This is a genomic window from Streptomyces sp. NPDC001663 (assembly GCF_042893105.1).
GTDB lineage: Bacteria > Actinomycetota > Actinomycetes > Streptomycetales > Streptomycetaceae > Streptomyces.
In genome coordinates this window covers 1-83,440 of sequence record NZ_JBIAUR010000029.1, presented here as the reverse complement: position 1 = coordinate 83,440, position 83,440 = coordinate 1, and the positions used below count along the sequence as shown (strand labels likewise).

General features: G+C 69.1%; 70 protein-coding genes, 1 tRNA gene and 9 pseudogenes. 42 read left to right on the top strand and 38 right to left on the bottom strand.

Annotated elements, in window-relative coordinates; translation table 11 throughout:
* Positions 1 to 69: 69 nt before the first annotated feature.
* Together ACFY1L_RS52765 and ACFY1L_RS52760 are read right to left on the bottom strand one after the other, a co-directional pair.
* On the bottom strand, positions 70 to 318 hold the full coding sequence (locus ACFY1L_RS52765) for a hypothetical protein (protein ID WP_388842711.1): 249 nt from the start codon (positions 316 to 318) through the stop codon (positions 70 to 72).
* A 109-nt stretch (positions 319 to 427) separates the two neighbouring features.
* On the bottom strand, positions 428 to 1,324 hold the full coding sequence (locus ACFY1L_RS52760; RefSeq protein ID WP_388842710.1) for an aminoglycoside phosphotransferase family protein: 897 nt from the start codon (positions 1,322 to 1,324) through the stop codon (positions 428 to 430).
* A gap of 86 nt (positions 1,325 to 1,410) precedes the next feature.
* Between ACFY1L_RS52760 and ACFY1L_RS52755 the strand changes: the two genes are divergently transcribed.
* The 3 genes from ACFY1L_RS52755 (at position 1,411) to ACFY1L_RS52745 (ending at position 2,971) form a co-directional block, all read left to right on the top strand.
* Positions 1,411 to 1,545, top strand: coding sequence for a hypothetical protein (locus ACFY1L_RS52755; RefSeq protein ID WP_388842709.1), 135 nt, complete (start codon positions 1,411 to 1,413; stop codon positions 1,543 to 1,545).
* 14 nt (positions 1,546 to 1,559) lie between these two features.
* Positions 1,560 to 2,192 (top strand): DUF2461 family protein, encoded by a 633-nt coding sequence (locus ACFY1L_RS52750; protein ID WP_388842708.1) that lies wholly within the window; start codon positions 1,560 to 1,562, stop codon positions 2,190 to 2,192.
* A gap of 563 nt (positions 2,193 to 2,755) precedes the next feature.
* A complete protein-coding gene (locus ACFY1L_RS52745) occupies positions 2,756 to 2,971 on the top strand; it encodes a hypothetical protein (protein WP_388842707.1) in 216 nt (71 codons plus the stop codon).
* A 301-nt stretch (positions 2,972 to 3,272) separates the two neighbouring features.
* Here the strand turns inward: ACFY1L_RS52745 and ACFY1L_RS52740 are convergent, their stop codons facing one another.
* Complete coding sequence (locus tag ACFY1L_RS52740) at positions 3,273 to 3,470, bottom strand: hypothetical protein (protein ID WP_388842706.1); 198 nt, start codon at positions 3,468 to 3,470, stop codon at positions 3,273 to 3,275.
* Between the two features lie 54 nt (positions 3,471 to 3,524).
* Between ACFY1L_RS52740 and ligA the strand changes: the two genes are divergently transcribed.
* Complete coding sequence (ligA, locus tag ACFY1L_RS52735) at positions 3,525 to 5,618, top strand: NAD-dependent DNA ligase LigA (protein WP_388842704.1); 2,094 nt, start codon at positions 3,525 to 3,527, stop codon at positions 5,616 to 5,618.
* 411 nt (positions 5,619 to 6,029) lie between these two features.
* Positions 6,030 to 6,884 carry an ETEC_3214 domain-containing protein gene (locus ACFY1L_RS52730; protein ID WP_388842702.1) on the top strand — a complete coding sequence of 285 codons (855 nt, stop codon included), beginning with the start codon at positions 6,030 to 6,032 and terminating at the stop codon, positions 6,882 to 6,884.
* A 293-nt stretch (positions 6,885 to 7,177) separates the two neighbouring features.
* On the opposite strand, the gene ACFY1L_RS52725 is transcribed toward ACFY1L_RS52730, so the two are convergent.
* Together ACFY1L_RS52725 and ACFY1L_RS52720 are read right to left on the bottom strand one after the other, a co-directional pair.
* Positions 7,178 to 8,215, bottom strand: coding sequence for a hypothetical protein (locus tag ACFY1L_RS52725; protein WP_388842700.1), 1,038 nt, complete (start codon positions 8,213 to 8,215; stop codon positions 7,178 to 7,180).
* A gap of 169 nt (positions 8,216 to 8,384) precedes the next feature.
* Positions 8,385 to 9,092, bottom strand: a pseudogene (locus ACFY1L_RS52720) (DJ-1/PfpI family protein); the annotation flags it as partial.
* 685 nt (positions 9,093 to 9,777) lie between these two features.
* On the opposite strand from ACFY1L_RS52720, the gene ACFY1L_RS52715 reads away from it, so the two are divergent.
* Entirely contained in the window at positions 9,778 to 10,047 is a 270-nt protein-coding gene (locus ACFY1L_RS52715) for a hypothetical protein (protein WP_388842698.1), read from the top strand.
* A gap of 100 nt (positions 10,048 to 10,147) precedes the next feature.
* Here the strand turns inward: ACFY1L_RS52715 and ACFY1L_RS52710 are convergent, their stop codons facing one another.
* A complete protein-coding gene (locus ACFY1L_RS52710; protein ID WP_388842696.1) occupies positions 10,148 to 10,957 on the bottom strand; it encodes a class I SAM-dependent methyltransferase in 810 nt (269 codons plus the stop codon).
* Positions 10,958 to 11,663: 706 nt separating this feature from the next.
* Positions 11,664 to 11,933 carry a hypothetical protein gene (locus tag ACFY1L_RS52705; protein WP_388842694.1) on the bottom strand — a complete coding sequence of 90 codons (270 nt, stop codon included), beginning with the start codon at positions 11,931 to 11,933 and terminating at the stop codon, positions 11,664 to 11,666.
* 281 nt (positions 11,934 to 12,214) lie between these two features.
* On the opposite strand from ACFY1L_RS52705, the gene ACFY1L_RS52700 reads away from it, so the two are divergent.
* Positions 12,215 to 12,562 carry an STAS domain-containing protein gene (locus ACFY1L_RS52700; RefSeq protein ID WP_388842692.1) on the top strand — a complete coding sequence of 116 codons (348 nt, stop codon included), beginning with the start codon at positions 12,215 to 12,217 and terminating at the stop codon, positions 12,560 to 12,562.
* A gap of 619 nt (positions 12,563 to 13,181) precedes the next feature.
* Complete coding sequence (locus tag ACFY1L_RS52695; RefSeq protein WP_388842690.1) at positions 13,182 to 13,781, top strand: hypothetical protein; 600 nt, start codon at positions 13,182 to 13,184, stop codon at positions 13,779 to 13,781.
* A gap of 157 nt (positions 13,782 to 13,938) precedes the next feature.
* On the opposite strand, the gene ACFY1L_RS52690 is transcribed toward ACFY1L_RS52695, so the two are convergent.
* The 4 genes from ACFY1L_RS52690 to ACFY1L_RS52675 form a co-directional block, all read right to left on the bottom strand.
* Positions 13,939 to 15,009, bottom strand: a complete 1,071-nt coding sequence (locus ACFY1L_RS52690) for a polyprenyl synthetase family protein (RefSeq protein WP_388842688.1) — start codon at positions 15,007 to 15,009, stop codon at positions 13,939 to 13,941.
* A gap of 89 nt (positions 15,010 to 15,098) precedes the next feature.
* The gene (locus tag ACFY1L_RS52685) at positions 15,099 to 16,175 is read right to left on the bottom strand and encodes a polyprenyl synthetase family protein (protein WP_388842686.1); all 1,077 of its coding nucleotides are present in this window, start codon (positions 16,173 to 16,175) and stop codon (positions 15,099 to 15,101) included.
* A 207-nt stretch (positions 16,176 to 16,382) separates the two neighbouring features.
* Complete coding sequence (locus ACFY1L_RS52680) at positions 16,383 to 16,604, bottom strand: hypothetical protein (RefSeq protein WP_388842684.1); 222 nt, start codon at positions 16,602 to 16,604, stop codon at positions 16,383 to 16,385.
* A 128-nt stretch (positions 16,605 to 16,732) separates the two neighbouring features.
* Entirely contained in the window at positions 16,733 to 17,323 is a 591-nt protein-coding gene (locus tag ACFY1L_RS52675; protein WP_388842682.1) for a helix-turn-helix domain-containing protein, read from the bottom strand.
* A gap of 12 nt (positions 17,324 to 17,335) precedes the next feature.
* Here ACFY1L_RS52675 and ACFY1L_RS52670 point away from each other — a divergent pair.
* The 3 genes and pseudogenes from ACFY1L_RS52670 to ACFY1L_RS52660 form a co-directional block, all read left to right on the top strand.
* Positions 17,336 to 17,617, top strand: a pseudogene (locus ACFY1L_RS52670) (FAD-binding protein); the annotation flags it as partial.
* Between the two features lie 243 nt (positions 17,618 to 17,860).
* Positions 17,861 to 18,421, top strand: coding sequence for a hypothetical protein (locus tag ACFY1L_RS52665; protein ID WP_388842713.1), 561 nt, complete (start codon positions 17,861 to 17,863; stop codon positions 18,419 to 18,421).
* A 127-nt stretch (positions 18,422 to 18,548) separates the two neighbouring features.
* Positions 18,549 to 20,141 (top strand): MFS transporter, encoded by a 1,593-nt coding sequence (locus tag ACFY1L_RS52660; RefSeq protein ID WP_388842680.1) that lies wholly within the window; start codon positions 18,549 to 18,551, stop codon positions 20,139 to 20,141.
* 296 nt (positions 20,142 to 20,437) lie between these two features.
* Here ACFY1L_RS52660 and ACFY1L_RS52655 read toward each other — a convergent pair whose 3' ends face one another.
* Complete coding sequence (locus tag ACFY1L_RS52655) at positions 20,438 to 20,659, bottom strand: hypothetical protein (RefSeq protein WP_388842679.1); 222 nt, start codon at positions 20,657 to 20,659, stop codon at positions 20,438 to 20,440.
* Between the two features lie 263 nt (positions 20,660 to 20,922).
* On the opposite strand from ACFY1L_RS52655, the gene ACFY1L_RS52650 reads away from it, so the two are divergent.
* Positions 20,923 to 20,999, top strand: a tRNA-Met gene (locus ACFY1L_RS52650).
* Positions 21,000 to 21,934: 935 nt separating this feature from the next.
* Here ACFY1L_RS52650 and ACFY1L_RS52645 read toward each other — a convergent pair.
* The 3 genes from ACFY1L_RS52645 to ACFY1L_RS52635 form a co-directional block, all read right to left on the bottom strand.
* Entirely contained in the window at positions 21,935 to 22,915 is a 981-nt protein-coding gene (locus ACFY1L_RS52645; protein WP_388842677.1) for an ATP/GTP-binding protein, read from the bottom strand.
* A 519-nt stretch (positions 22,916 to 23,434) separates the two neighbouring features.
* Complete coding sequence (locus ACFY1L_RS52640) at positions 23,435 to 25,840, bottom strand: alpha/beta fold hydrolase (RefSeq protein ID WP_388842675.1); 2,406 nt, start codon at positions 25,838 to 25,840, stop codon at positions 23,435 to 23,437.
* Positions 25,841 to 25,935: 95 nt separating this feature from the next.
* Positions 25,936 to 28,038 (bottom strand): AAA family ATPase, encoded by a 2,103-nt coding sequence (locus ACFY1L_RS52635; protein WP_388842673.1) that lies wholly within the window; start codon positions 28,036 to 28,038, stop codon positions 25,936 to 25,938.
* A 257-nt stretch (positions 28,039 to 28,295) separates the two neighbouring features.
* Here ACFY1L_RS52635 and ACFY1L_RS52630 point away from each other — a divergent pair, with 257 nt between their 5' ends.
* Positions 28,296 to 28,445, top strand: coding sequence for a hypothetical protein (locus ACFY1L_RS52630; protein WP_388842671.1), 150 nt, complete (start codon positions 28,296 to 28,298; stop codon positions 28,443 to 28,445).
* A 51-nt stretch (positions 28,446 to 28,496) separates the two neighbouring features.
* Here the strand turns inward: ACFY1L_RS52630 and ACFY1L_RS52625 are convergent, their stop codons facing one another.
* Entirely contained in the window at positions 28,497 to 29,231 is a 735-nt protein-coding gene (locus ACFY1L_RS52625) for a hypothetical protein (RefSeq protein WP_388842669.1), read from the bottom strand.
* A gap of 78 nt (positions 29,232 to 29,309) precedes the next feature.
* Here ACFY1L_RS52625 and ACFY1L_RS52620 point away from each other — a divergent pair, with 78 nt between their 5' ends.
* From ACFY1L_RS52620 to ACFY1L_RS52605, 4 genes and pseudogenes are all read left to right on the top strand, one after another.
* Positions 29,310 to 29,555, top strand: a complete 246-nt coding sequence (locus ACFY1L_RS52620) for a hypothetical protein (RefSeq protein WP_388842667.1) — start codon at positions 29,310 to 29,312, stop codon at positions 29,553 to 29,555.
* A 45-nt stretch (positions 29,556 to 29,600) separates the two neighbouring features.
* Positions 29,601 to 29,778: pseudogene (locus ACFY1L_RS52615) on the top strand (transposase); the annotation flags it as partial.
* A 111-nt stretch (positions 29,779 to 29,889) separates the two neighbouring features.
* Positions 29,890 to 30,972, top strand: coding sequence for a barstar family protein (locus ACFY1L_RS52610; protein ID WP_388842665.1), 1,083 nt, complete (start codon positions 29,890 to 29,892; stop codon positions 30,970 to 30,972).
* A 348-nt stretch (positions 30,973 to 31,320) separates the two neighbouring features.
* Positions 31,321 to 31,820, top strand: a pseudogene (locus tag ACFY1L_RS52605) (IS5 family transposase); the annotation flags it as partial.
* Between the two features lie 82 nt (positions 31,821 to 31,902).
* Here the strand turns inward: ACFY1L_RS52605 and ACFY1L_RS52600 are convergent.
* Positions 31,903 to 32,505, bottom strand: a complete 603-nt coding sequence (locus ACFY1L_RS52600; protein WP_388842663.1) for a TetR/AcrR family transcriptional regulator — start codon at positions 32,503 to 32,505, stop codon at positions 31,903 to 31,905.
* Positions 32,506 to 32,587: 82 nt separating this feature from the next.
* Between ACFY1L_RS52600 and ACFY1L_RS52595 the strand changes: the two genes are divergently transcribed.
* Positions 32,588 to 33,106, top strand: a complete 519-nt coding sequence (locus ACFY1L_RS52595; protein ID WP_388842661.1) for a cupin domain-containing protein — start codon at positions 32,588 to 32,590, stop codon at positions 33,104 to 33,106.
* Between the two features lie 30 nt (positions 33,107 to 33,136).
* Here ACFY1L_RS52595 and ACFY1L_RS52590 read toward each other — a convergent pair.
* Positions 33,137 to 34,056, bottom strand: a pseudogene (locus ACFY1L_RS52590) (IS5 family transposase); the annotation flags it as partial.
* Between the two features lie 341 nt (positions 34,057 to 34,397).
* Here ACFY1L_RS52590 and ACFY1L_RS52585 point away from each other — a divergent pair.
* The 7 genes from ACFY1L_RS52585 (at position 34,398) to ACFY1L_RS52555 (ending at position 40,767) form a co-directional block, all read left to right on the top strand.
* Positions 34,398 to 36,152: an MFS transporter gene (locus tag ACFY1L_RS52585; protein ID WP_388842659.1), complete on the top strand. Its 1,755-nt coding sequence runs from the start codon at positions 34,398 to 34,400 to the stop codon at positions 36,150 to 36,152.
* A gap of 177 nt (positions 36,153 to 36,329) precedes the next feature.
* Positions 36,330 to 36,815: a MarR family winged helix-turn-helix transcriptional regulator gene (locus tag ACFY1L_RS52580; protein WP_388842657.1), complete on the top strand. Its 486-nt coding sequence runs from the start codon at positions 36,330 to 36,332 to the stop codon at positions 36,813 to 36,815.
* Positions 36,816 to 37,089: 274 nt separating this feature from the next.
* Entirely contained in the window at positions 37,090 to 38,100 is a 1,011-nt protein-coding gene (locus ACFY1L_RS52575) for an AvrD family protein (protein WP_388842655.1), read from the top strand.
* 249 nt (positions 38,101 to 38,349) lie between these two features.
* On the top strand, positions 38,350 to 38,886 hold the full coding sequence (locus ACFY1L_RS52570) for a hypothetical protein (protein ID WP_388842653.1): 537 nt from the start codon (positions 38,350 to 38,352) through the stop codon (positions 38,884 to 38,886).
* Positions 38,883 to 39,104: a hypothetical protein gene (locus ACFY1L_RS52565; protein WP_388842651.1), complete on the top strand. Its 222-nt coding sequence runs from the start codon at positions 38,883 to 38,885 to the stop codon at positions 39,102 to 39,104. Before ACFY1L_RS52570 ends, ACFY1L_RS52565 begins: the two co-directional genes overlap by 4 nt.
* Entirely contained in the window at positions 39,104 to 39,808 is a 705-nt protein-coding gene (fabG, locus tag ACFY1L_RS52560) for a 3-oxoacyl-ACP reductase FabG (RefSeq protein ID WP_388842649.1), read from the top strand. The genes ACFY1L_RS52565 and fabG overlap by 1 nt, the downstream gene beginning before the upstream one ends.
* Before the next feature lie 134 nt (positions 39,809 to 39,942).
* On the top strand, positions 39,943 to 40,767 hold the full coding sequence (locus ACFY1L_RS52555; RefSeq protein ID WP_388842647.1) for an ATP-binding protein: 825 nt from the start codon (positions 39,943 to 39,945) through the stop codon (positions 40,765 to 40,767).
* Between the two features lie 142 nt (positions 40,768 to 40,909).
* Here the strand turns inward: ACFY1L_RS52555 and ACFY1L_RS52550 are convergent.
* Positions 40,910 to 41,739: pseudogene (locus tag ACFY1L_RS52550) on the bottom strand (transposase).
* A gap of 70 nt (positions 41,740 to 41,809) precedes the next feature.
* Here ACFY1L_RS52550 and ACFY1L_RS52545 point away from each other — a divergent pair.
* A complete protein-coding gene (locus ACFY1L_RS52545) occupies positions 41,810 to 42,199 on the top strand; it encodes a hypothetical protein (RefSeq protein WP_388842645.1) in 390 nt (129 codons plus the stop codon).
* Between the two features lie 849 nt (positions 42,200 to 43,048).
* Here ACFY1L_RS52545 and ACFY1L_RS52540 read toward each other — a convergent pair.
* Both ACFY1L_RS52540 and ACFY1L_RS52535 read right to left on the bottom strand, forming a co-directional pair.
* Positions 43,049 to 43,897: a hypothetical protein gene (locus ACFY1L_RS52540; protein WP_388842643.1), complete on the bottom strand. Its 849-nt coding sequence runs from the start codon at positions 43,895 to 43,897 to the stop codon at positions 43,049 to 43,051.
* A gap of 473 nt (positions 43,898 to 44,370) precedes the next feature.
* Positions 44,371 to 45,042 (bottom strand): helix-turn-helix transcriptional regulator, encoded by a 672-nt coding sequence (locus tag ACFY1L_RS52535; protein ID WP_388842712.1) that lies wholly within the window; start codon positions 45,040 to 45,042, stop codon positions 44,371 to 44,373.
* Positions 45,043 to 45,125: 83 nt separating this feature from the next.
* Here ACFY1L_RS52535 and ACFY1L_RS52530 point away from each other — a divergent pair, with 83 nt between their 5' ends.
* Both ACFY1L_RS52530 and ACFY1L_RS52525 read left to right on the top strand, forming a co-directional pair.
* A complete protein-coding gene (locus tag ACFY1L_RS52530; protein ID WP_388842641.1) occupies positions 45,126 to 45,557 on the top strand; it encodes a hypothetical protein in 432 nt (143 codons plus the stop codon).
* A gap of 608 nt (positions 45,558 to 46,165) precedes the next feature.
* Complete coding sequence (locus tag ACFY1L_RS52525) at positions 46,166 to 46,900, top strand: DUF899 domain-containing protein (protein ID WP_388842639.1); 735 nt, start codon at positions 46,166 to 46,168, stop codon at positions 46,898 to 46,900.
* Between the two features lie 182 nt (positions 46,901 to 47,082).
* Here the strand turns inward: ACFY1L_RS52525 and ACFY1L_RS52520 are convergent, their stop codons facing one another.
* On the bottom strand, positions 47,083 to 47,658 hold the full coding sequence (locus ACFY1L_RS52520) for a carboxymuconolactone decarboxylase family protein (RefSeq protein ID WP_388842637.1): 576 nt from the start codon (positions 47,656 to 47,658) through the stop codon (positions 47,083 to 47,085).
* A 13-nt stretch (positions 47,659 to 47,671) separates the two neighbouring features.
* Positions 47,672 to 48,235, bottom strand: coding sequence for a cupin domain-containing protein (locus tag ACFY1L_RS52515; protein WP_388842635.1), 564 nt, complete (start codon positions 48,233 to 48,235; stop codon positions 47,672 to 47,674).
* A gap of 307 nt (positions 48,236 to 48,542) precedes the next feature.
* Here ACFY1L_RS52515 and ACFY1L_RS52510 point away from each other — a divergent pair, with 307 nt between their 5' ends.
* Entirely contained in the window at positions 48,543 to 48,953 is a 411-nt protein-coding gene (locus tag ACFY1L_RS52510) for a winged helix-turn-helix domain-containing protein (protein ID WP_388842633.1), read from the top strand.
* 233 nt (positions 48,954 to 49,186) lie between these two features.
* On the opposite strand, the gene ACFY1L_RS52505 is transcribed toward ACFY1L_RS52510, so the two are convergent.
* The 6 genes from ACFY1L_RS52505 to ACFY1L_RS52480 form a co-directional block, all read right to left on the bottom strand.
* A complete protein-coding gene (locus tag ACFY1L_RS52505; protein ID WP_388842631.1) occupies positions 49,187 to 49,381 on the bottom strand; it encodes a hypothetical protein in 195 nt (64 codons plus the stop codon).
* Positions 49,382 to 49,410: 29 nt separating this feature from the next.
* Complete coding sequence (locus tag ACFY1L_RS52500) at positions 49,411 to 50,427, bottom strand: MFS transporter (RefSeq protein ID WP_388842629.1); 1,017 nt, start codon at positions 50,425 to 50,427, stop codon at positions 49,411 to 49,413.
* 124 nt (positions 50,428 to 50,551) lie between these two features.
* Positions 50,552 to 51,361, bottom strand: coding sequence for an alpha/beta fold hydrolase (locus tag ACFY1L_RS52495; protein WP_388842627.1), 810 nt, complete (start codon positions 51,359 to 51,361; stop codon positions 50,552 to 50,554).
* Between the two features lie 187 nt (positions 51,362 to 51,548).
* Positions 51,549 to 54,713: a BTAD domain-containing putative transcriptional regulator gene (locus ACFY1L_RS52490; protein ID WP_388842625.1), complete on the bottom strand. Its 3,165-nt coding sequence runs from the start codon at positions 54,711 to 54,713 to the stop codon at positions 51,549 to 51,551.
* 236 nt (positions 54,714 to 54,949) lie between these two features.
* Positions 54,950 to 58,132 carry an ATP-binding protein gene (locus ACFY1L_RS52485; protein ID WP_388842623.1) on the bottom strand — a complete coding sequence of 1,061 codons (3,183 nt, stop codon included), beginning with the start codon at positions 58,130 to 58,132 and terminating at the stop codon, positions 54,950 to 54,952.
* A gap of 122 nt (positions 58,133 to 58,254) precedes the next feature.
* Positions 58,255 to 60,828, bottom strand: a complete 2,574-nt coding sequence (locus ACFY1L_RS52480) for a 2Fe-2S iron-sulfur cluster-binding protein (protein WP_388842621.1) — start codon at positions 60,826 to 60,828, stop codon at positions 58,255 to 58,257.
* Positions 60,829 to 61,158: 330 nt separating this feature from the next.
* Between ACFY1L_RS52480 and ACFY1L_RS52475 the strand changes: the two genes are divergently transcribed.
* From ACFY1L_RS52475 to ACFY1L_RS52465, 3 genes are read left to right on the top strand one after another with little or no spacing between them, the layout of a single operon-like run.
* On the top strand, positions 61,159 to 61,881 hold the full coding sequence (locus tag ACFY1L_RS52475) for an alpha/beta fold hydrolase (protein WP_388842619.1): 723 nt from the start codon (positions 61,159 to 61,161) through the stop codon (positions 61,879 to 61,881).
* A 49-nt stretch (positions 61,882 to 61,930) separates the two neighbouring features.
* Entirely contained in the window at positions 61,931 to 62,140 is a 210-nt protein-coding gene (locus tag ACFY1L_RS52470; RefSeq protein ID WP_388842617.1) for a 2TM domain-containing protein, read from the top strand.
* Positions 62,141 to 62,174: 34 nt separating this feature from the next.
* Positions 62,175 to 62,666, top strand: coding sequence for a DUF4188 domain-containing protein (locus ACFY1L_RS52465; RefSeq protein WP_388842615.1), 492 nt, complete (start codon positions 62,175 to 62,177; stop codon positions 62,664 to 62,666).
* 357 nt (positions 62,667 to 63,023) lie between these two features.
* Here ACFY1L_RS52465 and ACFY1L_RS52460 read toward each other — a convergent pair whose 3' ends face one another.
* Positions 63,024 to 63,455, bottom strand: coding sequence for a hypothetical protein (locus ACFY1L_RS52460; protein WP_388842613.1), 432 nt, complete (start codon positions 63,453 to 63,455; stop codon positions 63,024 to 63,026).
* A 280-nt stretch (positions 63,456 to 63,735) separates the two neighbouring features.
* Between ACFY1L_RS52460 and ACFY1L_RS52455 the strand changes: the two are divergent.
* Positions 63,736 to 63,989 (top strand): annotated as a pseudogene (locus ACFY1L_RS52455) (AhpC/TSA family protein); the annotation flags it as partial.
* A gap of 25 nt (positions 63,990 to 64,014) precedes the next feature.
* Here ACFY1L_RS52455 and ACFY1L_RS52450 read toward each other — a convergent pair.
* Genes ACFY1L_RS52450 through ACFY1L_RS52435 form a run of 4 tightly spaced genes read right to left on the bottom strand, consistent with a single transcriptional unit; the run spans position 64,015 to position 69,422 of the window.
* Positions 64,015 to 65,292: a cation:proton antiporter gene (locus ACFY1L_RS52450; RefSeq protein WP_388842611.1), complete on the bottom strand. Its 1,278-nt coding sequence runs from the start codon at positions 65,290 to 65,292 to the stop codon at positions 64,015 to 64,017.
* Between the two features lie 13 nt (positions 65,293 to 65,305).
* Entirely contained in the window at positions 65,306 to 66,697 is a 1,392-nt protein-coding gene (locus ACFY1L_RS52445; protein WP_388842609.1) for a cytochrome P450, read from the bottom strand.
* Positions 66,694 to 67,827, bottom strand: coding sequence for an alpha-hydroxy acid oxidase (locus ACFY1L_RS52440; protein ID WP_388842607.1), 1,134 nt, complete (start codon positions 67,825 to 67,827; stop codon positions 66,694 to 66,696). Before ACFY1L_RS52440 ends, ACFY1L_RS52445 begins: the two co-directional genes overlap by 4 nt.
* A gap of 5 nt (positions 67,828 to 67,832) precedes the next feature.
* On the bottom strand, positions 67,833 to 69,422 hold the full coding sequence (locus tag ACFY1L_RS52435) for an NAD(P)-binding domain-containing protein (protein ID WP_388842605.1): 1,590 nt from the start codon (positions 69,420 to 69,422) through the stop codon (positions 67,833 to 67,835).
* A 711-nt stretch (positions 69,423 to 70,133) separates the two neighbouring features.
* Here ACFY1L_RS52435 and ACFY1L_RS52430 point away from each other — a divergent pair.
* Positions 70,134 to 70,679: a GrpB family protein gene (locus ACFY1L_RS52430; RefSeq protein WP_388842603.1), complete on the top strand. Its 546-nt coding sequence runs from the start codon at positions 70,134 to 70,136 to the stop codon at positions 70,677 to 70,679.
* Between the two features lie 753 nt (positions 70,680 to 71,432).
* Here ACFY1L_RS52430 and ACFY1L_RS52425 read toward each other — a convergent pair.
* Both ACFY1L_RS52425 and ACFY1L_RS52420 read right to left on the bottom strand, forming a co-directional pair.
* Complete coding sequence (locus ACFY1L_RS52425) at positions 71,433 to 71,930, bottom strand: NUDIX domain-containing protein (protein ID WP_388842601.1); 498 nt, start codon at positions 71,928 to 71,930, stop codon at positions 71,433 to 71,435.
* Positions 71,931 to 71,965: 35 nt separating this feature from the next.
* On the bottom strand, positions 71,966 to 73,321 hold the full coding sequence (locus ACFY1L_RS52420; RefSeq protein ID WP_388842599.1) for a tetratricopeptide repeat protein: 1,356 nt from the start codon (positions 73,319 to 73,321) through the stop codon (positions 71,966 to 71,968).
* Positions 73,322 to 73,546: 225 nt separating this feature from the next.
* Here ACFY1L_RS52420 and ACFY1L_RS52415 point away from each other — a divergent pair, with 225 nt between their 5' ends.
* From ACFY1L_RS52415 to ACFY1L_RS52395, 5 genes are all read left to right on the top strand, one after another.
* Positions 73,547 to 74,296, top strand: coding sequence for a hypothetical protein (locus ACFY1L_RS52415; protein WP_388842597.1), 750 nt, complete (start codon positions 73,547 to 73,549; stop codon positions 74,294 to 74,296).
* A 76-nt stretch (positions 74,297 to 74,372) separates the two neighbouring features.
* Positions 74,373 to 75,284 carry an aminoglycoside phosphotransferase family protein gene (locus ACFY1L_RS52410; RefSeq protein WP_388842595.1) on the top strand — a complete coding sequence of 304 codons (912 nt, stop codon included), beginning with the start codon at positions 74,373 to 74,375 and terminating at the stop codon, positions 75,282 to 75,284.
* 1 nt (position 75,285) lies between these two features.
* Positions 75,286 to 75,981 (top strand): class I SAM-dependent methyltransferase, encoded by a 696-nt coding sequence (locus ACFY1L_RS52405; RefSeq protein WP_388842593.1) that lies wholly within the window; start codon positions 75,286 to 75,288, stop codon positions 75,979 to 75,981.
* Between the two features lie 30 nt (positions 75,982 to 76,011).
* The gene (locus tag ACFY1L_RS52400) at positions 76,012 to 76,590 is read left to right on the top strand and encodes an HAD domain-containing protein (protein WP_388842591.1); all 579 of its coding nucleotides are present in this window, start codon (positions 76,012 to 76,014) and stop codon (positions 76,588 to 76,590) included.
* A 396-nt stretch (positions 76,591 to 76,986) separates the two neighbouring features.
* Positions 76,987 to 81,159, top strand: a complete 4,173-nt coding sequence (locus tag ACFY1L_RS52395) for a beta-galactosidase (protein WP_388842589.1) — start codon at positions 76,987 to 76,989, stop codon at positions 81,157 to 81,159.
* A 181-nt stretch (positions 81,160 to 81,340) separates the two neighbouring features.
* Here ACFY1L_RS52395 and ACFY1L_RS52390 read toward each other — a convergent pair.
* Positions 81,341 to 81,475, bottom strand: a pseudogene (locus ACFY1L_RS52390) (transposase); the annotation flags it as partial.
* Between the two features lie 3 nt (positions 81,476 to 81,478).
* On the opposite strand from ACFY1L_RS52390, the pseudogene ACFY1L_RS52385 reads away from it, so the two are divergent.
* Positions 81,479 to 81,619: pseudogene (locus tag ACFY1L_RS52385) on the top strand (NAD-dependent protein deacetylase 1); the annotation flags it as partial.
* Positions 81,620 to 81,748: 129 nt separating this feature from the next.
* On the opposite strand, the gene ACFY1L_RS52380 reads toward ACFY1L_RS52385, so the two are convergent.
* Positions 81,749 to 82,120, bottom strand: a complete 372-nt coding sequence (locus ACFY1L_RS52380; protein WP_388842587.1) for a hypothetical protein — start codon at positions 82,118 to 82,120, stop codon at positions 81,749 to 81,751.
* 891 nt (positions 82,121 to 83,011) lie between these two features.
* On the opposite strand from ACFY1L_RS52380, the gene ACFY1L_RS52375 reads away from it, so the two are divergent.
* Positions 83,012 to 83,245, top strand: a complete 234-nt coding sequence (locus ACFY1L_RS52375) for a hypothetical protein (RefSeq protein ID WP_388842585.1) — start codon at positions 83,012 to 83,014, stop codon at positions 83,243 to 83,245.
* The coding region (locus ACFY1L_RS52370; protein WP_388842583.1) for a hypothetical protein at positions 83,242 to 83,440 on the top strand (199 nt) is incomplete at its 3' end. The genes ACFY1L_RS52375 and ACFY1L_RS52370, both read left to right, overlap by 4 nt.

The following is an 83,440-nucleotide window of genomic DNA, read 5'->3' as shown; positions in this document are numbered from 1 at the left end:
AGGTCCCTTCCTCATGCCCTCGCCAGGGCAGGATCACCCGACCGGGAACCCGCGTTCGACCGCCACCGCTCAAGATCGAAAAGGCAACAGCTTCTCAGGCTTCAACGTCATTGGTTCAGAGAAGCTTGCGTCAGGTGCCCGCTCCTCGGACCTGACCCGGCCCAACGGGCACGGCTTGCCGAGATCCGCGACAGCTTGATCGCCCGAATCGCCGAAGCCGAGACGGAAGGCTGGCTCGGCGAGGTCGAAGGTCTCCAGGTCAGCCTGGCCGGCGCCGAGGAGAAGCTCCGCCAGCTCGATCGGAGCCACGGGCAGCATAGGGCCGTGGACCTTGGCATCCCCACCACGCATGGTGATCGATGAACCTACGAAAGTGGCTGCCGCACGGCCTCAACCAAGATCGAGAACAAGTTCAAAGAAGCGTGCATCAAACGCCCTTCAGAACACGGTCAAGTGCCGCCCGGCCTGCAGGTCCCCAGTTCGGCTTGCCGCCGGGAAGGCCCCGATCCCCGTTCTGCCCCATGAGCATCAGGAAGAGGCTCGTCATCGCGGCCAGCCCGCGGGCGCGCCGGATCGCCGCCTCGTCTGCATGCGCGTACATGTCGAAGAACCGTGAGGCCATGCCCGCGGGTAGCAGCACCCATGCGGCGGCCAGGTCCCACGCCGGATCGCCAGCGAACATGCCACCGAAGTCGACGATGCCCGCGAGCGTTCCGCCCGACACGACGACGTTCGCGGGATGGAGGTCGCCGTGCACCCACACCGGCGGGCCCTCCCACGCCTGTGCCGCAACGGCGTCGTCCCAAACGGCCCGGACGTCGGCAGCGATGTCGTCGGGGGCAACGGCCTGGAAAAAGTTCTCGAAGCCCTCCGTGCAGTTCCTGGGATGCGCACCGCGGTCCGTCGCGATCGGCGCCTCGGCGGGCGCCTCCGCATGGAGCGCCCGGAGGAAGCCCGCCAGCGTGTCGGCCGCGTGGGCGCCGCGGCTGATCGAGCCGTGGTCCAGCGGCTCGCCGTGAACCCACGTCATCACGGTCCAGTGCTTGGGGAAGCGCTCGGACGGTTCGCCGAACCGCACCGGAGTCGGCACCGGGAGCGGCAGGCGCGGAGCCAGCACGGGTAGCCACCGCCGCTCCTTGAGCTGGAGCTCCGGGGTGGGGTCCATGCGCTGCATGCGAACCGCCAACTCGTCCCCGAGACGCCACATTTGGTTGCCCCAGCCGCCCGCCACCTCGCGGATGGCCAGCCCCGCAAGGTCTGGATGTTGCTCCTGCAGCAGGTCGCACACCAGGTCTGCGGTGATCTCGATCTCGGTGACGGTCATGCGAAGTCACGGTACTGAGGCGGCAGGCGGAATGGCTATCGCTCCCACACGATCTCACCGCCCGCTTCATATCGACGGCGCTCTCCGTGTTCCGCGACGAACTCGCCCACCGCGCACGGCACATCGAACTGGACGGCGAGCCCCGCCGCAGCACCTCCCACCTTGTCTGGGGTTACGCCTCCCTGCCCGTCTCACTCTCCGCGCGCGCGGATCACGGGTGAGCTATTCTCCGCGCATGCGCGGACAGTTCACCGGCTGGCCGGAGCAGGCCATGGACGTGTTGTGGCAGCTCCAGGGCGAACCGACCCACGCGACCCGCGAGCGCTACCGCGCGGACCGCGAACGCCTGGTCCGGCAGCCGATGATCGCCCTGCTCAACGAGGTCGCGGACACCGACCCCCGGTACGAGGACTTCTCCGTCTGGCACTACCGCACCGACTCCTGGTGGTGGCAGCACCAGGGCGCGGTGATCCGGCTCGGCCGCAAGATCGAGATCGGTCTCCGGTTCGACCTGGACGGCCTGCGGATCCAGGGCGCCTGGTGGTACCCCGATCCCGGCCAGGTGGACATGTTCCGCAAAGCCGTGGCCTCCGAGGGGAGCGGCCGCGAACTGTCCGCCATCGTCGAGGACGTACGGAAGAAGGGCTACGACATCTCCGGGGACGTGATGAAACGCCCCCCGCGCGGCTATCCGACGGACCACTCCCGTATGAACCTGCTGCGCCACCGTTCGCTGATAGCCGCCCGCCCCCTCGGCTGCGAGGAGTGGCTGCACACCCCCGAGGCGGTCGACCGGGTCCTCTCGGCCGCCGCCGACCTGGACGCCCTGCTGATGTGGCTGGTCCGCCACGTGAAGCGCACCACCTGACATCACGAGGGCGCCGCGCGGCACGGGAGGAACCACACCCGTGCCGCCATGCCCCGCCCTCAGAAGATACGCACCTTCAGCGCCGACCGGTCGTCCATCGCCAATAACCGTCCGGCACCTCGGCCAGGGGCCAGCACGGTCGAAGACCGGCCCCGGACCGAGGGCCCCGGAGAGCACATCCGGCGGGAGTTTGAGAATGCAAGCAAGGGCCGGGGCGATGCCCCCGCGCAGCGCAATGTTGCGGTCGAACATCCGGCGGCGAACGACCCCCGCGTTGCCCGCCGTACGGCACCCCCACACAGCCAACCGCACCGCCGTCCCGCGTGATAGCGGGCCGTGAGACATCTCAGGTCAGCGATCTGCCCGTCCGGAGCGGCCGCAGTAAACCTGGCGGGTATGCACCAAGAGCCGAGACAACCGCAGATGAAGCAGTGTGAGACACCACGAGAAGTCGCAGGTCACATCCTCGGCATATGCAGCGAAGCGCGAGAGGCTACATCCAGCCTACGAGCGGCACGGGTGCCCCGCATGCGCTCTGACACCCCAGACCGCACGCTGGTGCCATGGCCAGCGCACAGCCCATCGGGGTTTACCCGCCTACTGAGGACGGTGGTCGGCGGGTGCGTGTGGACGAGTGGTTCGTCGGGATGGCGTACGGGCTGCTGGACATCGTCGAGATCCTGCGCGTCGCGGGCCTGGACAACGCCGACGAGGCGTGGGTGCGGCAGTCAGGGCTCATCGAGTGGCGAGGCGGCGGCCCGGATGTGTGGGAGCACTGAGCCCACCAGGCCGCCCGACCGCAGACCCACCTCAGCGTCCCGGGTTCCCTCGAAGTGGACACGTTGCGTGCGGCGGTCATACCGACGCACGCGAGCCGCGGCCCCCTCTGGTGCGTCGCGGGAGGCGCGGTGGCCTCGGGGTTCATGGCCATGACGCCCGAGGCCACCTTCAGCGGCCACCCACCGAAGGGGTGCGACCCGGGTCCGCCGGCCGGGCAGACAGGCAGACTCGGGCCGCCGACACGGGCACGCTTCGTGTCACGCACAGAACGAACCCGACCCGGTGAGCGACACGGCCACGTCAACCCAGCAGCTCAGCGGAGCTTCCAGCCACTTGCTTGGACCGATCGGAGCCCTGAACGGGGGCATCCTCCTCGCCCACGCGCTGCTGCGTGCGCTGCACCAGGACCTCGAAGGCCCCGACGACGAAGAGGACGATGAAGTGGGTGAGGCGTAGCTGCTCCTCAACTTCACTGCCGATGTCATCCGCGATGATCATTCTGTCGGTCCGCGGCATCGGGCGTTGTCAGTGGCGGCAGGCAGGATGGCGGGTATGACCACACCAGCAGCAGTAATCGTGGATGCCGCCGCCTACGCGCAGGCGGTCGAGGATGCCGTGAAGGCGGCCGCCGCCTACTACACGGGCGGGACATCGGAGCTGGACGATGAGAGCTACGACCGGCTGGTGCGTGGCATTGCGGCGTGGGAGGCCGAGCACCCCGAGCAGGTGCTGCCCGACTCGCCGACCGGGAAGGTCGCCGGCGGCGCGGTGGAGGGCGATGTCCCGCACACCGTGGCGATGCTGAGCCTGGACAACGTGTTCTCGCCGGAGGAGTTCACCGCCTGGACCGCCTCGCTGGCCCGGAGAATCGGCCACGAGGTGGAGCGGTTCAGTGTCGAGCCGAAGCTGGACGGCCTCGCGATCGCCGCCCGCTACACCCACGGCCGCCTGAGACAGCTGATCACGCGCGGGGACGGGACGGCCGGGGAGGACGTCTCACACGCGATCGGCACCATCGAGGGCCTGCCGGCCGAGCTTGCCGAACCGGTCACCGTGGAAGTCCGCGGCGAAGTCCTCATGACCACCACCCAGTTCGAGCACGCCAACGAGGTGCGTACCGCGCACGGCGGGCAGCCGTTCGCCAACCCACGCGGCGCCGCGGCGGGCACCCTGCGCGCCAAGGAGCGCACCTACACCGTGCCGATGACGTTCTTCGGCTACGGCCTGCTGCCCCTGCCCGACACCGAGACCGAACTCGCCGTACGGCTGGGCTCGAGCGCGCACAGCGACCTGATGACGCAAGCCGCCGCGTACGGGATCAACACCACCGCCACCACCGCAGTACCCGGCACCACCGCCGACACCGTCGAACAGGTGCTGGCCCGGGTGCAGGAGATCGCCGCGCTGCGGGCCGAGTTGCCGTTCGGTATCGACGGGATCGTCATCAAGGCCGACCTGGCCGCCGACCAGCAGACCGCAGGCTCGGGGACGCGGGCCCCGCGCTGGGCGATCGCCTACAAGCTGCCCGCCGTCGAGAAGATCACCCGGCTGCTCGAGGTGGAGTGGAACGTCGGGCGCACCGGCATCATCGCCCCGCGCGCCGTCCTGGAACCGGTCGAGATCGACGGCGCCACCATCACCTACGCCACCCTCCACAACCCGGCCGACATCACCCGCCGCGACCTGCGTCTGGGCGATCACGTCATGGTGCACCGGGCCGGCGACGTCATTCCCCGCATCGAAGCCCCCGTCGCGCACCTGCGCACCGGCGACGAACAGCCCATCGCCTTCCCGGAGGTGTGCCCGCGCTGCGGGGCCGGCATCGACACCAGCGAGCAGCGCTGGCGCTGTGAGAACGGGCGCAACTGCCACCTGGTGGCCGCCCTGTCCTACGCGGCCGGCCGCGACCAGCTCGACATCGAAGGCCTCGGCCACACCCGCATCGTCCAGCTCGTCGACGCCGGCCTGGTGGCAGATCTCGCCGACCTGTTCGCCCTCACCCGCGAGCAGCTGCTCGGCCTGGAGCGGATGGGCGAGACCAGCACCGACAACCTCCTCGCCGCCATCACCGCGGCCAAACAGCAGCCGCTGTCGCGGGTGCTGTGCGCGCTCGGGGTCCGCGGCACCGGCCGGTCCATGTCCCGCCGCATCGCCCGGCACTTCGCCACCATGGACACCATCCGCGCCGCCGACGCGGAAACGATGCAGCAGGTCGAGGGCATCGGCACCGAGAAGGCCCCCTCGATCGTCGCCGAACTCACCGAACTCGCCCCGCTCATCGACAAACTCGCGGCCGCCGGAGTGAACATGACCGAACCCGGTGCCACTCCCCCATCGGCGGCCGCCACGGCCAGGGACACTGACGCCGAGGGCGAGATCGCGGGTGCGGCGGGCGGGCCGCTGGCCGGGATGACCGTCGTCGTCACCGGCGCAATGACCGGTGCGCTGGAAAAACTCAGCCGCAACCAGATGAACGAACTCATCGAACAGGCTGGCGGCCGCTCCTCCTCCAGCGTCTCCAAGAAGACCACCCTCGTCGTCGCTGGAGACGGCGCCGGATCCAAGCGGGCCAAGGCCGAAGATCTCGGTATCCGCCTGGCCACCCCGGACGAATTCGCCGCCCTGGTCGCCGACTACCTCAACTGAGGCCTCCAAAAGGAGTGTTCGTCAGCTCACACTGGCAGTCGGGGCTGGCCGGGAACAACCCGAGACGGTTGACCGTTCACCCATACGTGGCCGGCGGAGGGGACAGTGTCCCCGGGCTCACCTATTGCCCATGGGGACGATCGTCCGGCTGAAGTCCCATGGAGCCTTCCGCCGAGAGGCGACCGCCCTCCACAGGTCACCGTGTTACGGCCCCGGCTGGTCTCCCCCGTCCAGCCGGGGCTTCGCATTGTCCCCCACTCGCCCCGCGCTAGACGGCTTCATCGCCCACGTGGGTGAGTGCACCGGCCGAGGTGGCCAGGGTCAGCGGCATCGCGCCACCGGCCAGCGATACTCGGCAGTGCCCCAATTACCCCTATGATTATCGGAGCTCTTGCGGACGGGGAGCCGACCATGTCCACGGACGAGCCGTCACCGCCTGCAGAGAGCAGCGACTCCACGGCAGAGCGCTTCAGCGCGTTCACCAGACGCAACATACTGCTGGTGGCGGTCTTCTTCCTCTCCAATCTTCTGACGGCCGTCAGCACACTCATTACCGCCGTCACCGTGCTGAACGAGACACGGCGGGACTGGCGCGCGGCCGAGTATCGCAAGCTCAGCGAACTGCGTGCGGGATACACCCTGGAGAAGTTCCGGGAGCAGTTGGGGGTGCCCGCCTTTCGTGTGCCCGTCGCGGCCGGTAGCTCGTATGTAAGGAACGTGTACCGGCCCCGCAGTGAGTATTGGGTTGAGGTGATCTCGAACCGAAGCAATGCGTCTGTCGCTTTTACCGTGACGACCTGCGAGCCCACCTTTCGCCCGAAGTTTTCCTTCAGCGACAAGACAGTCGTACTGAACCAGAGCACACTGTTAGACGTGCTGCCCCCAGCGGAGCAGCCAGGCGACTTGCTGAGGATCCACTCCGGTCACACCCGGAGCAGTTACGACAGCGTGTTCGAGGTCTACGGCGGCAGCGGGGGAACCAATTATCGCCAGTTCGCCTGGGGGCTCAACGACATCTGCCCCACGTGGCGCGGCCCCAAGGCCCGCTACGACGCGAACGCCGCCTGGGGGAAATGGGAGTACGAACACAACCGGGAAGACCAGTCCTCAGGACACACCTACTACAACGGTGAGGAACTGGATGGTAGTGCCCGGAGCATCATGGCCAACTCGGTTGTAAACACCTACGCGGAGACCGCATTGTTTGAGGAGCTGGACGACTACTACGACCAGCAGATCGGGGTCGACCGGCTTAGCGTCCGGTAATTACGCTCCGCTCGGCTGATCGCCAGGCCGGGGTAGGGTGACGTCGACGACCCGATCGGCGAAGCTCCAGGACGTGTCGTGAACGTCGAGAGCTGATGGACCTGCTGCCGGGCATCCTGTGCAGCAGTCGTCGCCCGCACACGGCTGGTCGGCACAGTGCCCGGCTCTGGCTGCGAATTGACCCAGATCGCGTCCTTGTGCGTTCTCGTCGACCGTGCCGCTCACGGGTTGGGCCCCGGTGCTCGTGAACAACCGGGTTACACAGAGGGGAGTTCGCGCGCGGCCGCGCGCATTCACTGCGTGTCGTTGGTGGTGGCAGGCGAGCGGCGGTAGTGGTCCAGGGCTGCAGCGTGCTCGTGGTACGGAATGCGTGGGAGCCGGGAGACCAGGGACCACATCGTGCGCTCGGCGGCGAGTTCTCGGGGGATGTCCAGACCGAGGGATGCGGCGAGGGGGTGTCGTCCGACGTTGACCAGGGCCCGTACGGCGGCCGCCCATTCATCGGTGGCGCTGACGGCGCAGCGGTACCACACGGGGACGAGGGCGGTAAGGACGACGGCGGTCGTCGCCGCGGCCGGCGCGCCGGTGTGAGTGGACATGAGGGTCACTACCGCGGCGAGCAGTACGGCGAGGTGGCCGTAGAGCAGGCAGACGAAGAAGTCGACGCTGGTCCGTGCGGTGTCGACCTGGCGACGGGCCTGGTCTGGGGCCGTGGCGGTCAACTCGTTCCACAACAGCTGCGAATCCAGCTGGTAGCGGTCATAGGCGTAGACCTCGAATCGGCGTATGGCGTTGCCGAGCCGGGTCGGCGCGAGGTGGCCGTCGCCGACGGGGTAGCGGGCGAGGCGCTCTTGCAGGAGGGCCCGGCGGGTGACGGTGCTGCGCTGATCAAGGCTGCGGTAGCGGGCCAGGTGAGGGCTGTGGCGCAGGAGCATGAGGTCTGCTCGGTCGACGGCGGACAGGCTGGCACCGGCGGCCCGGCGTTCGAGGCGCATGAGCAGCAGCCGGTCGGTCAGGCTGCGTCTCATGGCCTGATGGCGGCGGCAGCCGTATTCGTACGCGCGCGAGGGCCACAGCAAGTAGCCCTCCAGGATGCGGTAGAGGGGGTTCTTCAGGGCGTTGAGCACCAGACCCAGCATCAGCGAGGCGGTGAGAAAGGCCAGCGCACCGCGTCCCTCAGCCAGGTCCCATACGTGTGCGAACGGCGGGATCTTGCGAAGGCTGGGAAGCAGGGTCGTAGTGAGGATGGCGAGGTTGAGCGCGGTGGGCAGCACCCACCCCACCAGCAAGCTCCAGGCACCCCCCAGCGCCCCCTTGGCGATGTCTCCCATCAGGCGCCAGCGCCCCGTTGTGCACGCAAAGGAGCGATCGGTGGGGTGGGCGGCGGGGCCGGCCATTCGTCGTCGTCCGGGGCGGGCGAGGGCCCAGGTGAGGTGTGCAGGGTGCCGCCGCCCAAAGGGTGTCGAGCGCGGTAGGCCGCCCGGTACGTGGCCGGGGACGAGCCCACTTGGGGAGCGGGTCGGCGCCGATCTCGTCCGGCAACGCGCGGTCCCGGTAGGCCTCCTAGCCTCCTGACCGGCGCGGGGGGACGACCAGGCGGCGGGCGAGCGCACCGGCCGCCTCGTTGCCGTGGTCCGTGCGGACGATGTGGAGGCAGAGGTCGATTCCCGCCGCGGTACCGGCTGAGGTCAGAACGTCGCCGTCGTCGACGAAGAGTTCTCTCGGATCCACTTGCACCGACGGGTAGCGCTTTGCCAGCGCGGGCGCGTACATCCAGTGCGTGGTCGCGGGGCGGTCGTCCAGCAGGCCAGCCGCAGCCAGGGCGAACACCCCGGTACCGAGCCCGACGATGCGGGCGCCCTCTTCGTGGGCCTGGCGCAGTGCGTCGAGCGCCTCCTCGGATGGCCGGGATGTGATCGAGCGCCAGGCCGGCACGACGACCGTGCCCGCGCGTGCGATGGCTTCCAAGCCATGGGGCGCGAGGAGTTCCAGACCCCCCGTGGTCCGCAGGGGGCCTTCCTCACCTGCTGCCACTAGCAGGCGGTAGCGCGGCACGCCCGCGTCCTGTCGGTCGACGCCGAACACCGACAGCGGTATGGAACTCTCGAAGATGGGGCCGCCCCTGAACAGCAGCACCGCGACAACCTCCTTGCGGCGGCGCCTGAGGACCTTCTGCGTCGCGGCATCCAAGGCGCTGCGAGGTCTGATCTTGCGGGAAGGTGGGGCCACAGGGGCTTGACCGGCTTGGGGGCCCGGATCCTGTCGTGTGCCGGTCTCGGGTGTGACCGGCACGAATCGGCTGACCAGGTGCCGCAGCGGTGTGCTTGCCTGCGGCCGGTTGCGCAGGACACGGCGCAGGCGCATGCGCAGTTCGGCTTCGACATCAGCGGCCGTGTCCTGCTCGCCGCGCTCGAGAGCGTAGCGAAGATCGCTCCGAGCCCGGTCCAGCTCTTGCCGGACCTCGTCTGCGCGCCTCTCGCTGCCCGACTCGTTGTCGACGAGGAACGTGACGAGCGCGTCGCGGACCGGCGACCAGGAGTTCTCCCGCATGTGCCTGACCAGCTCAGCCGCGTAGACCGCAACGAAGTCGTTCAACGAAGCACCCCGTTTCCCAAGCAGTCTCCTGGCAGCCTGTGGGCTACCGGAAACACGGTAGGAGGTGGTGACCAACTCTGCACATCCGGGCCGGACTTGAACTTCTTCGGACGCCCAGCGCTTGGGGGCGACGCCACTTGACCTGCGCGCGGCACGCCGGGCCCGGTCGGCACGGCGAGGGGATCCGGCCGGTGCGACTTTCCACCCGCCGGGGTGACGCGGTGCCGGATCGGCGGCCGGACGAGGGCCATCCCCGCTACGAAGATCACGACCGTTTGTGATCTTTGAAAGGAGCCTTGTGCGTTCCACCTGCGCTCTATGGACCGCGGCCACCGCGCTGTCCGCGCTCGCCGCCCTGCTCACCCCCGCCACCGCAGACGCCGCCGACCCCGGCGACGCCGTCGCCCTGCCCGTCCGGGACGCCTTGGCCGCGCTCCCCGTACAAGGCGAGGACCACACCGGATACGAGCGCACCAAGTTCCGGCACTGGGTCGACGCCGATCACGACGGCTGCAACACCCGCATTATCTGCACGGCCAGGGTCGAGAAACGCCTCGTTTGGCCGTAGGGCGACGTCTGTGAGTTTCGGCAACACCTGAGGGCTTGCAGTGGGAGCATCGAGGTGCTCCGCGGGATGAGTAAGGCGATACACGGTACCTGCGCAGCTGTCAGCCTGCGAGCCGAGCTTTCCAGATCTCATCGCTGGGCCATTGTTGGGCCCAGTCGGCCGAAACTTCTGGGTAGTCCCGTGCATGCTGGGGTGCCTGAATCTCAATCAGATCTTCAACGACGAAGTCGCAGGCCCGCAGCAGACGGAGCATTTCACCGTGCGGCAGGACGAACTCCACGTGATTCCCCCAGTCCAGCCGCGACAGGCCGAATTGGCTGCGGGACAGAGTGGTGGATGCCGGTCCCTCGGGCGGTGCACATAGTGCGAACAGCGGTGAGTAGCGCGAGAACACCAGCTGGCCTCCAGGAACGAGAAGCCGGGCGGCCTCCGGGATCCACTGGTAGGGGTCGCACCACAGCGAGGCGCCGTACTCGCTGATCGCCAGGCCGAACGTATTGTCCTCGTAGGGCACCTTCTCGGCATTGCCCAGGACCAGGGGGAAGTCGATACCGAACTGCGCCTGCATCGCGCGAGCAGTGGCGAGTTGCTTCTCCGAGAGGTCGATCCCGACCGGGTGGGCTCCTGCTCTTGCCAGCCATGCGGAAACGTAGGCAGTACCGCAGCCCAACTCAATGGTGCGCATCCCGTCGATGCCGTCGGGAAGCAAGGAAACCTGCGACTCAGGAGTGGCCCACAATCCCCAGGACGGTTCCACCTGCGCCCAGTGATCACGGGCGAGCGGCCCGTGCCACGCAGCCGCCTCGTTATCCCAAAAGCGTCGGTTCTGCTCCACATGGTCCGCCGGGCCGTCGTGAGTCATGGAGGCATTCGATCGAAGATGCTGCTGTTCCGGCAACGGAATTTCCACGCGCCAACCTCTGCCGACTGCGGGTCCCCGTACCGGGAGGGTGCGGGGACCCGCAACGTGCGACGGGGCTCGAGTTTCTGTGCTGGCATCGGCAGGACGGCGGTGGCGGGGAGGACGCCGTTTCCGAGCCAGTGGAGTGATCAGGCCGCCCGGGGTGGTGCCTGAAGACGGCACAAGCAGGCCGCCGTGAAGCCTGTGGCCAGGGCGTCAGCCGTTCTCAGGTCCCTGGGATCGACATGGTCTTGCGTAGGGCGAGACGAAGCGACTCAATGGTTTCTTCCGCTGTCTGAAGCTGTCCTGCGAGCCTCTCGGCTCGACGGTTGGACTCGGTGAGGTTCGTTGACAGCATGACGTTGTGGCGCTCGAGGTCCTGGATCCGCGGGAGCAGTTCCACGTTCGCCGCGCTGTCGATCTGGGCGCCGAGGGCGAGCTGGATGCGGCGTTTGAGCGCGTCGCGTTCTGGTTTCAGCTCCTTGATCTCCCCGCGTGCGAGAGCGAGGTCGGTGTGCAGGCTCGCGGGGGTGGCGTGTCGGTGCTCCCGCCGCCGACGGCCGCCGTGACCCGAGCGGGCCCCTTGCGGATGCTGACCTGGGTGCGGGCCAGACGCTCGATCCCGCTATGGCGCTGCCGCTCCCGGGAACCTGGCATGGGGCCGCATGGCCTCACTGCTCGGCCGACAGACCCGGCACGCAACGCCTGTGCAGGCTCACGCCAGGGCCTGGTGGCCGTTGGCCGCCAGCCAGTCGATCAGCAGCTGCCGTTCCCTGACCGCTGCGGCCTGCTGTGGCGCACCGCTGGACGGCCGGGTGAATGCCTCCAGGGCGCGGTTGGCCGCCCAGAGCCTGAGCTGGCTGACCGTGACCCGGTCCAGCTCGCCTCTCTGGCGCCAGCGGACCAGAGCCAGCTCGGCGTCCGGCCGGCATTGCGCGAAGAACTGATCGACAAGGCCTTTGGCCACGGAGTCGAGGTGCGTCATGCTGCCCTCCCGTGCCGCTATCACCCACGATGCTCTCCGGCGGCGTCGGGAGGTAGGGCCGACCGGCCCCTGTCGGGACGGCGCCCGGGTCCGTGCAACCGCCGATGATCTGGCCGTCTTATGGCCGAGTCTCGCTGCTTCACCTGATCTCCGGCCACTGAGCTGGTTGGATCGTCCGGTGCCCTGCACGGAGGGCATGCGCCCGCTCATCGCCCCGGATGAGCGGCGCGGTCAGGCGTGCTTGCATGGACCTGGCAGGAGCGCACGAGGAAGTTGTCTGGATGACCACGCCAGCGTCGCCCTCCTTGGCGATCGATGTCGTCGACACGCTCGGCACCGTCTTGGTGCGGGTGGTCGGCGAACTCGACATACGCACCGCGCCCGAACTCGCCGCAGTGCTGGAGCCCCTGCGCTCCCGCCCCTGTGAACTCGACTTCGTCCAGGTCTCGTTCGCCGACTCCAGCGGCCTCAATGTGCTGCTGCGCCATCGTCTCCAGGCCGAGGCCGCAAACGGCAGCCTGCGGCTCGTCGCCGCCTCACCCCCGGTACGGCGTCTGCTCGATGTCGCGGGCGTGACCGATCTGCTGCTCAAGGATCCAGGCCCGCCGGACATACCGCACGAGAGTTGAGGCCCGACGGCGCGATCACGTCGTGGCGGCGACCGCGAGCGCGAAAACGATCAGCGCGGATGCTGCGACCAGTATCGAGGCCCGAAACAGGCTACCGGCGCGGCCCGGCCCCGGAGCGTGCCCTCGATCTTCGACTGGTTGGAAGCATCGGCAGCCGTCGTGCCGCAGAACAGGAGAGTCCAGCCAGTACGCGCCCAGCAGCTGAGGCGCAGGACCGGGGATCGGCTTATCCGCCATGCATGACCGAACGACGGCACCAGCTACCGGACACGGCCGCGAACACCGCCTCCACGAAACCGCTCCCTTTTCTCCACCCTGCTGGGCACGCTGCCGAGGCCACGGCCGCCCCGCTACTTCGCCCATCATGCGCGGATCACGCGGCGTCGTGCTGCCGTCCGAGGTTCTGCAGCAAGGCACGGGCCCGGGTGCGCGCCTCGTCGGAAACGCTCACGCCGGTCGTCGTGACCGGCTTGGTGAGAGTGTCGTTTGGACGATGAACGCTGTGCACGGCGACAGCGTGATCATGTGAGGGACGGGGGCTTTCAGGGTGCCGGAGCACAAGGCCGCGGCTTCGGCTGCTTCACCGGTCGCATCACCATCACCGCCCGGCCAAGGGCGCATGGCGGTGCAGGAGGTGGTGCCTCGAACGGAGGCGCGCTGGGCGTGGCGGTTCAGCGACGGCGGCGAGCCCCGGAACTGGATGCTGCTCTTGGCGCCGCTGCTGGGCTGGCACGCGGACGGATGGGCCGGCATCGGCTGGGGCGTGGTGGCGGCGGTGTTCACCGCAGCGCTGCCCACGTTGATCCTCCGGTTCGGCGAGCGCCGCCAGTACTGGGGAGACAGGCACGTGCGGCGGCGGCAAGACCGCATCGTGGCCGCCCCAGGGGTGATGGCCTCGGTCATCACCGGCACCGCACTGCTGTATGGGCTGGATGCTCCCGTCGAGGTGACGGCCCTGGTGACGGCGATGCTCACCGTTCTGCTCGCGCTGCTGGTGATCACCTTCTTCTGGAAGGTGTCGGTGCATTCCGCTGTTGCCTCCGGCGCCCTGACCATTCTCGCAACGGTCTTCGGCCCCTGGTTGCTCGTACTGGCTCCGTTGGTGGTTCTGATCGGCTGGTCCCGCGTACGGCTGCGCTGCCACACCGCCGGCCAGGTCAGCGTCGGGTTCCTCATCGGCGCGGCCGTCAGCGCACCCGTCTTCGACTTCGTCAGGTGATGGGCATGAACCGTTTCCCGGATCCCAGCCCCGCCGATCTCGTCCTGGTCAAGGCCGAACAGCGTGCAGAGCATTCCGGACGCCAACGCGAGGATCGGTGTACGAGCTCCGCCCCGCCACCCCAGGGCAGCACCCCGTAGGCGCCTGAACGGGCTGGTCACCTGGTGCGGACGACGCTCCACAGCGGCACTTGTTCGAAGAAGGTGACCGCCTCTTCCCGCCACCGTGACCGCCAGCCGGCGGCCACCTTGGTGGCCTGCTCCGCATAGCGGCGCATGTCCGCCTGCATCCTGCCCGGCACACCTCGGCGCTCCCCGATCTCGCGGACGGCGGCGATGGTCTCCGGCGTGCAGGACGGGTCGCCGAGCGCGGCCTCCACCACGCGACGCTCGGCGTCGTCGACGGCCGCCAGCAGGGCGCTGACCGTGTAGCTGTGCTTGCCGTCGCGGATGTCGGTGCCGGTCGGCTTGCCCATGACGGACGCGTCCCCGAACAGATCCAGGTAGTCGTCGCGCATCTGCCCGCAGATCCCCACCAGCCGCGCATACTCCCGCAGCTCCTTCTCGAAGAGCACCGGCTGCTCGCCGGCGACCAGGAGCCCGAGCTGCAGGGGCGCGAGAATCGAGTAGCGGGCGGACTTGTAGTCGGCCACGCAGTGCAGTACCTCCTCGCCCGGCGCGGCGGCGAAGTCGCGTTCCAGGTCGACGATCTGGCCCACGAACGTGTCGGCCGCCGCCCGCGTCTGCACCTCGACCATGGCCTGCCGCACCGCCACAGGCACCTTCGCCCCCAGCAGCACCTGCAGCGACAGAGCCAGGGCGAGATCCCCCGCGAGCACGGTCAGACCAAGGGCCGCCTGCGGCCGGCCGGGAAACCGCTCACGGTAGGCGTAGTAGGTGGACGGGCCGCCGCGGCGGGTGGGGCTGTCGTCGATGAGATCGTCGTGCACCAGGCCGTGAGTCTGCAGCAGCTCGATACTCAGCGCCGCAGCCTCCAGCCCCGCGACCGGCTCGTCCGTCACCAGACGCGCCGCCTCATGCAGCAAAACGACCCTCATCCGCTTCCCGCCCCGCAAGGACAACTCCCGCAGCAACCGCAGGCACTCCGGGGTGAAGCGGCTGAACGACGGCGCATCCAGCCCGGCGCTCAACGTGTCGAAGTACTTCTCGAAGAGCGTGTTGAACCAGCGCTCATATCCGGCGACACGATCGAGAACCTGCTCGGTCATCACGAGTTCTTCCTGGTCGGGGGATGGGTGACACCGCTGTAGACGTGCGACGGTCGAGGTTGGTGCCCTGGCCCGCGGTCGCAACAGGGTCAGGAGGTGTACTGGGTGGCCTTGACCGCCAGGCCACGCAGGGCACCATCCGCGGCCGGCGGGAAGCCGGCCCCGTCGAGGACTTGCAGGACGTGTTCATAGCGGGAAGTGATCATCCGTTCAGTTTCCTGTCGTGCCCCCGTCGCGAGCAGGATGTCCCGGATCTCCGCCGCTTCGCGCTCCTTCAGGTCGGCCCGGCCCACCAGCCGGTCAAGCCGCTCCCGCTGGATCAGGTCGGCATTCTGCAGGCCCAGGGCCAGCAGAACCGTCCGCTTGCCCTCCCGCAGGTCGCTCAGCCCCGGAGCACATGCGCCGTCCGGGCTGCCGAAGACGTCCAGCAGGTCATCCCGCAGCTGGAACGCCTCCCCCAGCGGCAGGCCCAGCCCGGTGAAGACCTCCATCGTGGCCTCGTCGGCCCCGGCGACCGCAGCCCCCAATTGCAGGGGCCGCTCGACGGTCGCGGTGGCGGTCTTGTAGCGGATGATCCGCAAGGCCGCCTCGACGTCGTCGGCGCCACGGCCCGTGCCCATGACGTCCAAATACTGCCCGTACATCACCTCTTCCAGCATCGCGTCGTACAACCCATGGACCAGCCGCTGCCGGCCGGACTCGAGCGGGGCGATGTGCAGCAGCTCCTGCGCCCACATCAGGGCGAGGTTGCCCACCAGCAACGCGCCGCCCGCACCCAGCCGCTCGGCCCGCTCGCCGACTCCCAGGCGGGCACGCATCACGCGATGGACCGCGGGCCGGCCGCGGCGGCTGGCCGAGTCGTCCATGATGTCGTCGTGGATGAGCGCGAAGGCCACGAACAACTCCAGCGACGCCGCCACTCGCACCGCCGACGTCGCATCACCATGACCACCGGCGGCGTGCCAGCCCACCACGCACAGAAGCGCCCGGATCCGTTTCCCGCCCGCCGCCAGGAAGTCGCGAACGGTCTGCACCACCTCCGGCGGATGCCCGCGGCCAGCCGCCTCACAGGCCTTCTCGGCCAAGAAGTTCTCAAGGACCGCATCAACCTGGCGCTGCACCGCAGGCAGATCGATAGCTCGCGCGTCGACCACACCCGACGTCACGACTCACCACTCCCAACCAGGGGAGCCAGTCTCATGGGGCCGGACGAGGAAGCGGGTTGGCTGCCCCCTAACTCAGGGCTCTGACGACAACCCAGGGTCCTGACTGGCCGCGTCACCCATTCGGTCTGCATGATCCGTCCAACGACCCACACCGCTGAAGAGCACGCGCGGCGTGGTCACCTCCCTGACTTCGACCGTCGGCAGGGTCTATGGCCTGTACGGGTGTTGGTCAACTTCCAGAACGACGACAATCTCGACCGGACCTTCGCGGCGTCCGGCACCAAAGCGAGCAGTACACCGCATCTGCACGGCGCTCGACCCGACGATCCAGTCCAGGTCGAGGATCTCCGCCTGGCCGTCCATTGCGTGCTCGTGGTGGTGACCGTGCGAAGCACCGTGGTGGGAGGTGTCGGTGTGTGCGTGGTTCATGCTCTTCACACTAAGACGGATATGCGCCTGCAGCACAAAGTGTCCCAGTTTACGCAAGATGCTGGTCGGGGGTGCTGCCCGACGCGCAAGAGGTCACCGCCAGGGAAGGCTGTCGCGCGGCCTCACGGTCACTCGGGAGCGCCCTGAGTGTCGTCGCCGCTGTCGCTCTGGTGCCCGCGGCGGGCGTCGCGGTCGAAGATGCCCAGGATCTCGCAGGGCCCGCCGTCGGCGCCGATCGCGTGCGGCATCATCGTGGGGAACTCGGCGGCCTGGTTGGTCTCGAGCCGGAAGCGGCGGTGGCCGAGCATGAGGATCGCGGTGCCGGACAGGACGACGAGCCATTCGCTCCCCGGGTGGGCGCGCATGCGCGCCGGGTTCTCGGGGGGTGGTTCGGTCATGCGCTGGCGCACCACGCTCACCCCGGGGTCGGCCTTGATGGTCCAGCGCATCCGGCCGTGGGTGCTGTCGATCGTCGGGCTGGTGACGACGTCGTCGGTGGCGGTCTCCACGAGCTGATCGAGCGTGGTGTCCAGGGCGCGGGCGAGGGTGACCAGCTGATCCAGTGCGAGGCGGCGCTGGCCGTTCTCGATGCGGCTCAGTGAGGACTGGCTGAGGTGGGCGCGGGAGGCCAATTCCTCCAGGGACCAGCCCTGCGCCACCCGCAAGGCACGGATGCGTTTGCGTACGAGGCTGTCCAGATCCCCATCTTCTTGCGTCATGAGCAACAGTGTATGCCTTTGACGCAACTCCGCTTAACGTCGTGTGCAGATGGTCCGCAACGTCTGGGACCAGTGGACGAGGAAAGGCAGGAGGCCATGGCTGTGACAACTTCTCCGTACGCGAGTGACGCACTGCCCGGTGGGACCGTCGATGCGGTGGTGATCGGCGGGGGCGCCGCAGGGCTGAATGGCGCGCTGATGCTCGCCCGCTCCCGCCGCTCGGTCGTCGTGATCGACAGCGGCTCCCCACGCAACGCGCCCGCCGAGGCCATGCACGGCTTCATCGTCCCTGGACGGCACCCCGCCCCCCGAGATCCTTCAGCGAGGCCGGGAGCAAGTGCGCCAGTACGGAGGGCGCGTCGTCATCGGTGGGGTGACCTCGACCGAGCCCGCCGCCCACGGGACGGACGGGGATCTGCGGTTCACCATCACCCTGGCCGACGGACTGAGCGTGAGGGCGTGCCGGGTCCTGGTGGCCACCGGCCTGAAGGACGTGCTGCCCGAGGTCCCCGGCCTCGGGCAGCACTGGGGCCACGGGTGGTGCACCGCCCGTACTGCCACGGCTGGGAGGCGCGCGATCAGCCCATCGGCATCCTCGCCACCGGCCCGGCCTCCATCGGCCACGCATTCATGTTTCGGCAGCTTACCGAGGACCTGACCTCCTTCAGCCACGGCACTCACCTGGATGAGGCCACCCGCGCCCGCTTCGCCGCCCGCAACATCCGCATCGTCGACACCCCGGTGCAGGAGGTCGTCAACAACGAGGACGGCACCCTCGCCGGCGTGCGCCTGACCGACCGCCAGGTCGTGGCCCGCCGCGTCCTCGCGGTCGCCACCCGGATGGAAGCCCGCGCCGAGGGCCTGGACGGTCTGAAGCTGCCGATGCAGGACCAGCCCGACAACATGGGCCACGGCATCGCCACCGGCATGGCGGGCACCACCGAGGTGCCGGGCATGTGGGCGACAGGCAACGCCACCGACCTTGCCGCCCAGGTCGGCGCCTCCGCAGCGGCCGGCGCCCACATCAACAGCGTGCTGGCCACCGCAGACACCGACGCGGCCCTCGCCGCAGCCCAGGGCGACACTCCCACCCTTTGACATCCGGCGCGGCACCGGCCGTTGCATGCCCTCGACGCGTGCGGCGGCCCGGGCCCCGCCCACCCCCTTCACCCGGCGACCGGCCCTGCTCCGGCGCTGACTCAGCATGCCCTTTTGAGAGGAATCCATGAGTACGAACCAGCCCATACCGGCCACGCAGACCGGCGGCCGGGGCGCCCCCGACGCGCGTCAGCTGCGCACGATCCTGACCACCGTCTCCATCGCCCTGATGGCGGTCATCGCCTCAGTGACCGGGCTGAACGTTGCGCAGACCCACATGGCCGTGGAATTCGCCGCCTCCCAGAGCACGGTCCTGTGGATCATCAACATCTACACCCTCGCCCTGGCCGCGCTGCTGCTGCCGCTCGGCGCCCTGGGCGACCGCCTGGGCCGCAAGCCCATGCTTGTCGCCGGACTGAGCGTGTTCGGCATCGCCACCGTGGTCGCGAGCCTGGCCCCGACGGCGGAAGTGATGCTCGCCGCCCGCGTGGCCAGCGGCATCGGCGCCGCCATGATCATGCCGATCACGCTCGCCATCATCACCTCCACCTTCCCCGAAGAGCAGCGGGGCAAGGCGATCGGCGTATGGACCGGTATCGCCGGAGGCGGCGGCATCCTGGGCATGTTCCTCTCCGCGCTCCTCGTCGACGTCGCCGACTGGCGCTGGCTGTTCGTCCTGCCCGCGGTCCTGGTCCTCGTGGCCCTGGCCATGACGCTGAAGTTGGTGCCCAACTCCCGCGAGACCTCGGCCCATCGATTCGACACCGTCGGCGCGCTGGTCTCCATCATCGCTGTGGTCGGCCTCATCTTCGTCCTGCAGGAAGGCCCCGAACGCGGCTGGACCGCGCCCGAGACGCTGATCAGCCTGACCGTCGGCCTCATCGCCACCATCGGTTTCGTGGCCTGGGAGCTGCACCGCCGCGACGCCTCCATGCTGGACGTGCGCCTGTTCCGGGAGCGCGGACTGTCGGGCGGCTCGATCACACTGCTGGTGGTCTTCGGTGTCCAGGCGGGCATCGGCGTAGTCCTCTTCCCGTTCTTCCAGGCCGTACTCGGCTGGTCGGGCCTACTGTCCACGGTCGCGATAATGCCCATGGCCCTCGCGATGATGATGGCCTCCAGCCTGGCCCCCAAGCTGGCCGCAGGGATCGGCGCACGCTCGACCATGATCGCGGGCATCGCACTGGCAGGCGTCGGCATGGCGCTCATGGCGCTGTTCGTCTCCGTCAGCGGCGGCTACCTGTCCGTCCTGCCCGGCCTGCTCGCCATGGGCGTCGGCATGGGCCTGTCGATGACCCCGTCCACGGAGGCCATCACCGCCTCCCTTCCGCCCGAGAAGCAGGGCGTCGCCTCCGCCCTCAACGACGTCACCCGCGAATTCGGCACCGCACTCGGCGTCGCCCTGCTCGGCGCACTCGTGTCCGCCGGCTACCGCAACGCCATCGACGACAAGCTGCACGGCATCCCCCAAGGCGCCGCAGACACCGCCCGGGAAGGCGTCGCCAACGCCGTTGAGGTGGCGGGCAGCACCGGACCACACGCACCAGACGTGCTCCACGCGGCGCAGCAGTCATTCGTCGACGGCTGGCAGCAGGCCATGTGGGCAGGCTCCGTCATCATGGGCGCCCTGTTCATCTACATCGCCCTCCGCGGCCCCAAGAACACACCCTCCGCGGTCGCGGACGAGACAGACCCCGCTGAGGCTGTCGCCGCCGGCTGACCGCACAAGAGCCGGGCCACAGCAAGCAGACCGCCCCGCGAACACCGCGTTCACCCCCGACCAGGAAGCCGCTGAAGTCGAGCTGCCCCTGTCCGGGACCGGAAGCGTCAGAAGGCGGTTGCTGCGACTCCCCGGTGGCGCTCCAGATACGCGCGTCCTCCGGCGGTTGCTGACTGCAATAGCAACCTCCGGCACGAGCGAGGCTGCGACCGGAACCAGAGGCCGGTCGCAGCCTCGCTCGTGCTGCGTGCAGCATCTGACCCGGCCCTGGCCAGAGCATCCATGTGCGTTTGGGTTCAACACGCTGTACTTGACAGGGAACAGGCCCGGTCGGTGTACAGCTTCGTGGTCAACTGGCCGCCGCAGCCGCCGAGCAGCAGCCCGCACCAGAACGTGTCGCTCTCATGCAGGTGGCGGAAGGCGTCCAGTTCGATCGCCTCCAGCGGCAGCATCAACGGATCGTCGGAGTCCGCACTGCCCAGCACCGCCGTCTGAATCTGCCGCCTGTCCTCCAGCAAGAATCCCCTTCGTCCTGGTCTTCCAGGCACGCGTCCATGGTTTCTGCGCGGCGTCGGCGAGTTCGGGATTGTCGACTTTCGAAGTCAGCCTGATCCAGAGCCTCGGCAGCCGGGGCGAGCGGAGGTGCAGCACCTTCGAGCTGCCGTACGGCGACCTCACCGGCTCCCCGGCCACCTCACGGCCCAGCCCGGACGCTCTCCCCGGGCCCGCCCGGGAAAATCCCTGCCCAGCCCGCCCGCATGACGTACGGTGGGTCTATCGACGCAGGGTGGAGCAGCTCGGTAGCTCGCTGGGCTCATAACCCAGAGGTCGCTGGTTCAAATCCGGCCCCTGCTACCAACGCCGGCCCCTCGACGCCATGTCGAGGGGCCGGAAGCATGTCAGCCGATCGCACCATGCCGACAAGCCGACCGCTCCTTCGAAGTTGGTTCAGAGAAGTCACGCAGGCTGGACTCGTCCAGCTCGGGATGTCGAGATTCACCTGAGAGCTGGTGGGGCCGCGACCGACGGCCGTGGCCCCACCGCTGAGGTCAGTTGTCCTGACCACCGTCCTGATCTTCAAGATGGACTCACAGATCGACAGGTAGTTCTGCACCGGCTGGGCCAGGACTTTCCGCCCGGGATCCAACGCATGACAGGATCCCGGACATTTGGTCCGGTTCCTGCCGTTGACCTCTACGTCGACCGGCTGGCACCTGGCGGCAGTCCAGCGCAAAAGTCCCGTCTGGTGGCCCATTCTCGGCTGATCGCGTGTCAATCGCCGACACCGACCGGTGGTGAGTGCCCTCCCGCGCTGACGGCTACGGCCCCTGAGTAACGGGCACCCCACCCACATATGCCGACACGGCGACGCTCAGACGTCGAACTCACATGTCAGAGCGGCTAGTTCAGAGAAGATCCACGTACAACTTCTTCGTCAGCTGCCGGCCACAGCCGCCCAGCCAACTCCCCCACAAATCGTCTGCCCCTCGTACTGCTTGCGGAACGCGTCCAGTTCACAGGCGCCTGGGCGTGCGTGACCTCGGCATCATGGCGGCGCTTGGCACGGGCGATCTCGATCGAGTCCGGGGCCATGTCGGGAAACGCGCGTCGGCTCAGTTCGCGCAGGGCTCGGATCTGTGCCTCGATCGCTTCGGCGATCGCCGGGTCGACGTGTCGCTCGGGCCGGGCTCCGCGGGGCGAGCGCCTGGTGGTAGCCGTCGGAGGCGGTCTCCCGGGGTGCGCACCGGTCCGGCGCGCACGGGTACGGGTCGGCGGCCGCCGTACGTAGCGATTCAGGAAGCGTCTGGCCGACTTGGGGGCGGCGTCGTCGGCGTCAGTTGGCGGGCTCCCTGCCAGAGCGTCTCGAAGAACTCCCGGCAGCGGGCGAGGTTTTTCCGGTCTTGTTCGCCGTTGTCGAGGGACCAGCGGTCCAGCCGAGAGCCGCCGAGGATGTCCAGGAGATCGCCCTCGGCCGTGTCCGGTCCGGGAGCTGCAGCACAGTCCGGGTCAGGGCGCAGATCCAGCTTGTCGTAGAGCCCCTCATACGCCACGTCGGTGTTGATGAAGTAGAGCTTGCGCATGGGTGACACGTGCAGCACGCGGAATTCGACCGTGAGTGTTCCCTGGCCGCGCGCGGCCATCCGCCTTATGTGGGCCTTCAGTCTTCGCTCGTGCTCCACGACCATGCGCCTCAGGTGCTCACGGAACTCCGGAGCGTCGTAGATCCTGCCTCCGGCACCCACCTGGCCGGGGACGTCGATCTCCGCGGTGAAATCCGGTACCAGAACGCGCACATGCACTCTCCGTGCGGGATCCCTGCTCAGGTTGTACAGCATGGACTTCACCGGATTGACGAACGTCTCTCCGGTGAAGCTCATCGCCGCCAAGTGCACCTCTCCCCCGGCTTCGAGCGCCTGCCGGATCTCGGCCTGCACCGCCGCGCGCGTGACCCGAGGACGCAGAACCTGGTTCAGCCGCTGCAGTTCGTCTTCGAGGCGACGCACCGTGGCGGCCAGGGACTGCTCTGTCTCCTGGTGGGTCGTGTGCACCGCGTTCAGGCGCTGCACCTCGCTGTAAAGCACGTAGCCCACCGCGGTGAGTAATGCCCCGCCCAGGCAGACCTTGTCCTGCAACGCGTCACCGACGGGCTTCACGAACTGCGCGACCAGACCCAGAGCGAAGACAACGGCGAGAACAATCTTCGTGACGGTCGACTCCGCGCGCCCCCAAATGCCAGCCAGTCTCGCGCTCCACGACAGCCCCGTATCCGACACAGCTTCCCCCCGGCGCGCCACCGATATCGCCTTCCTACGCCCAGAGTGCCCGCCAAACCAGCAGATGCGTCCCGATAGGACACGGCCGACGGCCGCCAGCAACGCCTCTGCGCCGCAGAAAGCCGGCCCGGCGCCAGCCTCCATCGCTCCTGTCTAGATCTTTCCGACCGAGGGCGCCCCGGCCCCCGGCTCAGCCCGCTGCTCACGCCATCACCGCCCCGGCCGTCTCGCCGTCCAGCGGGCGCGGCCAGCTCGGTCAGCCAGGCCGACCACCACGGCGTGGGAGCAGCCGTCTTGGTACGGGCTGCCATCCGCTCGCGCAGCTGCCCCAGCCGCACCGTGAGCAGGTACTCGGCACTGCGCTCCCGAGCTGTGTCGGCGGCCTTGGTCGCAGCGGCGATTGCGCCCGCGCCGGTCGGGTTCGCGCGGAACCACCTGCGATTCATGCACGCGGCTGCACCCACGGAGCCGCATCTCCACCGGCGCCCAATGGACCATCGGTCGTGGGGCAATCGACGGTCATTCCCCCCGCTCATTGGCCACGGCCGCCTGCGACCCGTCTGCCGAGACCTTGCCGAGGAAGTCGAGCAGCAAGTTGTTCACGTGGTCCGGGGCGTCGAGCTGCATCCAGTGCCCGGCTCCGTCGATGCGCTCGTAGCGCCACGGGCCGCTCACGTACGAGGCGGTGCCGGTGAGTGCCCTCTCGGTGACGGCGATGTCCCCGTCACTCCACAGGCCCATGGTGGGTGCCTGGACCGGCGGGAGCTGGGCGGGCGGGGTGATCAGTGATTCGGGCGGCAGGACGGCACGGTAGACACCCAGGGTGGCCGTCAGCGCCCCGGGGGCGCTCAGCCGGGCGATGACCGCGTCCGTGTCCGGATGCCGGGCCCAGGCACGGAAGTTCTCGAAGTCGTTGCGCGACAGCCACTGTTCGGCCACGTCGGGGAACTGGAACAGCAGCATGTACCAGGACTTTTCGCGCTGCGCCAGGCCCGCCGAGCGGAATGCGCCCGGGTGCCCGACCGACAGGCAGGTGAGGCTGGCCGCCCGCGCAGGTGACAGCGCCGCGAACACCGCGCCGATCGCTCCGCCCCAGTCGTGGCCGATCACATGAACCCGGTGTACGCCGAGGTGGTCGAGAACGCCGATGAGATCACCGATGATCTGGATGATCCCGTAGTCGCCGATATCGGCGGGCTTGTCGGAGTCGCCGAAGCCTCGCAGGTCCGGGGCGATGGTGCGGTAGCCCGCGGCCGTCAGCGCCGCGACCTGGTGGCGCCAGAGGGCGTGGGTGTCGGGCCAGCCGTGCAGCAGCAGCACGGCCGGTCCCTGCCCGGTGACCTGAACGTTGATCCCGATCCCGTTGACATCGATTCGTGTGCCGACGGGCCGGCCATTGTGGTCAGCCGTCTCGATCCGCTCGACGTGTCCCGTGCGTTCGGTGTCCGTGGCCGTGGCGGGAGAACGGGATCCGGCTGGTGCCGCGGCCCGGGCGGGACCGTCGTTCTCACCGATGGCGGCCAGCAGTTCGGCCCGGGCGGGCCCTGGCGTGGCGTACTGGGGGGCGTTCGAGCCGAGGGCAAGCACCTTGTCCATCACACCCGGCCGGGACAGGGCCTCCTGGGGCATCTCCAGGAGCGCCGCGATCGATGCCCGAGCCCGCAGTACGTCCGGGTCGCGCAGCGCCGCGGCCTCCATCGCCTTGTTGATCGCCCAGGCAGGGTCGGCAGTGCGGTACGGGTGGCCGGTGATGTCGCCGTTGATCTCCGCCAGCCGGTGCCGGTCGTACGCCAGCGTCGCGCGCAGGTACGGGCCGACCCTCGCCTCGGTCATCTCGTGGAAGCGCAGCACCAGTTCTTCGTGCTTGCCTGTGTCGCTCTCGCGCAGCAGGTCGCGCAGTGCGCACGCGTGCAGCGCCCCGATCGACGAGCCCCGTCCGAGGGAGGGGTTGGTGCATGCCCAGGCGTCGCCCACGGTCAGCAGGCCGGTGGCCACCGGCCTGTCGCCGATGACGAAGCGGCGGTGGCGGTCCTCTATGCCCGCGATCACCTGCACACCGGTGATCGGTTCACCGTCCCCCCAATGTGCGACGGTGGGGAACAGCGCCAGCGCCCGATCCCACGTCCCGGGCTCGCGCAGCGCCCGCAGCCGCCGGTCCTGGGAGGAGGCGATCAGCCCCACTCCCCAGGTGCCGGAGTCGCAGGGCAGCGTCAGCGCCGACACGCTGTCGAAGTGCTGGAGCACCATCGCCCGGGCCTTCGGCCTTCCGCCGTCCCCGCTTCGGGAGCGGTAGTGGCGGGTGTAGTACACGAACCCCGAGTCCTCCCGCTCTTCGTCGGGACGGCGCCCGCCGACGGCGTCCAGCATGCTCATCACCGGCGAGCGGCGGCCGGTGGTGTCGACGACGAGGTCGGCGCGGAACGTCTGTCCTCCGTCCGCCATGACACCGGTGATGTGCGGGACGCCCGGGGCCGACTGAGTGCCGGTCAGCAGTCCCCTGACCGTGACACCCCGATGGATGCTCACACCGGCGGTACGAGCCGCGACCACGGACAGTGCGGCCTCCAGCACCGGACGGCGCGCCGTCACGGTCTCAAAGCGGTCGTCGTCCTCGCGCGCGCCGCCGGTCAGCGCGATGGGCAGCATGCCGACCGTGTTTACCCGGAACCCGCCAAGCTCCTCCAACTCGGCCAGCACGTCCGGGAGTTCACGACCGATCTCCACCCGCCAGCGCGGCAGCATCAGGTGGAGCAGCCGGAACTGGTTGAGGCCGGGGCGCTGCCAGGTCTCCCACAGCTCATCGGCGCCGCCGCACGGTTCGGCGCCGTCCCGCTCCAGCACACTGACGCGGTGCCCGTCGCGGGCGAGCAGCATCGCCGTCGCCAGTCCGTTGAGTCCCGCTCCGAGCACGAGTACGTCTGCCATGACCAATTCCCCCTGGTCGGTGGTGCGTTTCCGTTACCGGGAGCATCTGGCCGCGGGGTGTTCACCCACCAGGCCAGATCCTGCTCAATCGCTGCTCAAGTCGCTGCTCGCCCGGCCCGATCGGCTCGCTGGCGATCCAGCCGCACCTCGCCGATCTCCACCGCCCACAGCAGGTCGGTGAGGCGTTCGACTGCCCTGGCCAGGTGTCGCCGGTAGGTGGAGAACGGCAGGCCGAGTACCTCCGCTGCGGCCTCCTGCGTGGGTGCGGGATGTACGAAGGTGCGCTGAAGCACCCGGCACAGCGACTCGGCGCGCGGCTCACTGCCGACCTGCTCGATTCCGCCGAGGAGGGTTACGCGCAACCGGTGCGCGGCTGCCTGCGGCCCGCTCTCCTCGAAGTCGAACCCTGTGGCGAGACCCGAGCCCGACAGCGGGCTGGCCCGCAGCCGGTCCGGCCGGTGCAGATCGTGCAGCGCGGCGCGCACCGCCTCGTCGAAACGGGCCCGGTCCAGCGGCGGCGGGCGCAGCAGATCAGCAGGGGGCGGGCCGGTCGCTCCGGTGAGTTCGCGTTCTGCCATGAGCTCCAGCCAGCTCTCCACCGGGCAGCGCCGCCAGTCGATTCCGAAGACCGTGTAGCGCAAGTCCCCGAAGCTGGCTTCGAACTCCGTGGTCAGGCCCAGGTACCGGAACGCGGGCCGCCAGAACTCGTGGTCGAGGACCGTGCAGAACGACCAGGCCAGCGGGCGCGTCAGCCAGGTGACGGTCGAGCCGACCGAGGCAGTGAGAACGGCGTGGGCATCGCGCTGGTGTCCGTCCGGTCCGGCCACAAAACGGGCGATGCTGATCTGTTCCCCCGGGCGGGCCGGCGAGATCCGGGCGGCCTCGTCCAACGTGGTCCGCACAACGGGGTCGGCGGCACACAGCGACGGATCGGTCGGGTAGATCACCTGGAACATGAAGCCGGCCACCCCGCCCGGGTGCCGCATCACCATCAGGTTCTCCGGCTCCGCATCCAGCCACCGCTCCGCGACCGCCGCGCTGGGCCGGCCCTCGAACCGTTCGATCACCTCCAGCACCTCGCGGTGATCCTCCGGACGACCGGCAACCACCGCGGCAGACCCCCGTTCACGCAGCGCCCAGAACGACGACGAAAACGGGCTACGGCGGTGCAGGTAGAGCTTCTGGTACGCCCACAGCCGCTGGTCGGTGGCGCTTCGCCGCCGCATGCCGGCGATCGCGAGCTCGTGGATGATCCGGTTGACCCGCCGGAACGTCTCGGGCGAGCGGCGCCGCAGATCGGCGTCGAGCACGTCATGCACCAGCTCATGCGGATACAGGCCGTCGACCCCCCGGGTCACATACGGCTGCGCCTCCAGCCACGCCCACACCTGCGGCGCACGCTCTCCGACGGCGCTGCGCAACAGGTCCTCGGTGGTGAGCCAGGCATGCGCGCACACCGCCAGCCCCAGCGCATGAGCCTCGTCCGGTGCCTCACCCACCACCTGCGCCACCAGCGCAGCAACCAGGTCCGGCGCATCGGCCAGATCGTCGAGAACCCGGCCGGAGGCCGCCGCATCCGCCAGCAGCGCCAAAGTCAGCGGGTGGCCCTGGCCCAGCGCCGCGAGACGCCGCCTGAGCCCCTCGGGAACCGCGGCGCGCGCCAGCAACTCGACGCTCTCCGCCTCGCTCAGCCCGGGAAGCGGATGCACGGCGGTCACTGCCCGCCACCCCGGGTCCGTCCGCCACGGCGCACTCGGCGCATCGCGGCCGAGCAGAACCACGACCACTCCGGCATCCAGGGAGGGCAACAGGTCTTCACGGACCCAGCCATCAATCGGGCCGAACCGCTCATAGCCGTCGAGCAACACCACCCGCCCCGGACCGCCACCCCGCTGGGACATGCCCTGAGACCCGGCCAACGCCCTGTCCAGCGCCGACCGCAGCCCCTCCGAAGAGCAGTCCACCTCCCGCCCGTCGACCGTGGCGGCCACCCGGCCCCAGGCACGGGCACGCATCCGGAACTGGTGGAGCAACGCGGTCTTGCCGATGCCGCCCGGACCGTACACGAACAGCACCCTGTGCGACGTCCCCGTCGTGCCGGCCGCCAACGCCCGCTCGAAACTGGCGAGCTCCGCGTCCCGGCCGACGAAAGCACGCGTACGGGCCTGGTCGATGACTGCAGCGAGATCGTTGGCCATGGCCATCTCCGCACATCCGGCCGGAGTCCCCCGACACCCGGCGCGGCCAGACTACTCGCGCACCTGCGAAACCAAACCGGCGCGTCGGCACGATTCGCCATACATCACACGCGTTCCCGAGAGGGGCGGCCCTTCCCTCGGCACCGCTGGCGATCGAAACCGGTGCTGATCGAACTGCCACGGCTCGCCCAGGAGGTCGTGCCAGCACACAGCGACGAGACCGCAAACAGCCGAGTGGATGCGCAGGAAGCGACAGCATGACAACCGTCCACCGCTGTGCACCAAGTTCATGCTCGTCAACGTCAGCAGCGGACTTCGAGGTGGCCCCCTCCTCCACCACCGCGGGCGTCGGCGTCGTCCAGCTGACCGGCACCGGAGCGCTCAGCCAGCAGTGGACGCTCTCCTGACGAACCGTTGCCCTGAGGGCCGTCGCACCCCGCGGCGGCCCTCAGGGCATGTCACCTGACGTCGACGAAGTCGCCGGCAGCAGTGGCCGCGCCAGTGGTGGCCGTACCGGCGAAGACGAAACGGAAGTAGCCGTCCATCACGGCCTTGGTGGTGGTCTTGAGCAAGCCGCCGCTGCCACTGGTGACGGTCTTGAGGGTGGTGTAGGTGTTGCTGTCCTTCTTGCGGAACTGCAGCTGAACCGGCCGCCCTTGATAACCGGTATAGGTGTCCCGCCCCCAGTCGGCGCGGGTCAGCCTGCCAGTGACCGTGATGGTCCTGCCCTTCTTCACCGGCTCCGGCGAGGCGTTCACCGCCACCTTGGCGTACCGCTTGACCTGTGCCGTGCCGGCAACGTCGACGTCGGTCCAGTCGTCGTTGGCGTCCTGCGCCTCGGCGAGCACCTTCCATGTCCCGGCGCTGCCATTGCCGTCGAAGTCCCTTGCGGCGTCCACACCAAAGCTCAGCTCGCAGGCGGCGGTGGTGGGGGCGGTGGGCGAAACCGCGCAGGTGCCCGCCGGCCGATACAGCGGCAGGATGCCGTCCGCGTCATCGGTGTTGGGGCCGTGCCACAGATAGGCCCAGGACGCGGCGACGCCGTCCGGGTCCGTCGCCTTCCAGGTGATGGTGACGGTCTTCTTGGTGGTCAGGCCGAGCACAATGTCCCTACCGCCGTTCACTACGACGTCCGAGAACGTCGTGTCGCTGGAGGCTGTCTCGTCCGCCGCGTGGGCGGTTGCCGGAATCACCGACGCGGACAGGCATCGGCAACTGCACCGCTGCCGGGGCTTCATCGACGTCTGGAGCGCCTGGCGACCCTTCACCAGGTGCGCCTGGCTTTCGCCGGGGACAACGTCCAGGGGCTCGTGGTCGAGACCAGCCGTGACCGCTCGGCCTGGACGGTCATCGCCGACCGCAGCAACCGGCCCCCGAAGTCCGCCGACGGAACCTGGCGGATCAACGTGCCCGAGATCGTCGCGCTCCAGGTCCGGGTACGCATGCTGACCTACGGCGAACCGCCGTGCGGCGTGAGCGAGTTGTCGGCTCTGGGCCGTCTGGCCGCGTCCCCGTGACACGAACGCTGCCGGTCCCGAGCCCTGAACTCGGGCACCGGGAGCAACGGGGGCCGGGCCAAGACCGTACTGACCGACATCGGGCCGGTCGAGGTGAAGTTCCCGCGTGACACCTCGGGTACGTTTCGAGCCGCAGATCGTCAAGCAGCGGCAGCGTCGGCTGACGGGGGTCGACGAGAAGGTGCTATCGCTGTCCGCGAAGGGGCTCACTCACGGCGAGATCGGATAGGTTCGAGCATCCGCCGGTCCCAGGAGCGATCTGCGTGGCCGCCGGCCAGCTCGGCCAGGATCCGGCTGCTTCACGGTCTGCTCCTCGTCCGGGCATGATTCCACCGTGCATGAAGACACAGCCCATCGCGGGCCGGGACGCTATCGGCTGACGGACACGGAAAGCGGCCAAGTCTGGGGCGTCTGCGCCGAGACGGAGGGACTGTTCAGGGAACCCCGGCGCGGGACGTACGAACTCTTCGGCTGGGTTGCGGACGGAGCCGAGGCGTACGGCTGGGTCGCCAGCCGGGTGTGGCTGGTACCGGAAGACAAGACGCTCGATGCCTGGCTCCTGGAAGACGTCGAGAGCCTCGGACGGCGCGCGGGAACGGGCGCTCTCGTGCTCACCGGTCTGGACGACTACGAGGGCCCGCCTGAGGGACACCGGGGCCCCGTCCGACTGCACGACGAGTACCGGTGGTTGGGCACCTGCCAGGAATTCGCCCGCATCCTGCCGCCCGAGCACACAGAGCCCCCGCTCGTCCTGAGACAGCTCGCCCCGGCAGACCGGCTTGAACGGGCACTGACGACGGGCACCCGGCGCACGCTGGACCTGGGTGAGGCCTGGCTGGAAATACAGGACGATCGAGGCGAGCCGCTCACCGACCGACTACTCCGGCCCAAGGTCCGCACGTGGCGCCCCTCCCCCTGCGGCACCAATCTGATCGACCTGGAACTCGACGCAGAACTCACACCCGTACCGGCACATGCCCAGCCCATCTGGGAGCGCTGGCTAGCCGGCCCACCGGACACTCCCGGTGCATGGACCGGCCTCAGCACTCGGCAGCGCGGCGCCTGGCTCGACCTCGTCCGCGAACGGGGCTGCCGACTCCAGCACCCAGACCGGCGAGCCGGACACGCCTACGAGCTCGACGGCCAGCACATCACCGACGAACCAGGCCTCTACCTGGCACTCGGCGAGGCCCTCCACGGGCCCGGCGGCTACTTCGGCGCCAGCTTGCACGCCCTCGTCGACTGCCTGCGCGGCAACTTCGGCTACACCGCCCCCGCAACCCTGCACTGGCGGCAGGCCGCCACCGCACGCAAGAACCTCTCCCAACTCCTCACGCAGGACGGCGAACCATACAACCTGGTCGCCACGGTGCTCGAAGTCCTGGCCCAGGGCGGGATGCGCGTCACCCTCACGTGAACCAGCTGCAGCCGGGCCGGCGTGGATCGGCCGCGAGGCCGTAGGGCAGGGACCATCCCCGCGGGCGCGGGGAGCACAGCTCCTTCGGCTCCGGGCTGGAGGGCGCTTCGGGACCATCCCCGCGCCCGCGGGGATGGTCCCCCCGGCTCGCGTCCGCGCCACCGGTGGTCAGGAGTGCTCCCTTTGGGCCGTCAACCCCTATACGGCGACGGTGCTGGAGGACACGTCCCTGACCACGCAGACTCGAGAGTCCCCATCCCCCTAGTCCCCCTAGTCCCCCTAGTCCCCCTAGTCCCCCTAGTCCCCCTAGGCAGTGTCCTGGCGATCAGTTGAGTCGTTGATGCGACTATGGGGAGTAGGGGTGATCTGACGGATGCCCAGTGGGAGCGGCCGGCGCCACTTCTGTCGGTGAGCAACGGGCGTTGTGGCAGGTGGCGGGACCATCGCCAGGTCGTGAACGGGGTTCTGTATCGGATACGCACGGGCGTGCAGTGGCGTGATCTGCCGGAGCGGTACGGCCCGTGGAAGACGGCGCACGTGCAGCATCGTCGCTGGTCGGCGGACGGGACGTGGGAGATGCTCCTCCAGCGGATTCAGGCCGGGGCGGACGCGGCCGGCGAAATCGACTGGGCTGTCTCGGTCGACTCGACGTCCGTGCGCGCGCACCACCACGCCGCCGGTGCCCGGCAGGCTCCGCCACCCGTCCTCAAAGGGGGCTTTGGCCGGGCGGTCAAAGCCGCTCGGATCCGCGAACTGATCGACCGGCTGGCGGAGGTGGTGCGGGAGGTGAGGCGCTCGGCCGCTCGCGCGGCGGGTTCACGACCAAGATCCACTCGAGTGCGGACGGCCATCTCACTCATGATCAGGTCAGGCCTCGGCCATACCCGGGGTATTCCGGACCTGGCCGATTGAACTCACTGGCCTGGCCTGTCAGTTACCGACCGCTCCCACCAGCGTGACCATGACCTCGACCGCCTCACGGTCCGTCAGCCCCTGCTCCCGGCAGAGCGAACGCCAGGTCGAGAACGCCGCTGCATGGCCGATCACCGCCCGCCGGACGGGCTCACCCGCCGTCGGCCACGCGTCGGCCAGCACCTCGACGTAGCGCCTGTTCCTCGCCTCCCATGCCTCGCGAATCGAGTAGGGCGCCGCGTGCAGGTCGCGGCTGACCAGCGTCAGCATCTGCTCGCCCGCGCGGTAGAAGCGGTAGAGGTCGGCGAGCCCGGCCGTCAGCCGTTCGACCGGATCCCCGATCACGCCCCACTCCTCGGGTTGGGGCAGCTGCTGCTGCGACAGCCAGTGCCCCGAGCACGCCTGGAACAGCGCGGTCTCGTCGGGGAAGTGCCGGTAGACGGTCAGCCGGGTGACCCCGGCACGCTCGGCGATCGCCGCGATGCTCGTCGCCGCCGGGCCCGTGGTGCCGTGCAGATGTACGGCGGCCTCGACGATGCGCTGTCGCGTCCGGCCCACGTCCTCGGCGCGTTTGCGCATCTCGTAGCCACGCGTTTTCGATGAACGCTGCTGTTCACTCACCTGTTGACGCCCTGCGATCCGAGGCGGAGACTTTTTAGGAGAACGCCAGTGTATCTCCAAATTGCGTGGAGGAGTGATCGCCATGACAGAGCCGCTGGCCCCGCCACTCACCATCGTCCGCCCCGGCGAGGGAGGCGAGGGCTACCTCGGCTCGATCGGGGTCGCCTTCAAGCTCTGGGGCGCCGACACCAACGGCGCAGTCTCCGTCGTCGAACACCCCTTCCCGGTCGGGGCGTTGGTGCCGCCGCACCTGCACACCCGGGAAGACGAATACTCGATCGTCACCGAGGGCGAGATCGGCTTCCGGTCCGGCGACCGCGAAGTTGTCCTGGGCGCCGGCGGCTACATCACCAAGCCGCGCGGGGAGCTGCACGCGATGTGGAACGCCGGTCCTGTCCCGGCCCGGATGATCGAGATCATCAGTCCGGCCGGCTTCGAGCACTGCTTCCGCGAACTGGCCGAGATGCTCGCCGACGGGCCGCCGCCGACCGAGGACGCGATACCGGCGCTCGCCGCCAAGTACGGGCTCCAGTTCGGGCAACCCGACTGGCTGCCCGACGTCATCGCGCGGTACGGCCTGACCCAGCCGTTCAGCGCCTGAGCGAGCCAGGCGGCGTCCTGGCGATGACGAGCGGAGCCAGACGATGAGCGCGGCTGCGGTAACGGTGCCGAGGCAGACGTAGCCGCGCTTGTCGAACCTGGTCGCTACTGCGCGGAAGGCCTTGAGCGTGTTGATTGCCCGTTCGACGGTGTTGCGCTTCTTGTAGCGGTCCTTGTCGAAACCGGGCGGTCGGCCACCTGCCCTGCCGCGTCGGACCCGGTTGGCGGCCTGGTCGGCTTTCTCCGGGATGACGTATCGGATCCCGCGTCTGCGCAGGTACCGGCGGATCCAGCGGTTGCTGTAGCCCTTGTCCGCGCTGACGCTGTCCGGCTTCGTGCGCGGCCTGCCGGTGGTCAGCCTCGGCACGCGGATCTTGTCCATGACCGGCTCGAACTGGGTGCAGTCGGCGCACCGTCCGGGAGTGATGACCAGCGAGAGCACCCGGCAGCGGCCGTCCGCACTCAGGTGGATCTTGGTCGTGAACCCGCCGCGCGAGCGGCCGAGCGCCTCACCTCCCGCACCACCTCCGCCAGCCGGTCGATCAGTTCGCGGATCCGAGCGGCTTTGACCGCCCGGCCAAAGCCCCCTTTGAGGACGGGTGGCGGAGCCTGCCGGGCACCGGCGGCGTGGTGGTGCGCGCGCACGGACGTCGAGTCGACCGAGACAGCCCTGTCGATTTCGCCGGCCGCGTCCGCCCCGGCCTGAATCCGCTGGAGGAGCATCTCCCACGTCCCGTCCCCCGACCAGCGACGATGCCGCTCGTGCGCCGTCTTCCACGGGCCGTACCGCTCCGGCAGATCACGCCACTGCACGCCCGTGCGTATCCGATACAGAACCCCGTTCACGACCTGGCGATGGTCCCGCCACCTGCCACAACGCCCGTTGCTCACCGGCAGAAGTGGCGCCGGCCGCTCCCACTGGGCATCCGTCAGATCACCCCTACTCCCCATAGTCGTATCAACGACTCAACTGATCGCCAGGACACTGCCCAGTCCCCCTACGACGCGAGATCGCGGTCGGAACAACCGCCATGCTCACTTTCAGTCCCATCGACGCCATCCTGAGCAGCCTCGATCGCCTCCTCACGCTGCAATGAGCCCCGGTGCTCCAGGGTCATCTGGGGTTGTTCCCGGCATGGTGTCCACTCGTCTGAGCCACCCGCGTCTTCCAGCCGGGTACTGGCCGAAAGACCGCGAAGGCATTGACAGGCCGCCCGACGGATTCATAGCTTCTCAAATCATCGGTGTTGCCGACGATCGATAAACTTGATCATTTGAGGCTCGGGGGAAAGATGAACGAACGTACGACCCAGGCACCGCAGCAGGCTCCTGACGCCAGGGCAGGCAGCGCCGACGGGGCCAGTGGCGCGCGGGGATGGACCCTGGCTGTCGTGTGCGTGGCCACGTTCATGCTGCTGCTCGACCTGACCGTCGTGAACGTCGCGCTCCCGGACATCCGGCAGGCCTTCGACGCGAGCTTCACCTCGCTGCAGTGGGTGCTGGACGCCTACGCGCTGGGGCTCGCCGCAGTGCTGCTGACGGCCGGGTCCCTGGCCGACCGGCTGGGCCGCAAGCGCGTCTTCAACGTCGGCTTCGTCGTCTTCCTGCTGGCCTCACTCGCGTGCGGTCTCGCCGGCGACGCCGTCAGTCTCTCTGTCGCCCGCGGCGTCCAGGGCCTGGGCGGCGCCGTCCTCTTCGCTGTAGGCCCCGCGCTGATCGGCCAGGAGTACCAGGGCAGGGATCGCGGCAAGGCCTTCGGCATCTTCGGGGGTGTCGTCGGTTTGTCCATCGCCTTCGGACCGCTGATCGGCGGCGCGCTCACCGACGGACTCGGCTGGCGGTGGATCTTCCTCGTCAACGTCCCGGTCGGCCTGCTCGCCCTGGTCATCAGCCTGCTGCGGATGCGTGAATGGCGGCAGGAGTCGCAGACCGCTCTCGACTGGTGGGGGCTGGTTCTTTTCTCCGGCGCGCTGAGCCTGCTCGTGCTGGGGCTGTTGCGCGGTGAGACCGAAGGATGGGGCAGCGCGCCGATCATCGCCATGTTCGCCGCCGCCGTCGTCCTGCTCGTCGTGTTCACCCTGGTCGAGCGGCAGCGTGGTGAACAGGCCATGCTCCAGCTGTCGTTGTTCAGGAACGTCACGTTCAACGGGGTCTCGGCCGTCACGCTGCTGTGCGCGGCCGCCACCATGTCCGCGATCTTCCTCCTGGTCTCCTACGTGCAGAACGTACTGGCGTTCTCGCCCTGGGAGACGGGCCTGCGCTTCCTTCCACTGACGCTGACCCTGTTCGTGGCGGCCGCTGCCGCCGGCTCGCTGACGACCCGGGTGCCGCAACGGCTGCTCATGGGGGTCTCGCTCACGCTCATCGCGGTCGGGCTTGCCCTCGTCGCGCTCACCGGCCCGGACACTCCGTGGACCGCGCTGCTGCCGAGTATGTTCGGGATCGGCGTGGGGATGGGCCTGTTCAACCCCGCCCGCGCCTCGCTGTCCATCGCCGTCGTCGAGCCGTCCAAGGCGGGCATGGCCTCGGGCATCAGCGAGACCTTCCAGCAGGTGGGCGTCGCCATCGGAATCGCCGGCTTCGGCGCCGTGTTCCACAGCCGCGTCACGGACCTGTTCGTGGGGTCCGAGGCAGGGCGTCAACTGGGCCCGGCCGCCCACGGGTTCGGGGAGGCGGTCGCGGCGGGTGGCGGAGCCGAGGCGCTGAGCCGCGCACCCCGGCAACTGGTCCCCGCCCTCGACCAGGCGGCACGCACCGCCTTCGTGGACGGACTGACCGACGTCATGCTCGTCTGCGCCGCCGTCGCGGCCGTCGGTGCCTTCGTGGGATTCGCCTTCGTGCGCACCCGGGATCTGCATGAGAGTGCGCGCATGGAGAACCAGGACGGCGCCCGGGTGGACAGCCGTGACAGTGCGCAGACGGAGGTGCCGGTGAGCGCGGGCCGCGTCACAACCGCCGCCCACGGCCACGAGAACCCCAGCGACATCGCCGGGCCCGTCGCACCCGCCGTGGGCCTGGGCCAGGAACCGGCCGCCGAGCCGCGCTGAGGGGGCGGAGCCACCGGGCAGCCGCGTCCGGGGGGCGCGGCTGCCCGGCCTTGGAGGCCGACGGACACGGCCAGTACCCTGCAAAAGACCGACGATCGGCACAGGAGACGCTCGGCGCGGCCAACGGTTGCCTGTCTGCCGGGCACGGTCACCTCAGCGACAAGGGGAGCGGACCGAATGACACAGGCGACGCCCAGCCCGGCGGAACCCGCCGGACTCGACCTGCCCCTCGTCCGCAGGACCGGATACCTGCTGCACAAGGCCGGCGTGCTCCTGATGGAGGACGCGGAACGGGCCCTGGCGGCGCAGGGGATGCGCATGCGCTACTTCTACGTCCTCGCAGCCCTGGAGAGCGGCCTCAGTCTGTCCCAGCAGGACCTGAGCCGACTGCTCAACCTGGACCCGACCACCATGGTCGCGCTGGTCGACGAGATGGAGGGCGCGGGCCACGTCGAGCGTCGCCGCAACCCCTCGGACCGCAGGCGGTACATCCTGAGCCTGACCGACGGCGGCCGCGAGGCTCTCGAGCGCGCCGGACACGCAGTCGACCAGGTGGAGCGGGACTTCCTGGCCGCCGTACCCGCAGCCGACCGCGATCGGCTGCGGACACTGCTCGGGGAGCTGCTCGCCGATCGCTGGCCGCGAGTGATCGCCTGCGAGTGATCCACTCACCGCTTTTCCTCGTGCGCACGGATTTCAACTTTCCACTTTACTGGAATTCTCAAATCCGTTCACCGGAAGGCTTTTTGCGGAATTAATTGATCCGCTCCCTGATACACCTTTCCGCGGAATTGTGGAGAGCATCACAGGCCCCCTTGATTCCTTTCTCTGCACCAACTCGACCGTGTTAGTGTTTTCGTGTCCAGAGCCGACCGCTCCAGGACGGCTCCGGTACACGGGCGTCACGCCCGCAACACGGGGAGAGGTACACGGGGGAATGAGCAGCAAGGATTTAGTCTACGGATCTTTTGACAGCTGCCTCGGTCCAGGCACCAAGCGCTTCTTCGGAAGCGGGTACAAGCGAGTCGTCCAGGACCTCAAAGACATCACCACCGACGGCTCGGACCAGCCGGGGGCCCTCGTCACCGCACGGGGCACCCTGACATATCCGCAGGACTGGTCCCGCAAGTCGGGCGCCGGCGAGCTGCGGCCGCATCTCAGCAGCATCGACGCACTCGTACTGGCCGTGACGCTGGCCGAGGTGCACCTCAGCCGGGCCTTCGGTCTGACGGCCGCACAACAGCGCCGCACCTGGCTGCGGCAGGCCGATGTCCGCGCAGGGAGCGCTCCGCATGAGGACCTCGCGGACTTCCCCGTCGAAGGCCGGCTCGTGGCCTGTGACGGACCGGAGTCCGGTCGTACGACCCCCAGCGCGACGTTCGACTGCCGTGTCGGCGGACTGCGAGTGCGCTGCACGCTCGTACACGAACACGGCGGCAAAGCCGCAGGCCCGGCGACCTTCGCCGACGCCTCGCAGGCTCTGGGGCCGGCGAGCGCCCGGCACTACGGCGAGGGCTACAAGAACCGCACCCAGTACGCGGAGCACGTCCACGTCGATCTCGAACGGCAACGCATCCAAGGACGTCAACGCGTCCTCACCGCACAGCCGAACAACGAGGCGCACGGGGCGGAAGCGGCCTACGGGCCTTCCGTCTCGCCCGTCGACGCGCTCGTGGGCGTGGCCCAGCTGGCCCAGGCCCTGCTCTACGCACAGGACGGCGTGACCCGGGGCAGCACCAACACGCTGTGGATGCGGCGCTTCGTCATCGACACGCAGACGCCGGTACGGCCTCTGGGCCACAACTTCGCCACCACCGTCCGCACCGCCGGCACCCGGCTCCTCACCATGGGCGGGCAGACCTGGCGCACCGCGGACCTGACCGTCGACGACTTCTCGGGCATCAGCGGCCGCTGTTCACTCGCACACCGGCTGCCCACCGCCGCCTGACCGCACACGCCCGCCGAGCGGGCAGCCCTTTCCGACGCCACAGCCGTCCGCGTTATTCCACCGGTACATCGTCATGGGCACGGCATTCACGAAAAGGCCCGTAGAAGGAATAGGGCGCGGTCGGCCGGCCTCCGAAGGCTCGGCATCACACAAATTGCAGTAACAGCACGGGGGATGAAATCAGTCATGCGTTTTTCACCGACGTTACGATTTGGAAACGTACTCGTCGTACTCGAAGGACCGGCCCGAGTGCTCTGGAAGGAGCCGACACCGCAACCCGGTACGGCGCACTGGACACCGACCGGAATCTGGCCCGACGAAAACCAACTGGCGATGGTGCGCGAGCACATCGAAAGGGAACGACCGCTGCTGGTCCTGCTCGACGAAGCCCACAGCCGCATACCGATGCTGCGACAGGAACTGCAGGCCGCGCCCTGCCATCTGCTCGACTCCCTCACGGCCACCGGCCCCGACCGGCCGGTGGACGACGAGGTCGTCGAGTTGCAACTGCCCTTCCTGGACTGGCTGCCCGACGCTCACCGCGACCGCGCCGCCCGCTTCCTCAAGGACAGCGACGCCGCCCTGTCCCGAACACCGGTGGCGCTCCTGCCTCCCCTAATGACGGAGGAGACACACGACGGACTGCCGCCGAGTCCCCGTTTCGCCCGGCGAGTGTTGCCCAACGCGCTGACCGCGGGGCGACTCGCCGCGGCCGTCGAGCACCTCTTCGTCAACGGTCCGCAGCAGTGCGCGGCCGCCGGCAGCACAAGCGGGGCGGGCCGATGAGGAACGGCGAGCACCAGCTCCAACGGGACGTCAACGCGAACGACGGCGACCCGTACGCCGCCCTCCCGGGCGACCCCTGCCCGGTGCCCAGCCAAGGGGAGATCGGCTCACTGATCGCCGTGACGGCGGCCGCGAATCTCACGCTCGCCCACCGGCGCGGCACCCATCGCCGTCTTGCACGTCACGGGGACGGCACCCCAATGCAAGGGAGTCACTGATGGGACGCTCGGTCCTGATCACCGGGGGCAACCGCGGCATCGGACTCGCGGTCGCCCGCGCCCTCGCCGCGGACGGCGACCGCGTCGCCATCACGCACCGCGACACCGAACCGCCCGCCGGGCTGTTCGCCGTACGCGCCGAAATGACGGACACGAAGAGCATCGACACCGCGTTCGAGAAAGTGGAGGCCGAACACGGGCCAGTCGAGACCCTCGTCGTGAACGCGGGCATCACCCGCGACACGCTGTTCCTGCGCATGGACGAGCAGGACTTCACCGACGTCGTCGACGTGAACCTCCACGGCGCCTTCCGCACAGTACGGCGCGCCGTGCGCGGCATGGTGCGGGCCCGCTGGGGCCGGATCGTGCTGATGTCGTCGATGACGTACGCGTACGGCGCACCCGGGCAGGTCAACTACGGCGCCGCCAAAGCCGGAATGCTCGGCATGGCCCGCTCCCTCGCCTGGGAACTGGGTCCCCGCAACATCACGGTGAACGTCGTCGCGCCGGGCCTGATCGACACGGACATGAGCCGCGAGATCACCGACCGCCGACGCGAACACCTGCTGTCCATCACACCGTTGGGCCACTCCGGCCAGGTGGAGGACGTCGCCGCCGCGGTGCGCTACCTGACGGCCGACTCGGGCCGCTACGTCACCGGAGCCGTCCTGCCCGTCAGCGGCGGCCTGGGCCTGGGCGGATGACGCAAGACCGCCCAGCGGCAGCACCCCACCGGCCCGCACGCGCCACCGGTTCCACGGCCACGGCATCCACGACATCGACGGCATCCCCAACAACACCGGTACCACCGACCTTCATGACGAGAAGAGAACACCCCATGAGTGACACCAGCACTCCCGCAATCCAGACAGCCTCCACATCCGCCGCCCCCGTCCCGGAACGCGGCCTCCACCTGGCCATCTCCGGCACGTACTCCAGCGGCAAGAGCACCACGACCGAGGCCCTGTCGATAGCCACCGGCATTCCGCGCACCCACGCCATGACCTCCCGCGAGATCCTGATGGACCTCGTCCCGGGCAAACAGGTCCAGGAACTGAGCGCGTCGGAACTCACGATGCTCGGGCTGCGACGACTCGAGGAACGCATCCACCACGAGGCGGGCACGGGACCGTTCATCTCGGACGGATCCGTGATCCACGAGTGGATCTACGGGGAGGCCCGAATGCGCGTCGGCATCAACCCAGGAGCCGGACTCCTCACCAAGGCCGTGAAGAACATCGCCGGGCTGCCGGTGAAACGGTTCTACCGCCAGTACATGGACGCCTACGGGGCCGTCACCAAGGCCCGCGCCAAGCGGATCTACGACGCCTACGTCCATCTGCCCGTGGAGTTCGCCATGAAGGCCGACGGACACCGGCCGGTGTCCGAGAAGTTCCGGAAACTATCCGACGACCTTCTGATCGAAACACTCGAAGAACTGCAGATCCCCTACCACGTGGTGGGCGGCAGCGTCCGCGAACGCGTGGCAAAGATCATCGACATCTTCGATCTGCCGCTGGTGATGCCGCTCGACGAAGCCATCGACCAGGCCGGCGTCCGCGTCCGCCAGGCCATCGAGGTCCTGGAAGAGGACGACCGGTTCCACGAAGCACAGCGCACCAAGTCCCTGCGCCGACGCATCGGGTACGCGATGCGCTTCTGACGCACCTCAGCAGCCCTCCCCCGCCGGGCGCCGGTCAACTCAACCACTCCTGATGGTTGTTGAGTTTCCGTCGCCGGCCGGGGTCGACGGTGATGTCGTCCAACTGCGCGACCCGTTCCTCGAGATGATCTAGTCCAAGGGGTCAGTGATCGTAGGCGATCAGTGAGCGTAGGACGGTTTGTCCGGTGGCGTCGTTGTGCCAGATTGCGGCGGTCAGCGCGAGGATGCGTTGCCGATGACCTGTCGCAGCGGCTTGAACAGGGCTGCGCCAGACCGTTCCCGTTCACCCTTACGGGCAGGCCGCAGCAACTGGACTCCATGCTCTGACAGTTCGCGTTCGAAACCACGGCCGAAGTAGTTCTTGTCGCCGATGAAAGTCTGTCGGGGGCGCTCTCGCAGAAGCTCGCATTCGGCTGCCAGGAGGTCAAGGAGAGTCTCGCGTTCGTCGGCCTTGGCCCCGGTCCGGGCCAAGGCGATGCGGAGGCCCTGAAGGGTGCAGACCAGGTGCAGGCGCAGGCCCCAGAAGAAGCGGCCGTGGCTCGCGCAGTAGCCGTATGCTGCCCCACCTGCCAGGTCGGAGCGTTTGACGGTCTCGCGGGAGCGGCCGCATTCCACCGGGGTGGAGTCCACGGCCCAAACGTCGTCGCTCCACACCGAGGTGGTGGTGGCCAGGATCCGATGGACGCTTCGCATCAGACCGGCGGCCCTGCGCAGCCGCCTGTTCCAGCCGGGCTGCTGGGGCAGCCAGGGGAAGAGGTGGCGCAGGTGGGCACGGGCATGGCGGAGCCATTTGGCCTCGGAGGTGTAGCCGAGCATGGCCTGCATCGCGGCGAGGGTGACCAGTTCGGCATCGCTCAGGCGGGGCGTAATGCCGACCGGCGGGCGCCACGGCGCCAGGTCGGGATGCTCCTTCAGCATGTCGTCACCCGTCGCATAGAGTGCTGTCGCGAGGGTGTCCACGTCGTTCGTCACAAAACGATCTTGGACACCCTCGTTCTCGTCTCCGCAGGCACCCCTTGGACCACACCACCAGGAGGAACCAGTGTCATACCCGCAACTGCTCACCCCCGAGGAGAAGCTCGCCGACGCGAAGAAGCTGTTGAACCTCCCGCGTATCGTCGTGATCTGCGGCTCCACCCGCTTCATGACCGAGATGAACGAGGCCGATCTGCGGGAGACCAAAGCCGGAAAGATTGTCGTCAAACCGGGCTGTGACATGAAGTCGCCGCACGACCTTTGGTCCGATCCTGTCGAGGCCGAGGCGCTCAAGGTACGACTCGACGATCTGCACCGGGCGAAGATCCGGCTCGCTGATGAGGTGCTCGTAGTCGGCGACTACATCGGAGACAGCACCCGAGCCGAAGTCGCCTACGCCCGGTCGCTGGGCAAGCCCGTGCGGTTCACGCACCCCGAAGTCGACCCTGACGTCTGACCGCCCGCTGCCACCTCCACAACCAGGGCCGGCAGCCCTCCGCCTGACCGTCTCACGGTGGCTCCTGCCGCCGCCCACCCAACACCCTCCGCAGGCATCCCTTGGAATTGATCATCTAGGTGCTGCGGCTTGAGCTCTACGAAGTCGATCGGCACTCCCGACTTGTGCCGCGGCAAGCACAGCAGAACCCGAGGACGGTCCCTGACGACAGGTCAGACGATCTTCGCCGTGGCCCGCTCTTGCGGACCACGCGGCACGAGGCCGGGTTGCCCACCTAGTGCAGGACTTCCAGACGCTCAGCGCATCGGCCCCCAAGACGTGAAAGCCCCAGCCAGTGAGAGCCTCCAGAGCGCGCGGCGCCACACCCCGCCCGCAAGCATGCGCCGCGGACCAGCAGCCCACCTCGGCCGACGGAAATTCCGAAGGCCACTTCCTTCAGGACCACACGGCCTGCCAACTGCCCGCGGACCGAATCGGGTTGCACATCTAAAACCGCGAACCCGAACCGGTCCCCCAATGCCCAGCCGCGCTCCCGGCCCCCACCCAACGGGAACAGACCTTGCCGCGCCCGCATGCAGGATGACGACGTCACTCACCAGCCGATCGCGTGCGCCGGCGTTCTTCCCCACTGCCTGCGATCCCAGGTCCACTACTGCTCCATTCGCACGCGCACGGCCTGGGCGGACCAGCTGGACGCCGGCGCCAGGCTCTCCGGAGCGGGCCAGCCGCTGACCACTGCGAGCAACTGGAACTGAGGACAGCGCGCAAGGAGAAGGGGCGATCTGTGAACTGGTGGCCGCGGCCGCCGCGGGCACTCTGCCGCGTGGGCACGCCACGCCTTGCCGGGGATCAGGACTGCTCGCTGTACCAGGTGAGGTCGTCGACCGTCGTGGGCAAGTGCCCGTTGCGGTCCGCCAATCGCACGGAATCCTGGTCGTCGAGGTTCACTTGGAGCACGCGGTGGGCGGCCCGGCGCCAGCGCTCGAAAGTCTCCGACGACGCCGTCGCGAGCCGGTGGACATCGGTCACGCGCAGTCGCCCGCCCAGACCGGCGGCGCCGGTCGGGCGCACCCGGCGCAGTTCCTCACCCGTCAGCAGGTGCACCGCCCGGTCCAACGACACTTGCTCGCACCGGGGCAACTCTCCTTCCGCGGAGGCCGTGTAGAGAGCAAGCGCGACGAGTACGACGGTCATGTGCGCGTCGAGAGCGTTGCCGCCGGCAGGCGGGTAAAGCCATTCGTAGACGTCTCCGTCGGTGGGCACCGCCCAGACGCACAACCGCCGCGCCCAGTGCAGGCAGTCGGTCAGCGGGGGAATTCCGATCGTGGTCAAGACAAGGCCCTCCCAACGCAGTTGACGCTCGGGGGCGCTGGGCGAGGGTGGGTGCAAGGTTTGGTCCTCAGTGATCCGTGGCAGCATGTCGACCCTGACCGCCGCGCCGGGAAACCGGCCCTCCGCGCCCGAGGCACCCAGGTGCAGCAACTGCCGCACCCCGCATGCCGCCACCTCAGGATCGGTCCATTCGTGGCCCTCGGCACACTCCAGGTACGCCTCTCGCCCGCGAGCCACCAGGGTCAATCCCGTCGTACGACCGCAGCGGGGGCAGTACAGCGGCTCCTGCAGTACGTCGTCGATCAGATCTCCGTACCTGGCCACGACGATCTCACCGCCGACCAACAGGCGGACCACTCCCCGCACGCCGTGTCCCTCCGAGTCCCTCGAGTGGACCGATGGATCACTGTATTACCCGAGCGGTGACCGATATATCCGCCCTGCACGATCAACAAGCCGTCGGCAAGGGAGCGCGGACCTGCCCGAAGCGCCGGGAAGGGCCCCCGGCAGTCCACCCTGCCGCAGCCGCCGCGCCACGATGGTCGTCGACCGGGTGCGCAGGACGACCTCGACGGACGAGAAGGCGAAGCGGGACCGCACCAGTCTCCAGACAGCGCCTTCCGCTACAACCGGCCCGCCGAGGAGGACCCGGTTTCCCTCTCCTGCCAATCCCGGCCGTTAAATGACGGTTGCCGTGACATTTGATGTGCGAATGCCACCGCACCCCATCTGAACTGCAGTGACTTCGACCAGGCGTGAGCGGTGCCACCCGGCCCACGCCGGAGTTGCCGACCGATCGGTGAAGCGCCGGTGCGCGGTCTCCCACCAGACGCCGGAGATCAGGCGGTCGGCTGGAGACGGACGCAGCACTGGCCCGGCGTCGGCACCAGGCATGCCTCGAGTCGACTCTCGCCCAGCGCCTTGAGCACCCCGCGCAGCAGGTGCAGATTCATGCCGCACACCGTCTCCGTGTGCTCACGCGCCAGCACGTGGAAGGGACAGTTACCCAGAAGGATCGCGTCACCTTCGCCACGTGGCTCGAAACCGTGGCCCTCCAGCAGGTCCGTCAGGTCGGCTACCTGCGCGCCCAGTTGCTCGCCCAGTTCCGTCGCCTTGCGATGGAGCACCGCACGAACCCGCTCGCCTGTGGCGTCGGACTCCTCGACCGCCTGCGCCAGCAGCCTCCCGGCCAGCTCGTAGCGCCGCTCGGGCAGGCTGACGCTGACCTGCCTGTCCGAGCGACGGTAGAGCTTCGCGGGCCGGCCCGCGCCCGGTCCGCTACGTCCACTGCGGCGCTCGTACACCACGTCGAGCAGCCCTTGATCGGCCAGCCGGTCCAGGTGAAAGGCCGCCGTCTGCCGCGCCAGCCCGAGGGCCTGGGCCGCCTCGTCGCGGCCCACCGGGGCGGCCTGGCGCACTACGTGCTCGTAGAGCCGCCGGCGCGTCGGCTCGTCCAGGACTGCGACCGCGGAGACGTCGCCGGGTGCTTCCTTCGAGTGGTCCACGAACACCAGTGTAAAACCAACAGCCATTGACTAAAGAGACAGGGCGCGCTTCTATCGTTAACAAAGGTTGTCGATAGAAGGAGGCCGCCATGTCGTCCACCACCACCGCGCCGGTCACGCCCCGGCGCAATCTGGCCGCCGACCCCGCCTACCAGGCGTTCTGGATCCTTCGGACGGGGTTCACCGTGGCCCCGATCCTGTTCGGCCTGGACAAGTTCGCCAATCTGCTCGTGGACTGGCCGACGTACCTCGCCCCGTGGATCAACAACCTGGTTCCGGGCAGCGCCCAGGCCGCCATGTACGCCGTCGGCGTCATCGAGATCGTCGCAGGCATCACCGTCGCCGTGGTCCCGCGGTTCGGGGGCTGGCTGGTGGCCGGCTGGCTGGCCGGCATCATCGTCAACCTGCTGACCATTCCTGGCCACTACGACATCGCCCTGCGCGACTTCGGACTCCTGCTCGGCGCCGTCGCCCTGGCCCGGCTCGCCGACCACTACCACGCCGCGCAGCAGCCGCGCTGACCCGGTACCCCGCGCGCACCCGGGCGGGTGAGCCATCGCGTCCTCACCCGCCCTGAACGAACACCAACTCCCTTCAGATCGTGATCAGTTGGCAGGGAGTCGGCGTTTCGCCAGGCAATCAGTACATCGGTGACAGCAGGGCGCTCGGAGCCTCCATCCAACGTCTGTGCTCACCAACGTGTGTACTCACCAGTGGACGGTCAGCGCAGGGCTGAACCACATCAGACGCCCCTCGTACGCCCTACGCGGCCTACTACAGGCACCCGAGCTTTCCACCTCCTCGAGTGTCCGGGTCGTCTCGCGGGTCATGGCGGCCGCAGCGAGGCCCGTCACGCGGTGCCCACGGCGGTGCCGATCACCCGGCCCTGCACCGGCCGCACCAGCACGAAGACCCGGCACCGTGACCGCGCCGGGCCTCCTCGGAGGGGGCCTCGTCCTGGTGCAATGGGTGGTAAGGGCGAAGGCCGTCAGTTGGGTCGAAGGCCCGCCGCTGCACGCGTACGGTGGACATGAGGACGGACGGGTACGCCGGTGCAGTCACGACCGGCAGCCGCTGCAGGCGGCCACGCGCGGTCCGGTGGTCTGCTCCCACACTGGAGGGAGAGGCAATGCCCGAGCACAAGGTCGGCACACAGGAGGAATTCGAGGCAGCTCGAGCCGAGCTGCTCGCGCAGGAGAAGGAACTCACCCGGCGTGGTGACGAGCTCGCACGGAAGCGGCGGGCGCTTCCCTGGGTGCCGGTCGAGAAGGACTACCGCTTCGACACCGAGGACGGGGCCAAGTCGCTCGCAGACCTCTTCGACGGGCGCTCGCAGCTGCTCGTGTACCACTTCATGTTCGGCCCGCCCTACGAGGCAGGATGCACGGTCTGCTCCTCGATAGCGGACACCCTCGACCCCCAGGTGGTCCACCTCAGGGCCCGCGACGTGACGCTCATCTGCTCCTCGCGGGCGCCGGTCGACAAGCTGCTCGCCTACCGGGACCGGATGGGCTGGAGCTTCGACTGGGTCTCCGCGGGCGGCAGCGACTTCCACCGCGACCTCGGCTTCCAGTACACGGAGGAGGAGCTCCGTCCGTTCCTGGACGGCGACATCCCGCCGACCGTGACTCAGATGGCCGGGCTGTCCGGCACGGACGTACGCAGTTACGTCACCGAGGGCCCGGGGCTGAGCGCCTACGCGCTCTCGGACGGCACCGTGTACCGGACGTACGTCACCACGGCGCGCGGCCTCGAGCCCGCCATGGCCTACTACGGGCTCCTCGACCGGGCACCACTCGGCCGCCACGAGGAGGGCGAGGAGACCCACTGGCTGCGCCGCCACGATGAGTACGGCAAGACCTGAATGAGCGGTGTGCATCGTGAAGTTGCAGGTCATGGGCCTGGTGTGCGGGCAGTTGATGTTCGTGCTGGTCGTGGGCGGGTGACTTCGGTCTCGACGGCATCAGCCGAGCCCTCGCCAACCCCGGCGCCGCCCACCGTGCAGTCGCCCCGCCACCGATGACCCTGGTCTGCCCCGTCACCCCCTCACTCTGGCGGATCCTGGCCGGGAACCGGCACGTCGAAGCAGTTCAGGACCATCGCTATGAGGCAGTAGCTACCGATGAGGAAGACGAGTTCGCCGACGCCGTCATGGCCCAGCAGCTGCGTGGCCCGGTCGTATGTGGAGTCCGGCAGTACGCGCCCGGAGGTCAACGCCCTCGCGACGTCGTGGGCGATGGCCTGTTCGTCGGTCAGCCCGGGAGGGCTCCCGCCCGCCGCCAGGGTCGCGATCTGTGCCGCCGGAAGGCCGACCTCATCTGCCGTCTGCTCGTGTGCGTACAACAGGTACCGGGCGCCGTAGGCGCCGCCGACGGTGAGGATCGCCACCTCGCGCACGATGGGATCGAGGTGGGCCTCGGCCGCGACCGCCCTCTGCAGAAACAGAGCCGGAACCCCGAACGTGGGGAAGTGCAGCATCGCCGCGAAGGGCCCGACGAGCGCGCCGTCGTCGTCGAGGATGAGGACGCGGCCCTGTTCCTGGGTGACGAGGCCGGCGATGCCGTCATGCACTTCACGGAGCTGCGGGCTGAGCTCATCGGGTGGGATGGGTCGGACACGCATAGGGTGCCCCTCCTCAAAGTCCGTCGGTGTACTGGCCGTCGATGAGCACGAAGGCGACCCGGCAGTTCCCGGCCGACCGGTTCGCCCACGCGTGGTTGGTGCCGCGTTGAATCACGATGTCTCCGGCGCGGGCGGTGGTCTCGCCCTCGTCGAGGACCAGCGTGAGCTCGCCCTCGATGACGATCCCGTAGTCGATGGTCTGCGTGCGGTGCATCAAGGGATGCGGGGCACCGGCAGCGGACCTTGCGGCGTCGGCACCGCCCATCTCCCCGAACTTCTCGGTTGCCTCGGCTCCGGTCAGGTTGCGGATTCGGTCGTCCTCCGGAGGGAAGTCGATCACCCGGATGCGTGTGCCGCCCTCGGGAGGTCCGAGGACCAGACCGTCCTCCGCCGGTTCGCCCGACTGCCGGTCGATGACGGCCGGCGTCTGACGTGTGTTCCACACCTCGTAGAAGGTCGGGCCACCGGGCCCGCCGATCTCCACCTTGCGCGTCGGCGGTGCGTCCTGTGTGATCACCGCGCGGCCGGACGCGTCATGGCCGGTCACGATTCTCCGGAACGGTTGCACTGGGTTCATAGGGTGGCTCCTGCCTCTTGCAGAGGTCATCGCGTCAGCGAGACAAGCAGCGCGGCAGCAGGCATTGAAGGCGCCGCACACCCAAAGACTGGCGCCCTGCACTTGACGCACAGTGAACCGTCTGTGGATGACGCTCCGTTGTCCGTAAAGTCCCCTGTGCGCATGCGTAGTTGGCTGCGACGACGGTGCCGGTACCCCGAGCATTGCCGCGGCCAGCGGTACATTTCGGCCGGTCCACATACACTCATTCGAAGTCGGCGCCGGCGATGATCGCGTCCTGTCCGCCCCGGGATCGAGGAGTGTAGCGGTGCCAGTCCCTGCTGACCGGTCCGCCGGGAGAGGCTCGCCGCATCTGAAGATCCTGGGCCCGCTACGGCTCTGGCCCCACGGTGTCGAACTGGACGCCGGGCCACCACAACAGGCATACCTACTGGCTCTGTTGCTGGCCCACGTCGGCAAGCCGACCAGCACGGGCGAGCTGATCGACCTGATGTGGGGCGACGGCGTCCCCTCCAGCGCCTTGAACATCCTCCAGAAGTACATCGGCGCATTGCGACGCCTGCTCGAGCCTCTGCTGCCCGCCTGCGAAGCCGACTCGTTCCTTCACCGTCGCGGCAACTCCTACCTGTTCACCGCGGGCACCACCACACTGGACCTGGTCGCCTTCCGATGCGGCACTACAGCCAGCGTTACGCCGAAGGACTGCTCCTGCTGCTGAAGGCGCGCCTGCTGGAAGCCCGCGGTGCACCCCTCACCGCCGTCCGGGCCGCCGCCGAACAGGCCTGCACGCGATCCACCGCATGCGAGGCGCACTTGTTCGCGCGACGTGCCGAACGATTCCTGTCAGAACGTGGCGGCAACACATGACCGCAGGCCCTCAGGAACAGCAGGAACAGAGCAGGCTGACGGCCGTGGCCCGTGGGCTCTGCGGAGCTCTGGCCGCGCGGAGTTCTAGGCGCGAACCGGCACGGGCGCCGGCTTCACCCGGGCCACGGTCATGACGTACAGAAACAGACCGACGGCGGTGAGGAGGAAGCCTGCCCAGACGGTGGACAGGGTTCCCCAGCCGGCGTCCAGGGCGATCGCGCCGCCGATCGCACCAAGGCAGTTGGCCAGGTTGAGCGCGGCCAGGTTGAGCGTTCCCATCAAGGTCGGGGCGTCCGGTGCGAAGCTGGTCAGTCGGCCTGGATGGTGGGGATGGCGAACATCATGGTCGCGCCGGTGCCGAACAGGCAGGGCAGCAGAATCGCCAAGTTTTCGCCTGCCACGCCGATCAGCACCAGGAATGCCAGCGCGCCGCCGTATCCCCAGACCAGACCGCGGTTCTCGTACCGGTCGGCGACACGTCCACCGACATGGTTGCCGACCGCCATGCCGAGGCCGAAGACGGCGAGCGCGACCGGGATCAGCGAGGCGTCGCGCAGCGCCGCGTCGGTGATGAACGGACCGATGAACGTGTAGACGGCGAAGATGCTGGAGATGCCGAGCGCCGCGACGGTGACCATCAGCCAGACGCCCCGCCGACGGAGGGCGCCCAGTTCGCCCGCGAGGGAGCTGCCGCGCAGGTCGTCGGTGCGCGGCAGCCAGGCCACCAGGGCGGCTCCGGCGAGCAGGCCGACGGCGACCACGGTCGCGTACATGATGCGCCAGCCGGCATGTTGGCCGATGAACGTGCCGAGCGGGGACCCGGCGATGGTGGCGACGGTGAGTCCTCCCATCACGGTGGCGAACGCTTTTCCACCCTTGCCCGGCCCGTACACGTACGCGGCGACCACGGCTCCGGCTCCGAAGAACGCACCTTGCACGCTGCCCGCGACGAACCGGAAGGCGACGAACAGCGCGATGTTCGTCGCCACGGCGGAGAGCCCGTTGCCGACCAGGAACAGCCCGATCAGCCCGAGCAGCAGAGTGCGCCGGTTGACCCGTGCGGCGAGCAAGGTGATCGCCGGGGAGCCGATCATCACCCCGAACGCGTATGCGGTGATGGCGTATGTGGCGACCGGGACGGACACCTGCAGATCGGCAGCGAACAGCTGGATGATGCCGTTGCTGCCGAACTCGCCGGCGCCGATCGCGAAGGTGCCCAACGCCAGTGCGAACAACGTCAGCTTCGGACGTCTGATGGGTGACTTCGCTGAGGTGTGCCGTTTCTCCTCGGCTGTGCACTGGCCGGCGTAGGCGCGCTGATGCATCGTCTCGTCCTCGGCAGGAGGGGCAGGTGTACCGCGTACGGGTGGGTGCGGGACGGGGATCAGGTGAGGGGCCGCCCCAACCTGTCGGACATCCCTGCTCCCCGGCCTCCTCGGCCTGGTGGTGTCAGCGTGCGGCGCGCTTGATGAGGGCGGCCGTCGCGGCGGGCTGCGCGATCATCGCGACATGCGAGGCGTCGGCCTCGAAGGTGTGGGCGCCGGCCCGGCGCGCCATGAACCGCTGGGCCGCCGGGGGCAGCACTTGGTCGTCGCGGCCCACGAGGTACCAGGACGGGATGGTCTTCCAGGCCGGGGGCCCGGACGGCTCCCCGAGGGTGCGCGTGTCGGCCGGACGCTGGCCGGCCCACATCAGCCCGGTGGTCGCCCTCGGCAGGTCCCCGGCGAACACGTCGTGGAAGAACTCCTTCTTGATGTAGCCGTCGACGAGGCCCTCGCCGTAGGGACGAAAATCCAGCGCCGCCTCGCTGAGCCTGCTTCCCGGGTACTTCGTCTGCAGACCCAGCAGCGTCTCACCCTGATCGGGCACGAAGGCGTTGACGTAGACCAGCGCCTTCACGTTCGGGTTGCCGGTCGCGGCGTTCGTGACGACGATCCCGCCGTAGGAGTGCGCGACGAGGACGAGCGGGCCGCTGAGGGTCGCGAGGATGCCGGCCAGGTAGGCGGAGTCGGACGCCACGCTGCGCAGTGGGTTGGGCGGCGCGATGACCGGATAGCCGTCGCGGATGAGCCGGGAGGCGACCCCGTTCCAGCCGGAGGCGTCGGCGAAGGCCCCGTGCACGAGTACCACGGTCGGCTTCCGCGCGTTGTCTCCTCCACTGCCGCCCCCGGTGTGTGCCTGTGCGGCGGGTGTGTCGAGTGCGGCGCCCGCTACGATCGCGGCCGATCCGGCCAACAGTCCCCGGCGAGTTGTCGTCATCGGTGTATGCCCTTCGGTCTCCGGCGTTCTCGGTGTGATCGCCGGTCAGCGTAGGGCCGGTCACTTGACGGGCACTGAACGGTATTCCGGGCGTCCGCCGGGGTCCGGTGCGCCGTGGGTTCCGTGGTTGTCAAGCCCGCCGGAGCTGTCACCATGGCCTACCGTCCACGGTGGTGATGCGGTGTCCTCAGGTGTCGGCCAGCCCGGCCAGGAACTCCTCGGCGCGGCGGGCGAACAGGTGGGCCTCGCGCTCGGCGGAGAGCGCCCGGGCTCGCTCGGCGGCGGCCCGGACGGCGGCGACCGGCTCGCCGCGGGCTCCCATCAGGCGCGCACGCAGCAGGAGCAGGAAGCCCTCGGCGTAGCGCTGGCCGTGTGTGTCGAGGGCTGAGTCGGCCTGGTCGAGGGCCGCTGTGGCTTCGTCGAGTCTGCCCGCGGCGAGCCACATCTCAGCGAGGAGGCCGTACCAGGTCGCCAGGCCGGAACGTGGTGGGTCGGCCAGTGCCATGGTGATCAGGCGTTGTGCTTCCGCTGCCGCTCGGGCCGGGTCCTCACCGGTCACGGCATGCGCCCAGCACCGCGCCAGCCGCTGATAACTGCCCAAGAAGACGAAGGAGAACTCCGGGTCCAGGGCACGCCCCCGCTCGGCCGTGCGCAGCGCCTGCACCGGGTCGCCGGCCAGGGCCGCGGCAGTACAGGCGAAGGCGGCCCAGACGGTGAGCACATAGGCGTCGCCGTCAGCGGTGGCCTCGATCGTGTCGAACAGCATCCGTGCGGTGTCGGTGTCGCCATGCAGTGCTGTCATCAGCGCGAGCATGGCGGGCCCGAGCAGCCGCAGGTCGCGCCGGAGCGTGTCCTCCCCGTCGTTGGCGAGGTCGTCGAGCATGGTGGAGCGGCTTCGGCTCAGATACCGGAACGCCTCGCCGATGTTGCCGATGTCCCATTGGTGGATGCCCCACGCGTGCCAGCCGTAGGTGCGGACGACCGGGTCGGCGGATGTCTCGCCTTGTTCCAGAAGTCGCTGTGCCAGTCCTGCGGCCCGGTCGAGTTGGATGCCCTGGGAGTGGGCGGCCCAGCGGGAGAAGAGGAAGTCGGCGGTCTCCCGTTCCCTGCCGAGGGCACGAGCCAGGTGTTCGGCGCGCTCCAGCAGTTCGAGAGCCGCACCGACGTATCCCGCCCGCATCCCGTCCACCGCGGTGAACAGCGACAGCGCGGACAGCTCCAGCTCTGCCAGACCCGCTCTTCGGGCGACCTGCGCGGCCGATCCCAGCTGTTGCGCGGCGGCCTCGAACGCCGACTTCCCCGCTGCGCAGCGACCCGCGCGGATCAGTGCGGCGGCGGTGCGTGCCGGGTCCGCGAGCGGGCCCGCGGCCCACAGATGATGGGCCAGGCGCTCGTCGTCCGTCGTCGTGTGCTGCTCCAGGGCGTCCGCGACGCGCACGTGCAGTCGGGTCGCCCGCGGTGGTGGTGTGGCCCCCACGACGGACTCACGAACCAGGTCGTGGGCGAAGCGGAACGCATACGGGTCACGGAACGAGGGCTCCAGGAGGCCGAGTTCCTGCAAGGGTTCGATGCGGTCCAGGCAGGTCTGCACGGACAGGTCGGCGGAGCGCGCGAGCAGGGCGAGGTCGATGTCCCGGCCGATCAGCGCGGCGGTCTGCAGCAGTCGTACGACCTCTTCGTCCAGCTTCGCCATCCGGTCGCGCACGACGTCCCGGACGGTGGCGGGTACTCCCGTCGGTGTCGTGGCGGCCTCGGTGAGGACGCTGCGGTCGGCGAGGAGCCGGGACAGTTCCCGGACGAAGAAGGGGTTGCCGGCGGTTCGGGCGTGGATGTTGCGGGTCGCACCGGGGCCGGGGTCCTGACCCGTCTCCTGGCGGACCAGTTCGGCCACTTCGGCCGGGCCCAGTGGGCCGAGCCGGATGCGGCGGTGACGGGGCAGTCGGCTTGTCGCGGCGAGCATCCGCTCCAGTTCCGAACCGGGTACGGGCGCGCGGTCGCGAAGGACGCCGGCCAGGCTGGTGCCGTGCGGCAAGTGAGCCGCCAGGTGGCTGAACAGTTCGAGTGAGGCGGCGTCGGCCCACTGGAGGTCGTCGACGACGAGCACGACCGGCCGCCATGCCGATGCCTGTCCAACGAGCGCGACTGTCTGCTCGAACAGGCGGAACCTGGCACCGCTGTCCGGCAGTACCGGATTGGCGGGAACGTTCCCGTGCGGTCCCAGGAGGCGGCCGAGTTCGCCGGCCTGCCACTCCTTCCGTGCTGCGACGGGCAGGCAGCTGAGGAGCGCGCCGACCGCCTGCACCCACGGCCACATCGACGGCGTGCCGTCCCCCTCCAGACAGCGGCCCCAGACGACCAGGGCTCCACGCCGCTCCGCCTCGGCGCCTGCCTCCTCCAACAGGCGGGTCTTGCCCACCCCCGGTTCACCCTCGACAACGACCAGCCCCGTTCCCCCGGCCAGAGCCGACTCCACGGCCTGCCGCAACACCGCCAGCTCCTCGACCCGGCCCACCAGCCGGCCGTCCGGCGGTGTTCCGCCACCAAGGACTGACGGCCTCGCCGAGGGCGTCGTCTCGGCCGGTGCCGGATCCAGTACGCGCCGGTGCGCAGCCTGCAGCTCCGGGCCGGGATCGAGGCCCAGCTCCTCGACGAGCCGGGCCCGAACGGCCTGGAACACCGCCAGTGCTTCCGCCTGCCGGCCTGCGGCGGCCAGGGCGGAGACGAGACTCGCCTGCACCGTCTCGTGCAGCGGCGCCATCCGGGCGGCCAGCCGCAGCGGCCGGAGCACACGTTCGGGCTGCCCCAGCGATATCGCCAGCGTGGTCGCCGCCACGCACGCGACGTACAACTCGGCGTCCAGCGCCGCGAAGACCGGCACCGACGACGGTCCGTGGAGCAGTCCGTCGCCGGCGGAGGCGTGCCAGAGGTCCAGCGCCCGGACGTAGCAGTCGAGCGCCACGTCGGGCCGTTGCGCCGAGCTGCCGGCCCTGGCCGCCTCGACCGACTCCCGGAACGTGAGGACGTCCAGCGTGCCGGGGCCGGGCGTGAAGAGGTAACCGTTGCCTCGGCGCTGGAGGTAGGAGCCGGTTCCCCGGGCGGGCAGCGCGGGTTCCAGCAGCCGCCGCAGGGCGCCGACGTACTTCTGGAGAATGTTCACGGCCGACGGCGGGACGTCCTGGTCCCAGATCAGGTCGACCAACTCACTCGTGCTGACCGGCTCGCCGGCACGGGCGAGCAGCACCGCGAGCAGATACGCCTGCTGTCGAGGCCCGGCGTCCAACTCGACGCCGTCCCTCCAGATCCGTAGCGGACCGAGAATCTGGAGACGCAGCTGTCCGCCGGAGGACGTCATGTCCACCCCCACCCCCACCCCCACTCACAGGCCGACCACCGTCGGCTGCGGCGCAGCCACTCTACTGTCGGTCCGCGACCTGGGGCTATCCGCCTGGGACGGCCGCTGTGCGGTGCCCCCGTGACGAACCGAGGTACCCGATCGGCCGCTCTCCCCGCATGGGCTGGCGATCGCCGGGCAGCGAGGTTTCCGAGGCGACGGTCTGCCGCCGGCTGTCGTCGTCGTGCTCCCCGGTGTCAGCGGGATGCGCCGTCCGCGAGCTCTGCCATCAGTTCCTCGGCGCGGCGGGCGAACAGGTGGGCCTCGCGCTCGACGGACAGTGCGTGTGCCCGCTCGGCAACGGCCCGGACGACGGCGACCGGTTCACCGCGTGCCCGCAGCACCCGCGCCCGGATCAGAAGCAGCAGGCTCTCCGCGTAGCGCTGGCCGTAGGTGGCGACGGCCGAGTTCGCGCGGTCCAGCGCCGCGTCGGCCTCGTCCAGCTTTCCGACTGCCAGCCACATCTCGCCGAGGAGCCCGTACCAGGTGGCCAGGCCCGAGCGGGGCGGGTGGGAGAGCGACGCGCTGATCAGTTCCTGTGCCTCCGCGGCGGCGTCGGCGGCCTCCTCGCCGGTCACGGCGCGCGCCCAGCAGCGGGCGAGTCGTTGGTAGCCGCCGAGGAAGCCGAACGAGAACGCGGGGTCCACGGCGATCCCGCGTGCGGCCGCGCGCAGCGCCCGTTCCGGGTCGCCGATCAACGCGGCGACCCTCGCCGAGTAGGCCGCCCAGACCGTGATCAGGTAAGGGTCGTCTCCTGCGGCGGCCTCCATCGTGTCGAGCTGGGCGAGTGCCGTGTCGATGTCCCCGTGCAAGGCGGTCATCATGGCGAGCATCCCGGCCGCGACCCGTCGCAGATCGCGCCTCAGCGGGTCTTCCTCCTGATGGGCCAGGTCGTCCAGAACGGTCCAGTCCGACCGGCTCAGATACCGGAACGCCTCTCCGATGTTGCCGACACCCCACTGGTGAATGCCCCAGGCGTACCAGCCGTAGGCACGCACGACCGGGTCGTCGGACGCCTCACCCTGCTCCAGCAGCTGCTCGGCCAACCGGCCGGCGCGTTTCAGCTGTATGCCCTGGGCGTACGCGGCCCAGCGGGAGAACAGGAAGTCGGCGGCCTCCCGTTCCCGGCCCAGTCCACGGGAAAGGAGTTCGGCCCGCTCCAGCTGGTCGACCGCCGAGCCGACGTATCCCGCCCGCATCCCGTCGACCGCGGTGAACAGCGACAGGGCCGTCAGCTCCAGTTCCGTCAGGCCTGCTGTGCGTGCCACGCGTGCGGCCGAGTGAAGCTGGCGCGCTGCCGCCTCGAGCGCCAGTTTGGCCGCGGCGCAGCGGCCAGCGCGGACAAGGGCGGTGGCGGTGCGGGCCGGGTCCGCGAGCGGCCCGGCGGACCACAGGTGATGAGCGAGGCGCTCGGCGACCAGCTCGGTGTCCGCGGCCCTGTGCTCCAGGGCGTCGGCGACCAGCAGGTGCAGCCGGGCGGCGCTCGGCGGCGATACGGTCTCGGCGACCGATTCGCGGACCAGGTCGTGCGGAAAGGCGAAGGAGTAGGGGTCCTCGGGCGTGGGTTCCAGCAGGCCCAGCCCCTCGCACGACTCGAGGCGGTCCAGGCACGTCTGGTGGTCAAGACCCGCGGTTCGGGCGAGAAGCGCGAGGTCGACGGCCCGGCCGATCAGCGCGGCGATCTGCAACAGGCTTCGTGCGGCACTCCCCAGTCCGGCCATCCGGTCGCGCACGACATCTCGGACCGTGGCCGGCACTCCGATCCGGGCCGAGGCGGCCTCCGTGAGGACACCGCCGTCGGCGAGAAACCGGGACAACTCGCGGACGAAGAAGGGGTTTCCGGCAGTGCGGGTGTGGATGAGGCGGGTGACAGCGGGATCCGGGTCCTGACCTGTCTCACTTCGCATGAGTTCGGCCACCTCGGCGAAGGCGAGCGCGGCGAGCGGGATTCTGCGGTGCCCGATCTGCCGACTCGCCGCAGCCAGTAGCCGCCCCAGTTCCGGGCTCGGCGCCGGGGCGCGGTCGCGGAGCGCCGCGATCACGGCGGTGCCGCCCGGCAGTCGGGCCATCAGGTGGCCGAGCAGATCAAGGGAGGCGGCGTCGGCCCACTGGAGGTCGTCGACGACGAGCACCACAGGTCGCCGCGCCGCTACCTGACGTACGACAGCGACAGCCTGCTGGAAGAAGCGGAACTGGACGCCGTTGTCAGGCAGGGCCGATGGCGTGGCCCCGCCGCCTTGCGGTGTGACGAGACGGCCGAGCTCGCCCACCTGCCAGTCCTCGCGCGCAGCGGCAGGCAGATCGTCCAGGAGCCCGCTGATCACCTGCGTCCACGGCCACATCGACGGCGTGCCGTCGCCCTCCAGACAGCGGCCCCAGACGACCAGGGCTCCACGCCGCTCCGCCTCGGCGCCTGCCTCCTCCAACAGGCGGGTCTTGCCCACCCCCGGTTCACCCTCGACAACGACCAGCCCCGTTCCCCTGGCCAGAGCCGACTCCACGGCCTGCCGCAACACCGCCAGTTCCTCGGCGCGGCCCACCAGGCGGTCGATGGTCGGCGCCCCGGCGGTGGGTACCGTCGGCCGTTCAACCGGCTTTGCCTCCGCCGGTGCCCGTTCCAGGACGCGCAGGTGAGCGGCCACCAGAGCCTGGCCGGGGTCGATGCCGAGTTCCTCGGCCAGCCGGGCGCGGACGGTGCGGAACACCGACAGAGCCTCGGCCGGCTGGCCGGCGGCGGCCAGGGCGGCGATGAGACTCGCCTGCACCGTCTCGTGCAAGGGCGCCATGCGGGCAGCCATGTGCAAGGACGGGAGTACCCGTTCGGGCCGGCCGAGGACTGTCGCCAACTTGGCCGCCGCGATGCAGGCGTGGCGGAACTCGTCGTCCAGCCCGGCGAAGATCGGCATCCCGGTCGAGCCGTAGGCGACCCCGTCCCCGGCCGCGCCCTGCCATAGTCCCGTCGCCTCCAAGTACTCGTCGAGCGCCGCGTCGAGCCGCCGCCCCGCGACGCTGCCTTCGGCCGCCGCGACCAGTTCACGGAACCTGACGACGTCCAGTGTTCCGGCGGCGGCCACGAACAGGTACGCGCTGCCGCGGCGCTGCAGGAACGAGCCGGGCTCACGCGCGGGCAACGCCGGCTCCAGCAGTCGTCGTAGCGCGCCGACGTACTTCTGGAGAATGTTGACCGCCGAGGCCGGGACGTCCTCGGCCCAGATCAGGTCGATCAACTCGCTGATGGTGACCGGCTCGCCCGCACGGGCGAGAAGAACGGCGAGCAGATACGCCTGCTGCGGAGGCCCGATGTCCAGTTCCACGCCGTCTCGCCAGACGCGCAGCGGACCGAGAACCTGCAGACGCAGGGATGCGCCGGAGGAAGTCATTCCCTTGTCCATTCTCAGTGCCGGGTCGCCCTCGCAGCCCTCCGCCGCCCCGGCCGACGGTCGTGGAGTGCTGCCGGTCCTGTCGCCGCTACCGCGCGCGTGGTGACCGCTGCCGTCCCGTCCTACTGGCCGATCACCAGGTCCTCGGTGGGCAGCGTCTGGCAGGCCAGCCGCCAGCCCGCCGCCAACTCGTCCGCGGAGAACATCCCCCGGTCGTCGCTCTCGTGGGCGCCGGAGAGCACCCGCACCCGGCAGGTACCGCATGCGCCTTCGCCGCATGACTGGGGCAACGCGACGCCGACGGCGTTGGCGGCGTCGAGGACCGACTGCCCGGGACCGCAGGGGAACGCCGGAGCGCCGCCGTCCGTGCCGATCATGAACTCGGTGACACCGGCGGCCGCGGCGGCGACGGCGATGGCGTGCGCCTTCTCCCGCCGTGTCGCCTTGCTCCGGCCCGACACGAACGCCTCGGTGTGGACGGCCTCGCGCGGCACTCCCAGGTCCGTCAGGCGTCCGATCAGCTCCTGCATCATGGGCGCCGGCCCGCACAGGTGCACGCGGGTCGTCGGGCCGGCGTGGGGCAGCAACGCATCGGGGCCGATCCGCACCTGCCGGTCGGTCGTGAAGACCGACACCTCCAGCCCCGGCAGCCGGGACCGCAGGGCCGCGAGCTCGGGTCCGAAGAGCACTTCGTTCGCGGTCCGGTAGCTCGCCAGCAGGACGATCCGCCCCGTGTGACCGGCGTCGGCGGCCGCCAGCAGCACGCTCATCAGCGGGGTGATCCCCACACCTCCGGCGATGAGCAGAAGGGTGTCCGCCGTGCCTTGCGGGGAGTTTGGCTGCCAGGTAAACGCGCCGTGCGGGCCGCTCACCCGCAACGCCAGTCCGACCTCCAGTTCCTCGTGGAGGAATCCCGAGCCCAGGCCGTCCGGCTCGTGCTTGACGGCGATCTCGACGAAGCCACGCTCCCCGGGACTGCTGCAGATCGAGTACGACCGTTCGATCGGCTCGATGGCGACGGGCAGCTCGACCTTCAGGTACTGCCCGGCGGCGAACGAGAACGGCATCGTGTCCCCGTTCAGGGGCGCGAGGCGGATCCTGCGGACCGTCGGGGTCAGGGCCTCGATGCCGGCCACGCGCAGATAGCCCTCCCAGGGCGCGGCCGGATCCGGGGCCGTTCCGCCGGAGCGGATGGCCTGCCACATCGTTCCGAGCTGCCGCGGTTTCAGTACGGCGTTCGCCGCCATCAGCCCGCCCGCCAGGGCTCCCACCACTCCGGAACCCCAGGCGTCCTGCCCGGCCACGAACAGGCCCTTGACCGGAGTACGGCATCCCGCCCGGGCCGAGCGCAGTCGCTGGGGAGTCGCCGCGAGACCGTAGAAGGATCCCAGCACGCTGTGTTGATAGGTCTCGAACGACAGCGGCGTCGCCAGTTCGGCGAAGGCGACCGTCTCCCGGAAGCCGGGCCAGCGTTCCTCCAGTCGGGCCAGCAGCCGTTCGGTCAGCTCGTCCTTGAACTTCCGGTAGCTGTCCGGCCGCTCGCTCTCGGGTGTCCCGCGCCACTCGTCGACCACCTTGGGATCGACGAGTTCCAGCAGCTCCACGGTGTGGAAACGGGCGGCCGGGTTGTTGAGCGACGCGAACGAGACGTACAGCGTGCCTTCGCCCGGAGGGCGCGGCTTGTTGTCGTGCTCCTCCAGATCAGGCATGAACCAGTGGTTCTCGCCGAGCAATCCGAACGCGGCCGGCGACTGGTCCAGGCCGAGGAACAGCATGATCGCGGATCGTTCCTCGGGCAGATCCGCCAGTTCGTGGCTCTGCCCGATCAGGGCGTACGTGTTGCGCACTCCGGCCGCCGAGACCACAGTGTCCGTCCTCACCCGGTAACGGCGGCCGGAGGCGGTGTCCTCGACGTCGACCCCGGTCACTCTGCCGCCCTCGACCACCACCTCGTGGACCCGCTGCCGGGGGCGCAGCACCACGCCGTACCGCCGCAGGATCTGCAGGACGACCCGGTTGAGCTCCTGCGGGCCGCCCACGGGGTGTGCGGTGCCGTCCATGAAGAAGGTCAGCGGAACGGCCGCGTGGTAGCCGAACGCGCTCGATGCCGGCGGGGTGCCGTACAGCCCCCACCGCGCGGCCAGAACGGCTCGCAGACGCGGTTCGTGGAAGCTGCGGAGGAGCTGGTCCCGCAACGATCGGAAGGTCGAGGGGAAGAGCCGCTCGACGAGCGGCGCGGTCGCCTTTCGCACACCGGCGGAGAACGATGCGAGGACATTGCGCGCCGTCAGTCCGGCCATGGCCCGGCGCGTGGTCCGGAAGAAGTCGTCGATGGCGTCGGCCTCGGCGGGGAAGTGTTCCTTCAGGCGCGCGCTGAACACTTCCTCAGTGGCGGGTACGGCGAAATCGAATCCCGGGAAGTGCAGTGCATCGTATTCGTCCGGCAGGAGCGACAGCTGTGCCCGTCCGTCCGTCATGAATCCGAGGAACGGGCCGGCGTTCGCGCTCATGTAATGCAGCCCGGTGCCGAAGCGGTAGCGCCCGGCGCGGGAGAACTCGTGCGTCATCCCGCCGAGCGTGTAGTGCTGTTCGAGGACGAGAACACGCTTCCCGCCGAACTGCGCGATCGCACGCGCCGCCGCGAGACCACCCATGCCCGACCCGATCACCACGACATCGGCTTCCTCGTCCGACATCACGCGCACCCCCCAGTCATCCGTCCTCCGGGGCTCAGATTCGCCGCACGCGCTTGACGTCGACTGAATGATCAGTGAAGTCCGCCAGGAACCATGTCCCGGTCTCATTCCGATTCCGTCCAGTGCGAGGTCCTAGCTTGGCGTCGAGCGTGAGGGTGTGGAGCCGTGTCGTTCTGCGCTGAGTTCATCCGCCAGCCCTCCACGGTCGCCGCGATTGCGCTTCCGTTTCGTCGGCCGACAGTTCCGGACACTTCCGGAGGTCGAGGTCAAGTCGGCGGGCGTTGTCTGCCATGGCGGTTCGAAGAAGTCGTCCGAAGGAGAGGGTGGTTCATGGTGAACGGGAATCCGACGATCGTGCTCGTACACGGCGCCTTTGCCGACAGCAGCGGCTTCAACGCCGTCGCCAAGCGGCTTGTCGCCGACGGCTATCCAGTCGTCGCCGCCCCGAATCCGTTGCGGGGGCTCGCCTTTGACGCGACGCACGTCAAGGCGCTGCTGGACAGCATCGAGGGACCGATCGTGCTGGTCGGGCACTCGTACGGCGGTGCGGTCATCTCCGCCGCCGCCGAGGGAAACGCAAACGTGAAGGCACTGGTCTATCTGGCGGCGTTCGTGCCGGAGACGGGTGAGAGCGCACAAGCGCTGGTCGAGCGGTTCCCGGGCAGCACCGTGGGCGAATCCCTGAAGCCGGTCCCGCTGCCCGACGGGCAGGTGGATCTCTACATCGACCCGAAGGTCTTTCATCCCCACTTCGCGGCCGACGTGTCATTGGAGGAGGCCACGCTCTACTCGATCACGCAGCGTCCGGCCACCGGTGCGGCGCTGGGCGAGCCGGCCACCGGTCCGCAGGCGTGGCACACGATCCCCAGCTACAACCTGATCAGCGGCGCCGACAGGATCATCCCACCGCCGACGCAGGAGTTCATGGCCCTGCGCTCGGGGGCGAAGACCCAGGTGGTCGAGGGTGCTTCCCACATGGTGTTCGTCTCTCGGCCGGGTGCGACGGTGGCCCTCATCGAGACAGCCGTGCAGGAGCAGACGCCCCCGCAGTAGACCTCCGGGCGGCGCAAGTGCAGCGATCCGATGACCTACGGGAGGGAAAGTGCACAAGAGCGAAAAGGCCATGCGGTGGGGCCTGCGCATCCACTTCTTCTGGTACGTCCTCGCCAATGCGGCTCAGGTGGTGCTGTGGGCCATTCTCACTCCGGACCACTTCTTCTGGCCCTTGTGGTCGATTGTGGGCTGGGGCATCGGCATGGTGATCCATTTCTGGGCGATTCGGGTGGAGACCCGATCACTGTCCCGTTCGTGACGCGAACCGCTTGAAAACGACCGGAGGGAGAATCATGTCCGAGAAAGTGGTTTCGGGTCGCAACACCGCCGCCGCCGAAGGCGACGTCGTCGTCTTCCACATCGGGCTGCGGATCAACCGCCTGCGCGCACTCTCCAGCTGGCTTCCGGCATTCATGTCGATGCCGCGCATGCTGCGTGAGCTGTCCCAGGAAAAGAGCAGCGGACTTCTCGCTTACAAGGTGCTCTACGGCGGCCTGCGCGACTTCTACGTCGTCCAGTACTGGTCTGACAAGGAACGGCTCCTGGCCTACGCCCACCAGCAGGACGCGGCACACCGGCCCGCATGGACGGCGTTCAACCGACGAGCACGCGCGGGCAAGGGTCATGTGGGTATCTGGCACGAGACGTTCATCGTCACGGCAGGCTCCTACGAATCGGTGTACGTCGACATGCCGGCCTACGGCCTCGGTGCGGCGACAGGTGTCGTACCGGTCGGTCGGCGCGGCGACACGGCGGCCCAGCGACTGCGTTCGGGAGAGAGGTGAGCTGTCCGGTTCGGACGTGAGCCGACGATCCTGGGCGCAGTCAACAAGGGTGGGTGTGCCGGCACGGCGACCGAGATGGGGTCAAGTTCGCGTGCGTCGACTGCCGGAGCAAGAACGCAACGGTCCTTTCCCAACAAGGCCGACCAGGCACGGAACCGCCAGAAGCTCGGCTCCCGCGGCGGCCGACCGCCACGCTTCAATTCGGCCGACTGCCGCGAGTCTCACGCGGTCGAGTGCGGGATCAACCGCTTCAAGAGCATCGCGCGGTTGTCACGCGCTACGACAAGCTGGCGGTCCGCTACGAGGCGACCGTCCTCATCCCGGCCATCACCGAGCGGCTGTGATCGGCACCCGTCGCTAGAGCTCGTAGTCCTGGGCCAGCTCCTCCCAGCGAATGCTGCGAAGCGCAAGGTTGGCGTCCTCGTCCGACGGGACATCCAAGCCGGCCTGGAACCAGACCACGGTGAGCGCGGAACGGTGCAGCACCGGGTCGAGATCAGGAGCGACCGCTGCCGAGCGGAAGGCACCGAGGCAGGCCACAGAAGGCAGAACCTCGACGGGGCCGAAGGCGCCGACGGTCTGGTCCGGGTACTCGCGGGAGGGAGGAACCAGATAGACCGGCGTGGAGGGAAACGCACGTTCAGCCTGCCGCTGGAGGCCGCTGACCTTCATGTCGTTGATGGGCTTGCACGGGTAGCCCTCCAACATCCCTCCGTAGGTCGAAGACATGCGCAGCTCGGTGAGCTCGATCGAACGGCCGGACAAGAGGGCTACGTGGCTCAGCGACATGCCGACACCCTATGCGCACGAATCACTTCCGATGCACGGCCTAGGCGGCGAGGACCCGCCGCCCACTTCGGGTCGTCGTCAGCGGTATCTCGGCCCATGCCGCGGCGCGCTTGAAGGGGTGAGGGCCTCGCCGGGACGTCGATGCAGATCCGTTCCTCCGCGTAGGCGTGGACCAGGTCGTACACCCGGAACCATGCGGCTTTCGCCTCACTCATCAGGTGCAGGGCGGTCAGCGCGTCGAGCCGAGGACCATACGCAGTGACTGGCGCCATCGGGCGACGCCCGCCTCGTCGCCGTCTCCCCGCAGATCCCCGACGAGTCCCTCTCCCTCGCCGCGAACTCCCCGACGACCTTGCCTCCGTCTACGACAAGCTCGGCTTCGACCTCCAGCGCGTCAACGACGGTCACCCGCGCACGCTGCCGCTGCCCGCCACGTATGTCATCGACCGCGACGGCGTGATTCGCTGGGCCTTCGTCGACACCGACTACACCACCCGCGCCGAACCGGCCGACGTCCTCGCTGCTCTCGCCGCAGGAGATCAACGCCTGCCGCGCCCGCTCAACTCGGCGTCGCTGCCGCCTCCTTGCCGTCGCGGGTCTCCTCGGCCACCGCGGACCTTCTGTCGCGGCGGTCCAGCCAGCTCAGTACCGGAACTGTCATGACTGTGGTGATCAGGGCGACGAGGACCAGCGCGGTGAACAGTTCCTCGCTGACGATGCCGGCCGCCAGTCCGATGTTGAGGGCGATCAGCTGCATCAGCCCACGGGCGTTCATCAGGGCGCCGACCCGGACGGCCACCGGGCCCGGTTCGCCGCGCAGCCGGGCGGCGGCCCAGCAGCCGCCGAACTTGCCGGCCACCGCCAGGACGACCGCAGCCGCCCCGAACGCCGTCACGGACGGGTCGGAGAAGACGTCGAAACGGGTGTTGAGGCCGGAGTAGGTGAAGAACATCGGGACGAACACGACCTGGGTCACGGACTGGGTGGTCCGTACGAGCCGTTCGGACGCCTCGCCGCGGGGCATGGCCATCCCGACGCAAAACGCCCCGAAGACGGCGTACAGGTCGATGATGTCGGTGAACCAGGCGGCGCAGAAGAGCACAGCGACGGTGCACAGGAGGCGGGTGTCGTCGCCGAGACCGGGCCGGTTGACGATCCATGCCAGCAGGCGGCGGCCCAGCAGGAAGAGGACGGCCACGAACAGCAGGGAGCCGCCGACGGCCGTCAGGACGGGCCCTGCCTCGCCCTTGGCCGCACTCAGCACCCCCGCCAGCAGGATCCAGGCAACGGCGTCGTCGGTGGCTCCGGAGGCCAGGGCGAGCGAGCCGAACCGGGAGCCGGCCAGCCCTCGTTCGGTGATGATCCGGGCCAGCATCGGGAAGGCAGTGATGGCCAGGGCGACGCCGACGAAGGCCGCCGTCACCCAGACCGAGACCCCGTCGACGAAGATGCCGACGTGGCCGTGGGCCACGAGGGTCAGCCCCACGCCCAGCGCGAGCGGGATCGCCACCCCGGCCGAGGAGACGGCGACGGCGGTACCGGCCAGCCCGCGTCCGGCGTGCGTCCGGAACTCGTATCCGGCGGCGAACATCAGGGCCACCAGGCCGATCTGTCCGGCCACGTACAGCACCGGCTTCAGCTCGGGCGGGAAGACCTCGGCGGACAGCCCCGGGGCGAGCAGCCCGAACAGCGAGGGGCCGAGCAGCACGCCGGCGATCATCTCGCCGACCACGGGTGGCTGGCCGAGGCGGCCGGCCACCAGGACGACCAGACGGCACGTCAGCAGAATCACGACGACGGCCAGGAAGAAGGCGGGAGCGAGCTCCATGGGAGTCATGGTCTCGTTCCTCTCAGCGGCCGGCGGTGACAGAGGGGGCGGGGCCGCCGGACTGGGCGGCGAAGTAGGTCCGGCACAGGCCCTGGCGCCGGGCATCCCACACCATGTAGCTGCCGAGGGCGAGTTGGGTGAGGCTGCGCGGGACCGCAGCCCAGCGGTCGGCGAGTCGCATCGCCGCGAGTCGGATCTGCCGACGCGCAGGGCTCCAGGAAGCTCCGGTGCGTGGGAGGAGCAGGCAGGGGCCTCGGCTGGGCAGCGAGCGGGTGTGCTCTGCCGAGGACTCCAGCCGGAAGCGACGCAGGATCTCTTCGGCCGCGACCCGCATGGTGAGGACGGCGAACCCGCGCGCCGGGCAGGGTCGGTTGGCGGTGACCCCGAACGGGATGAAGGCGGACGGTTTGGTGTCCGGGTTCAGCCAGCGGTCAGGGTCGAAGGGGGCTGCGCCGGAGCCCTGGTACTGGGGGTAGTTGAACAGCAGGACCGAGCCGGCCGGGATGGGGGCGCGCCCGTCCCTGGGGATCTCGCCGGAGGTGATCCGGTGTGCGACGCCGAAGAGCGGGAAGTGCTGCAGCGTCTCGTTGATCACCCGGTCCAGGAAGTCCGGGTCCTTCTCGCCGGCCGCCAGCCGGTCCTGCACCGGCCTGTGCGTGGCAAGGGCGAGCAGCAGGTGGGCCATCGCCTCCGACATCTGCACGACGGCGGTGTTGAAGAACGTGCCTTGCAGGTAGTACGCCTGCTCCCGCTCGGTGAGGGAGGACGGCAGCGGAACGGGCGGAGGCTCGTGCGCGAGCCGGTCCCGCAGGTAGGCGGTCAGTCGGGCCCGCCGGTCCATGTGCCGCAGGCCGGTGCACTTCAGGGCGCTGACCACGTCGTCCGCGTTACCCGTGATCAGGTCCCGGACGTGACGTGGGCAGGGTGCGCGGAAGACCACCTCGTAGTAGACCTCGGCCCAGACCGGCATCATCAGGTCGCGCAGTCTGACCCGGTGCACGCTCACGTGGCCGTCGAGTTCGTCGAGCACCCGCCGGGTACAACGGCCGACCAGCTCCGTCCACTGCTCCCGGGACAGCCCGGCCAGGATCTGCCGGGTGGTGCGGGCCACGTCGTCGTAGCGCGGTCCGGGCTCCAGGTGCTCCTGGTGGATCTCGGGGCCGGGCGAGAGCCAGTACCAGAACAGGTCGGACAGCGCGGCGCCCCGGCTGCGACCGTTGGCCGCCGGATGCCCGTACACCTGCTTGAACTCCTCGGCGGGCACCTCCCGACCGGGTGCCCGGATACCTTCCTCGCCGCCGACCCAGGCGAAGATGCGCACCCGCAACGCGATCACCGCCTTGGGCAACCAGTACGGCAGACCGGCCACCAGGACCACGACCGCGCCCGTGACGAGCCATCCGGTGGCACTCACGCGACCACCCCGCCGAATCGGCGATCCGATCCCGGAGTCACGACAGGACCCGACACGGGACCCCACGCAGGCATCCGCACCAAATCGGGCGTCAGGTCGGCGAGCCCGGACGCCCCGCACAGGGCCAGGGTGTCGTCGAGTTCGTCGCGCAGCAGCTCCAGGAGCCGCCGTACGCCCTTCTCGCCGCCCTCGGCCAGCGCCCACATCACGGGCCGGCCGATACCCACCGCACAGGCGCCGAGTGCCAGCGCCTTGACCACGTCGGTCCCACGCCGGACCCCGCCGTCCAGGACGATGGGGATACGGCCCGCGACGGCAGCGAGGATCTCCGGCAGCAGCTCCAACGTGGCGGGAACGGTGTCGAGTTGGCGACCGCCGTGGTTGGACAGCAGCAGCCCGTCGACGCCGTGCCGGACCGCGAGCCGGGCGTCCTCGGGATGCAGGACGCCCTTGAGGAGGACCGGCAGGTCCGTGATGCCGCGCAGCCAGGTGATGTGCTCCCAGCTCAGCTCGGGGGACATGGCGATCTGGCGTACGTGACCGCGCTCGCCGTCACGCAGGTCCACCAGGTTCTCGCAGCGCAGTCCGGGCGGCAGGTCGTGGAAGCCGTTGCGCCGGTTGCGTTCGCCCGCGCCCAGCACCGGGGAGTCGACGGTGACCACCAGGGCGGTGCACCCGGCGTCGGTGGCCCGGCGTACCAGCGCCTCGGTGATCTCCAGGTCGGGCTGGATGTAGAGCTGGAACCACAGCGGCACGTCGGCGTCCGTCGCGCGGACCGCGTCGGCGATCTCACCCACCGCGACCGTGGACGCCATCGACGCGATCATGATCGCTCCGGCGGCGGCCGCGGCCCGCGCGGTGGCCAACTCCCCTTCCGGATCGACCAGTTTGTGGAAGGCGGTGGGTGAGAGCAGGACGGGCAGGCGGGCCCGGCTGCCGAGCAAGGTGATGCCCAACTCCCGGACCGCACTGCCCCGCAGCACCCGGGGCAGCAGCTGCAGCCGCCCGAACGCGGCCTCGTTGGCCCGTACGGTGATCTCGTCGCGTGCCCCGCCCGCGATGAAGTCCGCGTATACGGGGTCGAGTTTGGCGATCGCGGCGGCCTCGAAGTCATGCACGGTGTACTGCATGCCGCTCACCTCCCCGAAGGGCTCGGCCGGCGGTCCAGCTCGCGGGCGAAGAACTCGGCGAGCGGCGCGTGGTGGACGTCCGGATGGTTCCACTCGTTCTCCAGGTTCTCGGCCAGGTGATGCGTGCCGAGCAGCTCCCCGTCCCGGAAGTGACGGATCACCGGGTGCAGATAGGCGGCGTCGATGGCGGCGTCGACCGAGTTCTGGGCGGTGCGGCGTACCGTGATGTCGAAGGGGTCGACCTTGTCGTGGTCGGGGCCGTACTCAAGGGTGACGGTGAAGTAGTCGCCGTTCACGGTGAGTTGACTGTCGTGGGCGTACGTGACCGGGACTTCCTCGTGGTGGCGGGCGGGTTCGCCGGACGGCGTGACGATCAGGTCCCCGATCACACCGAACTGCTGCCACAGCGCCGAGCTGCGGTTGACCCTGGCCACCACGGCGTCGGCCAGCGCCGACGGGGCCGCATCCAGCGGCTGGTGCGGCCAGGGTCGGCCGTGGTGGCGCTCGTCGAGGATGCGGCTCAACGCGCGGACGGCGTACCGGAAGCCATGGATGAAGCCGCCGGTGGACTTCTTGAAGTCACGCTGCTGCATCAGGGTGCCGGCGAAGTACAGGCCGGGCATGTTCACCGACTCGTACGCCGGAGTCAGGGCGGCGAAGCGATCGTCGATGACGAGGTCGGGGCGGCACTCCGGGTCGAAGAGAGAGGCGTCGAAGCGGAAGCCGGTGCAGACGATCACCCGGTCGTAGCGCAGCTCCTTCACGACCTCGTCGGCCCGCGAGAAGCTGAAGCGGACGCGATAGCTCCCGTCGGGATCCTTGTCGATCGACAGCACGTGGCCGTCCAACAGGGCGTTCTGCGACTTGAGTTGGTAGGTGTCGAGGAAGTTGTTGTTGACCGCGCGCAGATGGCCGACGTAGTGGCTGTTCCATGCCATGCGGATGGAGTGCGGCCCGGCGACATGGATCACCGCCGCGGTCTCGACGAGGTTGTCCGCCGTCTCCAGGGCGGAGTTGCCCTTGCCGATGATCAGGACGCGCTGGTCGGTGAAGTCCTCGGGGGCCACCGATACGGCGGAGTAGTCCTCGGCGCTCTCGATGCCGGGGATGTCGGGGGTGTTGGGCCGGGTCAGCCCGGTGGCCATGACCAGGCGGCGGGCGTGGTGCTCGTGTCCGTGCTGGTCGGTGAGGGTGTAACCATCGGCATCGCGCCGGATCCCCTGCACCCGGGTGTCGTAGGCGATGTCCAGCTTGAACGCCTCGGCGAAGTCGGCGAGATAGCGCACCAGATCGTCAGCGTGCGGGAAGTAACGCTTGCTGTAGCGGGTGAACAGCAGCCGGTCGTCCGGGGACAGCAGGGAGTTCCAGTCCATCCGGAGGTTCAGCTCGGGATCGTCGGTGCCGTTGTGCACTTTGTTGATCGAGATCAGCTTGCGGTGACGGGGGAAGGTACGGAAGAAGGTGCCGGGAGCGTGGCCGCCCTCCAGGATCCGGTATCCGTGCCCTGCCGCCTGGAGTAACTGGCCGAGCTGGAGCCCTGCGGGACCGGCGCCGACGACAAGGTAATCGAGAGGCTCGCTGTGCGTGGAGTGCATGGATCTCTCCTTCTGCTCCGGGCCGCTTCGGGTGGAGGCATGCCTGGAGGCCGGTGGGGGCGAGAAATCGGAGAGTGCGGTTGGCGCGAACGGCAGGGCGCTGATGTGCGGGGAGAACCCGCGGACGTGGGCCCGCAGACAGGGTCGGCTGAAGCGCGCCGGTCAGCAGGCCCGAACGGCGATGCTTCACAGGCGTGGGGAGCGGCCCGGAGAGCAGTCGAAATCAGTGGCACCCGAGGGCGGCGCAACCGGGCATTCCGTCAGGGACATGACTGACCCCTCCATCGGATTTCCCTTTGAAACCTCAAGCAGCACGCTAGTGACGAGCAACAGCCAGGGGCAACAACCCTTCAGGAATGACAGGAATTCGACAGGTGCCACCCTGCGCGCTCCAAGGGGGCAGACAGCCTCGACCGCGACGACTCCAACGCCGCGATCACTGTCCGCTTCAGAGCCGGCATCACCCGGCTCGAGAACACAGGTTCACACCGTAGGCGAGCATCGCCGACAGCGCGGCCGCTGTGCCTGGCCCGTGACCACTACCGCATGCATCGCGTCCCGCAGCTTCTGGCGGCGCCGGTCGAGGACGGCGCCGGCACCGGGATCGCCGGTGGGCGACGCCCGTCAGCCCCCGCCCGTCCTCGACGCGCCACACTAAGCCCTCGTCTCCTACGGGGCCCCTTACGCCCGGCCCTTGGCACAATCGCGGGCATGGCAGACCCCGTTGAGATCGCGGACCACGACCCGGCCTGGCAGGAGCGATTCCGCGCGATGGGTGCCCAACTGCGCGACGCATTGGGCGACGTCGCCGTCCGTATCGATCACATCGGGTCGACCGCCGTGCCGGGCCTGGCCGCCAAGCCGATCGTCGACGTACAGATCTCAGTGCGGTCGCTCGAGCCGCTGGACGCATACCGGACACCCCTGGAAGGCATGGGCTTCGTGTACCGGGCGGACAACGCCGAGCGCACCAAACGCTACTTCCGGGAGCCGCCCGGCCACCGCCGTACGCATATCCATGTACGTCAACTCGGCAGCTTCTCCCAGCAGTTCGCTCTGCTGTTCCGCGACTACCTGCGCACCGCGCCGTCCGCCGCGGCCGAGTACGCGGCCGTCAAACGCCGCTGTGCGGCCGATTTCCACGACGACCGCGCCGGCTACGTCGCGGCGAAAGATCCGTTCGTGTGGGACATCATCCGTCGGGCCGATGCATGGGCCCAGTGCACCGGCTGGACGCCGGGGCCGAGCGATGCCTGAGTGACGACAAGCTCGCCATTCGCGATGAAGCAACCGAAGTGTTCGCGGCCATCAACGAGTGGCTGCGACCACACAGTCGCACCAGCCTTCAGTTATCCCACTGCCCAAAGCAGAAGCCGTCGGCCTCGGTGACCTCCGTCTGCCCAGCACCGCCGCCACCGCGCCTGACCGACACAAGTCCACCGTCACGCAGGGCGTAGGCCGTGTGTCAGTCGCCCGGCGCCCAGGCTCCAGGTTCCTCACGGGCCGCGAGCCGCTCAAGAAGCGTGCGCTGCCGTTCGTTCAGGGCGGACCGCCGATGCACGAGCCCAGACATTGGAATTGCCGCTCACGGAACTGCCCCCCATGCAGATCGTCGAGCGCACCGGCCACCGCCACGAGGACATCCACCGGCTGGTGGACAAGGGCTGGACGATCAGCGCCATCGCCCGTCGCCTGGGCCTGGACCGCAAGACCGTGCACCGCTTCCGCGACACCGACCTCGACGAACTACTGGCCTCCGCCCGCGATCGACGCCCGAACGGTGTGCTGGAACCCTTCAAGGCATACCTGGAACGCCAGCTTCACCGAAGCGCAGGGCCAGGTCAGCGGGACCAGGCTGTTCTCGGAAATTTGCGAACGCGGCTATCGAGGCAGCAGCCAGGTAGTCCGCAAGCACCTCGCCGCCCTGCGCGCCGGCACCGCAGAACCGGTCCCACGCTGAAGAGTCGTGAGGCCGCTATGGCGACCGGTCGAGTCGAATCGGCGACACTTTCACCAGCCGTCGAGGGAGACCCCTGGGCCACCGACGAGGTACCGGTGAAGGGCGCTGGCGGTGGTATCTACGAACTCCGCCGGGATGGCGTCGGCGTCGACCCAGCGGACCTGGGCGTGCTTGCGCGGTTCGCGGTTTTCGGGTTCGCCAGTCCATTCGTGGGCGGCGAAGACGACGGTGAGGAAGCCGTTAGGGGCCTCGACGCCCCAGGCGCCGTGGATGATGTGGGCGACCGTGAGGGACTCCGGCTTCACGGTCAGGCCGGTCTCCTCGTACAGCTCGCGTACGGCGGTTTCGGTGATGGGCTCGCCGGGTTCGCTCTTGCCGACAGGGAGATCCCACATGCCCTGCGCGAACTTGGCGTTCTGGCTGCGCTGGAGGAGGACGACGCGATTGGTGGCCTTGTCGTGGACGATGACGGCGGCGACCAGCAGGGTCATGGATTCGAGGGCGGGCGGCAGGGCTTTGGGCTGGTCGTCGGTGGTCCGCTGAGCCACGGCTTGTGTCCCTTCGTCGGCCGGATGGTGGCAGCTTAGGCCAGCGCTTCGCGTGCGCGGCGGGCAAGTTCGGCGGCTCCGGGCACTTTGCGGCGCTGGTAGATGGAGAGCATGGAGCGGAGCGAGGTGATGGCCTTGCGGGTGCGGTCGGAGGTCATGCCCTCCATGAGGGCCAGAACCTGAGACCACGCGGCAACCGCCTCGTCGGCGCGGGCCTGCGCGGCCAGGCTGTCGCCCAGGTCAGCGTAGGTGAGGGCGTGGACGCGCTTGTACTTCTCAGGGTCCCAGCGGATCAGGGCGTCGCGATGCTGCTGCTCGGTGCCGATATGGTCAGCGAGGTCGGTCAGGGTGCGGGCGGTGTGGCTGGCGACGGTGCCGGCTGCTGGGCCGCTGACGCGGGAGTAGCTGGGCTGGGGCCCGTCGTCACGCAGGAGGGCGTCTTCGGCGGCGAGCAGGGCGCGAGCCGCCGCGGGCTTCTCGCCGGCCGCGGCGTAGGCGCGGGCGTGGGTGATGTGCAGCAGGGCCTCGGTCTGGCCGTCGACGTGGCCCAGGCCGCGGGTGAGGGCTCCTTCGACGAGATCGACGCAGTGGTGGGGCTGCTTGAGGCTCAGTGCCTGGTGGGCGAGGGCGCGCATCATCCAGGCGGCGTGACCGCGCGGGTCGGCTTCGCAGGCGAGTTGGTAGCCGACCTGGTAGTAGCGCTGGGCGGCGCCCTCTTGGCCGAGGTCGTGGTGCTTCCACCCGGCGAGGTAGGCGAGTTCGGCGACGGCGCCGAAGGCCGCTTGCCGTAATGCTTCGTTCGAGAATCGGCCGCGGAGCATAGGAGCGGCCGTGTCGGCGAGGTAGGCGGTGACCGTGGTCAGGCCATGGCCGCCGCCGAGGCGTTCGTCAGCCGCGCTGAAGGCTGCGGTGATCTGTCGTACGACATCCACGTCCTCCATCCCGACCAGGGAGCTGCCGGTGCGGGCCCGCAGCATGCGGGCGGTGGCCTCGTGGTCGTAGAAGAGCGGCATGGCCACGCCGGCCGTGGTGAAGGCAGCCACGGCAAGGAAACGGCGGCGCTCGACGTCGGCACGGCCCAGATCGGTGGCGGCCAAGACAGGATCGGCTTCTTCCGACACCGCAGTTTCGGGTGCTCGAAGGCCGATCTCGGCCAAGGTGATGGTGCGGCCTGCTCGGCGGGACAGCGCCTCAGCAAGGTGCTGGCCGGTCCGTCCGGTCGGCTGGCGTGTGCCGTTCACCCAGTGGGAGACGGCGGACTTGTTGGTTTGGAGGATCTCTCCGTTCTCGGCCGCGATACGCCGGATGTCCTTCGCCAGAGCCTCGTACGTGCAGCCGATCGCCTCGATGACGTCACGCAGGCGGGAATTGGGACCCTTCGGCGCTGCCACGATCGCCTCCGCTCCGGAGCTGTAAACCGCGTATACCGCTTCAACTGCCTCTCACCGTACCCACTGTGCGTGACGGAGGGTTCACTAAACATCAGCCGCCCGGCCCCGGTCCGACACCGCGACCAGGCTCCCCCCTCGGTCGGGCGGCTCCCTGAAGTTTCGTACGCCTACACCGGGTTCGGGCATTCCTGTGCCCGAACCCGGCCGATCAGAGAGGGAGACACGGTGACCACCATCGACACCACGGCCATCACGGTCGTACTGCCCGAGGCGTTCGACGAGCGCTGGAGCCGCCTGCCCGGCATCCAGGTCGACGGCCGGCACATCACCATCGACCCGGCCGAGTACTTCTTCCGCTTCGAGTCCAACACGTGGCTCGTTGCCGAATGGGAGCTGGTCAAGTCCCGGCTCCTGGACGTGGAGGAGACGACCGAGAGCGCGGTCGAGCAGCTCGCGCTGGACTTCATCAAGGCGCACGCTGAATCCACCTCGGACGCCGCCCGGGTGCTGTCCACCGCGTATGAGGTGTACGCCTACCTGTTCCGCGATGCGCACCTCGCCGGCCTCGGTCTGCCGCAGATCACCGCCGAGCACCTGCGGATGCTGCGCGAGGCGGCCACGCTGATGGCGCTGAACAAGGTGGAGCTGGACGGGCACATCTCCAACGTCGGCCCGTGCTGGTTCTTCCCCGCCGCCACCTCCGTGGTCTTCGACTTGGACGACGAGATGGGCAGGACGCTCGACGAGGTCTACCACGGCGGCTGGTTCAACGAGCACCGCCGCATCGAGTCCATCAAGGCGCACGCCGCCCTCGGCGGCCGGCTCGTGCACGGCTGCCAGTCCGTGCCGGACCAGTCCGGCGGCGTCGTCGCGCCCTACGGTGCCTCGATGACCGCCTTCCGCGACGACCTCGCAGCCTTCAAGTCCGGCTGGATCGAGCAGGTCTACGCCCATCGCGTGAGCCCTGCCGCGTAACACCGCACACCAGGCGCCGGGGCGGGCCGGCACCTCTCGCCCGCCCCGGACGCCCCAACCTCCCTGGAGCCCCCACGTGACCGCGAACCCCAGCGCCGAACTCCTCGACAACCTGCTCACCCTGGCCGGACGAACCACCGCCATCCGCGAGGAGGTGCGCGTATGGTCCATGTCCGGTGTCGAGCGCGTGACCTTCCCCGACGCCACCACCGCGATCTTCAAGTACGCGAAGCGGCCCTTCGACCGCGAGGACCAGGCCCTCCGCCTGGCGCACACGCTCGGCGTCCCCATCCCGCAGGTCCACGCCTCCGCCGTCCTGGACGGCTGGCTCGGCATCCTCATGGAAGACCTCGGCCCCGCCGTCCGCGACGCCGACGACCTCGACGGCACCGCCGCGGCCGTGGTCCTGCACGGCACCCGGACGGCTCCCGCCCTGCCCGTCCTCGACCAGGCCAGTCTTCGCACACTGCCGAACCGGGCCCTGGAGCACCTCGCCCGGCTGCGCAAGGCCGAGCGGTGGCAGGACGCGGACGACATCGAGGACGCGCTCGACCGGATCGCCCAAGCCGCTGAGACGCGCTCGGCTGGTACGACCGTGGCCCCGTTTGGTTGGGCGCACTCCGAATTCCACCCCACCAGCCTCCACATCGGCCAACACGGCTGGCGGCTACTGGACTTCGCCCGCGCCTTCACCGGCCCCGGCCTGCTCGACCTCGCCAGCTGGCACGGCGCCCTCGACACCCCCGACCCCGTACGCCTGCGCGTCTTCCTGGAGCAGTACGTCACCGCCGGCGGCACCCCCGACGCCCTCACCCGGCGCGGCGGGCTCCCCGCCGAGAACTGGGCCCTGGGCTGGCACCGCATGTGGGCCGTCGAGTGGTTCATGGAACAGTCCATCCGCTGGATCAACGACCCGGCCACCGACCCCGCCTACATCAAAGCCGTACGCCGCCACCTCACCGACGTCCTCCACCTCCTGGAGGTCTGACGTGCTCGCCCAGGCTCCCCCGTGGTACGTCCACGCCCTCCAACGCACCACGGCCAGCCCCGCCGAGCCGCTGTCCGTACCCGCACGGGTGGAATGGACCACACGGCCAGGCAGCGGACCCGGCGCCGAGATCCTCGGAGCGGACCTGCGCCGCAAGCGACTGCTGGAACTCGGCTGCGGCCCTGGCCACAACGCCGCCCACCTCGCCACCCGCTACGGCGCCCAGGTCACCGGCGTCGACCTCGTCGGCCTCCAGGTCCGCCGAGCCCGCTCCCACTACGGCCGGCTGAACAGCCTCACCTTCGTGGCGGGCCACGCCCTGCACTATCTGCAAGCCTCAGACGAGCAGTTCGACGCGGTCTACTCCGTCTTCGGCGCCATCGGGCTCGTCGCCCCCGAACTCCTGCTCCCAGCCATCGCCCAGCACCTCAAACCCGGCCGCACCCTCGCCTTCTCCGTTCCCCACCCCCGACGCGGCGGCCTCCGCCCCGCCACCGACGATCGGCCCCGCCGGGACTACGTCACCCTCCCCGGCCGCACCCGACTGCCCATCGCCCGCTGGGACTTCGACGCCGACCGCTGGGAGAAACACCTCGACCGCGCCGGCCTCTGGCTCACCTCGGCCCAGGAGTTCCACGACGCCCGCCACGGAGGCCGTTGGCCCACCACTCTGCTGATCACCGCGCGCAAGCTCTGACCCCCACCCCGGCTCCCCTGGGAGAATCCGATGCGCCCGCCCTACCTGCTCCTCGACATTGACGGCGTCCTCATACCCTTCCCCGACGCGGACGGCTCGACCCCGGCCACCCACGTCCGTCATGACGTCGTTCCCACCGGCCGCAGTGCCGACGATCCGGTCACCATCTGGCTCAACCCCGCCCACGGCTCCATGCTCATGGAAGTGGTGCGTACCGGCATGGTCACGCCAGTCTGGTGCACCAGCTGGCGTCAGGACGCTGCCACTCTGATCGGACCGCTCCTCGGTCTCCCACCCCTACCGCACGTCGATCTCCCGCGCCCCAAGATCACCACCAGCCACCCCAATGGCTACTTGTGGAAGCGCGACTCCATTGACGCGTGGCTGGCTGACGCCCCTGCTATGTGGATCGACGACGACTTCACTGACCTCGACCACTCCTGGGCCGCAGAGCGCACCGCCCGTGGCGCAGCGACCCTCCTGGTACAACCTGATCCCCGTGCCGGGTTGCAGGCTGCGCACCTGACCGAAGTCCGAGCGTGGGCCGGGCGGCTGCTCGCCGTGTGGACTGGCGCCCTCACTGCTCCGAGCGGAACCGAAGCCGCCTGACGCGCCGCCGTGCCGGAACAGCCGATGCCCCGGCCGCGCAGCCTGGCGAGGGCATCTGACCGGGATCAACGGTGCGGACCAAGTCCTCCGGGCGTCATGTTCGCTGATGTGGCCGGAGGATGTGGAGCGGCGGACATCGACGACGTCCCGCTGATGGTGCTCCGCGTACGTGCTGCCTGAGCGCGCCTGTTTGGTTGAGCGGTGATGCGCCAGTGCAGGACTTCGGCGGGATGCTCGGCACTGTAGTCAGGACCGCCCATAAATGCGGCTTCGATGCCGTCCATGCCACAACAACCATGCTCTCCCGCCCCATTGTGTTGGGCAGTGTGCGGCCGTACTGTTCGGCTTTGCGTGAGTCTGTTTGATGCTGATTGCTCAGTCGGTTTGGAGGCCGCAATGCAGAGTAATCGGATCGGTTCGGAGCCTGCGAGACCCGGCCGCCAGAGGTGGTGGAGGGCACTCCTCGCAACAGCCGCGGCCCTCGCTCTGGCCGTCGGCATGATCGCGCCCGCCGCGGCGGAGGAGTCCGGCGGGCAGGCACCCGCCGCCACTGCCGCCGACTCGCAAGCGCACACGGTGAGTCTCGACGGCTACTCGTTCCTCATCGACGGCAAACGCACCTACCTGTGGTCCGGCGAGTTCCACTACTTCCGGCTCCCGAGTCCGGACCTGTGGCGCGACATCTTCCAGAAGATGAAGGCCGCCGGCTTCAACTCCACCTCGCTGTACTTCGACTGGGGATACCACTCGCCGAAACCGGGTGTGTACGACTTCAGCGGGGTGCGTGACGTCGACAAGTTGCTCGACATGGCCGAGGAGGCCGGGCTCTACGTCATCGCCCGCCCCGCGCCGTACATCAATGCGGAGGTCGACAGCGGCGGCCTGCCCGGCTGGCTGACCACCAAGGCCGGGCACAACCGCAGTGACGACCCGCAGTTCCTGACGTACGCGGACGAGTGGCTGACGCAGATCGACCGGATCATCGCCCGCCACCAACTGACCAACGGCACCGGGTCGGTCATCGCCTACCAGGTCGAGAACGAGTACTACAACGGCTCCGCCGCAGGCCGCTCCTACATGAAGCACCTGGAGGACAAGGCCCGCGCCGACGGCATCACTGTGCCGCTGACCGGCAACAACAACGGCACCTTCAACTCCGGCACCGGCGCCCTGGACGTCGACGGCCCCGACTCCTACCCGCAGGGCTTCAACTGCTCCAACCCCTCGAAGTGGAACGGCGTCCCCGACATCAGCTACGACCACCCGGCCGGCAAGCCGCTGTACTCGCCGGAATTCCAGGGCGGCGCCTTCGACCCCTGGGGCGGGCCGGGCTACGACAAGTGCGCCCAGCTGATCAACGACCAGTTCGCCAACGTGTTCTACAAGCAGAACATAGCCGTCGACGCGACCGCGCAGAGCTTCTACATGACCTACGGCGGCACCAACTGGGGCTGGCTGAGCATGCCGCAGAACTACACGTCGTACGACTACGGGGCCGCGATCCGCGAGACCCGCGAGCTCGATCCGAAGTACGACGAGGACAAGCTGATCGGGTACTTCACCCAGTCGGTCACCCCACTGACGAAGACCGACGCGATCAGGGCCACGCCGCCGGACGACTCCGCGGTCGTCGACACCGCCCGGATGAACCCCGACACCAAGACGCAGTTCCACGTCCTGAGACACGGCAACTCCACGTCCACGGCGATCGACAAGGCCCACATCTCGCTGGACTTCAACGCTCAGCCTTCTTCGGACACCACCTACACCTGGGACGACCCCGACTCCGCCCTGCAGTACACCGGTTCCTGGTCGCACGTGGCCAACACGAGCTACACCGGCGGCGATTACAAGCACACCGAGTCGTTCTCCAACAAGGCCGGCGACTCGCTCACCGTCCCCTTCGACGGCACCGCGATCCGCTGGATCGGTTCGAAGACCAACAACCACGGCTACGCCGACGTCTACCTCGACGGCACCAAGGAGGCCACGGTCGACGACTCCGGCAGCGAGAACCAGGCCGTGCTCTTCCAGAAGACCGGCCTGACACCCGGGGCCCACACGCTGAAGATCGTCGTCACGGGGAACCACAGCTCGGGATCCACGGACAACTACGTGGCCATCGACGCCATCGACGTGCCCACAGGCGCCGCCGCCGCGGAGCCGACCTACCCGGTCGTGCCCCAGCAGCCGGGCACCGCGATCACCCTCGACGGACGCGACTCCCACGTGATCGTGGCCAACTACCGGCTCGGCGACACACAGTTGCAGTACTCCACCTCGGAGATCATGACCAACGCGACCATCGGCGACCGGGACGTCGCCGTCCTCTACGGCGACGACGGCAGCGACGGAGAGACCGTCCTCCGCTACGCCTCCCGGCCCACCGTGACCACCACCGACGGCACGGCCACGACCACCTGGGACGAGGCCACCGGTGACCTGCGGCTGAACTACACCCACAAAGGCCTGATCCGCATCAGCATCACCGGCGGCGGGAAGCCACCGCTGCTGCTGCTCGTCGGCGACAAGGCCACAGCCAAGACCTTCTGGCGCCAGGACACCACGAGCGGCCCGGTACTCGTACGCGGCACCCACCTGCTCCGCACGGCGACCCCCCTGAACAGCGGCCGCACCCTGGCGCTCACCGGCGACAACGCCCACGACAAGAACATCGAGGTGTTCACCTCCGCCGACCAAGTCACCTGGAACGGCAAGCCGTTGGACGCCCAGGCCACCGACACAGGAAGCCTCACCGGGAAGATCCCGGTGGCCGCTCCGATACACCTGCCGACGCTGACCAACTGGAAGCACACCGAGGAGTCCCCCGAAGCGGCACCCGGCTTCGACGACTCCAGCTGGCAGGTGGCCGACAAGACCACCACCAACAGCGTCTCCGGCGTCAACTCCCTGCCAGTGCTCTACGCGGACGACTACGGCTTCCACACCGGCAACACCTGGTACCGCGGCCGCTTCCGCGCCACCGACAAGGAGACCGGCATCCACCTCGTCTCGGACTCGGGCGGAGACGCCCAGGCATTCTCCGCCTGGCTCAACGGCACCTTCCTGGGCAGCTCCACCACAGGCAGCGCCGACTTCACCTTCCCGACCGGTGCGGTCAAGTCCAAGGGCGACAACGTCATCTCCGTGCTCACCGTGAACATGGGACACGAGGAGGACTACAACTCCACCAACGGCAACAAGACCGCACGCGGGCTGACCAGCGCCTCCCTCGTCGGAGCCCCGCTGACCTCCCTCACCTGGCGAGTCCAGGGCGTACGCGGCGGCGAGGACCTGCAGGACACCGTGCGCGGCCCGCTCTCGACAGGCGGCTTGTACGGCGAGCGCGCCGGCTGGTCCCTGCCGGGCTACCCGGACGCCAAATGGAACCGGGTGTCCCTGCCGACGACCGACACCCGCCCCGGGGTCTCCTGGTACCGCACCGACGCCAACCTGGACCTGCCACGCGGCCAGGACACCTCGCTCGGACTGACCTTCACCGACGACCCGTCACGCAAGTACCGTGCCACGATCTTCGTGAACGGCTGGCAGGTCGGCAACTACGTCAACTACCTCGGCCCGCAGCACACCTTCCCGGTCCCCAACGGCATCCTGAACCCGAACGGCCGCAACAGCATCGCCATCGCCGTATGGAACCTGGACGGCAGCACCGGCGGCCTCGGCGAGGTCGCGCTCACCAACTACGGCAGCTACGCCTCCTCCCTTCGGGTCGCACAGAACGACAGCCCCCGCTACGACCCCAGGACGTACGCGATGCCGAAGCGTCCGGGAGCGGATGTCACCCTGGACGTGCCCAACACCGCCGCGTCAGGGCAGGCTTTCACTGCCGAGGCGACGGTACGGATACCGAAGGACAGGTCGTCCGCCTCCCGGCTGGCGACCTCGCTCTCCGTGCCGGACGGCTGGAGTGCGAGTGCCACGAGTCCGACATCGGTCAAGCGCCTGCAACCCGGCGCATCGGCCACCGTCACCTGGAAGGTCCAGCCACCGACGGGGACCCTGCCGTCCGCCTCGGCCATCACGGCCACGGTGCACTACCGGCAGAACGGACGACAGGCCTCGGGCGAGGACGAGCGCATCGTCGGCGGGATCCCGCCCGCCCCACCGGCCGGGAAGAGCGCGGTGAGCGACCTGCCGTTCCAGTCCTCCATCAACGGGTGGGGTCCGGTGGAGCGTGACAGCAGCGTCGGCGAGCAGGCGGCCGGGGACGGCCGTCCGATCACCATCGCCGGTGTCGGGTACGCCAAGGGCCTGGGCACCAACTCCGTCAGCGACGTGCAGCTCTACCTCGCCGGCAACTGCTCCCGGTTGACGGCGGATGTCGGTGTCGACGACGAGACGGGTGGTGCGGGAACTGTGACGTTCTCAGTGATCGCCGACGGCAAGACCCTGGCGACCACGCCGACGATCCAGGGCAAACAGACCGCCGTGCCAATCGATGTCGACGTCAGCGGCACCCAAGTTGTCGACCTCAAGGTCGGTGACGCCGGCGACGGAAACGGCAACGACCACGGCGACTGGGCGATGCCGACCCTGACCTGCGGCTGAAAGACATCCCGCGATCGTCCTCGCAAGGGACGGTCAGCTGACGCATGCGCAGCGCGGAAACGGCTACGCCTCTTCTCGCGCTCCGCAACAATCGTTTGGGCCCAACGGCAGGACCACGCCGCCGTCGCCGGTAGTCATGAGCGCCCCATCTCGTGATCAGCCCACTGCTCTCGAACCGTTCCTAGAGACTCAGCGGGAGTGAGTCTTGTTGCCAGGACTCATGCTCAGCCGAACGCCCCGAACGGTGTTGGGCGTTCTGGTCCACCGCGTTCGCTCCGCGTCCGGCGGCGACGGATCGTGTCCGTGGTCTGGGGATGTCCGCAGCCACGTCGGCTGGCACAGCTTCGGCCGCGCCCGCCCCACCGCCGGGCACCGAGCGGTGGCCGCGTTCGCACGACACGGACTGCTCTCGGGTGTGATCACCCAAAACGTCGCCAGTCTGCACCAGGCACATGGGGCCCTGGCCGTGGCCAGGGCCCCACGTTCAGACCCGTGCATCTGAGGAATGCGACGCCGCTCCAGTCGGACAACCGGACTCGGCCTTCCTCATCTTCATCGTCCGGGAAGGCGATGCCAGGCAGCTACAGGATCATGCGAGCTCTCGCGGCTCATCCGGAACGACCGCCCGATGCTCCTGCCCGGACAGGTGCGGCTTCGCCGGACGAGCCTCAAGTTCCCACTGCCTGGCGGCCAGCGCCCTCGCCAGCATCTTCGCCCGGTAGGGGTTCGCCGTGCTGAGGGCCTTCGCCACTTCCACGGCCTCGTCCAACAGGGCCAGCCGTCGCCCGGGCAACTCCCGCACCAGGGGTGAGCCGCTCTCCTCCACCAGGACGTACGCCAGCTTCGATCCGTACACCTCCGGCTCGACCTGTGTCAGAAGACGGTAGATCCACAGCCCTTCGACGCCCCGCACCACCCGCCGGTTGGCACCGAGCAGCCTGACCCTCGCCAGCACAACCATGTCCTGATCCATCGATCCCCTTCGTCCCATCCCCCCCGACCAGCGCATGTCACACGGCGAGACAGCACGGCAAACGCATCGGCAGCCGAGGACGGATGCCGACACGTTGGCCGGAGAGTGGATGACGACGAGTCTGCGCGCACAGCACCACCCGCAACAAGACCGAACAGGCGTGCGCTCCGTCCTACCGAAAGCGCCTCCGAACAGGCATGATGGACCTGACACTCACTCAAACCGCGTCCGCAGCCCACTCGCCAGGACGCAACGACAACATCCTCAGCATCAATCGGGCGCCCCCGGAGATGGAATGAGGCCCGGCAGTACCTTGCCAAGGAGCCTGAACAGCGGCCCTCCGTTCGGGAATTGATCGACCGCACCCGGCACACCGTGGCCCGCGCCTGGCTCCGCGGCGAACTCCTCGCCCGGCTGGGACGAGACGCGGCACTACTCTTCGACGCGGAGGTGCACCTGGCCAAATCGGATCCGGTGCCAGCGTTGTCCGTACCGCCGCACGCGACGACGTTCCCTGACGTACAGGGCTTCAACGCGGGCGGATCGGCCGCGCCGCGTGATCTGCTGGACCTGCCGGACCGCGGCACCGGCAGGCGTTCGCCTGAGACGACTCGAGGCCAGGCGTCAGTAGCGGTCGGCGGCGATGAGAGGCCCGTAGTAGCGGCCAGAGAGATAGTGGCACCATGTACGGCATGACGACGAACCGAAAGGTCGATGCCGCGTAGGCGGCCAGGAGACGTCCGCGCCAGCACGCCCCGCGGCCATCGGACACTAGGCGCAAGGCCAGTCATCGACGGCCTGTCCTCGCGGGCAATGAGCGAGATCATCCGCCTTGAGCACACTCGCAACTATCTCCGGCCAGGAGACGTCAGCGCAGCCATGCGCCGGTGGAAGGACTACGTCCACCAGCCCAAGCGCGACCTGTGGCACGACTACAAGTGGGGCAACGTGCACTGGTACTGCTGTGGCAATCCGCTCGACGCCCGCGCTCTCCTCGACACCGCGATGAAGGCCATATCACCCCAAAGTTCCCGCGAACTCCGAAAGATCATCAGCCGGTTCGACGCTGTCTGGAACCTACCGTCCCCGCCGTACGACACGGACAGAACTTGACTTCTCCCCCTCCTGGAAGGAGGGGGATTCTCACGGCTCGCGCTGTGAGGGTTTCTGCTTCGTCGCCGACTGCCCGCCCGGAGTACTCCGTTGAGGTCTTAGAGGTCCTAACAAAGGCGTCGGACGTGTCTGTAGGTGATGAGGCAGGTGGCGAGGCCGAGGAAGGCTTCGTGGATGTCGTCCCGTCGTTCCCAC

Coding starts and splice junctions, on each gene's coding strand:
- ACFY1L_RS52765 (WP_388842711.1), bottom strand. CDS start 318: ATGCTGCCCGTGGCTCCGATCGAGCTGGCGGAGCTTCTCCTCGGCGCC.
- ACFY1L_RS52760 (WP_388842710.1), bottom strand. CDS start 1,324: ATGACCGTCACCGAGATCGAGATCACCGCAGACCTGGTGTGCGACCTG.
- ACFY1L_RS52750 (WP_388842708.1), top strand. CDS start 1,560: ATGCGCGGACAGTTCACCGGCTGGCCGGAGCAGGCCATGGACGTGTTG.
- ACFY1L_RS52745 (WP_388842707.1), top strand. CDS start 2,756: ATGGCCAGCGCACAGCCCATCGGGGTTTACCCGCCTACTGAGGACGGT.
- ACFY1L_RS52740 (WP_388842706.1), bottom strand. CDS start 3,470: ATGATCATCGCGGATGACATCGGCAGTGAAGTTGAGGAGCAGCTACGC.
- ligA (WP_388842704.1), top strand. CDS start 3,525: ATGACCACACCAGCAGCAGTAATCGTGGATGCCGCCGCCTACGCGCAG.
- ACFY1L_RS52730 (WP_388842702.1), top strand. CDS start 6,030: ATGTCCACGGACGAGCCGTCACCGCCTGCAGAGAGCAGCGACTCCACG.
- ACFY1L_RS52725 (WP_388842700.1), bottom strand. CDS start 8,215: ATGGGAGACATCGCCAAGGGGGCGCTGGGGGGTGCCTGGAGCTTGCTG.
- ACFY1L_RS52705 (WP_388842694.1), bottom strand. CDS start 11,933: ATGACGCACCTCGACTCCGTGGCCAAAGGCCTTGTCGATCAGTTCTTC.
- ACFY1L_RS52700 (WP_388842692.1), top strand. CDS start 12,215: ATGACCACGCCAGCGTCGCCCTCCTTGGCGATCGATGTCGTCGACACG.
- ACFY1L_RS52695 (WP_388842690.1), top strand. CDS start 13,182: ATGGCGGTGCAGGAGGTGGTGCCTCGAACGGAGGCGCGCTGGGCGTGG.
- ACFY1L_RS52690 (WP_388842688.1), bottom strand. CDS start 15,009: ATGACCGAGCAGGTTCTCGATCGTGTCGCCGGATATGAGCGCTGGTTC.
- ACFY1L_RS52680 (WP_388842684.1), bottom strand. CDS start 16,604: ATGAACCACGCACACACCGACACCTCCCACCACGGTGCTTCGCACGGT.
- ACFY1L_RS52675 (WP_388842682.1), bottom strand. CDS start 17,323: ATGACGCAAGAAGATGGGGATCTGGACAGCCTCGTACGCAAACGCATC.
- ACFY1L_RS52660 (WP_388842680.1), top strand. CDS start 18,549: ATGAGTACGAACCAGCCCATACCGGCCACGCAGACCGGCGGCCGGGGC.
- ACFY1L_RS52640 (WP_388842675.1), bottom strand. CDS start 25,840: ATGGCAGACGTACTCGTGCTCGGAGCGGGACTCAACGGACTGGCGACG.
- ACFY1L_RS52635 (WP_388842673.1), bottom strand. CDS start 28,038: ATGGCCAACGATCTCGCTGCAGTCATCGACCAGGCCCGTACGCGTGCT.
- ACFY1L_RS52630 (WP_388842671.1), top strand. CDS start 28,296: ATGACAACCGTCCACCGCTGTGCACCAAGTTCATGCTCGTCAACGTCA.
- ACFY1L_RS52595 (WP_388842661.1), top strand. CDS start 32,588: ATGACAGAGCCGCTGGCCCCGCCACTCACCATCGTCCGCCCCGGCGAG.
- ACFY1L_RS52585 (WP_388842659.1), top strand. CDS start 34,398: ATGAACGAACGTACGACCCAGGCACCGCAGCAGGCTCCTGACGCCAGG.
- ACFY1L_RS52580 (WP_388842657.1), top strand. CDS start 36,330: ATGACACAGGCGACGCCCAGCCCGGCGGAACCCGCCGGACTCGACCTG.
- ACFY1L_RS52575 (WP_388842655.1), top strand. CDS start 37,090: ATGAGCAGCAAGGATTTAGTCTACGGATCTTTTGACAGCTGCCTCGGT.
- ACFY1L_RS52565 (WP_388842651.1), top strand. CDS start 38,883: ATGAGGAACGGCGAGCACCAGCTCCAACGGGACGTCAACGCGAACGAC.
- fabG (WP_388842649.1), top strand. CDS start 39,104: ATGGGACGCTCGGTCCTGATCACCGGGGGCAACCGCGGCATCGGACTC.
- ACFY1L_RS52555 (WP_388842647.1), top strand. CDS start 39,943: ATGAGTGACACCAGCACTCCCGCAATCCAGACAGCCTCCACATCCGCC.
- ACFY1L_RS52530 (WP_388842641.1), top strand. CDS start 45,126: ATGTCGTCCACCACCACCGCGCCGGTCACGCCCCGGCGCAATCTGGCC.
- ACFY1L_RS52525 (WP_388842639.1), top strand. CDS start 46,166: ATGCCCGAGCACAAGGTCGGCACACAGGAGGAATTCGAGGCAGCTCGA.
- ACFY1L_RS52520 (WP_388842637.1), bottom strand. CDS start 47,658: ATGCGTGTCCGACCCATCCCACCCGATGAGCTCAGCCCGCAGCTCCGT.
- ACFY1L_RS52515 (WP_388842635.1), bottom strand. CDS start 48,235: ATGAACCCAGTGCAACCGTTCCGGAGAATCGTGACCGGCCATGACGCG.
- ACFY1L_RS52505 (WP_388842631.1), bottom strand. CDS start 49,381: ATGGGAACGCTCAACCTGGCCGCGCTCAACCTGGCCAACTGCCTTGGT.
- ACFY1L_RS52500 (WP_388842629.1), bottom strand. CDS start 50,427: ATGCATCAGCGCGCCTACGCCGGCCAGTGCACAGCCGAGGAGAAACGG.
- ACFY1L_RS52495 (WP_388842627.1), bottom strand. CDS start 51,361: ATGACGACAACTCGCCGGGGACTGTTGGCCGGATCGGCCGCGATCGTA.
- ACFY1L_RS52490 (WP_388842625.1), bottom strand. CDS start 54,713: ATGACGTCCTCCGGCGGACAGCTGCGTCTCCAGATTCTCGGTCCGCTA.
- ACFY1L_RS52485 (WP_388842623.1), bottom strand. CDS start 58,132: ATGACTTCCTCCGGCGCATCCCTGCGTCTGCAGGTTCTCGGTCCGCTG.
- ACFY1L_RS52480 (WP_388842621.1), bottom strand. CDS start 60,828: ATGTCGGACGAGGAAGCCGATGTCGTGGTGATCGGGTCGGGCATGGGT.
- ACFY1L_RS52475 (WP_388842619.1), top strand. CDS start 61,159: ATGGTGAACGGGAATCCGACGATCGTGCTCGTACACGGCGCCTTTGCC.
- ACFY1L_RS52465 (WP_388842615.1), top strand. CDS start 62,175: ATGTCCGAGAAAGTGGTTTCGGGTCGCAACACCGCCGCCGCCGAAGGC.
- ACFY1L_RS52460 (WP_388842613.1), bottom strand. CDS start 63,455: ATGTCGCTGAGCCACGTAGCCCTCTTGTCCGGCCGTTCGATCGAGCTC.
- ACFY1L_RS52450 (WP_388842611.1), bottom strand. CDS start 65,292: ATGACTCCCATGGAGCTCGCTCCCGCCTTCTTCCTGGCCGTCGTCGTG.
- ACFY1L_RS52440 (WP_388842607.1), bottom strand. CDS start 67,827: ATGCAGTACACCGTGCATGACTTCGAGGCCGCCGCGATCGCCAAACTC.
- ACFY1L_RS52435 (WP_388842605.1), bottom strand. CDS start 69,422: ATGCACTCCACGCACAGCGAGCCTCTCGATTACCTTGTCGTCGGCGCC.
- ACFY1L_RS52430 (WP_388842603.1), top strand. CDS start 70,134: ATGGCAGACCCCGTTGAGATCGCGGACCACGACCCGGCCTGGCAGGAG.
- ACFY1L_RS52400 (WP_388842591.1), top strand. CDS start 76,012: ATGCGCCCGCCCTACCTGCTCCTCGACATTGACGGCGTCCTCATACCC.
- ACFY1L_RS52395 (WP_388842589.1), top strand. CDS start 76,987: ATGCAGAGTAATCGGATCGGTTCGGAGCCTGCGAGACCCGGCCGCCAG.
- ACFY1L_RS52380 (WP_388842587.1), bottom strand. CDS start 82,120: ATGGTTGTGCTGGCGAGGGTCAGGCTGCTCGGTGCCAACCGGCGGGTG.
- ACFY1L_RS52375 (WP_388842585.1), top strand. CDS start 83,012: ATGCGCCGGTGGAAGGACTACGTCCACCAGCCCAAGCGCGACCTGTGG.